This is a genomic window from Bradyrhizobium quebecense (assembly GCF_013373795.3).
GTDB classification, from domain to species: domain Bacteria; phylum Pseudomonadota; class Alphaproteobacteria; order Rhizobiales; family Xanthobacteraceae; genus Bradyrhizobium; species Bradyrhizobium quebecense.
The window spans coordinates 1,652,388-1,765,311 of the sequence record NZ_CP088022.1 but is presented as its reverse complement, the minus strand read 5'-3'; the positions used below and the strand labels follow the sequence as shown (position 1 = coordinate 1,765,311).

Sequence of the window (112,924 nt, the reverse complement as noted above, 5' to 3'; positions counted from 1 at the left end):
CCGATCGGCGACGTAGCATACGGGCATGCAGCGAAGAAGCCGCTGCCGGATCGCCCAAAAGGCTTCCGAACGGCGATGGCGCCGCCGGCGCCGTCAAAACCTCTTCCTGCGGCCCCGGTTCGCGCAGACCAAGCTTGCTGCGCATCTCCACCATGCTGACTTTGAGACCCATCGGCACGAGCCTGGTGACGCCCTCGATCGTCTGCGTCAGGTCTTCGTCTTCGTCCCGTCCGATGCGAAGGGTCGGATATTTGAGCTGCGGCCCACGTTCGAGCTGTACCCACGCCTGCACCAAGTCGCGATTGAGAATCGCACTGAGTGCCTTTGCGTCGGCGCGTTCGATATCCTTTTGGACTTGCCGATGTTCCTGCCCAACGGCATGCCCGCCGGCGATTGCATCGGTTGTGGCGGTCTGTCCCAGGACAGCCTTGGACATCTGCCGATCCAGCCAGTCCGCGCGCCGCTCATAGAGATCACTACCGGCGCCGACGTTTTTCGACTCGATGAATTCGATCATCATCGATTCCGGAATAATGGCCGCAAGGTCGCCGGCGATGTTGGCGACCGCGTTGAACAGCGTGTCCTTGTCCTCGTTGGTCGAGCCGACCGGATACTTGCCGACGCGAACCGGCTGGCCGAACGTTTGCGAGAAAATGGCCCAGTCGCGCTGGGTGAAGCCCTTGAACATCCACCACCAGGCGGCTAGGCGCGCGATACCAGAGCGGATCGGCAGACCCGATTTTGCGCGGACGACGGTGGTGATGAACTTGAACGCCGGGAATGGGCTCTCTCCGGTCGGCGTCGTGACCGTGCTGATTCCAATCGAGTCATAAGAACCAATCAACAGCGGTGTCTTCCCGTCATTTCGATCGAACCGGAACCACCGAGGATCGCGCCACTCCAGTCGTTTCGGGAACCACTGGCCCATTGATGTGTCCCAGACGATCTCGGTAAAGCTGATGCCCTTGCCGATCGCGTCGAGCATGTTGAAGATTTCGCTCTCCAGTTCCTCCCGCTTCAACCAGGCGCGCACCATATCCGCCATCGAATTGGCTTCCGGCGTATCCTCCGCGGCCTCAACCTGAATATTGAGCTGCGACACCGAGCGCTTGCGGGTACCGAGCACACCAACGTAATGGAGGTCACGTTCTTCCACCGTCTCGGCAAGCTCGAAATAGCGCAGCGGATCGCCAGAATCGGCGGCGCGCAGAATATGAGCGAGGCGAATCGGATTTAGACCGTCACCCGGATAGCCGGTCACGGGCGATCGAACACCCGTCAAGGACGGCCCGGCGATCTCGCGCGTCAAGGCTTCGCGGACAATGGGCCGGCCATACTGATCAACAAGTCCAATGTCGGCCATCAAACGCCTCCAGGCTGGCGCGTGCCGCGTCGATCGACGGCGGCGGGAATCGTGGTGAAACAGTCGCAGGTTTGGGTCGCAAGCGAATGCACGCCATCGGCAGCGACGCCGGCGAGAATGGCGTTGGCGCTATAAAACGGCGAGCCCGGATGGATGCAAAATCCGACGTGGGTGCGGAACTGACTCATAGTGTGCCTCTCAATCGTGCACCCATCGGCGGCCGCCACCAATCGCGGGCCCCGCCAACCGGGTCACCGCCAGTATCCTCAAGCGGCGAGCGTCCATCATCGGTCGATTGCGACCGGTAACCGACCTCTCTCACGCCAGATCGCGTCTGCGCATAGCCCAGCGCGAGCGCGACCGCGAAGTCACCGTGCCGCTTCTTGCCGTCCTTCCCGTCGGTCTTGACGGCCGGAATTTGCGGGATGCCGCGGACGGTCGTGACCAGCGCGAGATCGCCGAGCAAGTCGTCATCCTTCGGCACGAGTAGCGAGCCGTCCTCGAAGGCCGCCTTCATCGGCGGGAAGTTTTCGAGATACCACTGCGTCGACAGCTTCACTTGCTCGATGCGCAACGCCCCGTAACGCTGGGCGGCTACCTCGGCGAGATAGGCGCCGTTACCGGTCGCATCCATCTTACCGCCGATAAAGCGCGGCAGCCGATCGCAGATGTAGAAGAGGACCTGACGCTGCTGTTCGAACGGGATGTTGCGCAGCTCTGCCACGAACGGCACGGTCCGCTTCAACGTCTTGCCGATCTCGATCGGAACGATGTCGGTCAAGTCGGAGACACGGCCAAAGTCCTCTCCGAAGGCATGCTGGCGGTCCTGGTCGAGCGCCTTCAAGGGCTCTTCAAGGTTTGCCTCGCACCAAGCCTTGATGTCGCTCTCGCGCCGATCTTTCGGCAGATAGGTAAACTCCGCCGAACGCTCCAGCCGGAACACCTTGAGATCGCCAAGCATCCGTCCTTCGATCAGCGGACGGGGCAGATAGGCGCCGCCGCCCTGCGACGGGACGCAGAATAGCTCTTCCTCGGCATGTTCGCCGTAGAACGCGACAATGCTGGCTCGCCATTGTGCCTCGTCTTCGATCGACCAGGTCTTTCGGGTAACAAGGGCAATTCGCCGATACAAGCCAGCCTGTAGCGCGTCGTCGAAAGTGCAACGGATGATCTTGAACGGATTGCGGCCGGCGCGCGCGTCCTCGATCAGCTTGTTGAAGGCGTTGTCGACGCCGAGATGGGTCGAGATCACCAGCACCTTGCCGCCCCACATCAGGAGCGCGAGCGCAGCCTTCATCACGCCGTCAAGATCGTCGTGGAATGCAGCCTCGTCGATGATGACATAACCCTGCCGGCCGCGCAGCGAGCGCGGGCGCGAGGCCAGTGCGACGATCTCGAAGCCGGAAGCGAAGCGAATGCGGAAGGCCTGGATGTTCTTGTCGGCCTCGCCGTCGTCGAACAGGAATTCCTCGATCGCAGCAGCGGCTTCATTGAAGCTGCGCGCCCACATGCCGCACGTGTCAATGAACTCGCGGGCCATGTCGAGGTTGAAGCCGACGTAGAAGGTGTCCATGCCGCCGGCGTCGCGCGCTGCAGCGGATGTCAGGACAGCGTCGGCTGCGACGCCCCACGTGGCGCCGATACGGCGCGACTTCTCGCAGAGGGTGACGGGGTTCTGCGCTGTCGATTCCAGAAGCTGCTTCTGGTAGCCAAGCAAGATATCCTCGACGCTGCCGGCTTGACGCGCCAGCTCGGCGCCAGCGAGAATGCCGGCGCGCCTAGTATAGGCCCACTCCTGTTCGGAGACGATGCGCGGGGCTTCGGTCATGCCCGGGTGATCTCCCCTTTTCAACAGGCCAACTCTGAAACGGCAGATGTCCCCATTGTCCCTCCAACTGCGATCTCGACAGCGGGAGTTGGAACCGGCATCCTACTGGCATGAGGATAGATCATGGCTTCGGAGCAATCGGGCTGCTTGTGCTGGCGACTTCGTTGGCCGTCGTGCTCACGACCGCCATTCCCATAACGGTTTCCAAGGAAGGTCTTGAGCTTAAGGATTGGCTTGGCTTCGCGGGTAACGTCCTGGCCGCCTTTGTTGCGCTCATCGCCGCAATCATCGCATGGTACGCCGTCCAGGATCAGATCGCAGCACAGCGCGATGCGACATTGCTTGGCGTCATGATGCGTGAAGAAGATAGACTTGAAGGCGACTTTCAAGCCTGCGGCGTTGGAGTCGAGTTCCTTAGATCGATCTATTCCGCAGAACTCGTCCCCGGCGGCGAGAACGTTCAAGGCTACTGCCGGCAACTTCGGAACCAGTTCGGGCTCAATGGCGACGTCACCGCGATGACGAGCATTCTCCGTGAAAAGCTCGGAACGCCGGCGTCGCCGAATATCCTCTACCTCATGGCAACGCACTGCGCTGCTTTGATGCGAGGTGCCGAGCGCGCCGAAGAAGCGACGCGGAAGATTGATCTCCTGGCATCCGACCCTGACGGGCGCGCATTGTTTGTTCGCGAATGGAACAAGATACCGCCGATTCGTGAAGCAACCTCCGTTGTGATCGACATAGTTCGAAAGCGTCAGGACGAAGCAGCTGAGCGCTTGGATGCGCTTCGCAGGAGGATCGATGCCGTCCTTGCCATTCCAGACTGAAGTCACGGCTTTGCCCCCGACGCGTTGATGCCCAGAATCTTCGACTTGATCGCCCTGACGGTCTCATCCGTGAGGCCCTTGGCTTTTGCGACCTGGTCGATCGCCTTGCTGGCCTTACTGGCCAGCTCGGCTTCAATCTTGCGGCGGCTCTCGGCCGAGATCTTCCGAGCGCCTTCCGCCTGGTTGAGCGCACGCGCCGTCATCATCAGCATCTCGGCGGTGTCACCATCGGCGCGCAGGTCGCCGGCGTTGGACAACATCTCGAAGATCAGCGTCTTGATGGTCTCGGCCACCATCAGCGTCACCGAGTTGTCGCCGGCCTGGTCGAGTTTCGGCGCCAGCACCGCGGCGATCGCGCGGGTCTCCTGCAGGCGCCGGCCATGGATGGCGATCGCCATGGCTGTGCGGTTGAACGCCGAGCGAGAGATCTGCGGCGGCTCGGCGGTCGCATCCTGCGACAGCGAGGCCGCCCTTAAACGGTCGTTGAAGCTGTCCAGAATTTCGATCTGGGTGAGCTTGCGCTCCTTCAGCTGTTCGAACGCCCAGGCACGGGCCTCGTCGGCCCATTCCGGCAGCTTGTCGATCGCGGAGATGCGGCCCCGGCCGCGCTCGTGCTCGGCGCGCGCCATTGGCCTACGCCTCCGGCGGTGACGGCCGCTTCACGCCGGTGATGACCATGCGCCGCTCGACGTGCTCGCCTCCCTTTGGCCGCAAGGTCGCGACCACGACGCTGCCAACTGCCGTCTTCTCGATCGCGCCGACCTCGGCGAGGTAGTTCAGTTCCTCGCGCACCCAATCACGCGACTTGGCGATACCGAAATTCTCCAGCACCTGCTGCAGAAGCGAGTCGTTGAGCGAATAGTTCGACTGCGCATGCAACTCGCGCAGGATGATCAGTCGGGCGTCTTCCCGGATGATGTCACGCATCAGCCCATCACCTTGTCAATCATGGCTTCTTGGATTCGGCCGGCCATTGCGCTGATCGGCTTCATCTTCTCGTTGAGGCCGGTCATCTCGGCCTGCATGGTTTTGAGCGCCAGCTCCAGCCGGTGCGTTACATCCTTGTCCGGCAAATGCTCGACGTCCTTCTCGACGGCTGCGATGCGGCCAGTCAGCAGCGAGTTGTCGGCGACCAGCACAGCGATCTTGGTGTCACGCGACTTGAGCTCCAGATCGAACGCAGCGAAGCGCTCGTCGGTCTTCTTCGCGGCTTCCTTCGATCGGCCATTAAAGATCGCATACAGCGACAGGGCAGAGTTAATCCCCATCGCGACCCACGGCGCGATCTCACTCCATTCCGACATCACTTGCCCTTCGCCAGCCGTTCACGCTGGTGCTGCTGACACGTCCTTGTCGCGTCGATGTTGCTGTTGGCCTCGCCGAGCGCGACGGCATATTCGCCGATGACGCGCCACGGGTCCGGATGATCCGGGACCGCCGGGTCATTGACGTTTTGCGCCAAGCGCTCGCAGTCGCGCGACAACGCCACGCTGTTGCGGATTGGCGCTCGCGTCAGCTCGACGCTGCGGGTGCTGCTGAAGGGAGCGCATCCATTCAAGCACGCCAGCAGGAGGATCAGCAGGGTTCTTGCCGAACTTCGATTCGTAGTCACTGAGCTTGCCCTCCGCATCCGACGCGCGCTTGTCGGCCTCCTGTTTGAGCTTGTCCGCTTCCTCGGCCGTTTTGCGCGAGACGTCCTCGAAATACTCCGCCCGCGCGAGGTCGCTCTTGAGCTGCTCGATCTGGTCGCGGCCATCGGCGACGCGGTAGCCGAACGCGAACATCGTCGCCGCGGAGGCGATCAGGCAGGCCGTGCCGGCGGCCCGGGCGTAGGGAACGACAGCCGGAACGAGCCTGTCGATGAACGGAAAATGCGCGATGGCGAAGGTCACGGCTGCGAGCGCACCGAGTAGCACGATCGACGGATACGAAGTCGCGAGGCCGAAGGCCACGTCGCCGGTCAGATCGCCGATGCTGCCAACGACGTTGTGCAGGACACTGTAGCTGTCGGACAACAGTTTCACGATCATGCCGGCTTGCCTTCCGGTACGTTGGCGAGGACGTCACCATCAATCGCATGCCGGGCTTTGCTGGTCTTGTGGTTGGCCCAGAGCGAGTAAAGGATCGTGCCAATCGAGATCGCCACGCCGATCACCGTCAGGATGGTGAAGATCTGCGTGACCCAATCCGAGCTGCCGGCGACAGGGGCGAGCGCATCCTTCGCGCTGTCGATCGCGCCGGTGACCACGCCGCCGCCGATGCCAGCCTTAACCGCGGTACCCGCGTCCATCGCCGGTTGCGCAACGTCGCTGGCATAGGCCTTGGCTTGGCCGCCATCTTCGTGCACTTTGGCGGGCTGCGGGCCAACCGAACCGGTCGCCCAAGCTTGTGCGATCGACTTCGCATTGGCGACACGGGCAGTCCAACCCTTGCCGAACGCATCCCAGGTCGAGAGGTGCTGAAGCATGCCGAGCCGGCGCGCTGCCATATCTGCGATCAGCGCGTCATGATCGGGATGGTTCAGCACCGCTGCGAGCGTCGCTTCGCCGATGTGTCCGTCCACATCATTCATACGTAGCGCGCGCTGCAGCCACTTTGCCGCCTGGAACGGCCCCGAGTTTACCGCACTATCGAACAAGAACAGATCGACGCCGGGCGGCAGTTCGTCGGCGCGGATCGCGTTCCAATACTGGGTCCGATAGATATCGTCCCGCTCGGTCTTCCATTCGGCGGTGCCGCGCATCGCGGCGGTCAAGGGGCGGCGCTTCAGGCCCTTGCGGTCTCGATAACCGTCGTAGACGCGCTGAATGATGCCTTCGAGCGTTACGCCGCCTGGATCGCGCGGGTGGTTGCTGTAACCGCCCTCGTAGCGCAGGATGAGCGGCATGGACTTCTGGAAGTCGCGCTTCAAGACGACAATTCCCCCGATGCGGTGAGCAGCGGAGGAATCCCGTATTTTCCCGAAATCAGTAACCCTGACACATGTCAGGGTGTTTCCAGATGTGTCTGATCAGAAGAGCCGGCCTTGCTTGCCGTCGTTCTTGACACGTAGCTTAGCCCGGCGTCGATGCACGGTGCGCTGTGACAGTCCGATGCGGCGGGCGATCTCGGTCGACGAAGCGCCTTGATGCTCTAGTCTTTCGACCCGCTCGTGAATAGAACGCACGAACTGGCGGTATGTACCCCCGATATGGAGAGGTATGTCAATCCGCTGGCCACGGCCGTCGACCTGAAAGTGCTCGCAGAGCTTCTTCGCCAGATCGTGGCCGACGCACTCGACCAGCCAGTATTCTTTCCAATCCAGCCTGGCTGCGCTGGGGATGTAAACACGTGTTCCCCCATGGCGTGCAGCGATCGACAGCGCGCCGGCTTCGCCGATCACGTCCGCGATCTCCTGCAAGATGCCTGGGAGAGGCTTCGTCACCGCTTCGACCTCTTCGGTCGCTTCGCGGTCATGTTGGGGCTGAGGACGGTGACGACGATGCTGTTGACGATCACGTACCTCAGACCGTCCGCAACGACCGTCAGCTCCTTGCTGCCGATCGATCCTGCGGCAACGACGGCGCGATTTAAAGACCCTTCAATATGCCCGCGCAGACCTTCGGTATCGAGGCCACCGACACGCTCGATGAAACGGAGCAACGCATGATCGCAAACACGCACGGGTCGAATCGGCTTGGGCATTTTTTGAGTCATTGTTTTGCCTACGCCTACCGAAAGTTGCCGCGTTCGACGATGCCGACTTTGGCATCATTCGCTGCTGGTCTGTGCGCTACTCGCGTATGTGCCGCGCAATACGGGAGCCCCCGCAGCGACGAATGGCCGCAGAAGCCGAAGTCGTCATCGCCGACCGCGCCGATCGGCCAATGGCATTTCTCGTCAGTCAGTTCGACGAGCGGTATCGGCTTGCACTCTGGCGGCGCTGTAAACGCGACATCGACGCGCTCCGACACCATGGCAAGGGCCGATGCGACGCGAGTGATACGGCGCGGATCATCCCCCCTGGTGACCCTCGGTCGCGACGCGCGCTCTCTGGGAGGGCGACCGAAGGTAGGCGGGCGGCGGCGATCGGTCAGGCCGAGCCGATTAGCCTTGCCGATCACCGCACTGCGCGAGATACCCATCTCTGCGCCAATCTCGGCCGCGCTCATTTGGTTGGCCTTCCAAAGGGTGGTCAGGCGCTCGATCCGATCCGGCGTCCAGGTCACGGCGTTCATGCCTCTGCTCCGCGGCGATCGAGCGCAGCGCGCAGCTTCCGCCCCAGGCCCTGCTGCACGTCGTCATAGTGATGGGACTCGAAGGTGCTCCACTGGTTCTGCCTGGTCACTCGGCCGGCATAGTGAAGAAGGTCTTCCATCGGGTTGACCGCGCCGCCGATCGGCTTGACGTCGCCGATCTCGATCAGCCGCCGCCACTGCGCGTCGAGCACCGCGCGCTTGCGGGCAATCACATCGTCACGGCCGACCGATCCGTCCGGCCACTCGACGCCGCCGTCGCGGGCGAGCCATGATTTCAAGCCCTCGATTGCCGAACTGCCGGCGCGCGGGTCATTTAGGAAGCGCACGTGCGAGACGCCGGTCTGCCGCTGCAGATACGACAGCATCGCCTTGTCCGATCGGTCTCGGACGATGCCGAGATTGTAGCCGGATATCCAAAGCGCTCGGAGCTTGGCGCCGATCGGGCCGTCCAGGCCGGCAACCTGGCCCAGCGCGGTGCCGGTGCCCGCGAGGTCGCGCAGTTTCTCGATCACGCGCTGGGCATCCCGAACCGACAAGTCCTTTGCGCTGACGACGCCAGCCTCGCGCCGCAAGAAATCGCGGTAGGTATCATCGTCGCCAAGGCCAGCATTCCGCTTCAAGGCGTGAATCGCGGCGATCATGCTGGTGGTGGCTGGTTGGCTCGAAGGTCTCACGATTGAACTCCTTCAGTGGTCCGGGTTTTCTTCTGAGGAAAGCCGTATTGATCGCGCGTGCCGATCGGCACGATCGCAAGTTCGAAGCCGAGCACACCGAGAGCTGCGTCGATCGTGTCGAGCATCGGCATGTGGGCGGAGCGCCAGCCCGACAGCGCGAAGGCACTGACGCCGGCAGATCTCGCGACGCGCTTCCGCGAAGCCTGCTGATCCGCCATTTCGCGGAACAGGCCGCGGACGAGCGGATGCGTATGGTCGGCGGCCGTGATCCGGCGGGGCCGCCGGGTCGGGATGCTGGCGAGCTGCTTGGCTCGGAACGCCGGATCGGCATTTCGAGCGATCATCTCAGCGCGCTTGGCCTCACGTTGCGCCGGCGTCCATTGCTGCGCGCTCCTTCGCGCGACAAAGTCCGGCTCGGCATTGAGCTTCTTCATCAGAGCGGAATGCCGAGCCTTTCGCGCTGGCGACCATCCTGCCGAGGTGCCGGTCACGCCGCGACCCTTCCTTCGGCGTCGTCGAAGAATAGCGCCACGGCATCGGCCACGACATCGTCCGGCCTCTCACCGGTCACGGCGCAGTGCGCGCGTAGCTTTGCTTCTACGATCGGGGGCAACACGTGGCCAGCGCATGCCGCTTCATCCGGCACTATGGTGATCGAGCGAGCGCGGTTCGGCAGCATCGTGATCCAGCCCCGCTCTTGAAGCGCGGTTAAAAGAAGGATCACGTGACCGGGCGAACGGAGGCCAAGCAGCTTCGCCAGTTCGCGCCGGCTCGGCGCCTGGCCGAGGCTTTCGATGTGGTGCTGAATAACTTCGAAGCAGTCGCGTTGACGCGCGGTGAGGCTCATGCGGATCACTGCGCGGCCTCCGCAAGCTGGGCGCCGAAGGGTTCGACCTCGAACGTCTCGCCTCCGCTGCCGACGCGTACGCCCTCGATCGTGCGCGCGAGGGCGGGATTCTTGAGCATCGCCTCCTTGTCGATCTCGGTGGAGACACGGAGGAAGTTCTTGTAGGTCTGCGCGCTGGCAACGTCGTTGCGTCCTAGCGACTCGTTCGCCTTCGCGACGATGCGATCGACGATCTTCACGTGCTCGCCAGTCAATGTGACCTTGGCGGGCTTGGACCGCCATGCGACCTTGCCGGTGGCGAACTCAGCAGTCTTCAGGCCGCTGTTGCCAAGCAGCGTTTGTCGGTTGGTGTCGCAGTAGAGCTGAAGGCCCTTGAACAGCCGTTCCGCCTCTGCAAGGTGCGGCGCGGCGTCTTTCTCCGCGTTGGCCTTCACCTGGGCGAGGCTCTCCTTCATCGCCGTTTCGATCAGCTCGACTTCGCGCACGGCCTTGCCGAACGCGCCAATCATCGCCGCGACTTCCTCGCGGTTCTGCGGGATGCGGAGATCTGCAGCAGCGGCTTTACCCTTAACCATTGATAGGTTCCTCTTGCGTTGACGTGGGCTGGCCGTAGCCGATCGCTTCGAGCGAAGCGCCGATCACGGCGACTTTGTTGGACAGTTCGCGCCGCATGACGGCGCGGACATCCCGGTCGCGCTGCGCCTGCACCAGGTCGGCAAAGGCGAGCATGTCGTAAGTGCGATCGACGATCGGCCGGAGCTGTTCGATGCGCCGTGCCATCGCGATGATCTCGATCGTGGACGCCTGTATCGCAAAGCGCGTGCTGGATGACGCGATGCGCGCGGCGACGTCGTCGGGGTTGATCAGGGCGACCTGGTCGGAGAGCGTCGCCTGGCGTGCCGGTGCGTCCGCAATGTCGTTCACGCCGCGCCTCCGTCGATGACGCGAAACTTGCGCGGCTGCAGGACGACGACGCGGCTGTCGGGTGCGGGTGCTTCAGCGGCGATGTCGATCACCGAAGGGTCGACGCCCAGCTCCAGCATGGCGACCCTCGCATGGAGCGCGCGCAGGCGGCGGTCGAACTCCAACCAGGCTTCAAGGGTCGGATACGGCTTTCCGTCCGACCATGACTTGAACGTCTTGCAAAGGTCCGCGATTTCAGTTGCCAACATTGTCATCCTCCTTGATGCGGGAATGGACGCACCGCTGGACGCCGAGGCCCCGGCAGTTGCGATAGATCAGCGCGCGCACCGACGATGCGCCGGTGTTCGGCATCTTTTGCTGATCGAGGCAGTAATCGAGCGCGATCTCGCCGACTGCCGGGCACATGACCGTTGCGTTCATGAGCGCGCCCCGGATTTTTGCCTTCACCCGTTCGACATCGCCGGGATACTTGTTCGAGATCACCTGCGAGACGACAGCGCCCGAATAGCCGATGCGCTTGGCGACCTTGTCGGCAGTCGTGCGCTCCGCTTCCTCGGCCAGCATCGAGACCTCGGCCGACATGTTGTCGCCCCAGGCGGCGCGAGCTTTTGCCAAATAGTTCGGCTTCATTGGCGTGCCTCCGTCGCGATCGGCTCGGCGCCGACAAAGACCTTCGTGTTCGGGTCCCACATGACGTCGGCATTCACCGCTCGGCGCTCGGGTGCCTTTGGACCGGTGTTCATCGACGGCTTCAGCCGCCACGTGGCACCTTTCGGGCCGCCGCTTGGCGAGGTGATCACCAGATAGCCGGCGTCCGTCAGGCGCATTACGTAGCGTTTGGTGCCCTCGTAAGTCGGCCTCACGTCCTCGGTGGTTGCGGCGAATGCCAGCTCGCGCAGACCGAACGATTTCAACGTGCGGATCGCTGTCCAAAGGTTCTCCTGCGCCGTTGCGGGAATGATCGACCCGTCGCGACGGACACGCGGCGCGATCCGCTGGCGCTTGACCAGGCGGAAGACGGTGCTGGCGCGGTTGGCCTTTCCCGCCCTGACGATGTCGAGGAAGCCAGCCTTGCTCAGCGACCAGACATAGACCTGGATGTCGCCACGCCCGACGTTGCTTTGGTCGTCGACATCGTTGATCGTAAAGTCGCCCTTTGTGTCAGCGAGCTGGCAGATGATTTGCCAATAGCCCTCCTGTCCGCGGGGAACGCGGACAGGAAGGTTGGCCGGGACATAGTGCTGCGAGTTGTGGCGCATCGATCAGGCCGCCTTCCGCTCGCGGCGCGGATACTGTTCGATGTGGCGCGGCGCAGGCGGCTCGCCGGTGTAAAAATCGGCCGCGCCCCACAACTTCATGTCCAGAGCTTTCATGCTCTTGTTGCGCGCCAGCTCCGCTGCCTGATCGAGGTTCACAACGATGCGGCGGGCACGACCGCCAGAGCGTGCCCGGATTTCTTCAAGCAAGTCATCCTTGATGTCGACCTTCGGCGCGAAGGCGTTAGCGAGCGCGCGCGCGTCCTCAAGGTCGCAGGGTTGCGCTGGAAACCAGTGCAGCACGCGATTATGCATCCGCTCGACGGTCAGCAGCTTCGCCGGCAGCTTCTCTTCGCCGACCAGGATGACCGGCGCGCCCGACGCCTCCTGCAGCTCGCGCACGATCTCAATCATACCCTTGTCGACCAGCTTGTCGGCTTCGTCGACGATCAGCGGCCGGCGCGGGTCTTCCGCCAAAACGCTCTTGGCCATGTCCGACAGATCGGAGATCGGCCAGCGCTCCTTCACCGTCTCGCTACACTCCTTGAGGATTTGGCGCAGCAGCGTGCGGCGCGTCCAGCTATCGCCGACTTCCACTCGCAGCGCCTTGGTGCGATTCTGCGCGAAGATCGAGGCGTAGGTTTTGCCGTAGCCGGACGGACCATGGCAAACGCCGAAGCCCGGCAGATGCGGCGAGCGTTCGATCAATCGCGTGGTCATGGTCATGAACGATGCGACGTTCTTGAGCGCGACCGGACCCTGGACGGTGAGTGTAGTTGATGCGTTCATTGGACTTCCTGACTTTCCAATTTTGTGGTGGGTTATCCGGCGTGGATTTCCTCGCCGGTGGTGGATGCGAGCTCGCCGCCGTAGGTGGCGAGGAAGCCGCGGTACTCGTAGCCTTGTCGGTACTCGCCGAGCCAAAGCAGCTCGTCGGGCTCGACGAATTCCTTGCGCGCGACGCTGGCCTCGATCGCGCGAGCCCGGTTCCAGCGCTGATGCGGTGTCTCGGTCGGCCGCAGCGGGTTGACGCTCGCAGCACCCGAAGACTCGGTTTCGGCGCGAAGCTGGGCGGCCAGTTCGGCAACGCCTGCGGCGTGCCGTGCGATGTCATGAGGCGCGAATGCCTCCCGCGCAGCGGCAAGCGCTGGCGTATCGTGCGGTACTTCCGGTTTTGGGAATTCGATCAGCTTGCCTTCGTCGCGCAGCGACTGGCGACGGATGGAATCGGCGAAATCCTTGGCCCTGATCTTGCGGGCCTGCTTCTTCACATCGTCCATGCGCTCGGCGATCAGGCGCTTCTGTTCGGCGCGCGCTGCCGCGATAGCCTTTGCCGGGTCGATGCCGGCGAGTTCGGGTGCGACCACCTCGCCGAGATAGGTCTCGCCATCGACCTCGTACACATAGGCTCTGCCCATGTCCTCTTCGTCCATGCGGACCATCACCTGGTCGCCGACATTGAGGAAGCCGCCGATATAGTGCGCGCCGTCGATGCGGATGCCGGTCTTGGTAACGGTGCGCACGCCGTCTTTGCCGGCGACCGGTGCGAGCAACATGTCGAGCGCGCGCACATCCTCGATCCGGCGCAGGTTGCCGGCCGCCATGGCGGCGACGGCGAACGGCGTCTGGCCCTTCAGGCCGGAATGCGGTGCCCGGCCGTACACGTCGTTGCACCAGTCATCGACGCGGGCCTGCAACTCGGCGGCCGAGAGGTTGACCTGGAACATGTCCTCCGGCGCCTCGCCGAGGCGAGCCGAGAATGCTTTGCGGTTCTCGATCACCTTGCGGTCCGCAACGCTATGCCCGATGAAACCCTCGAGGGTGCGCATCAGCCCGCGCTGCATGGTGCCGATTGCGCGCTCGACGTGACCCTTCTGCTCCGGTGAGAACGGCGCCGACTTTTCGTGTTCGATCGAGAGCGCCGCGAACAGACGCTGCGTCGTCCGGGCAATGAAGTCGGAGCCGTTATCAGTCTTGATGCGCTCCGGAACGCCCCAGGCGAGAATGGCCTTGCGGATCAGCAGGCCGACTGCGGCAGCGCGCGGCGTCTTGGTCACGGTCGCGACCAGGCGCCGTGAATAAATATCCTCGCAAACATAGATCGTGTAGCGGCCATCGGTGGTGAGCACGTCGGCGGGCGACGCGTCGATCTGCCAGACCTCGTTGAGACGCTTCGCTGGGTTGGCGACGCGCGCCGCGAAGCGCATGCGGTTCTTGAAGCCGTCAGGATTGCGGATCGACTCGATCTCGACGCGGTAACTGGTGCGCCAGTTCTTTAGGACCTGTTGAAAGGTCCTGATCGGCGGCAGCGCGACGGGGGCACCGGCGACACAGATCTCCGGGAAGGCGTCCGCGACAAGGGCGCGGATATGGTGCGCGGTGAGCTGCGGTTGCTTGGCGACCAAAGCGAGGATGTGCAGCTTCACCTTGCCGTCATTGGCGCGATCGAGCACGCCGGTGCCGCGTCGGGATGCTGCGCGATCGACGGCGAGGCGCGAGCGCTTGCCGGCCTTGGCGAAGGAGCGCCAGCGGGCCAGCGTGCGCGGCGTGACGCTCTTGATCTCGTCGGTGATCCAACCGGCCAGCTCGATCGCGCGGGTGTTGTAGAGATCGGCGAAGTGTTGGTCCGCGCGTTTGTGGCCGATTCCGGCGTCCTGGGCGATGCGGTCGGCGAGCGCGAGCACCGCAAGGCGGGCGTCGCGCGCGCTGGCGGCATTGCCCTTGATGTCGACGGCGTCCGGTTCGGCCGCGGCGTCGCGGGCGACCGATGCGGGGATCTCGACGGCGTCGATGTGGCGTGCGACGTAGGCTGCGCGTGCCGTCGCCGGCAGCGAGTCAATCGCGTATTCGAGACCGCCGCCGCGACCCGATCGAGGACGTGACGTCCAGCCCAGCCGATCGGCGTTGCGCTTGATCGCACGCTCGACGTTGGGAAGGCCGGGCAGCTTCTCTGCTGCGATCTCTGCGGCCGATAAAAACGCCTTCACGTTCTGTTGTCCCGTTTCAGATGATCAGCGCTTGCGGCGCGGCTTCTTGGTCGCGTCGACAATTGCGACGAGCGCGCCGTTAGCATTGCCGTTGAATTTCAGAGAGACAGCCTTGCGGCCGGCTGTGGTCGGCTCGACTGCGCCCATGCATCCGGCCTTCGGCATCAGCTTGCAAAGGCCGCGCTTGGCGAGGGCCTGCATCGACGCGTGATGGTGCGGTTGATGCAGCGAACCTTCATAGCCAGCGGGCATCCGATAGAGGCCACCGCGAGCGACGATGTCGACCAGAGCGAGCTGTTGCCGCTGGGTGAGTTCATCGAAGGTCATCGGTGATGGCCCTCCGACGCGCAGTGGATGACGTGGGTGCGGCAGCTCTCGCCATGCTCGCCGAGGCCGCATGGCGTCAGTGCGAAGCAGTCCGGGCAGAACTCGCCATCGGCGGCGTCGCAGATGAAATGACGCGTCGTGCAATCGGTCGCGCATTTGAAGCAGGTCGCGCGTCCGAAATCGCGAATCTCGGGCAATCCTGAAAGCACCATCACTTGCCGGCCCTCCATTGTGCTTCGGCTTCGTCGATCTCGCGCTGAACTTCTGCGAGCCGCTCGCGCGCTAGTTCGCGCCGGATCAGCGGCTCGAAGCTCTTGTCGATGGCGATAAAGCTGGTGTCCTGAAGCGCGGCGTTGATGACGCGGACGTCGCCGGTCACTGCGACTAGTGCAATCAGGCGATGCGCCGGAATATTGTTCCGCTCATTGGCGGTCGAGGTGTACTGGTCGAGCATGCCCGGCGTGACGTTCTCGCCGAGACTGGCCGACATGGCCTTGGCGATGTCGGCGCGCGACATGGTTGATTCCTTGATCGCCTCGGCGACCGCGCGCGCGATCCGCGAGGGATAGTTGGCCGCTCGTATCCGTTCGGCCGGGAAATGCTTGACAGGCGTCATGGCGACACCCGCTCGGGCAACGGGATTGCGGTCCAGACGGCGCGGCGCTTGGGCGCGCGGGCCTTGACCATCGCGTTGAAGATGACGGCGATGACCTCAGCGACGTCGAGATCGTCGTAGGCCTTTGCGCTACCGGGTTTGCCCGTGGTGATCGGAGCGCAAACCGGTGACCGGTCGTTATAGCGCCCGGTGAACATCCGCGCCTGAGAGCCTTGCATGCGCGCGACCGCGTACTTCATGGTTGCACCAGGACTGTCCGGGCTGCGACGATGGTCCGGTCTTTGTGGGTGACGCTGCCGATCAGGGCGAGCGCCCCGAACAGCGCGATGGCCGAAGACAGGATGACGATGATGGCGAACCGCTCAGCGGGCATCGATGATGCCCTCCAGCTCGGCGAGCCAGCGCGGCAGCACCAGGTCGTAGAAGCTGCCTTCGTCGCTGGAGCCGATCAGGATGTCGTCATAGGTGAACGAATGCTCGCGACCGGTTTCGCGATTGCGCACCAGGATGTTGAAGCGCGTCACGTCGAGCACGTCGACGCGGAGGCAGACATTGCCGTTGGAGGGCGCCTGCATCATGCGCACCTCCGGGGGCGACTCAGTTTGTCGGGAACTTTCTGAGTCGACGCCGCACGACTCGGCTCGATAGCTTTTCGGCAGATCAGCTTGCCGGACCGATCGAACCAGTCCGGCCAAAGCTCGTGGAGGGGCTTACCGACATGCTCGGCAATGATGAGGTTACAACCACGGGACGGCTTAAGAAGCGCCGCAGACAGAGACGCGCGCGCCTTGCCTTTGGAACGGCCAAGCCCTTCAAGGGTGAGGCCCTTCTTGTGGAGGGCGGCTATAATGTCTGCGCGGTGCCAACCCGGCATCGTGGGCGCCTCTTCGGTCGATTTTCGGGGGTCGACGGTAGATTTTTCGGGCGACAACCAAGGAAGTTTGACAATATGACTCGAAAATCGGTTCGGTCAACCGAAAAACAGGCCGTCGATAGTTCCACGGTAGATATTTCGGTCGATCGAGAGGGTCAGAGGGCGATTCGTCAGGCGGCCGTGGTCGATTCAGGCGGCGACGCGCCCGCTTTTCATCTCCCCGACGGCCGAAAAATGAGCATCGGCGAACGCTTTCAGTTCGCGCTCCGGGTCTTGCCGGTCGATGCACGCGCCGACCTTGGCCGGAACGAAAAGACGCTTCGCACCTGGAAGACCGCCGACGACATGTCGCTGAATGTCCTGATCGCGCTCGCCGCCAAGACCGGCATCCCGATCAGCTGGATCGTCGAGGGCACGCTTTCGATCGGCACCACGCGCGAGCTGGTCGAGGAGTTTTCGTTCGTACCCAAGCTCCTGGTCGAGGCGAGCGCCGGTGCCGGCGCGCTATCGCAGGACGTGGCGTTCGACGCCGACATCGTCGCGTTCCGGTCAGACTGGCTGCGCAAGCTCGGCATCAACCCGCGTTATGCGCGGGCGATGTTCGCGCGTGGCGACGGCATGTGGCCGACGATCAATGACGGAGATCTGCTGCTGGTCGACGAGTCCATCACGTCGGTCGTCGATGACGGGATTTACATCATCGTCTCGCATGGAGCTGTCAGGGTAAAGCGGCTGCAAATGCGCCGGGACGGCTCGCTGCTGCTGAAGAGCGACAACACGGCCTACGAGGCGGAAGTCGTTCCGCCGCCTGAGATCAACGACGTCAGGGTCGCGGCGCGCGTGCGTTGGTATGGGCGATCGATTTAGCAGGGATAAGCGCAACTCATGCTGACGATGAGCAAATATGCCGCCACCTCGTTATAGCCCGTTCGAAACCTCGCTCCCAGACCTCAAACCTGACGACCTGGACGTTTTGCGTTCGGTTCAGGAGGGATGGTACGTCGAATACAAGCGAGAGCTTCCAAGCGTTCGCTCTATCGCCAAATCAATCAGTGCTTTTGCGAACACGTACGGAGGCTGGCTGTTTTATGGAATAGCCGAGAACCGCCAAGATCGAACGGCGGGTGCATTTCCCGGACTGCCGTGCGCAGATGAAGCCACGATCGAGATGCAGGTTCGGCAAGCAGCATCGTCGTCGATTAGTCCTCCACCTTATTTTCGAGCTAAGACAATTCGAGGTCCAAGCGCCGAGTTGGGTCTCGCTGATGATCGATTCATAATTGCGATCGAAGTTCCCATGAGTGACGAGGCGCCCCACATCCACGTCGACGGCAGGATTTACAGACGGGTTGGGGACGAGTCTGATCCACGAGCAGAGACGGATCGACACATGCTCGACCTTCTGTGGCAGCGGAGCGAGCGCAAACGTAAGGCTCTCAGAGAATTGCTGAGACGCATCTCAACTACCGTATCGGAGAATTTTGACTCGGGCAGCTACCTTGAAGTCTTCTTTGTTCCCGCTGCGTGGAAGGAGCAGATCCCTGAGCCACCTCCGTCGTTCGACGATTTCGCCACGTTGATGACCGACTCTTCGTTAGAAACCGGAGGTCTCCCACTTGAGAACTGCTTTACTTTCTCTGATGGCTTCATTGCTAGGCAGGTTCGTGGCAACAATCCCAGAGCGCAGTTGCTGACGTGGCGATACTACCTTGATGGCGTGTCGCATATTACAGTCCCTTTTTCGACGTTTCCGCTAGACGCGAAGGACAGCCCCCTAAGTCAGTACGATCACTTTGCAACCTTCGAGGCCAAGTGCAGTGAAGTTGGTTACACGAACGTAACAGTAATCGACCTCAACTACCTCTTCGCTGTCCTGGGGGCCGTCGTCCGTCGACACGACGCATTGGGAAATCTTGCTGGAGCGTTGTTTCCGTATCGGGTCAAGTTGCGCTTTAGAGGAGCTAAGAGCCGGGTCCCATTCTTAGACCTACCGAACTTCATTAGCTTCATCACAGCATTCGGCATTCCGATTGGGCATTTCGACGATATTTTTTGGCCGTCGGAGGAGGACACTATGTACAATTTTGGCGAACCTGCAGAGGACCGTGAACGATGGACGCACGATCGGACGGCGAAGCTTTTCTTTCGAGCTTTCGACGCCTTCGGTGTACCCGCAGAGCACATTGCCAAAGGCGACAATTGGAGCCAGGCGCTTGATGGTCTGAAAGATCGCGCAACGAAAGTATACGGCTTACGCCGCGCGACACCGAGGCAATCATGAAGCCAAATCATTTTTCAGCGTCCATGAGGAAACTCGGCGCTGTGGCTGCTGCTGCCGCTGGGCTGGTCCTCTTGTCAGGAGCCGTCGCGCTAGCCGATCGCGACGAGGAACCGTTAACGACCCTGTGCGACTACGTCAAACAACGGGTCGACGATGTGATCCGAGATGGCGATCAGTCGACCGCCAAACGGCTGAAGCCGTTGCTGGAACGCTGCGCCGACCTGCGGAAGGCCCGGTTCGATCAGGGGGCGGCGGAACACCGCAAGAGCCAATCAAAGCTCGGCCCGAACCGAAGGCGGACCCGGCCTCCCCACAGAACGGCCACTGAGCGGCCTGGGCCGTTGTCCGCTGTCCGACTGCCCGGAATCTTTTAAAGGCCGAATTAAAGCTCCTGTGGCCCGGCGTGGGGCCTTCCGGCCGCCATGGCGGGTCACCAATCGGGCGGGCGCCCGGTTTTTGGGACGTTTCACGGGAAACGCCCGTTTCACGAGGCGCTGTCCCCGGTAGCCGGGCGGTCGGGCGATCCCCCACATCTTGCGGATTTGCGGCAGGGTCGGAGTCCGGCTTTGATGCCGGCATGGGATCGAAGTCACGGGAAAGCATGTTCGGCGCCGCGGTCAGGCATCTGGCCGAGCGTGCTAGGGACACCCGGCTGAAGGCCGACGCGGTCGCCTGTCAGGCCTGGAACGCACGTATGCTGGCATTTCAGGGGCCGGCCCAGCCGTCGCCGGCCCTGGGCGATGCGCTTAACGCCGGATATCGATACCTCGAAGTGGAGTGCCTGGGCTGCGAGACCCACCAGACCGTCGCACTCGACATCATCAGGCGACCGAAATGGACGCCGGTCCACGAGCTGGAGCGGTACATGCGCTGCAAGGATTGCTCGCGGATTCCCGGCTACCCCTTCAAGCGTAGCCACCTGGTTGCGTTACGGTCCACCAAGATATCAGCGCTAAGCCCGCCATCAGAGTGGTGGCCGGGAGAAAGATAAAGGGAATGCCTTCCCCCGCGCCATTTATTCTGGGCGTTTTGCTCACCACCGCGGCAGCTTCGGTCGTTGCGCTCTTTGTCAAATTCGATGAGTCCCATGTTTGGGACCTTGCAAAGATGGCGCTGCAAGGCGCCGGGGTTCTTGTGTTGGCACGCCTTACCGTCAGCTGGGCTATCGACAGCTTCAAGACCCAGAAGCGATTTGAGAGAGACTCCGCGACCTTCTCCAGCGTCTTGTCCGCTCTGCGCGAAATGAGCCGAGCGAACGACATACTATGGAACGATGTCGTTGGCGCTCGACAATACGTGTCGACGTACTTGGATGCCGCAAAAGAGAGATGGCGCGTCGCCAAGCTCAAGTTCGAGGATGCCGCTGCCGCATGCATCTTTCTTCCCGAGGCAATTTCGTCGATCGTATTCAGGCTCGAAGATGATCTCGCGAATAAGCCGCACTTCGATTCATATGACGAAGACATCGAACATGACGGGGCTCTCGTTTCACAGGCAATCAGGAAGCTCGAAGCCCTGAAGCATCTAATCTGATGCTCCTGTCCTGACGGCAAGGGAGGAGGCTGGCGACACCGATGGCAGTCAACGGCTGGGGCCGGCACTTCCACGAGATCATCGTGCTGCCGGATGGGCGCAAGATCACGACGCTGCGCCAGGCCATGGCGTGGCTGGCCAAGGAAGTGCCCCAGGCCGAGCATGAGATGAAACCAGTCCAGACCGCCGCGCATTGCGTCGTCGCGGCGGCCGAGAACGAAAGTGCGGGCTGGATGATGTTTGCCCGGATGGGCATGATGCAGGCCATCAACCGGCATGCCGCGCTGTCCGAATTCAAATCGAAGCGGAAGCAGCGCCCACCGGCCAAGCTAATCAAGCTCCAGCGATAGCGCCGCTACTTGCTATGGCGCCGGCGACGGCCGGTGATGACCAGTTCGCGCGCCTGCTGCGCCTTGTCGCTGCCCGGTAGCGAATAGGTCAGCCGTACCTGCTGAACGCTGAAATCGGCAAAGGTTCGCCGGATCTCCGGGACGTCGTTGATGGACAGGATGAACCGGCCTTTCAGCGCGCTTAAGACCTCCGCCATGCGGGCATACTCGGTGCGATCGAACATGCCGGCACCGTAGTCAGTCTCGCCGCCGTAGTATGGCGGGTCGAGATAGAACAGCGTGCCCGGCCGGTCGTAGCGCGCGATGAAGTCTGCCCACGGCAAGCACTCGATCGTGACGCCGGCAAGACGATCATGAAGCGCGTCGAGCATCGGCTCCAGCTTCGCGACGTTGAAGCGACCGCCCATCGGATCGACGCCGAAGTTTCGGCCGGCAACCTTGCCACCGAACGCGGTGCGCTGCAGGTAGAGAAATCGCGCTGCGCGCTCGAGGTCCGTGAGCGTCGCCGGATCTGTTGCCTTCAGCCGCTCGAATTCGCGTCGACTCGTGAATTGCCAGCGCAGCAAATCCATGAACGGCACATAGTGGCGTTGCAGGATGCGGAAGAAGGTCGCGACATCGCCCGACCGGTCGTTGATGATCTCGCCCTTCGGTGCGCGCCTCCGTCGCAGGAATACGCCGCCCATGCCGACAAACGGTTCTGCATAGGTGTCGTGCGTGACACGGTCGATGCGCGCGACGATCGTCTTCGCGAGCTGCTTTTTTCCACCGATATATCCGGCCGCCGGCCGCACGGGCGCAACGGACCTGTAGAGAACTCCTCCAGCCATCTACTCAAAACACTCCGGCCTGCCTACCGTCGAGCCGCTGTGCAGGTCCTCTGCGTAGCAGCGGCGGGTCGGCGAGAACCGTTCTCTTCGTCGTGCGGGTCTCTCTGCCAGGATTGGCCCGCGGTGGCAGCGTTTCGCGGCGCTGCTGCCCCCGCCACTTAATTAAGTCGGGGGCGCTAACCTCGTCAAAACGATTGGAGTAGATTCGGTTCGAGGTCGTGTGCATCATCAGATGCGACACGTGTTCCGTAACCCTGACATCCGTCAGGGCGTGCTTCATTCGCGCAGATCGATCTCGCGCATAGCGAGCATCTCAAGCAGGCCCTCTTCGGAAGCAAACAGCGTGTACTCGTTCATGTTGAACTTGTCGAAATGCCGGAGAACCTTCCGACGCTCGCTCGCCGGGATGGTAAACTTCCAGAGCAAATCCTGCTCTAGGCGGCTGGTGATCTTGAACACGCTGTCGTGAGGCGCAAAGTACCAGTGTCCGTCGATAAATTGGGCGCAAAAGGTATATCGCGACTGCTGCCTGAAATGACGGTTGTGCGTCCTGATATAGGGGCCCATGCTGAAGATGTTGGGCTCGTCCGATCCACCAAATTTGGCGATGCCGGGATGCTCTCTGTAGGCATAGATTGCGACTTCATGTGACGGATCGCGCGCCTTCGAAAATGCAAAGAACGCCGCAACGTAGGGCGAATGGCTCCAGTCAAGCAGTGGCGATGGGAAGCCACCGTGTCGCAAGTGCGCCATGTAAGTGGCCGATTCGAACATGAACCCTTGGAACAAGTCGAACTGTCGACAGGACTGCTCAATCACCTGATATGGAGGCATGTCGAATGTCAAACCGGTGAATGTCTCGACAGACGGCTTAATGCGCTGGATCACGCGAAGATAATCGCTCACTTGGGTGCCTCTCGATCGCCGTTCCAGAGTTGTCTCAAGTGCCCAGCGCGCGTCAGCCTGCCCGCGAAACCACACTTCATCCCACACCCGTCGCTCGTTGCCGGGGTCGAGAGCGGTTACTCGTTCCTCGAACTCCTCCCAACTGCTAAGTTTAACTTCAGTTGTTCGTGGCTTTGCAGTCTCTTCATCGTTGCTCTGCATTGTTCAGCGCTCCCGCCGATCTCGATGACCTCTAACCCTGACACCCGTCAGGGTTACGAATCCCGGATCGGTCGCCCAGTGTGGCGGCATGTCGGGAAGAAAAGCAAACACAGTTCTGAACGTGGTGCGCGGCGTTGGCGCCGAAATCGCGTTCAGTTCATCGGGCAGTAATCTGCCCGAATGGATCATGGTCGTACCGTCTGGCAGTGGCGGTGTGATCGAGACTGTTGACGGCCGCGGCCCGTACCGCATCGCCGATCTCGCGAGGCTGATCACCCGAAGTCTGCAGGCCGCGAACGGACGCCTGCCCATCGACGAGAATCATTCAACAGATCTCGCTGCACCGAACGGCGGCCCGTCGCCGGCACGCGGATGGATCGTCGACATGCAGCCGCGCAGTGACGGCATCTATGGCCGCGTCGAGTGGTCGACGCCCGGTGCTGCGCTGATGAACGAGAAAGCCTACCGCTTCATCTCGCCGGTATTTACGCACGACAAGACCGGCAACATCCTCGGCCTGCTGCGGGCTTCGCTCACCAACACTCCAAATCTCATCGGCATGGCTGCGCTCCACGCCGATACCAGCACAACTGACCCGGAGAACGACATGGATTTGCTTGCACAGCTCATCAAGCTGCTTGGCCTTCCTGAAAATACCGACGCATCTGCGGTGTTCGCAGCAGTGAAAAAAGAAGTCGACGACGAGCCCGCGCTGAACTCGATCGCGGTGGCTGTCGGCCTCCCGAATGGGACGGCCTCCGACCGTGTGCTGGCTGCGGTGAAACAGAATGGCGTGACGCTCGCGTCGATCGCCAAGGCCGCCGGCCTCAAGGAAGACGCCGGCCACACTGCCATCGTCGATGCGATCGTCAAGCTCACCCGCGGTCCCGACCAGATTACGGCGCTGCAAGCCGAATTGTCTGGGGTCACCACCCGGCTCAACGAGGTGCTCACGACGACAGCGAAGGACAAGGCCACCGCCTTCATTGACGGCGAGATCACCAAGGGCCGCGTCGGCCTCAAGCCGATGCGCGATCATTACATCTCGCGCCATTCAGCGAACGCGCAAGCCGCAGCCGACGTCGAGAAGGAAGTCAACGCCATGCCGATCCTTCAACCCGGAGCCATCCTGTCGGCGATGCCGCCCGGCACCACTGCGGACGACAACACCAATCCCGTCGCGCTCGCGGCTGCGGCTTCAACTTACCAGAAGAAGCTCGCCGAGCAGGGCCAGACCATCGACTTCGCGACCGCCGTGAACGCGGTCTCTCAGGGAGCCAAGTAACCCGCCATGATTCCGCTTTTCATCCGTTCGTATCAGTGCTCGGCTGACATTCCGCCGAACACCATCGTCAAGTTCAGCGACGCGGCCAATTCGAGCAAGGTGGCATCGGGCGCCGCGGCGGCCGATGCGCTGTGGGGCATCTCCGACAGAATGGGCGGCCTCAGCGGCGGCATGGCCGACATCGTCATCGGCGGCCTGGCAGAGCTAAAGCTCGGCGGCCCCGTCGCGGCCGGCGATCCCATCACGTCGGATGCGAACGGCAACGGCATCAAATGCGTCGCCGCGGCCGGTGTGGTCAAGCGGGTCATCTGCTTTGCCGAAGAGCCCGGCGTACTCGGCGACGTCATCAAGGTCAAGGTCGCGATCAGCCTTCTGCAGTTGCCGGCCTAGCGCGCCGGCCTTCCCATCCTCACACCTTCATCAGCAAGAGGCCACCATGGCTCCCAATCGTCCTTTCGTTGTCGATCCAGTGCTTACTGCGATCGCGATCGGCTATCGCAATCCAGCGTCGGTCCTGATCGCCGATCAGGTGCTGCCGCGCGTTCCGGTCTCGGCCGAGAAGTTCAAGTACACCGTCTATCCGCTTGAAGAGGCCTTCAACATTCCTGATGCGCGAGTCGGCCGTCGTGGTCGCGTGCAGCAGCTCGAATTTGGCGGGTCGGAGCGGACCTCTTCCGTCGAGGACTTCGGCCTTGAATCTCCGATCCCGAACTCGGATATCGAGGCTGCGGCTGAAGCGCGTGCACGCGGCGTCTCGTCCTACGATCCCGAAGGGCACTCGACGCAGATGCTCACCGATACGGTGGCCAACATCCGCGAAGTGCGCGTCGCCGGCATAGTGCATGATCCCAACAGCTACGCGGCAAGCCGCCGCATTGCGCTGTCGGGCACCGATCAGTTCGACGACTATGCGAACTCCGATCCGCTCGGCGTGATCAAGGCGGGAACCGAGGCGACCCTGGTCTATCCGCCAAACAAGATGGTGATGGGCCGCGCCGTGTGGTCGAAGCTGTCGAGCCACCCGAAGATCGTCAACGCCGTGAAGGGAAACCTCACCAATCAGGGCATCGTGACACGCCAGCAGTTTGCCGAGCTGTTTGCCGACCAGGGCATCAACGAGGTGCTGGTCGGCGACGCCTGGCAGAACACCGCGCGGCCCGGCCAGAGCGTCAATCTTGCTCGCGCCTGGGGCAAACACATCGCGATGATCTACGTGAACCCGCTGGCGCAGCCCGAGGCCGGCGGCGTCACCTTCGGCCTGACCGCGCAGTACGGATCGAAGATCGCGGGCCGGATCATCGATCAGGATGTCGGCCTGCAGGGCGGTGTCCGCATTCGCATGGGCGAGCGGGTCAAGGAGTTGGTCGTCGCACAGGACACCGGCTACCTGATCCAGAACGCCGTCAAGTGACCGGGGGATCGATGGCGTCCAGGAAGAACAGCGTTTCCAAGCCGCAGAGCAACGCGGCAAGTGAGGCGGCCGGCGCCAAGCCGGCCGCAATGGCGGGCTCCAACCAGCCCGTCATCGATCAGGGCGGCGCCGCCACCGGCGCGACCGACACCGGACCGCAACAGCCGGGTGCCGACCAGGTCAAGCCGAAGCGCGGCCGCGCCGCCTCCGAGCTGCGCAGCTTCGAGGTGAAGTCGCTGCTCAAGCATGACGGCGGGACCTACGAGGTCGGAGACGAAGTCGAGTTGTCGCACGCGGCGTTCCTGCCGCTCAAGGCAAGCGGCGTCGTCGGGGGCGATTGGCCCGAGGGCTGATCGCTTCGCCCTTTCCCGAATTCGCGCGTCGGTCCCGACTGGTTCGGATTCCTGACACCCGGCACGCGGATCACGCCGCGGCGGCGCTTCGGACACGCCGCCGCGGCCCTTGTCCGAGTCCGATGATTGAGGAGCCAAGCGGTGTCCGGAACGCTCCAGCCAAACACACACAAACAGCGGCTGGCGCTGGTCTCGCCGATCAACGGCTGGCCGCGCGAGATCGTCGTCGACCACGGCGACGGTACGGTGTCGCTTTTGGCCAACGTTCCGGAGATCCGCGGCGCCGTGGTCCGTGGCCGGCGCGCCGGTGACGTCCTCCGGGAACTGATCGCGTCATGACCTATACTTCTCAGGACGATCTGGTCGCTCGGTACGGCACCGACATGCTGGTCGATCTCACCGACCGTGCGTCGCCACCGGCCGGTGCGATCGATGCCAGCGTCGTGGCGCGGGCGCTCGCCGATACCGACGCCATGATCGACGGCTATTTAAAGGGCCGTTACAAGCTGCCGCTCGACGCTGCCCCGCCGACCTTGCGCGACCTCGCCGAAGTGATCGCGATCTACAAGCTGCATCGCGACACGGCTGCGGACAAGATCAGGCAAGATTATCAGGACGCGCTGAAGACGTTGACCCTGATCTCGAACGGCACCATTCGCCTCGACGTCGCAGGCGTGGAGCCGGCATCGTCTGGTGCATCGGGCGTGCGTACGACCGATCGTCAACGGCCGCTGACCGAGAAGACCATGAAGGGCTACATCTGATGGTCGGTGTCACGATCAAGCTCGACGGGACTGAGAGCGCACTCGAGGAGTTGGACGGCTACATCAATCGTGCGCGCGATCCGCGCGGCCTGTTCGCCAACATCGGCGAGCTGCTGATGGTTTCAACTCACCACCGCTTCGATGCCGGCGTCGGCGTCGACGGATCGCCCTGGCCACCGAGCTTGCGCGTTCGAAGGCGTGGCGGGAAGACGTTGATCCTCACGAGCCGCCTCTACCGGTCATTCACATACCAGGCCTTCGCGACCGGTCTCCAATTCGGTACCAACGTCGTTTACGCCGCCATCCATCAATTCGGCGGATTGATCCATCAGGCCGCGCGCATCGCCGTGCTGCACTTCAAGACCAATAAGCGCACTGGCCAGAGCCGCTTCTCGAAGCCGGGTAAGGCAGATCGCGCCCGCAAGGCCTCGATCGGGGCGCGTGACATCCACATGCCGGCGCGACCGTTTCTCGGCATCGACGACGGCGACGAACGTCAAATCCTCTCGTTGGCGGAAACGTGGCTCGCGGGCGAAGGGGCGACGCCATGACGACGCTGGTCGATCTCGTCGCAAAACGCATTGCCGCCCGGGTTCCGACGCTTGCAGGCGCGATCGAGTACATTGCCGAATTGGCCGCGCTGGTCGAAGCCGGGGCACTTCCGCAGCGTGACCTTGCGGCCTTCGTCGTGCCACTCGGCTTCGACGATCGCGGCGGATCGTCCGCCGCCAATGCGTACACGCAAACATTGGCCGACATGGTCGGCGTCGTTATCTGCATTAAGGCCCGCGGCGATGTGAAGGCCAAGTCGGCCGTGCCGAAGGTCGACGAGATCGTCAACGAGATCGTCGATGCTGTGGCCGGCTGGACACCCAACCAATCCGTTGGTGTCTTCCGCGTGCTGCGCGGCCGGCTCATTCCCGGCGCGTCCGGCCTCATCGTCTACCAGCTCGATTTCGAGCTGCTGGATCAACTCAGGATCGTGACATGACCGACCATGAAATCCCGCGCGAGGGCGGCAGCTATCTGCGCCAGCCCGACGGTTCGTTGAAGCGCGTCCACGACAGTGCGCCCACCGCGACGCCGGCGCCCGCCGATCACAAAGCCCCGGCGTCGCCGCGGTCGAAAAGGTCAAAGGAGTAACCTGACATGGCGATCTTCTACCGCCTCATGGTTTTGCTTGCGAAGCGCGAGGTCACGTATGGCGTCGATCCGACGCTGACTGGCGCGACCGATGCAATCCTCGCGCAAAACGTCTCGATCCGGCCGATGGAAGGTCAGGACGTCAATCGTAACCTGATCGTGCCGTACCTGGGCAATCAGGGTTCGATCCCGGCCGGCCTCAACGTGGTGATGGAGTTCGATACCGAGCTGGCCGGCTCGGGCACCGCGGGCACCGCACCTGCCTGGGGAACGTTGGCGCGAGGCGTAGGCTTGGCGGAAGTGGTCACCGCTGACGTCTCGGTCGCTTACTCACCGATCTCGTCGGGCTTCGAGAGCCTGTACATGAAGTTCTGGATGGGCGGGACGCTTCACGCACTCAAAGGCGCGCGCGGCACTGGCAAGGCCACGATCAACGCCCAGGGCATCCCGAACATTCATTGGACATTTACCGGCCTTTGGGTCGCGCCGTCCGAAGTCGCGGCCGCCGTGCCGACGTTGACAGCATTCAAGAAGCCGTTGATCGCGAGCAAGGCCAACACGCCAACCTTCACGGTGAACGCCGTGCCGCTAGTCATGCGGAGCTTCAGCCTCGATCTCGGCTGCAAGATCGAGCCGCGTCTCCTGGTCGGCAGCGAGTCCGTCCTGATCAGCGATCGAAACGAAAAGATCGACGTGGTCTGCGAGGCGGTGCCGGTCACGACGCTCGATGTCTACGGGATCGCCAATGCGCAGACGCAGGTTCCAGTCAGCATCGTTCACGGCGTCACCGCCGGCAACATCATCACGCTGTCCGCGCCAACATGCCAGATCGAGCGACCGACAGGTTACCAGCAGAACCAGGGCATTGCGGAGTGGCCGCTTTCGCTCACTCCGCAGCCTTCCGCCGGCAATGATCAGTTCACGATCACGCTGACGTAGTTGCGCCAATCGATCTTAGTCAGGAGGGATCATCCATGTTCAACGTCTCGCCAAAGCGCACCTTCACCCATGACGTGGCCGTGCTAGTGCCGATCGACGCCGGCCACGAGGAGCAGACGCTCAAGACCACCTTCAACTTCCTCGATACCGAAGAACTGAAGGACTTCGATCTTCGCACGCTCGAAGGATCGACTGCTTTCCTCAACGCTATCGTGGCGAGTTTCCACGATCTGGTCGATGGTGACGGCGGGCCGGTGCCCTACAGCGAGGAGCTGCGCAACCGGCTCATCCGGCGTCAATACGTTCGTTCGGCGCTTCTCTCGCATTATGGCGAGGCCGTCACCAAGGCCAAAGAGGGAAACTAGAATGGGCCGCGCGAAAGTGGGCGCGCGGCTCCAGGTCGGCGCCCCCGCAGCAGATCTCCGAAGACACAGCGCGAGTGATCGAGGATGCACGGCGGTTCAACATGGACCCGGCCTCGCTCAGTCACCTAACCGCCGCTCTGCAAGCCGAGCCGACACCGGACGGAGAGGAAGGCGTGTGGCCGGAGAATGTCGCGACGGTGCAGGCCTTCCTTGCCGTATCGACCCAGTGGCGCGTGGTGTCGATCGGCGGCGCTGGCTTCGCGCCGGCGTTGCCGATGTTCATCGGCCTCGACTACGCGAGCGTGCGGGTCTCCCTGGACGCGATCGGTATGACCGTTACGCCTGCATTGTGGCGCGGCCTGCAGATCATGGAAACCGCGGCTGGTCAGGCGCTCAACGAGGATAGCTGATGCGCGTGTCACTTCAGATCGACGGCGACGCCAGCGGCGCGAAGCAAGCTGCCGAAGAGGCATCGTCGGCAATCTCTGACCTCGGTCAAAGGACAGGCTCGACTTCGACAGGCATTGAAGACGCCTTGAAGAAGGCCACCGGCGCGCTCGACGGTCTGAAGGATTCCGGGAAGGCCGCCGGCGCCGCAAACGACAACGTCGCCAGTGCAGCCATCGGTCTGTCGGGAAAACTAACCGATCTGGCCTCGAAGGCAGCCGGCGCCGAGGGCTCGCTTTCAAAGGTCGCGGCCGGCGCCGTCAGCGTTGCGAGGGGCATCGCTGATACGGTCAAATCGGTCGGCGTCTTCGGCGTCATCGGTTCTGCCATCTCACTCGCCACCACCGTCGCATCGACCTTCTACTCTGTCATCAACAGCGGGAACGAGCGGGCCAAGAAGGACCTCGATGAAACGGCGCGCCTGGTGGGCGTGGTGCGCGACGCCTACCGGGACGCGGGCAAGGTGGCGTACGACTTTTACACGCAAAGCCAGAAGATCACGCAGCTCCAGGCGCAGCAGGCATTGGTATCTCTGCAGAATGTGCAGCAACAGAACGCGAGCACATTCCTCAACAAGTATCAGCCGGGCGCTGCGGGAGCCTTCACCGGCTCGATCCCCGGTGAGGACTTCACCGGAGGGCTCGCTGGGACGCTCTTCTCCGATCAGACAAATCAGCGGTTCGCGGCGTTCAGTGCGCAGTTCGAGCAATTGCGGCAGAGCATCAATGCCGGCACACCCGACTTTGCGAAGTTCCGGGATGACATCGCGGCGCTCGGCATAGCTGCCGCGACCTCAAATCCGCAGTTGGCCGCGGCCGCTGCGGAAATCATCAAGGTCACCCAGCCGCTGGCCGAGGCGCAGAAGGCCATCGCGCAGGCGGGCAAAATCGCCAAGGATGGCGCGACCAACCTGAATGACCAGGAGAAGAAGCTCTTCGGCATAACGACCTCAACGAATGATGCATCAGCGTCATTCGAGCGATTCCTCCGATCGGCCGACCGGCAATCCGCGTCGCTTGAGGCGGAGACCCGTGCGGTCGGCGGCTCTGCCGGCGCCATCGCGAAGCTGCGCGCGGAATCCGTGCTCACGGAGGCCGCGCAGCAGGCCGGTGCTGACACGGCTGCGAAGTACGCGGATCAGGTTGCGAAAGTCGCCGCGCGTGCCGGCGATGCTGCTCAGAAGCTCGCCGAGGCCCGGCTGCGGTCCGACGTCGCGTTCGATCGCGCCCAGCTCGGCCGGACCGCTGACGACCAGGCCGTCGCGTCGCAGCTTCGCGGCACGTTCGGTGACAACGCCGACATGGACAGCGCAATCGCCAACACCATCCGCCTCAACAACGACCTGAAGGAGCTTAAGTCCACCACGCAGGAACTCGGGAGCGGCGCCTTCCGCGATTTCCGGAATGAGCTGATGAGCGGCGCGAGCGCATTCCAGGCTTTGGAAAAGGCCGGCATCAATGCGCTCAGTAGGATTGCAGATAAGCTTCTCGACAAGACGCTCGATGCCGGCTTGTCGAGCCTGTTCGGCGGCTTCAATCTTGGCTTCGGTTCGTCCAGCATGATCAACGTCGGCAATTATGCCATGCCGAAAATCGGCTTCGATGGCGGCGGATGGACTGGCGCCGGCGGCAAGTATGATGTGGCCGGCGTCGTCCACCGGGCGGAGTTCGTCTTCGACAAGGAGCCGACCAGGCGTATCGGCATTGCCAACCTAGAGCGGTTGCGCCGGGGCGATGGCTTCGCAGACGGCGGCTTCACTGGCGGCAGCACGCCGTGGTCCGGCATGTCTGCGACGGGCAGCGGCGTTTCGGCCAGCGTCGGCGCGCAGGCGGTTCACGTCAGCGTCGGCGTGTCGGTCGACGATGACGGCAATCTCAAAGCCGTGGTGAAGAACATCTCGACCTCAGTCGCGAGTGACAGCATCGGCCAATACGTCAGCTCGCCGGCATTCGTCTCGCACGTCGGCGCCGCCTCGAAGAAGGCCAAGACCTGGAAACAGCTCTGATGGGAGTCCTTTATCCACGGACTGACATCCTCACGCTGGTCGGCTTCTCGCCGCCCTTCAGCTTCGACTTGCAGCAAAGACAGGAGCTGAGCACGCTCGCCGGCGGCAAGACGATCGGGAAGGATATGGGGCCGCCGCTTTGGGTCGCGACATACACCACTGAAGAGTTACGCAATGATGATGCGGTCGACTACCAGGCCGTCATCAACTCGCTCGATGGTGTGACCAGGCTGTTCGAGGCGTTCGATCTTCGCCGCGCCAGCCCAAGGGCCTATCCGGGCGGCGTCGGCGCCAACGACGGCGTGCTGCGTTCCGTCAACGCCAACAGCAAGCGGTTGTCGCTGTCGGGCTTGACCGCTGGGCAGATCATCTCGCGCGGCGACTACATGTCGTTCAACTACGGGACGAACCGTGCGCTCCATCAGGCAATGGAGTCGGTTGCGGCCAACGGGTCGGGAACGACGCCGGAGTTCGAGGTGCGGCCGTTCGTCCGCTCAGGATTCAGCCTGTCAGCATTGGTCAGTGTGAAGGCGCCGCGGGGCTTGTTCACCCTGCTACCGGGCTCGGTGCAGCCCAAGCAAACGCGCGACAAGTTCGGCCAGATTTCCTTTTCCGCAGGGCAATACATCGAATGAAGATCGGGATTCCCTCAGACTATCGCACCGCGCTCGCCGCCGGCCGCTTGGTCGCGCGGGACTTCATTTGGTTCGTGGTGCGCGACCGCACGACTGGCGCGCCGGTGTCGGACGGCTATTGGTCAGACCTCGGCTCCACGACAGTCGACGTGATCGACCCCGAGTCCGGGCTGGTGGCGAACCGCACGTTCGCCGGCGCCAGCAGTATGATCTCGATCTCGGACATTCCGCTAGTGTCCACACTCACGGTGCAGAATGTCACCGTCAAGCTATCGCAGGTATCGGATCGCGTTAACGAGTTGGTGCGCGGCTACGACTGCAAGCAAGGGAAAGTGCAGATCTTCCGCGGCCTGTTCGATCCGGACACAAACGTCATGGTCGGTCCCGCTGCTCCGCGGTTTGCGGGGACGATCGACGAGGCGCCCATCACCACGCCACCGCAGGGCGAGATTGGCGACGTCAGCCTGTCTTGCACGTCGAACACCCAGGAACTGACCCGCTCCAATCCGGACACGGCCTGTGATGCGTCGCAGCGGTTGCGCAGCTCGACGGACAACTTCTTCGCCGACGTCGCCGTCGTCGGACAGTGGCAGCAGTTCTGGGGCAAAGCCGGCGGGCCGATCAGGACCAACCCATTGTCCGGCTCTGCGCTCGGCGCCATGGGCGCACACATGTTGTGGGGATGACATGATCCGGCCGGCCTGCCTTTCCGATAAGAGCCGTGTGATCGAGATGCTGCGCGATTTCCACGCGGAGTGGCTGGCGCGTGCGGGCGCTTCACTGCTGACTGCTGGCGATCCAGCACTGGAATTTTATCCTGACTATGCCGAGCGGCTGTTCGCGGCCCACTTGCGCAGCACGCGCGCCTGCGCGCTGGTGCTCGACATCGAGGGCGCAGCACACGGGCTGCTACTCGCGGTGGCCATCGATCACCTGCTTGGGCCGGTTCGCATCGCGAAAGAGAACGCTTGGTGGATCGACCCGGCGCAGCGCGGTCCGTCCGCCATGCGGCTGATCGCTGCTTATTTGGCTTGGGCGCGCGCGCAGGGTTGCCGCGTTGCGGAGATGTCCGGCCTCGGCGCCGACCCGGCCGTCGCGGTGATCTACCAGCGCTGCGGCTTCGTCCGCATGGAAACCAGCTACGTCAAGGCGCTCTAAATGCCTGTTTTCACCGCTGCTGCGGTTGCGACTTTTCTCGGCATTGAGGCGGGCTTCATCGCGACCGCCGTTGCCTTCACGCTGAACACCGCAATTGCGCTTGCTGGCTCGATCGGCCTGTCGTACGCGGCGAAGGCGGTCTCCGGCAATCAGGCGCAGCAGCAAAAGACGGACAACTTCGGCGTCCAGGGCACGCTCACCTCGGGCGGCGCGGTGCCCCGGTCATTCCCGCTGGGCTTCAGCGCGACAGCGGGCCAACTGGTCTACGCGAACACCTGGGGCGGCGACCAGGATACCCCGAACGCAAACCTTGTACAGGTGATCAAGGTCTCCGATATGCCGCGCGCTCGGCTAGTCGGTATGCGAATTAATGGGCAAGCGATCACCATCCCGAGCGGAGGTCTGGTCGGTGCACCCGGTGGAACCGATGCGGGCTATGAGCCGCCAGAGTTCGTGAAGCCCCGCGATCCCAACCATCCTGATGCCAACATCGTCCCGCATGTTTGGATCAAATATTACGATGGCACCCAGACTATCGCCGATCCCTACCTGGTAAACTCGGTCTCGTCCGAAGATCGGCCTTATGAAGCCACGCGGGTCGGCGTGGGATGTGCCTATGTCATCGTTACGACCCTCGTGAACGCCAGCGTCTTCTCCGGGTTTCCGTCGTTCCTGTTCGAGCTTTCGAGCATTCCGCTCTACGACGTGTCTAGGGATTCGACGGCCGGCGGCGTTGGCGGCCAACGCTATGCCGATCCATCGACCTGGGGCGGCGACGGAGATGATATGCCGGCAGTGCAGGCCTACAACATCCTGCGCGGCATCACCTATCAGGGTGCGTGGCTTTACGGCTTGCAGAACGCCCCGGCCGGCCGCCTGCCTGTTGCGAACTGGATCACCCAGATCGAGAAGTGCCGCGCGTCGATCGCTGGTGAGACCGGGCCGGAGCCAAGCTATCGCTCGGGCGCGCAAATCAATGTCAACACCCAGCCAGCGAACGCGCTTGAGAGCATATTGACCGCTTGTCAGGGTCGCCTTTCCGAGATCGGCGGGTTCTACAAGATTCACCTCGGTGCGCCCGATGCGCCGGTTATGTCGTTCACCGACGACGACATCGTGTCGGATCAGCAGCAAGTGTTCCGGCCGTTCTTTGCGCTCGCCGACAGCGTCAACGGCATTCAAGCCACATATCCTGATCCGTCGCAGGCTTGGCAAACGGCCACCGCGCCGGCGTATTACCGCACCGATCTGGAAGTGATCGACGGCCATCGTCGCCTCATGGCATCGCCTCAGTTCGACATGGTGCCGTATCCAGCCCAAGTGCAACGGCTGCAGAAGTCGGCGATCGAGGAAGCGCAACGCGCGCGCACTCACGCCTTGGTGCTGCCCCCGGCGTTCTGGCTTCTCGAACCGGGCGATGTTGCCGCATGGACGTCGGTGCGCAACGGCTACCAGAATAAGCTGTTTCGGGTCGATACGGTCACCGATAAGGCCAATCTCGACGTCGGTGTCGCACTGACAGAAGTCGATCCATCGGACTACGATTGGGACCAGGGCACCGATTTCAAGCCCGTCATCGGCGGCTCGACCGTCATCATCTATCCCCCGGCGCAGCCGGTGAATGATTGGAGCGTCGAGGGCATCGCGCAGCTCGACGCCGACCATGTTCAACGCCGGCCAGCGATGCAGCTCGAATGGGACGGCACGCTCTCGGGTATCGATGCGCTGCAGTACGAGGTTCGCCTCGCCAGCGATCAGTCGTTCGTCACATCGGGCGCGACGCCACCAGGGTCATACGGGCGCGGCGCAATGATCGTGACGCAGTCGCTGCTGCCTCTAACGGCTTATCAGGCGCGCGTGCAATATGTGCCGAGTTCGCCGCGTCTGATGCTGTGGACGGAGTGGCGCAACTTCTCGACGCCCGACGCTAGGTTCACGATGGCCGATCTGGCGGCCGGAATAGTGTATCAAATTTCGACCCTACAGCAGCAGTATCGGCGCGAGATCGACGAGCTGGACGCCCGAATTGCGGACCAGATGCAGAGTATCGCGGCGCGGCTGTCGCTGGCGAAGGGCACGCTCAACCAGCAATCTTGGGATCAGCTCCAACAAGTCGAAAACCTGATCCAGGTCGCGACTGACGGAATTAGCGCGTCGATCGACGACGTCCGCACCGTCGCCCTTGACACTCAGAATGCGTTTGCCAGCTACCAGCTCACGACGAACGCGCATTTCGGCGCGCTCGACGCCTCGGTCACCGAGCATTCCGAAGCGATTGCTACGCTTGACGGCTACGTCGGTGCGCGTTGGGGTGTCGATATCACTGTGAACGGCGTCATCACCGGCGCCATCCGGCTTGACAGCGGAGCGAATTGGTCGGCTTTCACCATCCAGGCAAACAAGCTCCAATTTCAATTACCGGGGGTCAACGGCGGCAACCCCGTCGCCGCACTCACTGTCGGTACCGTCAACGGTGTTCCGGCATTCGGGTTCGTCGGCAACATGTATCTTGATGGCGGCATCTTCGCGCGCATGATCGCTGGGCAGCAGATCATTGCGGGACACATGGCCGCCGACTCGATCACGGCAACGAATGGTGCCATCCAGAACCTGTCGGTCCAGTCGCTGAAGATCGCGGACAACGCCATCATCGTGCCTATCGTCCAGAGCATCGCCGCCATCAATCCCGGCGGCTCCTCAACCACGATCTACAGCGGCAATCTCTCGATAGATACGACGGGCCTGTCCGGCAAGATCATGACGCTCTACCTGAGCTGCCCCATGGTGGTTTACGAAAGCGGCAACATCGCCACAAGCTGCGCATTCACCGCGTTCGTGAACGGCTCGACCGTCAACTCCTATACGTTTAGCGGACAGAACGTCTCGTTCACGCCGACGCTTTCAGGGTCAGTCCAGGTCATAGCCAACGGTGGGGTCATGACGATTCCGGTTGCCATCACGATGAGCAATCCGGGATTCTGGGGGGTCGTGTCCGGTTCGCTCTTTGTGATGGGTGCGAAGCGATGACCGTTATCCACTACTGCACCGCGACGGGGTTCATCCGATCGTGGGGAACGCTCGAACCAGTCGATGGCAAGAGCCACTTGCCGAACCATGCCATCCTTCGAATCCAAGATGCCCTCTACGGGCCAGATGTGCCTGGGTTAGCTCGTAGCGGCGTTGCATCCGTCGTTGAGATCGATCCGTTCGTCGACATGGTGGACCTGGCCACGCTGACGATCGTCAAACGGCCTGCGGCAGACCAGGCGGTGCTTCTGATCGAGCGGCTAGCGCTTCTTGTGAAGCTGGCGGTGGCTGCCGAGTTATCGGCGACCGACCAGTACATGGTCACTGACCGCAATGTCGCGAACCGTGAGACGTGGGCGGTATATCGGCAGCAGCTTCGCGATCTATCCAAGCAACCCGACGCGCCATCTATGGTGCGAAACTGGCCGTGCCATCCGACGGGCGCGGAGACGCCGGCGAACCTTCGCCAGCACTTGGCCCGCATCGACGCGATCTCTCAATCCAGCCTGACTTCGGAGCCCGGTATCCCATGCCCGATTTGATATATTCGACCGGAACCGTATCGGTCGCCAGCAGCGGCCAAGTCGTGACGGGCGGCGGCGGTCCGCTATGGGCCTCGAACGTCATGAGATTCGACACGCTGGTGGTCGACGGTTTCGGTCCTGTCACTCTGCTCGACGTGACGGACGACACCCATCTCAGCATTGCGAAATGGCCCTATGCAAATGTGCCGGCCGGCACTGCGTATCAAATTCTGCAGAGCAGTCCGCTGCGCTTCTCCGGATCGCAGACATCGGCCGAGGTCATCCGCCTGACCGGCGCGCTCGAGACTGACGGCTTCTTTGTGTTCGTGCGCTCCGATCGGGCGACGCCTGATCCGTCCAAAGGCGACGAAGGGCAGTATGCGCGGCAGGCGTCGAGCGGAAAGGAATGGGTAAAGGAGTCAGGCGTCTGGAATTACCAGGGCATCTCCAAGCCGCTCGGCGAGCCCGCACCATACGACAACGCACATACCTACGGCCTGATGGACGTGGCGACGCTGAATGGCTCGTCCTACATCTGGATTAACGACACACCAGGCGCGGGGCATGTGCCGCCCAACGCGACGTACTGGCAAGTCCTCGCCAGCAAGGGCGATACAGGTCCGACGGGGCCGCTGCCGTGGCTGCAAACTGCGGCATGGGCGACCGGCCAAAATTACGTCGTGGGTCCGCCGGCGTCGATCGTCGTGCACCCGATCAACAAAAATACCTATCAGTGCGTCGTGCCGCATCTGTCCGGTAACTTCGCAACCGACCTGGCGGCCGGCAAATGGCTGCTTATCGGTCAGAGTGCAACGGAGGCAACGAGCGCGACGGCACTGGCGATCGGCACGGGAACGAAAGTGTTCTCGGCGGTCACGGGGTTCTCGTATCAGAACGGCGTCCGGCTGCGCGCATCGTCGAATGCCTCGCCGACCAATTGGATGGAGGGCGTTTGTCTCTACGATCCTGTTGTGCAAGTCATTACGATGACGGTCGACAAGGCGAATGGTGTCGGCACGTACGGAGACTGGAATTTTAACCACGTTGGTCAGCCCGGCGCGGGCGATCTGACGTCGAGCCTTAATCTTGCCGATCTTACGAACAAGCCGGCTGCGGTGGTCAATCTCGGCATTCCCGCATTGCTGCGCGGGCTGCCCTTGGCAGGATTGAAGATCACGTCGACGGGCATCGCGAGTTTCAGCGTATCAGCTGGTGTGGCGTGTGATCGCAATCAAGCCGACATGATTAGCCTTGGCGCCGCGCTCAGCAAGACGAGCGCTGCATGGAATCCCGGAAACGGCAACGGTGCTTTGGATACCGGAGCAATCGCGGCCGGCTTCTATCATGTATTCATCATCAGAAATCCGGTAGGCAGCGGCAACACCGATATTCTTATTTCGTTGAGTGCGACAGCGCCGACGCTTCCATCTGGTTACACGCTTTGCAGGCGCATCGGTGCGGTTTGGTGGTCAACGGCATCGAGCACGTTCTCGCCACTGCTGCAGCGAGGGCGCGAATTCTGGTGGCCCGGAGTTTCTCTTGACGTCAACACCACAATCGGAACGACGCTGCAAACGTTCGCACTGGCCAGCATTCCGCCCGGCGTGCAAGTGCAAGCGATTCTGACGGTTATCGCCTGGAACACAGCGCAAAATACGGTTTGGTGGGTTCACGAGACCGCTATGGTTGACAACGCCCCCAGCTATTCCCTCGGCGGCACTGGTGTTGAGGCATCAGCTGCAACCAGCGGCAACATGACCGAAGTCCGCGTTTGGACGGATACCGCGCGGCAAGTCGCGGCGCGCTCGACCGTTGCAAACACGACCCTGCGACTCGTCACGCGCGGTTGGTACGATCCGTTCGAATAGGAGAGGACAGCATGGGATTTGTAGTACGAGACGATGCAGGCAAAATAGTTGGATGGTTCGCCTGCGAGCAGCCCGGCTTCGAGACTGAGCAAGTCGACGACGACGACCCGGCGGTGATTGCGTTCCTTGAACCACCGGCCCGTGTGCCGAGTTCCTGCACCAAGCTCGGCCTGAAGCGGGCCTTTGATGAGCTTGGCACCTGGGCTTCCGTGAAGGCCGCGATTGCGGCGGATGCGAACGTGCAGGAGGAATGGGACCTGGCGACGGAGATCAGGCGGTCCGACAGCCTAGTACAGCACATGATCACCGTCGTGGGCCTGTCCGACGACCAGGTCGACAGCCTGCTGGTCCGTGCCAATGCCCTAGTCTAGGAACCGCTTGTGGCCACAAAAGCGGATACTCCGGCGACGTTTCACGGGCACGCTTCGCCTTGCTCAGCAAGGTTATCTCGCCGCTCCTGAGTCCCAAGCATCGGTCTCGATCATCTTTGCAAGGTTTTGACGGAGATCTGCGATAAAGATTTTGGCGTTACCGACTTCAGGAGCAACGCCGCTCATGAACCTCGAAGGATAGGCTGTGCGATCGACAAACCTAGCTGAAGCCCCTTGCCCAGTTCTGTGCCTATCCAGGTATTGGCCTTGGTTGCCCATGTCTCGGCTTCCGCTGTGTATTGCGCGATCAGCTCTGGCGACGCATTGGGCGGCACCGGCTTATCCATGAGCGAGCCGCCCTCGATGTAAAAACTTTGAAGGTGGGATCTGATTACGGCAAGACGGGCCTTTTCACGATCGGCCGCCTCGGTAGACTGGGACGATTTATGCTCGTTCCGTGCTGCCGAAAACCAAGCCCAGCTCAACGTCGTGACGCTGACGACGAGCGCCAAGAATGCGCCTATAGCGGCGCCGGAAAACCAATACTGTAACGGCGGCAATCAGAAGCACCTTGGCTGAATACTCTGATCCTAGCCGTTTTCTACAGCCATGTAGAGTCCGATAACAGCCTGAAGATCCGTGTGCCAACCGCGGTCAAGCCCGCGTTTGTGGCCTTCTGGCACCCCATGTCGACGCCATGAACGGGGTATACGAGCCTTAACCAATGGGGTGACAAACGAACTTGCGCGCGGTGCCATTCGATTTTGCGCGCTACACATAGATCGCCTCCTGGCTGAGAGGATGTGGGTGTTGGAGCCCACCCCCTCAGACAGGAGTATCGAGATGGCCGATTTGAGCCCTCTTCGCCGCCGCATGATCGAAGACATGACCGTCCGCAATCTGTCGCCGGCGACGCAAAGATCCTACATCAGCGCGGTTTCGAAGTTCAGCCGCTATTTTGGCCGATCGCCTGACCGGTTAGAGCTGGAAGACGTCCGCGCCTTCCAGGTGCATTTGGTCTCGACCGGCATCTCATGGCCGGCGCTGAACCAGATCGTCTGTGCGCTACGGTTTTTCTACGGCGTCACGCTCGGCGAGGCGCTCATCCCAGAGCGCATTCCCTATGCGCGAGAACCGCGCAAGCTGCCGGTCGTTCTCAGCGCCGACGAAGTGGTTCAGTTTCTTGAAGCGGTATCGAGCCTGAAGAGCCGCGCCGCGCTCACCACCGCCTATGCGGCCGGGCTCAGGGCCTCGGAGGTTGCGGGACTGCGGATCGAAGACATCGACAGCGCCCGCGGCGTCATCCAGGTGCGCCACGGCAAGGGCGCGAAGGATCGCAACGTGATGCTGTCGCCCCAGCTGCTGGGCATCCTGCGCACCTACTGGCGGCTCGCCCGGCCGCGGCTTTATCTGTTCCCTGGTCGTGACGAAGATCATCCGATCGATCAGACCGTGCTGCATGCCGCCTGCCGGTCGGCGGTGAAGGCTGCGGGCCTGACCAAGCGCGTCACGCTGCACACGCTGCGCCACAGCTTCGCGACACATCTTCTCGAGAACGGAACCGATATCCGGATCATCCAGGTCTTGCTCGGGCACAATAATTTGTCGTCGACAGCGCGCTACACGCAGGTCGCCACCGATACGATCCGAGCGACGCAGAGCCCGCTCGATCGCCTGTCGCTGGAGGTGACGCCACCTGGATGACCCGCAGCGGGATGCGGGTCATGACCCGCTCCGACATCCGCTCCAACAGGCCCGCCATCGAGATTGCCGATATTCTGTGCCGGCATGGCGACGCCTATCGCCGTGTACATGCCGGTCATCTGGGGCGGGTCGAGCGGCGCGTGATGAGCGCGATCGTTGCGTGCCGGACCGAGGCGCTCGGCGGCCACATGCAGGCTTGCGACGACTGCGGCACGACACGCGTTGCCTATAATTCCTGCCGCAATCGGCACTGTCCGAAGTGTCAGGGGAGAGCCCGAGCCGCGTGGCTCGCCGCGCGTCAAGCCGACCTGCTTCCGGTTCCCTATTTCCACGTCGTCTTTACACTTCCCGCACCGATCGCCGCGATCGCTTTCCAGAACAAGGCCGTCGTCTATGCCATCCTGTTCAAGGCTGCCGCCGAGGCGATGACGACGCTCGCCGCCAATCCACGCCGGCTCGGCGGTGCGATCGGCGGCGTCGCCGTCCTCCACACCTGGGGACAGACGCTGATGCATCATCCCCACGTCCATTGCGTCGTTCCGGGTGGCGGCCTCTCGCCCGATGGCGCGCGCTGGACCGCTTGCCGACCGAACTTCTTCCTGGCCGTCAAACCGTTGTCCAGACTATTTCGCACACTTTTTCTCAAACGTCTGTCGGCAGCCTTCAACTCCGGTGCCTTGCGTTTCTTCGGCGATCTCGGAGCTCTGGCCGAGCCGGCTGCCTTTGCGGCCCACCTCGACGCCATGCGACGCATCAACTGGGTTGTTTACGCCAAGCGGCCCTTCGGCGGACCCGCACAGGTCCTGGCCTATCTCGGCCGCTACACCCATCGCGTCGCGATCGCCAACAGCCGGCTCGTCGCACTCGACGACGATCATGTCGCCTTCTCATGGAAGGACTATCGCCAAAACAGCGCGACAAAGATCATGAATCTCAAGCCCGATGAGTTCATTCGCCGTTTCCTGCTTCATACGCTGCCTGACGGCTTCCACCGCATCCGCCACTTCGGCTTCATGGCCAACCGCCATCGCGCTGCCAAGCTCGCCCTTTGCCGCGAACTTCTCGATCATGAGCGAACAGCCCCAAACGATGGCCAGCCGTCGCCTGTGGATTCGGAGGCTCAAACCCGGGCCGAGGTTCCTGCCTGTCCCGATTGTGGTGGCGTCATGCGCATCATTGAGCGCTTTCGACATAGCTTCAGACGCCCCAGCCCTCGAACATCACCGTTCCGATGCGACACATCGTGAGCCAAGTCATGTCGTGCACGACGATCATCATTCGTCATTTCGCTCCCAGCGTCTCGATCATCGCGGACGATGTCGAATCCGTGCTGTCACACTGCGCGACAACAACCGTCCGATGCAGCAAAAGGCCTATCGCGATCTCAGGCGAAGCGCGTCTGATCTCAACTCTTCCAGGATGCGCACTCCTGTGTCTCTGCCTCACGCGCCGAGCCAGCAGATCGGGCATGGCGATCTCGAACAATCCCCATAGCTGCAAAACCGCGAATAGCCTCCCGCGCCTTCGTTCAATCCGGCTTCAATGAGGTCGCGTCATAAGCGCCTGCCGCGCCCTCGCGTGAGCGCGACCTCACAGAACCCTCCAGATTCCCTTGTGAGGCAAATCGTGATTCACCCTGAGGGCTGGTGATGGAGGCCAGCCCCCATGGCTAAGCCGCTCTCGCCGGACCTTCGCCTTCGCATTATTCGGGCTGTGGAAGAGGAAGGCATGAGCTGTCGGGGCGCCGCCGGCCGGTTCGGCGTAGCGCCATCGACAGCGATCGAACTGGTCAACGAATGGCGCAGCACCGGCGCTTGTGAGGCGGGAGCGCAGGGCGGAGACAGACGTTCAGCTCGGATCGAGGGTCATGCTGCGGAGATCCTCTCCCTGGTCAAGGCTACGCCTGACATGACGCTGGCCGAGATCGCTGACCATCTCCTCAAAGTCCACGGCGAGCGTTTCGTGCCGAGCGTGGTCTGGCGATTCTTCGATCGCCGCAACATCACGTTCAAAAAAAACATCGCACGCCAGCGAGCAGGATCGGCCGGACGTGGCCGCTGAACGCGCGGCGTGGAAGGCATCTCAGCCTGAGATCGGCATCCATCGGTTGGTGTTTATCGACGAGACGGGAGCCTCGACCAAGATGGCGCGGCGCTATGGCCGCTCGCCGTACGGCCAGCGCTGTGTCGCAGCGCTCCCGCATGGTCATTGGAAGACGACGACCTTCGTCGGCGCGCTCAGAGCGACCGGCATGACTGCGCCGATGGTCCTTGACGGTCCCATGGATGGTCTGGCGTTCGAGGCTTACGTGACGCAAGTCCTCGTGCCGACACTCAGGCCCGGCGACATCGTGGTGATGGACAATCTCGCAGCACACAAGCGCGCCGAGGTCAGCATCGCAATCGATGCCGTGGGCGCCCAGCTCCTCTATTTGCCGCCTTATTCGCCCGACCTCAATCCGATCGAAATGGCCTTCGCCAAGCTCAAAGCCGCACTTCGAAAGGCCGCCGCCAGATCAATCGAGGCTTTGGACAACGCTATTGCCACCGCCCTGACCGCCTTCACCGCCCAAGAGTGCCTGAACTTCTTCGCCGCAGCCGGTTATGACCGTGTCTGATCAGAATCTGCTCTAGTCATTGTTGTGCGATCGTGGAACGACGAGTCCCGTTCACAATTCGGGCCGCGGAGTATGAGTCCCTGCTTTCGCAGGGACGACACCTGGAAAGAGAATGCCGGCCGGCGCACGTCGCAACAGCCGTGTGCGATTGGATGGCCTGCTCGACCTCGCATGGGCGCACATTCTCCCCGCGGCCGCGGATCGAGTCCTTCATGCGATCGGTGAAGCGATAATGACCGCCGGGATCGCAGACCACCCGATCGCCGGAGTGAAACCTACGACGCCATCCCGCCGCTCAATCAGGGCAGCAGCTTGTACTTCCCGTCCTCGATCTGAACCAGGATCCGCGCGCGCGCATCGACTCCGTGGCGATCCGCGGGCGTGTAGGAGTAGACGCCCTGGGTCCCGGCCAGCTCCTTGGTGGTGAACAGCGCCTCGCGAAGCGAGGTGCGGAATTCCGGCGAGCCCGGCTTGGCGCCGGTTGCCAGCGCGCGCTTGGCTGCATCGACGAACACCAGCCAACCGTCGAATGAATAGGATGAGAACGAGTCGGTCGGCGCCTCGCCATTCGCCTTCTCGAAGGCCGCGCGGAACGCCAAGGCAACCTTCTGGATCGGATTGCTGGCTGGAAGCTGCTCGGCCGCGGTCACCGGCCCGGTCGGGCAGATAATTCCGTTGGCCGCCTTGCCGGCGAGCCGCAGGAAATCGGCGCTGATGAGTCCGTGGTTGCCGTAGAGCGGTCCCTTGTAGCCACGCTCGGACAAGGCGATCACGGGCAACGCTCCCGGCGTTCCCGTGCCGCCGAGCATGATGGCGTCGGGGTGGGCCGCCAACGCGCGCAGCACCTGGGCGGTCACCGACGAATCCGATCGGGCGTATCGCTCGTTGGCGATGACCTTGATGTCGGCCGCCTTGGCGCTTTGCGTCAGCGAATCGTACATGAGGTCGCCGAAGGCATCGGAGAAGCCGATGAACGCGACGGTCTTCAACCCTCGCGCCTTCATATGATCGACGATGCCCTGAACGAGAAGCGGCGTCGGTTGTGGCGTCTGCACGACCCAAGGCCCGCCATCGCCTGATGGCACCGCCGCGATCGGCGACACCGCGATCATTGGAATCTTCATCTCGATCGCGGCTGTCGCCATCGCCAGCGTCTGCGGCGCACCCGACGTGCCGATGAGGATGTCGACCTTCTCCTGCTCGACGAGCTTGCGCGCGTTACGCGCCGACGCCGTGGGATCGGAGCCGTCGTCGAGTTGAATGACGCGGAGCTTCTCACCGCCGACTTCGCCGATATAGGCTTCGCCCGCCGCTAATCCTTTTGCATTCGGAATCCCGATCGACGACACCGGCCCGCTGAGGCCGGTGACGAATCCGACGAGGATCTCCGCCTGCCCGACCTGCGGAACGGCGACAAGCAGCGCGGCAGAAGCCAGCAGGGTCTTCATCGAGATCATGGCACCTGTCTTTCTTGATTTGCGTTTATTCTATCGGGCAAGCGCCATCCGCTCGCTTCAGTCTGCTGAAACTAACGCGATCACGCGCAGCGGGCTGCCGGAACCGTTCTGGATCTTCAGGGGTGAAGCCACTATGACGGCGCCGGTGGCGGGAAGCTGATCGAGATTGCAAAGACATTGAAGGCCATATCGGCCGGCGCCGTGCAGGAAGTGATGCGCCGGATAAGGCGGCTCGAAATGGCCGGCCTGCCCCGCGTCGGTGCCGATCGTCTCGGTGCCGAAGCCGATGATGCCGCGCTCCTCCACCAGCCATTTCATCACGGCCGGATTCGGACCCGGCGTGTGCGCGCCGTCATCCCCGAGGTTGGCGTAGTCGCGCCAGCCCTTCTTCGACCAGTCGGTACGCAGCAGAACCCAGTGCCGCGCGGCAATTCGCCCGTGCTTCGCCTCCCAGGCTTCGACGAGCGGAACGGTCAGCAGGAAATCCGGATCCTGCGCTGCGCCAGCCGAGCAGTCGATGACGCACGCCGGAGCGATCATGTCCTTGGCAGGCATCGTGTCGACGGCGTTGTTCGGCAGATCCTTGCCTGTGAACCAGTGGATCGGCGCGTCGAAATGCGTGCCGGTGTGCTCGCCGAATGTCACGTTGTTCCAGTACCAGGCCGGACCGCGACCGTCATATCGCGAGATCTCCTGGATCCGGACGGGAGCTGCCTGGCCGAACTCCGGCGGCAGCACGATGACCGGAAAATCCGGACTGAGCGTGAAGGTCAGATCGACAACGCGCACCGCGCCAGACGAGATCGCACCTGCGAGCTCCAGGAGATTTTTGCTTTGCATCGTCACGTCCTCCTGCTTGGTTGAAACCCTGATCTTACCTGTCGAGCTCGCGCTCGAGCGCTTTCGGATTGGCGGCGAGGCGCTGCCTGATTTCCTCGGCGACGTCTCCGACATACATCTCCTCGAGCCCGCCCCGGAGGCCGGACACGATCGCCTGCGCGACAGCGCGCGGCGCGACCTTGGGTGGCGGCACGGTCTGGAACCACTCGGTGTCGACCGGCCCCGTGAACAGGTTCAGCACCTTGACGCCACCGGGCCTGAGTTCAGCGCGCAGACAATGCGACAGCGACAAGCAGGCGGCTTGCAATGCCGAGTAGGCGCCGAAAGCGGGCCAGTTCGCCAGCGCATAGACCGACAGGATATTGACCCAGGCAACACTGTTGTTGACGCCATCCGCCCCCCGCATCCGCATCGCGGGACCGAAGGCCTGCGCGAGGTTGATGAAGCCGAGATAGGCCTGGTCGATCTCGTCCCGCGCGATGCTCGTGCCCCTGCGGTCGAGGAGGCCGCCAGGCCGCACATATTCCGTCGTGTTGACGAGGATATCGACCTTGCCGCCGATGTCGGCCGCAAGATCCGTCGCAGACTTTTCGTCGGCCGCGTCGAGCGTGACGACCTCGATCCCTTGCTGTCCGCGCAACAGCTGCTCGCCGGCAAACGGCCGCCACGGTTCGGCAACGCCGACGAACACCGTCTTTGCGCCCGCGGCCTTCAGCGCCGCAACGGCCTCCTGGCCGATCAGGCTGCGGCCGTTGGTCACGAGCACCCGCCGGAATTTCGGATCAGCCGTCATTTCCCGCCACTGCCTGTCGTCTGCCATGTTGGGAGTCTCCCCCTCGGGTCGGGCAAAGGCCACCGCCTGACCGCTCTTGTCGAGCTGAAACGACATGAGAACGGGCGCGCCCTCGACGCAGTCCGCGTGCAGATGCGCCACCATCGTCGGACCGCAGTCCATCTTGACGAGACCGATGCGCCACGGCGCCCGCTCGCGGAAATAAACGTCGCTCGGCACCCGTGCCGTCGTTTCGGCCAGCAGCGCGCCGCGGCGCGGCGCATCGACGAACGCGAGACCCGCCGACAGGCAGGCGGGGCACGCCTCGCGTGCCGGATAAGCAAAGGCGCCGCAGGCCTCGCAGCGCTGCAGCATGAAGTGGCCTTCGGCGGCGGCGCGCGTGAACCCGTGCGATGTCCTGCTGCGCGCTCGCGGCGGCGACGTCGGAAGCCGCGTCCGCAGCAGCGGGTTCTTGCGCCGGGGTGGCTCAATCGGATCGATCATCGCGCGGGCCCTGCAAAGATCACCGCGCCCGATGCCAGGCCGCGGTCGTAGTTGATCATACCGAAGCCCGAGGCCAAACCGAGCTTTGCATCCTTCACCTGTGTGGGACCGGCTTCTCCCAGGACCTGCCGCAATCCTTCGACGAGCCCGAGATAGGCGCCGGCGGCGCCGGCCTGCCCTGCCGAGAGCTGGCCGCCCGAGGTGTTATGCGGAAAGTCGCCGTCAACCGTCAGATCGTGCTGACGAACGAAAGCCGCGCCTTCGCCCTTGTTGCAGAAGCCGAGATCCTCGAACTGCATCATCGTGATGACCGGATAGTCATCATAGGTCTGGACGAAATCGAGATCGTCAGGCTTCACGCCGGCCATCGCGTAGAGTTCACCGAGATCCATGGCCCAGCCGCCACGCACCTGCATCGGATCGTCGGCGAAGGCGTTGTGCCGCTCGATCGTCGACAGCAATCGTGCCGCCGGCAAGCCAAGCGATGCCGCGGTCTCGTCCCGCATCACAAGAAAGGCCTCGGCACCGGCGCACGGCATGACGCAATCGAACAGATGAATGGGGTCGGAAATGGGACGGGCCGCCAGATACTGCTCGATCGTCAGCGGCGCCTTCATCAGCGCATGCGGGTTGCGCAGCGCGTTGGCGCGCTGGGCGACCGCGATCCTGCCGACGTCTTCGCGCGTGACGCCATAGGTCCGCATATAGTTGCGCGCGATCAGCGCGAAACTCGCATTGGCGCCACCTGCGCCATAAGGATAGACCGCGTCCTGATTGAAGCGCGAGAAATTCTCGAGCGTCAGGCGGAAGGAATCGACGTGGTTGGTATCGCCGGCCACGCAAGCCACGATGTCGGCATCGTGTGCCTGCACCGCGCGCGCCGCCTTCCGCAATGCCGCGATGGCGCTGGCGCCGCCGAGCGGGATAGTGTCCAGCCATCTGACGCACAGTCCGAAATGCTGTGTCAGTCCAATCCCGCTGTCGGTCCCCATGGTGAAGCTGGAGACGCACAGGCCGTCGATATCGGAGGCCTTGATGCCGGCCCGCGCGACCAGCGCGCTCAGCGCGCGGCCAATCCACCATTGTGCGCTCTCGATGGAATAGCGCGCATAGGGGATCGTGACGGGAGCCGCCATCACGATGCCCTCATACGGTGTGCGCAGCGAATTTTTCACCAGCCGCCTGCCTTGCCTGCCCGCCTCAGATCATCTCCAGCCACACATCGATACTGCCAAGAGTCGTATTCGAACAGGGTCACCTTCTCGGGTCTCGTCACGTCTGGCTCTCCAGAGCTGGGCGGCTGTTCGGGTGCTAACGCTTGTTGCGCGCAAGCATCGCCCGGAAATCGTCACGCGCCAGCGCACTGGCACGCTTGAAGCTCGGCCCGCGGCTCGGCTCGGTGCCATTGAGTTGTCTGAGCTGCACCCACATCTCGGCGCTCTTCAACGCTACCGCAGCGCAGTTCACGACCGGCGCGTGCCCGACCTTCAGGCCGTGCTCCCGCCCGATCAAGAGGCCCGGCAGCACTCCGGCAGGGATCACCACGTCGGCTCCGCGCTGCACCAGCGGAAGGGCGCAGGCCAGGAAATCCTCGATCATTCGGGCGTGGGCCGCCTGATCGCCGGCGAACGCGCTTGCAAAATCCTCCGGCTTGCAACCGAGCCCGCTCACGTGGACGACGCGATCACCCAGGCCGTAGCGTTCAGCCTGCTCGTAGTGCCAGATCTCGAAGACGGGATTGAGCGTCACGAGGCCGAGGCGCCGGCCGAGTTGCGAGGCCGCGAGCAACGTCGCCTCGCCGGTCCCGATCACGGGAATGTCGAGCGTCGAGCGGAGTTCATAGAGTCCGGGATCCTGGAAGTGGCCCATCACAAAGGCGTCGAACCCGGCCTCTTCGGCAGCGATGCCATTGTCGATCGCCTGAACCGCGCAGCGTAATTCGGCAAGCCGACCGAACTCCCTATCCGGCGGTGAAATGCCCTCGACGTGAACCGTCGTACCGGGCGCAGCGATCTTGTTGAGGTACTCCGACAGCCGCGCCATATATGGCGCGTTCACGCTCGCATCGACGAAACTCTGCCAGAAGATGCGCATCGCCCTTCTCCTCAAACGGTGACAGGAGCATCGGCCGTCGGCCTGCCGACCAATATATTTCAACCATAAACTAATTGACCCGTCAAATGCGCACGATGGAGCCCCCAAGGGGCCCTCTCCATCGCGACGAGAAGGTCCATTTTTCGGGAGAAGAAGATGAAGGAAATGGCGCACTCTGACGGAATTGTATGCAGCAACATTTTTTTCGGGCAGCCCCGTGACACGTGTTGACGGCGCCACGGAGAATACTTTAGGCTTTAAGTAATCGACCACCGGCCACTGCGGTGGCCATGACGATGATGTTGCAGGGCACCGATTTTGAGAAACTCAATCGCGTGGACTATCGTCGGGCCTGATTGGCCGGCAGCATCGTCGCCGGTCGCGCATCGCGGCTGCGGCATTCGTCTTCCTTCGCTTCGACAGATGCACGCCGGTTGCCGCAGACCCGCCTGCCATTCGAGCAGCACGCCTCGCCATGGCCGCTGACGCCCCGGCCAAGCGAACTTCCCTCTCGCCGCGCCCGGCGTCAGGCGCTGCAGCAATGCCTTCAACCGGTTCGTGCACAGCTCGGGCTCCTGCCCGGCTTCCAGACATTCGTATCCAGCATCAACGGAGGACAACGCAAATGCGGCAGAAGACCCTGGGCTTATTCGCACTTGTCGCCGGCGTCTTCGCAGCACCAGCTGCGCAAGCCGACATCACGATCGGCTTTGTCACCTCGCTGAGCGGCAACGGCGCGTCGATCGGCATCCCCTATGGGCGCGGCATCAATGCCGCTATGAATACAAGAAGACGATCAACGGCGAGACCATCCGCCTGATCCAGCTCGACGACGGTTCCGATCCGTCGGCCGCGACGCGCAACGCGCGCAAGCTCGTCGAGGAAGAGAAGGTCGACCTCCTGATCGGCACCGCGACGACCCCCTCGACCATCGCCATGGCGGCCGTCGCCAGCGAATTGAAGGTGCCGATGATCTCGATCTCGCCCATCGGCAAGCTTCCGGAATCGCCGGAACAATGGGTCGTCGCGGTGCCACAGCCGGCTTCGCTCCTGGTCAAGATCGTCGCGGACCGCATGAAGCGCGACGGCATGAAGAACATCGGCTATATCGGCTTCTCCGATGCGTGGGGCGACCTCGTCTACAACGGGGCCAAGGCCGCCGAGCCCGTTGACGACATCAAGGTCCAGACCAACGAGCGCTATGCCCGCACCGATACCTCGGTGACCGCGCAGATCCTCAAGGTCATGGCTGCACGTCCCGACGCCGTGCTGATCGGCGGCTCCGGCACGCAAGGCGCGCTGCCTCTCATCACGCTCTCCGAGCGCGGCTTCAAGGGCAATACCTACGGCACCGTGGCGCTGGTCAATCCGGACTTCGTCACGGTCGGTGGCAAGGCCGCCGAGGGCATTCAGGTCTCCGCCGGGCCTGTGATCGTGGCCGAACAGCTTCCGGATGAGCACTTTGCCAAGAAAATCGCGCTCGATTTCCGCGCGGTCTACCAGAAGACCCACAACATACCGACCACCGACGGCTTCTCCGCCTACTCCTTCGATGCCTGGCTGATCTTTGCCAACGCCGCCGAGCGGGCGCTGAAGACCGCGAAACCCGGCACGAGGGAATTCCGTGCGGCGCTGCGAGACGCCATCCTCAGCACCAAGGAACTGCCTGGCGTTCATGCCGTCTATAACTTCAAGCCCGGTGCGGTCACCGGCGTCGACGAGCGCTCGCTGGTGGTGGTCCGCCTGACCGGCGGCGCCTGGAAGTACGCGCCATAAGCGGGACGATGGCCAGCGGTCAGAACGGGGGAACGGCGTCTCAATGACCAGCGATATCGCGGCCATCCTTGCGATCGACGGGATCGCCACCGGCGCGGTCTACGCGCTGGTGGCGATCGGGACCGTGCTCATCTTCACGGTGACACGGGTCATCTTCATTCCCTTTGGTGACATCGCCGCCTTCACCGCACTGACGCTTGCGGCTCTCGATGCCAAGCGCTTTCCCGGAACCGGCGCACTGGTCGTGGTGCTGGCGTGCCTTGCGACCCTGATCGAGATCACTTCGCTCATCCGCAACGGCGACACTCGACTCTTGCCGCGCGCGCTTCTGTTCTATCTCGCCCTTCCGTTGGCAGTGGTCGGCGTCGCCTGGCTCACCATGCGCCTGGACCCGCCGCTCGCCGTCCGGCTCGTGCTCGCGCTGATGCTGATCACGCCGATCGCCCCTCTGCTTGACCGGATCGTTTTCCGCCCGATCGCCGACGGCACGGTGCTGCTGCTGCTGACGGTCTCGGTGGCGCTGCATTTCGCGCTGGTCGGTCTTGGCCTGCTGTTCTTCGGCCCCGAAGGGGTCCGTACCGAGCCGCTGACGTCGTTCTCAACGGAGCTCGCCGGCGTCCTGATCTCGGGCCAGACCATGCTGATCGTGATCGCGGCGCTCGTCTTCAGCGGCCTCCTCTATCTCTTCTTTGACTTCACGCTGGTCGGCAAATCGCTCCGCGCCACGGCAGTGAACCGGACCGGCTCGCGGCTGATGGGGATCCGGCCGGCGCGGGCCGGCACCATCGCCTACCTGCTGGGCTCGCTGATGGCCGGCGTATCCGGCATCCTGATCGCGCCGGTGAATACCGTGTTCTACGATTCCGGCTTTCTGATCGGACTCAAGGCGTTCGTCGGCGCCATCGTCGGCGGCATGACCAGCTATCCCGGTGCCGCGATCGGCGCGGTCGGGGTCGGCATCCTCGAAAGCTTCGCATCTTTCCAGAGCAGTGCGCTCAAAGACGTGATCGTGTTCTCGTTGCTGATTCCGGTTCTGATCTGGCGATCCCTCGCCTCGCTGCATTCCGAGGAGGAGATCGAGGAATGACGCGCCTTCATGTGCAGCTCGCAGCAGTAGCGGCACTGGCGTGCCTCGCACTCGCGCCCCTCGTCCTGAGCCCGTTCAGCGTCACGCTGATGAACTATATCGGCATCTATTCGCTGGTCGCCATCGGCCTTGCGCTCCTCACCGGCGTCGGCGGCATCGTATCGTTTGGACAGGCGGCGTTCGTCGGCATCGCGGCCTATGCGACGGCCTGGGTCTCCGCCCTGAACGGGCAATCGCCCTGGCTCGGCCTGCTGTTCGGGGTGGCGCTGACCTGCGGCGTCGCAGCCGTCCTCGGCGTCGTCACCTTGCGCCTCCAGGGCCATTTCCTCTCGCTCTCGACCGTGGCATGGGGCCTTGCGATCGGCTTCCTGTTCGGCAACGTCGAGGGGCTCGGCCGCTTCAACGGTATCTCGTCGATCCCGCCGATCAGTCTCGGCTCGCTCGCGCTCGTCTCCAGCGCACAGATCTATTATCTGATCTGGGGCATCGTCGCTCTGGTACTCTTCCTCGGCTACAATCTCCTGGACTCGCGGCTCGGCCGCGCCATGCGGGCACTGCGCGGCGGCAATACGCTTGTCGAGAGCCTCGGCATCAACGCCTTCCGGATCAAGCTCGTGACCTTCGTGATCGCGGCGTTCCTGGCCTCGCTCTCCGGATGGCTCTACGCGCATATGAGCCGCTTCATCAGCCCGGGTCCGTTCGATGCCAGCATGGGCATCGAATATCTGATGATGACGATGGTCGGCGGCGCCGGCAGCCCGCTCGGCGGTGTCGTCGGCGCCGCCATCGTGACGCTGCTCAAGAACAGCGTGCAGGACTATCTGCCGCTGATCGCCAAGGGCGCATCCGGGCAGCTCGAGATCGTCGCCTTCTCCGCGCTGTTCATCCTGTTCCTGCAATGGGCGCGGCAGGGCATCGTCCCCTCCATCGCACGCTATCTGCCGAAGACCAGGCGCGAGCGGCCGCAGCCGGCGCCGCCGCTGCCGCGCCGGCCGCAGCCGGCACCGGGCGAGCTTCTTCTGAAGGTTGACGGCGCCGAGCGCCGGTTCGGCGGCCTCGTCGCGGTCAACAATGTCAGCTTCGAGGTGAGATCCGGCGAGATTCTTGCCGTGATCGGCCCGAACGGCGCTGGCAAGAGCACGATGTTCAATTGCCTGACCGGCGCGCTGCGAGTCAACAAGGGCGAGATCGTCTTTGCGGGGCGCCGGATCACGCGTGATCCGCAATCCCGCATCGCCAAGGCCGGCGTCGCCAGGACCTTCCAGCATGTGAAGCTGCGGCCGCGCATGAACCTGCTCGAGAACGTCATGCTCGGCACTTACAGCCGAACCCGCACCGGCCTGTTCGCCGGCGCCTTTCGCCTCAATCAGCGCGAGGAAGCCAGCGCCCGGCACGAGGCGCTGATGCAGCTCGAGCGCGTCGGGCTCGGCGACAAGCCGTTTGAGCTCGCCGGCAATCTTCCCCTCGGCAACCAGCGCATCCTGGAGATCGCACGCGCGCTCGCCGCGGATCCCGCCCTGCTGGTGCTGGACGAGCCGGCGGCTGGCCTGCGCCGCCAGGAAAAGCTGAGATTGGCCGAGCTGCTCCGCGCGCTGCGGGCGGATCACCTGACCATCCTCATCGTCGAGCACGATATGGAGTTCGTGATGTCGCTGGTCGACCGCATCGTGGTGCTCGATTTCGGCTCCAAGCTTTGCGAGGGCGTCCCAAGCGCGATCCGCAGCGATGAGCGGGTTCAAGAGGCCTATCTCGGGGGCGTCGCGTGAGCGAGATGTTTTCCATGACCGACGTGACCGTCTGCTACGACAACGTCGAGGCCGTGCGCAACGTCTCGCTGTCGGTCGACGAGGGCCAGATCGTCACCGTGATCGGTCCGAACGGCGCCGGCAAGACCACGCTGCTGATGGCAGCCATCGGGCTGCTCGGATCGCGTGGTCGCATGGCATTCCGTGGCAACGACATCCGGAAGATGTCGGTCGAGGATCGCGTCGAGCGCAGGCTCTGCCTTGTTCCGGAGAAGCGCGAGCTGTTTTCCGACATGTCGGTCGCCGACAACCTGCTGCTCGGCTCCTACAGCCTGCGCGATCGTTCCGGTGTCCGAAAGACGCTGGACGAGGTCTATGATCGCTTTCCCCGGCTCAGGGAGCGGCAGCGCCAGGCCGCAGGCACGCTCTCCGGCGGCGAGCGCCAGATGCTCGCGCTGGGACGCGCGCTGATGGCAAGGCCCGCGCTGCTGATGCTCGACGAACCCAGTCTCGGTCTTGCGCCGCTGATCGTGCGCGAGATCTTTCGCACCATCGCGTCCTTGCGCGACCTCGGCGTGTCCATCCTGCTGGTCGAGCAGAACGCCCGCGCCGCGCTCGAGACCGCCGACTATGGCTACGTGCTGGAGACCGGCGAGATCGTGCAGTCCGGCCCTGCCAAGGATCTGATCCACGATCCCCGGCTGATCACGGCCTATCTCGGCGGACACTGAGACCCGTTTGGGTCGGCCCCGCCGAGCCGCACATCAAAAACATCGAAAACAACCCCATGCACAGTAGCCGGCCACCGCAATATCAATGGCTTGCTGGCCCGAAGCAACGTATGCTGATTTTCAGAATCCGCTTGCTCCGTCGGGCAAATCAGGGGCACAATGCCATCATCGCGGCGTTCCGCCCTCGTCGCTCTCCCTGGCCGGGACGATCCTCGTCAGCATCGGAAAATGCTTGTTGCCGCCCGCGAACGGCGGAAACCGGACGAAGTCCGCGCGCATCCGCTTGATCACGTCGGAGCTCAGCGCTCGCGCAAGGGCTTGCGGGCTGTCGAACATCAGTCTGTTGCGCTGCATGTACTCGACCCGCTGCGACGGCAGCCGGTCGACCCAATCGATGCGCGTGTAAATCTCGATCTGGCGGACGTCGGGGAAGGTCCGCATGATCGGCGGATGATGCTCCAGATAATGCAAATTCCAGGCATTCATGTCGTCGGCCGGCCCGGGATAATGCACGAGATAGCTGCACGGCGTGACCGTACCGTTCACATGCGTGGCGTCGTCGACAGGAAAGGCGCGCGTCACCATCGCCTGATGCGTCACGTCCAGTCCGGCAAGGCTCGACAGTCCGCGACCCGCCGCAAGACCTGCGAGCACGCCACCGCGATCCATCGCGGCCTCGCACACAAACAGGTTCGGAAACCGCAGTTGGAGCACAAATACCGGTCCGGCCCCGTCGGCCTTGTAGGGATGATCGACCGATTGCTCCAGCGGCGTGAACAGCAGGCCCTCGGCCATCCCCGGAGTAGACCCCACGAGGACAGCCGCAGCAGCAAGATCGTCCGCGTGAATTCGCCGCTCGCCTTTCGGATCGGAGAACGTCATGAACAGCGAGATCATAGCGACGCCACCTGCGTGTCTTCGTCCGCATGTCGATGCAATTCGAGCGCAGCACGAACGTCGTCGGGCCACGGAATTGCGTGATGATCGACCAGCGACGTCGCGGCAAGGATCTGGCGCGCGCGCCAGCGCACGCCATCTGCGGCCGTCACGACGTGCGCCAGATGGAGCGAGGCGCGGCCGACCTTGACGACGCAGAGGCCAAACGTCAGGCGATCGCCGAATTTCGACGGCCGCGAAAAGTCGCAGGTCAGATGCACGGTCGGGGTCCCGATCCTGCGGACCGTGATCAACTCCGGCCAGGGAAATCCGATCACAGCCCAGAACTCCTCGACCACGCCGTTGAGGATGTTCAGGTAGGACGGGAAATAGGCGATCCCCGAGGGATCGCAGTCGCCGAACCTCAGCTCGCGATCGAACGAGAACAACGTCATCAGATCGCGACAACGGGGTGCCGGATGACGCCGACGCCGTCGACGCCGGCCTCGACCACATCGCCGGGCCACAGCCATTCCTGCGGATTCATGCCGGCGCCCACGCCTTCCGGCGTTCCGGTCGCGATGATGTCGCCCGGCTCGAGCGTCATGCCGGACGAGATGTCGGCGATCAGGGCCGGAACGTCGAAGATCATGTATTTGGTGCTGGAGTCCTGCTTCACGACGCCGTTCTTGGTCAGCCAAAGCCTGAGATCGTGTGGATTGGGAATCTCGTCCGCAGTGACGATGCAGGGGCCGAACGGCGCGTAAGTGTCCATGCCCTTGGAGAAGATCCACTGCCCGGCGCGGCGATTGTCGCGCGCGGAAATGTCGATCATCACGGAATAGCCGAAGACGTGATCCATCGCCTTCTCGACCGGGATGCGGGTCGCGGTCTTGCCGATGATGACGGCGAGTTCGACCTCCCAGTCGAGCTGCCGGGTGATGCTGGCATTGTGCTGGATCGCCGCTCCCGGTCCGATTACGGCGGTCGGCGGTTTGGAGAACACCACCGGCTGCTTCGGCAGATCCTTGTCGGTGTCGAGGTTCTTGGCGGACTCCGCCACATGCGCGCGATAGTTCAGCCCGATGCCGAAGATGTTCTTCCGCGGGCGCGGGATCGGTGCCTGCAGCTTCACGTCCTCGAGCGGAACGGCGGCGCCGACCGGCAGCGCCCCGTTGGCGCTATCCAGGCATTCCCTCAGCGCCGGCAGCAGCGTGACGCCGTTATCGATCAACGAGAGCATATCGCCCGGCCAGACGAGACCGCGTGACGCACCGAGGCGCTCGACATCGACAACCAAACCATTGACGATAACCCCAAGCCGAGCTCCGCTGGAGCCCAAGGTGTACGTGACAAGACGCATGAAAGCTTGATCCGATTATTCGGGTTAAATTCTGCGGGGAAATGTCAGGCCGCGACCGACTGATGGCCGGCATTGTCGCCATAGGCCTCTTCACGGTAGAGACCGAGCCCTTCGATGACGGGCAGATCGTTGAAACAGAACAGGCAGGCGTCCTCGCTCCCGGAGGCGTTGCCGTGTTCATGCCAGGCCCAGGACGGAACGCAGAAAATGTCGCGCTCCTGCCACTCGAACCGCTTGCCGCCGATCACGGAGTAGCCGTGTCCTTTGGCGACCTGATAGACGAAGCTTCCGGTGTGCCGGTGCGACCTGGTCTTCTCGCCCGCCCGCAGCAACTGCATGCTGGCGCCGATGGTCTGCATCACATGTCCGCCGGTGATCGGATTGACGTAGTTCATCAGGATGCCGTCATAGGGCGATCCGTCGGTCGCGGCGGCATATTTCCGCAACGACTCGTAAGTCGGCTCCCACTCATATTTGAACATCGGTGAATAACCGTTCGACCATCGCGAGCCCACCGGCCGAAGGCCCGGATTGCCCCAGGTCTTGGTCATGTCGTCGACGGGATAGCCCGACTCCTCCTGCTGGATCTTCGGGTGCACGACAAAGAAATTCGCCTCCAGCGCGTTGACGAGCGGAATGTCGAGCCCATCCTGCCAGATGCAGACCGAGCCGCTTGCCTCGACGCCATGCTCGTGCCAGGTGCCGTTCGGTGTCAGCACGAAATCCCGCGCGCCGAGCGTCATCTTGTGGCCATCGACAATGGTGTAGGCGCCTGTCCCTTCCATGATGAAGCGCAGGGCGGAGGCCGAATGCGCATGGGCCGATGCCACTTCGCCCGGGTGCATCACCTGCAAGCCTGAATAGAGCCAACCGACAGCGGCCGACACGTCGCGGCGACCGGGATTGTTGAGATAGATCACCCGCCGTCCCGCCTTCTCCGGCGAAACCAGTTCTACCGAGCGCAGCACGTGCTCGCGCAGATCGCTGTAGCGCCAGAGCACGGGAATGGACGCCGACTGCGGCTGCCACGGCTCGATCTTGTTGGCGACCGTCCACAGCGCGGCCGCGTCGAACTTGTCGAGGTCCTTGTAGTAGGCCTTGAGCTCCGGGGTATCCTCGACATTGGCCCGGCCGATGACGTTCTCGCCCATCCTGTCCTCCAAGTCTTGGCTCATGACGTCTTATCTCATGACGTCCTGTCTCATGCAGTCCGTCCTGTCGCCGCATCCACAACTGTCGTCCTGGCGAAAGCCAGGACCCATAACCACCGCATATGATTGTGAAAAGGATCGTGGCCCAAGATCGCTCGACAATGACCATCCGGGGTAATGGGTCCTGGCTTTCGCCAGGACGACGGTAGAAGGGTTCGCGACTCGCCGCGTCGTTGGATCGACACGTCCCATCATTCCGTCCTGCCGGGAATTGATGTGAAGCTCGCCTGCTCCGCGGCATCGGTCGCCGGACGTTCGCCTTTCGCGAGGCCGAGCGGTGCCTTCAACTCCAGAGCAGTCGTGTCGCCACATCGACAACTGTCGTCCTGGCGAAAGCCAGGACCCATAACCACCGCGTTTGATTGTGAAAGGGATCGCGGCCCTGGACCGCTCGACAATGACCATTCGGGGTAATGGGTCCTGGCTTTCGCCAGGACGACGGTGAGGAGAGTTCGCGATTCGTGACGTAGCGCTCGCGTCGAGATAGACAGGAGAAGCCTGGACGGCGGCGGCTCTAAAGCGCGGCAGCTTCAGCATTGGCCCTACCCTGTCGCTGGCTCATACTCGCCGACCGGAGCAGAGCTCCGCAAAGCCTGACAGCGAAGGCGCAGCGTTGACTTACTTTACATGTAAACGTATGCTATCGCATATTTCTGGAGGGTGCAATGGCTGAACGGTCTTTTGCTCGCGAGGTCGAGGATCTCCGGCTCGGCGACGGCGACACCTTCCGCGGCGAAGGCATCCTCGCCATCACCAAGGCACTTCTGCAATCCGGCGTTGCTTATGTCGGCGGCTATCAGGGCTCGCCGATCTCGCACCTGATGGACGTGCTGGCCGACGCCAAGGACGTGCTCGACGATCTCGGCGTCGTCTTCCAGAGCTCCGCCAATGAAGCGGCAGCGGCGGCGATGCTGTCGGCCTCCGTCATGTATCCGCTGCGCGGCGCGGTCGCGTGGAAGTCGACGGTCGGCACCAATGTCGCCTCCGACGCGCTGGCCAATCTCGCCTCCGGCGGCGTTACCGGCGGCACGATGATCATCGTCGGAGAGGATTACGGCGAAGGCTCCTCGATCATGCAGGAGCGCACCCATGCCTTTGCGATGAAATCGCAGATCTGGCTGCTGGATCCCCGTCCTGACCATGAATGCATCGTCAACCTGATCGAGAAGGGCTTCGAGCTCTCGGAAGCCTCGAACACCCCTGTCATGCTGGAGGTGCGCGTCCGCGCCTGCCACATGCACGGCAGCTTTGCCTGCAAGGACAATGTCAGGCCGGCCCACACCATCAAGGACGCCCTGAACAATCCGAAGCGCGACGTCGGCCGCATCGTGCTGCCGCCGGCGGCCTACGAGCATGAGCAGGAGAAGATCAAGACGCGGATGCCCGCGGCCATCAACTTCGTCCGCGACCAAAGGCTGAATGAATGGATGGGGCCGAAGCAGGGCAAGGTCGGCATCATCATGCAGGGCGGGATGTACAACAACGTCATCCGCGCGCTGCAATATCTCGGGCTGTCGGATGCCTACGGCAACACGCAGGTCCCGCTCTACGTCATGAACGTCACCTACCCTGTGATCGACACGGAGGTCGCCGAGTTCTGCCTCGACAAGGACGCCATCCTGATCGTCGAGGAAGGCCAGCCGGAATATCTGGAGCAGGCGATCAACACGGTGCTGCGCCGCAAGGATATCCAGGCGCGCATCCACGGCAAGGACGTGCTGCCGATGGGCGGCGACTATACCGCGCAGGTGCTGCTCGGCGGCGTGCGCGAGTTCATCGAGAAAACCGAGCCGAGGCTGCTCGGCAATCGGCCACCGGCGCCGGACGCGAGCCCCGTGCTCAGCCACCCCGAGGTCGAGAAGCTGAAGCACGTCGTGCCGGCGCGTCCGCCCGGCCTTTGCACCGGCTGTCCGGAACGGCCGATCTTCGCCGCCATGAAGCTCGTCGAGAGCGAGCTCGGCCAGCACCACGTCTCCGCCGACATCGGCTGCCACCTGTTCTCGATCCTGCCGCCCTTCAACATCGGCGCGACGACCATGGGTTTTGGCCTTGGCCCGGCCTCGACCTCGGCCTTCAACGTCAAGGCCGACAAGCGCTCGATCGCCGTGATGGGCGACGGCGGCTTCTGGCACAACGGGCTGACCAGCGGCATCGGCAACGCCGTCTTCAACAAGCATGACGGCGTCTTCATCATCGTCGACAATTACTACACCTCGGCGACCGGTGGTCAGGACATCCTGTCGTCGCGCGCGACGAGCAAGCGGCGAAACACCAACAACTCGATCGTGCAGGCCGTGAAGGGCATCGGCGGGCAATGGGTGCGGCAGATCGACCGTACCTACGATGTCGGCCGGATGCGCGACACGCTGAAAGAGGCGCTGACGACCAAGGAGGAAGGCCCAAAGGTCATCGTCGCGTCCTCCGAATGCATGCTGAACAAGCAGCGCCGCGTGAGGCCGCAGATCAGCAAGGCGATCAAGGACGGCGTTCGCACCGTCAAGGAACGTTTCGGCGTCGACGAGGACGTCTGCACCGGCGACCACGCCTGCATCCGCCTCTCCGGCTGCCCGTCGCTCTCGGTCAAGCAGCTCGACGATCCCTTGCGCGACGATCCCGTTGCGGCCATCGACAATTCCTGCGTCGGTTGCGGCAATTGCGGCGAGGTCGCGGACGCGGCGGTGCTGTGTCCGTCGTTCTATCGCGCAGACGTCATTCACAATCCGACCGGCTGGGACAAGTTCAAGTCGAGGGTCGCCATGGCCGTGATCGGCTGGCTGCAACGGCGGCGTGATCGCCGGCGTCCGGCGCTCGAGGCCTTAGCATGAGAACTTTGGCATGAAAGCTCTGGCATGAGAGACGAAACGGTCCAGCTGGCGCTTCCCGCCGCAGGTGACGCGACCGAGCGGCCGATCTCGATCGCGATCGTCGCGATGGGCGGCCAGGGCGGCGGCGTCCTGACCGACTGGATCGTCCAGCTCGCCGAGAACCATGGCTGGGTCGCGCAGTCGACATCGGTGCCCGGCGTCGCCCAGCGCACCGGCGCCACGATCTACTATATCGAGGCGATGCCGCCGCTCGATGGCCGCAAGCCGATCCTGTCGCTGATGCCGACGCCCGGCGACGTCGACGTGGTGATGGCGGCGGAATTCATGGAAGCCGGCCGCTCGATCTTGCGCGGCCTGGTAACGCCTGACCGCACCACGTTGATCGCATCCAATCACCGGACGTTCGCGATCGGCGAGAAGATCGCGCCAGGCAACGGCATCGCCGACGGGGGCGCGGTGACCGGCGCCATCGGGGTCGCCGCCAAGACCGAGATCATCTTCGACATGAACGCGCTGGCGATCGCCAATGGCAGCGTGATCTCGGCGGCGATGTTCGGCGCGCTCGCGGGCGCCGGCGTGCTGAGCTTTAGTCGCGAGAGCTATCTCGACGTCATCCGCGCCGGCGACAAAGGCGCGCAGGCCAGCGTCCGCGCGTTCGAGGCTGCGTTTGACCGGGTGCAGTCGAAATCTCCCGACCCGGCGCCGCCGGCGCAATCGGAGGTGACTGACGCGCCTCCCTCCCCGGCAGCCCTCGATCCCCGTCTTGCCGGCCTCGCCGCCCGGCTGACGCAGCAGTTGCCGGAGGCCGTGCAGGCGATGGGCCGCGCCGGGCTGAAGAAGGTCGTCGATTTCCAGGACGTCGCCTATGGCGGCGAATATCTCGACATCCTCGGCAAGCTCCACGCCGCCGATCGCAGCTGCGGTGGCGCCGGGCGAGGTTTTGCCTTCACCCAGGCCGCCGCAAAATATCTTGCCAACGCCATGGCCTATGATGACGTCATCCGCGTTGCCGACCTCAAGACCAGATCCGGCCGCCGTGCGCGGATCGAGGGCGAACTCGAATTGTCCGAGGGCCAGGTGCTCCAGACCACCGAGTTCATGCATCCCCGCATGGAAGAGGTCATGGGCATGCTCCCAGTGGGCTTTGGCCGCTGGCTCGGCGCCAAGCCGCGCCTCCTCGGCTGGCTCGACCGTCGCGTCAACAAGGGACGCCGGGTGCGGACCTACTCGCTGCCCTGGTTCCTCGCGCTCTATGTCGTCGGCGGACTCCGCGGCATACGCCGCCGCTCGCTGCGTCACGCCATCGAGACCGCTCATCGGGACGAATGGCTCAAGGCCGCGACCGAGGCAGTGCGAGCCAACTATCAGTTGGGCGTCGAGATCCTGCAATGCCGGCGCCTGGTCAAGGGCTATTCCGACACCCACAGCCGCGGCCTGTCGAAATTCGACAAGACGCTGGCCGCGATCAAGCTGGTCGCACCGCGCGACGATGCCGCCGACTGGGCGCGCCGGCTGCGGGAAGCCGCGCTGAAGGACAGCGAAGGCAAGGAGCTCGACGGCGTGATCCAGACCATCAAGAGCTTTGCATGATGCCGGCAGCACTCAAAGAGAGCACGGCTCCCGTGTTCGGGCAGATTGAAACCCGGCTGTGGCTGCAACTGCTGTCCCTGCATGGCGAGCTGTTTGCGTCGCTGAATTCCATGCTGAGCTCGGAATTCGCCTTGTCGCTGGCAAAGTTCGACGTGCTGGCCCAGCTCGATCGCTACCGGGACGGAATGGCGCTCGGCCAGTTGTCGCAGAACCTGAAAGTGTCGGGCGGCAACGTCTCGGGCCTGGTGCAGCGCCTGCTGGCTGACGACCTCATCAGCAAGGAGATGTCGAGCGAGGACCGCCGGTCGTTCATCGTGCGCCTGACGCCGAAGGGCGAAGCACTGTTCAGGAAGGCAGCCGACGTGCACAAGAGGCATCTCAGCGAACGGCTCGAAAGTATCCCCGCCCAGGAGCTGGAGGCTGCACTATCGGTGCTGCGGTCCCTCTCCTCGAAACTTGGCAGCGAAAGCAAGAAGCAGGGTCGCAAGAAATAATGGCCAAAGACTCCAGGAGCAGATGGAAATCCGGTCCACCGCGGACGCGGGACCAGCTGCAAAGCTACATTCCCTATCTCTTCAACCGGCTCGCCAATCGCTGGAACCTCGATCAGAACCGTGATCTCAGCGAGCACAACATCAACAACGTCGTGTTCCGGACGTTGTCGGTCCTGTTCATCTACAAGACCCTGACCGTCAACGAGATCGCCGTTCTGGCCGTCACCGAGCAGTCGACCGCGAGCCGCATGGTCGAGTCGATGGTGTCATCGGGTCTCGTCAAGCGCGAGATCGCGGAAGAAGACCAGCGTCGCCGCGTCGTCGGATTGACGGCGGACGGTGAGGCCCTGCTGCGAAAGATCTGGCCCATCATGGAGAACAACTACGACCGGCTGACCGTCGGTATCGATCCCGACGAGATCGAGGTGTGCGCCCGCGTGCTCGCCAAGATGGTCGAGAACATCCGCCAGAATCAGATCTGATCCGCTCACGATCAAGGGCTGAGGCCGGCAAGGCTGGTGCCGCCGCAGACGTAGAGCACCTGTCCGGTCACGAAGTCCGAGCGCTCGTCGAGGAAGAAGCTGATCGCGTGCGCCACGTCCTCGCGCGTCCCGAGCCGCCCGACCGGAACGTTGCGCGCCATCCGCTCCTGCTGCTCGGAGTCCTTCGGGATGATGCCCCAGAAATTGTCGGTCAGGATCGGGCCTGGTGCGACCACGTTCACCGTGATCCCGCTCGACGCCAGCTCCAGCGCCCATGTCCGCGCCATGCCGTGCACGCCGGCCTTGGTCGCGGAATAGGCCGAGCGCGTCGCTGCGCCCATGGCGGCGCGCGAACTCACGAACACAATTCGGCCGAACCGCCGCGATCGCATCCCCTCCATCGCCGCCTGGGTCAGCAGCATCGGTGCGCCCAGGTGCAACTGCGCCAGCGTCAGGATGTCTTCCGGCCTCGCATCGGCCAGCAGGTTCGGCAGGATGATTCCGGCATTGTGCACGAGGCAATCGACCGCATGATCCCGGCAGATCTCCTCGGCAATGGCCCGCGTCTCCTCGAGGCTGGTCAGGTCTGCGCGATAGGCGGTGAGCAGATCGTGGGTCCAGTCCGGCTTCTCAAGGCCGACCGACACGACCCGCTGTCCTTCGTCGATGAGCTTTTTTGCCAAGGCCTCGCCGATGCCGGAATTGCCTCCGGTGATGAGTGTGGTGCGGGTCTGGCTCATGATCGGCTCCCTGCGAACGCCACGTGTCACTCCTGCCGCCGCTTGAGGTCGCGAAGATCGAAGAACGCGCCATCGCGCATCAGCTTCGCGACGAAATCCTTCAATCCGCCGCGCTGGATCTTCTCGGTCGCGGTCAATGGCAGTTGATCGACGAACGAGATCCAGCCCGGCGCCTTGTAATAGGCCATCTGCTCCAGGCTCCAGCGCAGGATGTCCTCGGCAAGCGCGCGGTCCGCTCCCGGCTGCTCCGCGATGATGACCGCCGCGACCTCGTCGCCGCGCACCTGATCGGGTGTCGCCGCCACCGCGGCCTGCCGGATCGCCGTATGGCGGTTGAGGACGGATTCGACCTCGACCGCGGCGATGTTCTCGCCAGAGCGGCGGATCACGTTCTTCTTGCGGTCGACGAAATGAAGATCGCCATCATGATCGCGCGACACGATATCTCCGGTATGGAGCCATCCGTCCTTCCAGGCCTCGGCGGTGGCTTCCGGGTTCTTCAGGTACTCGCTGAAGAAGCCGTAGCGGGGATCATCCCCCGCCCGCCGCACCAAGAGCTCGCCCGGTATTCCGACCGTCGCATCGTTGCCGCCGTCGTCGATGATCCGCACCTCGACTTCGGGCGCCGGACGTCCGAAACAGCTTGTGCCGACTTTCCGTGGCTCGACATTGGCGGCGATCACGCCGCCGCTTCCCGTCTCGGTCATCGCCCAGGCCTCGAGCAGCGGAAAACCGAAGCGCTCCTCGAACGGCGCGTGCAGCAGCTTGTCGACGCCGGCGCCGAAGCCGAACCGCACGCTGTGCGCGCGGTCTTCATGCGCCGGCGGCGCGCTCATCAGCATCGAGGGCATGACGCCGAGATAATGCAGGCAGGTCGCCCGGCTGTCGCGCACCGATTTCCACCAGCTACGCGGATGGAAGCGATCGAGCATCGTCAGGCTGCCGCCGACCGACAGCATCGCCATCAGCGACACCGCCATCGCGTTCATGTGGAACAGCGGCAGCGGCGTGATCATGCGCTCGCCATCACCTCTGAGATCGATCAATCCGCCGACATCGCGATACCAGTCTCCGGAATACAGGAAGTAGGTGTTGGTCAGCACGCAGCCCTTGGGCTGGCCCGTCGTCCCCGACGTATAGAGCAGCGCGCATTCGCTCGAACCGTCGCCGGCGTTCGCCGGCCGCGCGCCACCGAACGGGGCTGGAACATCGTCGCTGTCGGTCGCGACCGGAATCGGCCGGCCGGCTTGGCGCGCCGCCGTCTCGACCTCGTCGCGTCGTTTGGCAAGCACGAATGCAGCATTCATCTCGGAATGCGCGATGATGTATTCGAGCTCGCTGACCCGCAGATCCGTGTTGATCGGCACCACGGAAACGCCGAGCGCGTTCAGCGCGAACCACAGCTCGACGAACACCGGCCTGTTCTGGAGCAGCAACCCGACCCGATGGCCTTCACCGTAACCGCGGTCTGCAAATGCCGCGCGCCAGCGCTCCACGCGTTGGAGCATGGCGCGGTACGAGATCTCCCCGGCCGCGATGCCGTAGATCTCGGCCGTCTCGGGCAGCACGTTGAGAAACCCGGATTCCCCGCGGCGCAGGGCGGTCTCGCGGAAGCGGGCGTAGACGGTGGTCGCTGAGGTCAAGGCGCACTCACATAAAAAGCTGGATATTGCCGAACGGCGCGTCGAAATTCACCAGATCGATGCGCTTGAGCCTGATCTTGAGTTCATCGCCGACCGGAACCAGATCGTGCGACGCCCATCCCGAAAAGCGTTCCAGCGTGTCGCCGCGCGTCTCGGTGTAGAGAAAGGACGTCCGTGCTTTGAATGTGCCGGCCGCCGGGTCGCACACCAGGATCTGCGGCGCCTGCAGCAGGTGATGGCAGCGGCTCTTCGGCTTCTGGCTGAAGGTGCGTTCGCCGGCCAATCGCTCGATGCGCACCTTCATCAGCAACAGGTCTTCGTACATCAGCGACGGCTGCAGCACCGGATCCTGCTGCTGCCATTCCAGCGGCATCCAGTAGCGTCCTTCCGGATGGAACAGATCGAGCCACGCCTGCCATTGCATCGTGTCGAGGAGGTCGGCTTCCCGATAGATGAAATCGGTGATGGTCTTTTCGCTGATCATTCCGCGGCCTCGACCGGCTGGTCCATGTCCATGGTGATGAATTTGGCCCAGGCATGAAACTGGTTCCGCATCTGGCGCTCCGACGTGCCGTTGATGACGGCGGTGACGTCAGGCGCTTCGTTGCTCTCGTAGAGCCGGCGCAGATTGACCCATTGGTTGCCGTTCGACTTCAGCCCTTCCTGGGCCCGTTCATACATTTCGAGATCGTCGTGCCCGACGATCGAGGTCGGTGCGTTGATGAAGCGATTGTACATCAGCGCCCGCTCGTAGAGCTTGTCGGGTGCGCCGACCAGACGATAGACCCAGCTCTCCACCAGCGTCCGGTCCACCGCGATCGGGATGAAATTGCGGAGGATCTGCACTGCGCCCTTGACCATGATGTTCGGGAAATAGACGGTGTTGTGCCGGACCTCTCCGAGGATCTCGTGGGCCCGCTTCTCGCCATAGGCTGCGACCATCTGGCCGAGATAGCCTTCGACATCCGAATAGTTCGAATGGATGGAATTGGCGACGCCGGTATGGCCATGACCGTTGGGCCAGATCCGGATGCCGCTCTGCTCGTAGAACTCGTACGGGCTCATGAACGGCCCATAGAGTTGCACCGCCATCGGCGTCTCCGTGGAATTGCCCTGTTCGCGTTGCCAGACCTTGATGGCGGTGCCGGCCGAGCTCTCATGCGCCACCATGGGATGGCAGGTGTCGGTCTGGTTCTCGACCAGCATCTTCCAATTGCAGGTGTGCATGTAGCGGATCGGCGTGGCCTCGACGGCCAGCTTCCCCTCCGGCGAACGGTCGACCATGTTGTCGATGGTCGAGAGGCTTTCACCAAAATAGTCTTCGAAGCCGACGCCGCTTTCGCTCAGGCGCGCGAAAATGAAATCCCGGTAAACGACGACATTCTTGATCCGCGACAGCCCGTCGTTGGCCTGGGTGTCGGTAAAGCCGGTGCCCTCGTAGCCCTTCTTCAGCGGGATCGCGAGCAGCGAGCCGTCGGTCTTGAACGACCAGGCATGATAGGGACAGCGGAAGAATTTTCCGGTATTGCCGCACGGCTCGGAGGCGATCTTGACGCCCTTGTGCGGACAGCGATTGTAGAACAGGTGGATCGAACCGTCGGTATGGCGGCTGGCCACCACTGGCTGCCGGCCGATATTGGCGGTGATGAAGTCGCCGGCCTTCGACAACTGGCTGGCATGCCCGACATAGATCCAGCTGTTGGGAAACAGATGCTCCATCTCGAGATCGAAGACCTCGGGATCGACATAGACGTCGCGATGCACCTCGGCGTCGCGCACAAGCCCGCCGATCGCGCGGGGATTCTTTCCGTATTTCGCCATGGCGCCTCTTGCCTCCTCTCAGAGATCCAACACCAGCCGGTCCGACTTCGCACGCGACACGCAGATCTGCATGACCTTGTTGGACGCCTTCTCGTCGTCGCTGAGAATGACGTCGCGATGATCGGGCACGCCGGCGATCACACCGCACTGGCAGATGCCGCAATCGCCCCGCCGGCAATCATAGAGCACGTCGAGCCCCGCCGCTTCGAGCGCCTCGATGATGCTCTGATCGGTCGCGACCGTGATGACCTGCCCGGTCGACTTGACCTCGACCTCGAACGGTTGGTTCGGGGAGCTGGCCGGCCCCGCATTGAACAGCTCGAAATGGATGCGGCCTGCCGGGATGCCCCTGGCGAGCGCCGCTGCCTTCACTGCGTCAATCATGCCGGCAGGCCCGCAGACATAGACGTGGGCATCTGCGGGCGCCTCGCCAAGCGCTGCCGCGATATCGAGGCGGGACGCATCGCTGTCGTAGTGGACCGCCAGGCCGTCCGAACAGATCGCCTGCAACTGCGGCAGGAACGCCAGCAGCCCCGGCATTCGTCCGGCATAGTGCAGGCGAAACCAGGTTCCCTGCGCCTTCAGCACCGCCGCCATGGACAGGATCGGCGTAACCCCGATGCCGCCGGCAAACAGCAACGCCGGCGCGGCGCCCTCATGAAGACCGAAATTGTTGACCGGCGCGGTCGCGCTGACGACGTCGCCGACCTGAAGGGCATGCATGAACTGCGAGCCGCCGGTCGACGTCTCCTCGCGCAGCACCCCCAGCGCAACAGCGCCCTCAGGCAGGTCCGGCAATGCCATCAGGGAGTACGGCCGATCTCCCCCGCCCGGCAGCAACACGCGAATGTGCGCGCCCGCTTGCCACTCCGTAACAGCACCGCCCTCCACACCGAACACGACGCTGCGAATGACAGGCGTCTCCGCAACGATCGACTGCACTTTGAGCTTGAGCGGATGCGCGTCCATTCGGGCAGCTCATATTATATGAATTTGCATATTTTTATACATGTAATAATTACCTGTCAATCGCCGACCCGGCGGAGGGCCGGAACTGGGGAGCCAAGGCAAGCAGTTCGCCGCGTTCGTCGCGCGCACAGTCAGTTCGGCCGGCAAGCCGCCATCGATCGCCGCCCCTGCGAAAAATCGCGGGATGCGCACGACAACTGAGCGCGGTCGCCCTCGGCTCGGGCTGCAATATTTTTGGATTACGGGGACGGCCGACCCAGCTGACGATCCAGGGCGGTCACCATCGATGCGCCACCGATCGGGCGATCGCGATGACGTGCCCGCGGCAGTTTCAGTTGCAAGGACGCGCGACCGTTACACGCCGCCTGGCCCGGCATAGTGGACGGCGAGCGTCGCCAGAATTGTCCTGTTGCTGATCTCGAGCTTGCGGAAGATGTGGTGCAAATGAACCTTGATGGTGCCGTCGGCCACCTTCAGACGGCGGCCGATCTCCTTGTTCGACAGCCCCTCCGAAACCAGGTTCATGATCTGACGCTCGCGCTCCGTCAGCATTGCAAGATACTTCTCCGGCATCGCGGTCTGAGCACGGGAGATCGCTTCCTCGCACGAGGGCGGCGGCAGCATCTTCTGACCGTCCGCGACCTGCCGCAATGTTTGGATAAGCGTCTCTGGCTCCTCGTCGTGGAGCATAACGCCGTACGCTCCGGCCGCCGCCAGCATCGCCAGATCCCGATCCTCAACCGAGGTAGCGAGAAAGACGAGGCGCGCGGCACACGTCGCGGAATTTCCAATGTCGATCGTTGCCTGTTCAAAAATGTCAGGCATCGACATGTCCAAAATGGCTATGTCGGGCGCTAGACCCCGTACTGCTTCGAAACAACTCGCAGCATCATTGCAACGAGCAACAACCTTGAAATCACGTTCTGCTTCGAGCAGGCAATTCAGACCCAATAAAACAACTGGATATCTGCTAGCAATCACCACACGACTGAAATGCATTTACGACCAATCCCTCAGTCCCTCCAGTTCAGCTCCGTAGCCCCTCCAGATCAGCTCCGCGCCCAATTGATTAATAAGCTACTCCAATATGACACTTTTCCGTAAGGTTTTGTTGTCGCGGACGCCCCGTGAATTTACTGCCCTAAGCGTGCCAACAGGCATAGTTTCAGCAACGCATGATCGCAGCGCCTGACCTACTCACCCAGAGCGGGTGTTTCTCAAAGGTGCCCCGCGCGCGCGCCCTAAGGGTGGTGGCGGCTCTTTCTCATGATGATCGACATCTGAAACGACGGACGACATCTGAGGCAATGACTATAACCAAAGGTATATAGGGATATTGGGGATTAGCATCTAACATTCTTAAATATTTAGAGTGCGCTCAAGACTTTTTCGTCCTCAGATTCGTTGGTCCGATCGGACAAATCCGAGGAAGCGTTTTGCATACGTCGTTCTTTTTAGCTGGGTGATGATCAACAAATGAGCCGGATTCAACCGACCCGCCCATTGTTTCATTGTAGCGTCCGGGAGAATTTCCATGAGACGACGATATCCTTTTGCTATTGTACTTGTTGGTGAAAATAGTCTTCGTAAGGAAGGTCTTGCCAGAATTCTGAATTCGGAGAGTTTTCAAGTCCTGACTTCGATATCCGATGCCGACGATTTGCTTGGCGACGACACGCCCAAGAAGGCCGCAACCAATCAGGCATTGTTGCTCCTCATTGTTCACACCGGCGACGATTTCCGCCCGACAATCGAGCAAATCGAGTCCTTCAGGCGCCGTCACGCCGATGGGCGCGTCGCCGTAGTCGCGGATCAATATCGTGTGAGCGACCTGGCTGTCGCACTTCGGGCCGGTGCCACCGGATACTTCATCGACGTGATGAATTGCGACGCGTTCATCAAGTCCATCGAACTCGTGATGATGGGTGGCACCGTCTTCCCGCCGGCGTTCCTGACGTCCGCACTCGACGCCGAAGAACGCGATGCGGAGGATACGCCCGCCCCCAATAATGACGATCCTGCCGCCGCAGAACCGGACGACAGGCTTGCTCGGCAACTTTCGCCCCGGGAAATCTCGATTCTGCAGTGCCTGATCGAGGGCGATTCCAACAAGTGCATCGCCCGCAAGATCAATATTGCCGAAGCCACGGTGAAGGTTCACATCAAGGCGATCCTTCGCAAGATCAGGGTCCAGAACAGAACGCAGGCCGCGATCTGGGGCTTGCACCATCGCCCTGCGGCATGGCCGAATAGCCACGGGTCGGCGCCCCACGCGAACGATGCCGAACGACCTCTCCGGCCGAAGCGGGAAATTCCCAAGATCGCAAGAGCGGGCCGGCCGGCGCCACTTGGCGCGCTCGACCACACGGCGAACTATTTTGAAGTGCCGATTACGAACGGTCACGCCCACAACGGCAGTTCGAAGATCGACGAGGCGATCCGGCTTCGCAAATAGCTGAACCTTCCCGTTGACATCTCCCCGGGTAACCCCGGCGGGATGTCCCTCGGCCTGCGAGCCGCATCAACGGAATGCGATGCGCGATGACCGATGCCGAGGTCAGCGCCAGCGCAGACGGCTCGTCTATCCTTCCCACAATGTTTCATGCTGTTGCCTCGCCGGCGGCAAGAAGCAGGTAACCGATGATCCGGCGCCTGCCTGTCTTGATCTCAACCGTCAGCATGCCAGGACCGAGCTTGACCAGCTTATCCTCCACCTGCATCTGCGTGCGGCCGAACGACGCAAGCGAGATTCACGAATGACCGCGCACCAACGCATCGCCCGCGCTCGAGCCCCGTTCGCCTCGATTTGATCTATCCCCCGCCGACGGACGCGGACTCAATGCGACGATCAACGGCGATCAGGATCGCTCAATGATAGTCGTCGGAACTGACCTTGGGCGTTCATCGCTCGTTGACGTCACCGGGCCATGCGAGGTGGTGATTGCTTGATAGAAGCAACCTCCTCAATGGCCCTGCGGCCCGGCAAGCCGTCGTCGTTGGCGTCTTTCGGCGAGCAGCGACAGCAGGCCACCGAGCGCCAGTGCAGCGAGGAGCGTCAGCGCGAACAGCAGCGGACCGTTGGGACCGGAGGGTACCATCACCGCTTCCGCAGGCAGTAGCGTTTGACCAGCAGCAGACCTGACCATGTCACGCGCCGGCGCGCTGTCCTGGTTGTCGAACGCAGGATTCTTCTCCGCGCCCTCCATTGCCTCCTTCAGACGTTCGAGTTTGGCTTGAGCGCCGACATAGGTGGGATGACGCGGACCCAATACGGCCGAAAGCCCGGCCAATTCCCGCTCGGCCGCAGCGTACGCCTCCGTCGCCTGTGCGCGCAGCCGCCCGCGCAGATATTCGGACGCAACCCAATTCGCCAGGTTGGCCGCGCGCTGCGGGTTCGACGTGGTCACCGCGATCGCGATCAAATAAGACCGCGGATCGTTGGTAACGGTGATCTGCTTCATGAGGCGTGTGATCGCGAGTTCGCGCGGCGTTGGCACGGGATGAGCCCCGAGATACGGCCAGACATGGGAGAGCGCTCGCTCCAGGCGGCCCGGGCGCGCGTAGTCGGGGTCCTGGTCGAGCCGCAGCGCCGACACGACCGCGCTTGCGGTGCCGCGCGACCGGATGATGCGCGCCGAGCTGTCAACGACGGCAGCCGCATCGACGGCCGCTGTCGATTGCAGCCTCTCGCCGGCAATATTTTCGTTGCGCACAAAATCGAGCTGAATGGTGGCTTCGCCGGTGTATCGCGATGCCATAAACATGAACGCAACCAGAAAGGCTGCCTGCGCAAGCACGACAGTTATCATGACGAGCTGCCGGTGCCTCCATACGACACCCAGCGCATCATGTACGACCTGCTCATAATGTATGCGGGGGGCGTTGATCGCGCCTGTCTCGACAAACATTTCCTGATCTCCCGAACGGGTGCGAGTTCCCGATCTTTGCGCGTGGCCAAGGCGGTTGGCCAATAGTCGATGGCTCAGTGACGTCATCGTATGAAAATCCTGAAAGCGGCCCTGTTGAAAAGCGCACCGACCAGCGCGCGGGCCTGAAGGCGGTCGGCTACCCTGAGCAGATCCAGAAACAGGTGCTCGCCGTCGGATTGGCCGGCTGGTTCTATCCGGCCAGCGCTCCCGTCAGCCTTTCGGTCGACAAGAGCGCCGACTATATCGAGCAGACCCCGCTGATAGGAATAGCGCGAGATCGTGCAGCCGAGCAGCCGCGCCTCTTGCTTGCAGCGGATTTGCGCCGGAGCAAAGCTGCGCGTAGCCGACCGAAACATCGGCAGGTCGGCTTCGGTGTCGCCGATCGCAATGGTCTCGACGTCCGGTCCCAAGACCCGATCGCGCAGGGCCGTCAGGCCCGTCCCCTTGTTGACGTTCTTTGCCACCACGGCGGTATCGCTCGTGGTTTGGCGGAAGCAGAGCCGGTCGAGCTGCAGCGTCGCGATCAGATCACGCACGATCAGCGTTGGCAGCGGGACCGGAACGCCCTGACCGATGCTGAAGCGGCGCATCCGCGATAGCAGGCTCTGGGATTTCTTCTCGATCATGTAGGCCCGGATGGAATATCTGTGGCGCTCGTCGAGAAAAACGCCGGGAAGTTCCCGCAGCGCTCTCCTGAGTTCATCGAGCTGAACCAGCGTGTCCTGATCGATCAGCGGCAATCCGTGCCCGGCAACGGCGTCCCACAAGTAAGCGCCGTTCTCCGCCACGCCACCGGCCAGCCCGTACGCTTCACAATAGTCCTTGACCTCGTAGACCGACCTCGCCGTGTTGAGCGCGACCGAACAGCCGTGCTTCGACAGCAGGGAAAGAGCCTCGATGCCGGCCGCCGTCGTGCAAGGATAACCGAAGATGCGCCGGTCCATGACGCCGTCGATGTCGAGGAAGACAAGCGGCGAGTGCCAAGACACCGCTCGCGACGGCCGACATCGCGCACCGCAGAACTTGGCGGTCTGTGCAGTCAGGAAATCCCACGCGCCGAGGAAGCGCCGGTGCTGCTCCTGCTGCTGTTTGCCGCACTGCACGACACTGAAGAGGTTCTCCTGCGCCGTCTCCATTGCCCACACGCCGGCCAGCAGCTTATTGATGAAGAGCCGGTCTGCAACCGACGCGTCGCCGGAATGCTCGACGTAACGGCGGACCAATCGCTCCTCCTCGTCGGGCGACAGCTCGAAGCTCAAGATGGCGTCCGCGAGGTCGTAAGCCGGATCGACGCTGTTCAGCAGGGTCTTGCCGAGGCCATGCCCAAAATAGCCCGTCTTCAACAACCCCGTCCTGCCCACGATCCACTCGGCAGCTCCCATGTTGCCATCGATCAGCGTGGGACACGGGCAATGCAATCGATAAAGTCGCTGCTGGATCAATGACCGCATCGGTATGTCGAGCACGAAATCACCATATGCGCGGCCGAACGCCTCGGCCAGCAGCGTCCAACCGTTCTCGTGCACGGCCTTGCCAGCGACACGCGACTTCGGCAGGGCCAGGAGACGGGTGCGCGCGGCAACGTAGCAGGCCACCTTGTCGATCCAGGAATCGCGATTCAATCCGAAATCCATGGCGGCCTGCTGCTGCGGCAGCCACTCGCTGTAGAGGATGCCGTCACGCAGCCCAAGGATCGGCGCAACGAACTCGGACAGCCGCTGCGCGACAAGGAACGCCGGGTAACCGAGGTATCCCAGTCCAACGCTCTTCGCCACGAAATGACGGACCTCGCGGTCGCCTTGCGCAGTCTGCAGCTGCACCTTGAATATCCGCCTCAGCGTCGCGCCTCGCTTGCCGCTCGCGCTGTGCTGCAGACCACCATCGAGTTCCTCCGCCCGCCAGCTATCGAGCACCTGAACATCGGTGAACCCGCGCGGCGCAAGATATTCGGCCAATCTTTCCGCGACCATCCGGGGATCAAGTAGCTGCTGCTTTCGCCAGCGCTCCGGCTCGAGCGTGATCACCAAGTCGTCAGGCAACGCCGCAGCCCAACCGGACGTTGCCGGATGCGTCGGCACCAGCACCTTTATCTTGGAAAGGTCGAAGCCCGCCTGACGCGCGATATCGACGGCAAGAACGATCGTGCCTCCCGAATTGGGCGGATCGTCCACAATTACGAGCGTGAAGCCCTTGCGGGCGTACTCCGACAACTGCCTGCGCTCCCATTCGCTCGGGCCCTTCTTCGGATGCACCGTAAGCGCGGCGATCCGGCCGTAACCTTCGGCCTTGAAGAAGGAGCACAACAGCGCGGAAAAGTAGGTACCAGCCGTTCGTAGCCCGAGCACGAGAACCGGGTGCGACCTGTCGGCAACGCCCCGCATGAACTGTCGCCCCAGCTCGAACACGTCAACGGGCGTGAGATCAAGCCGGTTGAATGCGGACGGTATGCCGAGGCGAACGTCGAGCAGACCGGACGGGAGCTGCCAGCGCAACAACGCTGACAGCTTCCCGATGACCTCCGCGAACGGTGCCGCCTCGCCCTCCGATCGCATCAGACCGGCAAGGAGTATCTCGAGCCCGTTCTGCCACTCCTCCTTCCAGCGACGAAGCTGGGTCCTGTGCCGTTGCGGCCACTTCTGCGCGACTTTGTCGGTGGCCGATAACGCGAGACGCCCGAGCCGGCCTTTTGCCAACTGCGAGGGTATGCGCAGCGTGTGTCCGCGCAGATATTCGTCAACGCCATTCAACAGCGAGCATGAAAGCAGATATACGTTTGTGGCAACTTCTCTCGCCTGCCATCCCGGTTCGACATCACCGAGCCGATCGAGCTCGGCGGCAAGACGCTCGCTCACTTCACCGACCGTCAGATGAGGATCGAGGCACCAATCATAGGCGGAATAGAACTCGGTCTCGGCCGGCAACGGGTCCAGCGCCACCGCCGATCGCTCGATTATCGCCTGCCTCTCCAGCACCAACATCGCTATTTCGGCTCCGGTTCCTGAATGGTTACGCTGCCGAACCCGCCTCGATTTCGGACAAATCATGTCGGGCATATTGATCGATCGCGCGTGCATAGACCGCCATCAGCGCCTGGTAGTTGGCTTCAGCGGTGAAATGCCGGTCAAACGTCTCCCGCGCAGCACGGCGCATCTCAGTCAGTGCGGATGCCTCTGACCAGAGGGTGCGCACACATGCCGCGAGATCGTCTGCATCGCCTGCTGCAAAGCACGCGCCGTTGCGCCCATCGACGATGTCGGCCATCGCGCCATGCCGAGGAACGATAACGGGTGTGCCCTTGGCGAACGCTTCGATCACGACACGAGGAAGAGCTCCCTCGTAACATTGCGATGGCAGGATCAACACCGCCGCGGCACCGATCAGTTCGTAGACGTCGTCGTGGGGCACGCCGTGCAACCGTTCGATCACCGCGTTACGGGCGGCCGCCTCGCGAACCAGCCCGTCGAGCGGGCCGTCGCCCACGATCTTCAGCGGCACTTCGAGTCGCCGCCAGGCCTCGAGAAGCGCCTGAATGCCTTTTTCCTCGGAAAGCCGGCCGATATAGACAGCGTAGCCGCCATCGCCGACGCCGACACGCGGCTCGGGATAAAGGAAGTTGGGCTTTACCACGATCTTGTCCGCGGGAAGCCCTCCTTCGATGAACTTCCGGCGACTGAATGCGCTCAGGGCGACATACGCATCGACGGCGTGCTGCCAGGTCCCCAGCAGACGATGAGTCGCAAGCATCGCCGCGACGGTCGCGCTCGCCGCCGTGCTATGCCGGTAGCAATTGTGCGCAACGCCACGCCAGGGCGTCGCCTTGCCGAGGCAATCCTCACAAGGCTTGCCATCGCGGAACAGCAGCGCATTGACGCAAACAAGACGGAAGTTGTGCAGCGTCTGCACCACGGGAACGCTCTCGGCATGCGCGGCGTAATAGGCGGCCGGAGACATAAGTGGAAACGTGTTGTGGAAGTGAACGACCTGCGGTCGATGCAGACGGATCAATCGCCGCAGTTCGACAATGGTCTGCCGGCTCCAGATCGTGCGGCCCGCGAGCTGCAGACGCCCCATGTCGTCGATAGTGTCGTTGGAGAGGCAATACTGCGTCACCTCGTGGCCGTGCGCCCTGAGCAGCGCAACCTCGGCCGCGACGCATTGGTCCTCGCCGCCGGCGAGCTTGTAGAAATTGTGCGCCACGAGAATGTTCATCGACGTCCTCCTGCAGCTTCCGCCGCGGCCACCGCCTGACCGGACGCAGCGACGGGCGGTATCGGCAAGCGGCAGAGCTGTCCGTTGCTGACAGCCGGCGCCTGCCGCGTGAATTGCCCCATGAGGCGCAGGACACTGTCCAGCCGCTGCCATTGGTCGAACTCCTCCAACTCCCAGGAATGTCCCCAGAGATGGAAGACGCCGCCGCGCGCAACGACCTGAGACAGCAGCGATTCCGCGAGCGCGGGCCATTCTGTCGCGCGGCCGTGACGGAGGTAGCGCCAGATGTTACCGAAGGCCATCCGCTTGATCGCGTTCCTCGCCAGAGTGGAACGGCGGTGCGGAAACGCCTGGACGGTCGTCGGTATTTGCAACAGGCCGGCTAACGGTCGCGGAAAGCCGAGCGCAAGAAGCTCGACGGTGCGCAGGCCGATATATCCCGCTCGCTGGACCATGCGCACATGCTCCTTGCGGTAGCGGCCGATCGGCGGGCAGAAGCACTCGCAGCGAACACCCGTGCTGTCTTCGATCCAGGCCTTGGAATCGGCGATCTCCTGCGAGGCCGTTTCTGTCGTCACGGACGTCAAATCGACATGGTGGAGCGTGTGCGCGCCGATCTCGAAGCCCTTGCCCAGCGCGCGCAGCTGCATGGCGGACATGGTCTGTCGTTCGCTCGTCGTCGCGGGTACGTAGAAGGTGCCCTCCAGTCCGTACTTTGAGAGCAATGCGGCCACGCGATGATCCAGGGGATGGCCATCATCCCAACTGGTTGTGATGTAGGCCGGCAACGTCATGACCCGCCTCCCACCACGCTCAAGCGATGACGCATCCGGACGTTCGCCTGAGCGGCGGCGAGCATCCGATCGATGCGGGGCATCGCGATGCTTCGCTGAATCAAGCGGAAAAGCCCTCGCGGCGACCATCGCAGGTCGAGCAACTTGAGCTCCGCTCGCGCAAAGGCGCGGATTTCCGCGATCAGCTCCGGCTCCTGTTCCGGTGCTTCCATCATTGTCAGGAAGGCCGACAACACGCTTTCTACAAACGTCCGCTTGCTCAGGGCCACGCGCCGATCCACGGTACGAATATCGGTCGCCACATCGCAAAGCAGGCCGGCCAGGTCATAGGCCGCCGGGTAACGTTGGTTGAATACGACACCGACGCAAGCCGGCTTGTCGGCATCGACGAGCGTGAGAATGCGTTGCGCGGGATCGTAAAGGATGTTCTGAAGGCAGAGATCACCGTGGGGACTCCCCGTGGCCCAGTGCGGCCGCAACACGGTGACAAGAACACGGGCCATGGCCGCCAGCACTTCGGGAGGCTGATCGCTAAGGGCGGCAAGGAACTTGTTGAGGTCGGTGCCGGCAGCCATCGTCATCACCAGGGCCGGCGGCGTTTCGGAGACATGAAGCGGCAATGGCGCGCGTAACGTCCAGTCATGAACCGTCCTGCCGTCGACCGAGCCGTGCAGCCGCATCTGGGCATCGAACTGCCGTTTTGCCGTTTCGACCGCGGCCGGCTCGTCGGGATAGAGCTTGACCGCCAGATCGCGATATCCTTGCCAGATCGCATGGTCCCTGCCTGTACGGATGCCGTAGATCCGGCCCTGGAATCCTTCTCCGATCTGCCTGATGTCCCAATCGACAGCCGGGTTCGGTTGCGCGAGTTGCTGCAGGACCTGCGCGATCGGAGCGCGAACGTGATCCGCAGGACCGGGCCGGGCTGCGACCGTCAGGAATGCGACCCAGCGGGCCGCCGATCCCGCAACGCTCCCGGCCAATATCCCGTAAGCAGCTCCGAGCAATCCCCATTCGGCGGTAAACGCCCAGACCGCCGTCGCCGTGACGAAGGCTCCGACCGACGTCGCCACCACGACCGCCCGCGGCCGTTCCATGCTTGCCATTGCGTTGGAGGCCGACGCCCCCGCGGCAGTCGCAAGCACGGCCAGCGCCAGGATCGTCACGACGTCGCCCCGCCCGTCGTATCCGTGATCGTGGTAGATCAGCCTCATCAGGAAGTCGCCGCTGAAAAGAATCATGACCCAGAACAGCGACATGACACCGACAAGCAGAAGCGCGTCACGCGACGCTTGACGGCGCAGTCTCTCGACTCCCCCCTCCTTGAAAGCAAGGACCGAGCGCGGCGTCAGCGTGTTGCGGAATGCGCTCAACAATGGGTTGGCCACAGACGCGATACTGTTGCAGGCTGCGAAAACGCCGGTTTCCGCCAAGCTGACCAACAGCGGCAGCACCCAGTAGCTGACGTAGCTCTGGATCGTGACCGTGATCTGTCCGGCACAAAGCCATTTGCCAAGTCGCCAGCTCTCCGCGGTCGCCTGCCGCACGCGGCCTGTCGGAATCGAAAAATTCTGTCGTGCCAGGTAGAGCCAGACGAGGCTCGTCAACGCGCAGCCGCCCGCCAGTGCGAGGGAGGCATTGACAGCGGACATCCTGTCGGTCCATCCGAGCCAGGCCAGCACAGGCAGTTGCACCGCGGCCACGCCGGCATCAAGGATCAGGGCATTCGCCACATTCAAATGCGCAAATGCATACGTTCGATTGAACTCCCTCTGCAATGCGAACGGAACGGTCAGCACCAACGTGCAGACCAGCCAGGTCAAATCGTTCGCGGCCCATAGCGCGATCATCGCAACAGCCACGATGGCCAGCACGACAATGGCGGCCGCGGACAACCACACGCTGTGCAGCAGCGAGAGCCCGGCATGCTGCGCCGGGGTTCGCGACGAGCGGTGCCGCTGAATCGTATAAGGCATCAGGATGAGGGCGTCCTGCACCGCGAGCACAAATCCCAATACGGACAGACCAATGGCGTAGATGCCGAGTTGGCTGGGCTGGGTGAAACGACCGACCAGCACCGTCGACAGAAGGCTGGTGCCGCTCACGACCGCCTGATCCGCCAACGCCAGGGCGTGCGTTCCGAAGATGATGCGCGTGATCGCCGCCCACGCTGTGGCGCTCCGGCTTGCGGGTTCTTGCAGAACGTGGCGCTCCGGATGCGGGAGCGCATTGCGGTCCACACCAAGCGCCGAGGGGCGGTCTTTCACTCCGATTTTCTGCATTCCAACCTTCGACTCACCCGGCCTCACGCGACGGCATCGCGCCGGTCGACTTTCGACCTTGCATGGCGCGTCGTAATAGCTCACCCGCCGCAAGGCAGGAGAATCCCGGGACGATGTAGGCGTAGCGCCGCCACAGACGCTTCGGCTCCGAGCACAGCCGGAACAGCCATTCGAGGCCATGACGCTGCATCCACAGCGGCGCCTGACGCTTGGTTCCCGCGAGGAAGTCGAATGCCGCGCCGACACCGATCATCACCGGCGCCTCGATCTGCCCGCGATGCGCCGCCATCCACCGCTCCTGCTTCGGCGTGCTCAGGCCGACCCAGACAATGTCCGGCCGCGCGGCATTGATCATGTCGACAATCGCGCGGTCTTCCTCCGGCGTCAGTGCGCGAAACGGCGGCGAGAAGGTGCCCACCACCTGCAGGCCCGAAGCGGAGCGAACCAGGGTTTCCTTGAGCTTCTCGGCAAGGCCGACATCCCCGCCATAGTAGAATTGCCGATAACCCCGCGTTGCGGAAAGCGCCGTCATCGCTCGCATCAGGTCCGGTCCATAGACCCGTTGCGTGCGCTTTTTGCCAACAAGACGCAGGAAGTACACGAGCGGCATCCCATCCGGGGTCACCATGCCGGCCTCATCGTGGATCTTGCGCAGCGACGGATCGCATCGGCATTCCATCACGCCGTGCACCCCCGTGACACAGACATATTCGCGGCGTCGCCCTTCGATCCAGCGATCGAGCGTTGCAACTGCGTCGTCCATGGTAATGGCGCTCACGCTGACACCGAGCACGTCGCCACGATCAAGCGCTGGGTCTGCCCTGGGACTCACTGGGGCATCTTCCACACGAGCTTGTCAGCTTCGCGCGGGTCGGACAGCAGGTTGTCGAAATAGGCGATGGTCCTGCTCAGTCCTTCGTTCACGCTCACGACCGGCGCCCAATGCAGAAGCTCACGCGCGCGGGAAATGTCAGGCCGACGCTGACGCGGATCGTCCTGCGGCAACGGCCGGAACTCGAGCCTGGAGCGCGACCCCGTCAGCGAGATGATGAGCTCGGCGAGTTCGCACATGGTCATCTCGGTAGGATTGCCGAGATTGACCGATCCTTCAACGTCCGCCGGCGCGTTCATCAACCGCGTCAAGCCATCGATCAAGTCGTCGACGTAGCAGAACGATCGCGTTTGCATTCCCGTCCCGAAGACCGTGATCGGTTCGCCTCTGAGCGCCTGCACGATGAAGCTGGACACGACGCGGCCGTCCTGCGGATGCATGTTCGGACCGTAGGTGTTGAAGATGCGGGCGACGCGAATATCCAGCCGATGCTGCCGCCGGTAATCGTAGAACAGCGTCTCCGTGCAGCGCTTTGCCTCGTCGTAACAGGCTCGCGGTCCCGCGATGTTGACGATGCCACAGTAGTCCTCGGTCTGGGGATGGACATCTGGATCGCCATAGACCTCGCTGGTCGACGCCTGAAGGATACGGGCATGCAGCCGCTTGGCGAGGCCCAGCATATTGATCGCGCCAAGCACGCTCGTCTTCGTGGTCTGGATCGGGTCGCGCTGGTAGTGAATTGGCGATGCCGGGCACGCGAGGTTGTAGATCTCGTCGACCTCGACATAGAGTGGGAACGTGACGTCGTGCCGCATGACCTCGAATGCCGGCTCGCCGAGAAGCGGTTCGATGTTCCGACGCATCCCGGTGAAGAAATTGTCGACGCAAAGCACCTCGCATTCCTGCTTCAGCAGTCGCGCGCACAAATGTGAGCCGAGGAATCCAGCCCCGCCCGTGACCAGAACACGTCTTTTCAAGCTGCGTCTCCGCCGGTTTGCATGTCCGCCGGACGGTCTCCGGCATTCCCGATCTTGAGGGAGCCGACAGGCCGCCAACAGTCGCGCTCATGGATAAGCCGCAACGAATAGGAGCTATCCGGCTCGAATCCGGAGGTACCACCAGTGAAGTACCGCCGACGCGCGCGTCATTAGCCCGTGTTTTTCTGCACTTGGCCCACGCAACCACTAGTCTTGACGCTGCCGGCCATGGAGCGTCTGCGCGAATCCAGCTGGCCGCGCGTGGAGTTATTCGTGGACAGTGATCAGCGACCGATTGCTTCCGGTACCAGCCCGTCGACGCCGATCCGACGCTTGCTGACATCGTTGTCGGCGGCGTGCCTTTCCGTCCTGTTGTGCGCAGGTGTGGCGCCGGCAGGACAGACAACCTACCGTCTTGCGCCAGGTGACCGCATCACGGTAACCGTCTTCGGGCAGCCTGAACTCTCGGGTGACGTCCTGATCGATGATGCCGGCACCATCAGCCTTCCCCTTGCTGCGGCCATCGAGGTCAAGGACCTGACAGTGTTTGAATGCCAAGAGCGGATCAACGACAAACTTCTTGCCGAAGGACTTCTTCGGACACGATCGGTCGGCGTGCGCATCGCCGAACTGCGGCCGCTCTATGTGCTGGGCGACGTGCGGCTGCCGGGCGCTTATCCCTTCCGCTACGGCAGTACGACGCAGAGCGCCGTGGCGCTCGCTGGAGGATATGGCCCCGTCGACGCACTGCGCCAGACCGCACTCTCCGACTATCTGTTAGCGGAAGAACGTGTCCGCCAGCTCACGAACCAGAAGCGCACCATGCTCATCCGCCAGGCTCGTCTCGAGGCGCAGCGCGACGGAAAGGACAGCTTCGCTCCGCCGGATCTTGGCAACGCGGCCAACGACAAGGACACGCTCCGGATCATCGGAAGCGAGCAGGACGTCTTCAGGATCCAGGCTACGATCCTGCAGGGGCAGATCGACCTGCTCCGGTCGCAAAAGCCGCTGCTAAAGGAGCAGATCGAGGCCAACAGCGAACAGGGCAATGCCGGCAAGAAGCAGCTCGACCTGATCCGTCAGCAAATCGATCGATATGGCAACCTTCTCCGACAAGGGTTGGGGACACAGAACAACGACTTCAATTACCGCGTCCTCGAGGCAAACCAGGAAGCAACGGTCTGGCGATTGCTCTCGGACGTCTCCCGGCTGCAGGTCGATGCGGGAAACGTGGATTTCAGGATCAAGGAGGTTGACGCGGCATTCAAGCGCCAGGTCGCGACCGAACTGCAGCAGACGCGCGATCAGCTCAACGACCTCGACATCACGCTGCCCGCGGCCATCGCGATCCGCGACGCCAGATGGCGCAACGTCGGCGGCGGCGCCGGCGCCAAGCATTTGATCAGCATCACGCGCATGCGGAACGGTCACGCCGTCGTATCGGATGCCGACGAGACGACGCCCGTTGAGCCTGGAGACGTCATCGACATCAAGACTGAGATGCCGGCCGGCATCACGTCGAACGACCAGGCCGCCGCGGAACTGCTTAGATCACGCCCCTCCGGGACTGAACAAGCGAGCGGCCAGGACTTCACCAGCCCGATTTCCCGATAGCAAGCAGCGTTGCCAACTGCCGCCCATGAATTGAGATTGCGCCTTCGGGAGCCATGACAATACCCCCCTCAACCGCGCGCACCTTGCCTCGGCCGGACCGCTACGTCCTCCTGCTCTGTTGCGTTCTCATGGGTTATGCGCTGCTCAGAAACGGCGGCTTTGCTTATTTTGGCGACCGACCGATCTTCATCGGCGAATTCACCTTTATCGCAGGGCTGCTTGCTCTGCTTAGGTCGGGCTGCTTGAACGCCCTGTCCGCGTCTGCTCCGTGCCTCCGACGCACCAGCCTATCGCGAGCCCTCGCCATCCGGCGCACGCTGAAGCTCGCGGCCTGGCTCACGGCGTCGATCTGGCTCTCGGCGCAGCCGGCGCTGTCTGGCCCCGTCGAGGAGCCCTGCCCGACCGATACCATTTCGATTCTGCCGGACGAACCGATCCAGCCGGCCGTCGATCGTGCCGAAGTGGGCGCCGCGTTCTGTCTGAAGAATGGCATTCATCGCAGCCAGGCCGTCCGGCCACGCAAGAACCAGCGGTTTTATGGGGAAGGCCGGACAATTCTGAACGGCAGCCGCATTCTCACCGACTTCAGCCGGGAAGGCACCTACTGGGTTGCCGGTGGCCAGAACCAGCAAGGCCGGCGGGTCGGATCATGTGTCAGGTCGGCGCCGGCTTGCAATCTGCCGGAGGCCGTCTTCGTCGACGACGTTCCCCTCGCCCAGGTGCTGACGAAGAACGACGTCACTTCCGATCGCTTTTACTTCGATCATTCGACTGGAAAGATATTCCTCGCCAATGATCCATCGGCCCATAAGGTCGAAGTCACCGTCGCAGCGTTCGCATTCGACAGCACCGCACCCGGCATCTTGATCAAGAATCTCATCATCGAGAAATATGCCAGCGTCGGCCAGAAAGGCGCTGTCCAGGCCCAGGATGCCAACGGCTGGGTGGTCGAGAATTGCGAGCTTCGGCTGAACAGCGCGGCAGGGATCGCGGTGGGATCCGGCACCCGGATCCGCGACTGCGACATTCACCACAACGGCCAGATCGGGATCACGGGAGTCGGCCGCGACGTTGTGATCGAACGCAACCGCGTGTTCGCGAACAACACTCGCGAATTCAATCCCAACTGGGAGGCCGGAGGCGTTAAACTTGCGGTCAGCTCAAACGTCGTCATGCGCGACAATCGCGTCTACGACAATCGCGGCCCAGGCCTGTGGTGCGACATCGAATGCCGCGACGTTCTCTACGAGGGTAATATCGCCGAAGGAAACAGCGAAGCCGGAATATTTCACGAGATCTCGTTCGCGGCGGTGATCCGCAACAACAAGCTTCGACACAACGGCCTCGGCAAGGGTGGGTTCTGGGGCAACAACCTCCTGATTGCCGCATCGCAAGACGTCGATGTCTATGGCAACGAGTTGATCGTTAGCGCGGGAAAGTGCGGCGTCATCCTTGTCGACCAGGGCCGCCGCACCAAATCGGGTGAGCTTTACAAGACCCGCAACAACCACATCCACGACAACGACATGAAATTCGAGGGTGCAGTTTGTGCCGGCGCCGCCTCCGACGTCGGACCTGACAACGCTAACGCCGATGTCATCGAGACCGGCAACAACCGGTTCGATCACAATATCTATCGCATCTCTCGCGGAAGCACGCCGGTCAGATTCGCGTGGGGACGCGCCGTCCTCGATTGGGACCGCTTGCAGCACGCCGGGCTCGAACAGAACGGTAGTCTCCTCGTCCATTGACAGGGCTCGGGCCACGACGCTCGCAAACCGCGCGCATCGACCGATATCCTCGACGGTTGTTGCGATTTCGGACTACCACCTCGTTTCAATCGGGACTTTGAAACGGTCCGGTTAAGGTCGGCATTCGACGTTGCTCAATCCCTTCCGCGACTGATGCAGCTCAGGCAACTACCGAGAGAACATGGAGGCGCGAAAATGCGAGGCAGGAAAACGGCGCTCGTCACGGGTGCCGGTGGGTTCATCGGCCACCATTTGGTCAAGTATCTGGTTGGGCTTGGATACTTCGTCCGTGGCGCCGACATCAAGTCTCCCGAATACGAAGAGACCGCCGCCGACGAGTTCATGATTGCTGACCTGCGTGACCGTGCAGAGTGCCAGCGTGTCACGAAGAATATCGACGAGGTCTATCATCTTGCCGCCGACATGGGCGGCATCGGCTATATCAGCACGCAGCACGCTGAGATCACGCTCAACAACACCCTGATCGATGCGCACATGCTGCAGGCCGCAAAGTGCAACGAGGTCAAGCGATTCCTGTTCTCCTCGTCCGCCTGCGTCTACCCGCAGCATCTGCAGCGAAATCCCGACGTCGTTCCTCTGCGCGAGGACGATGCGTTTCCGGCCGATCCGGAAGAAGGGTACGGGCTCGAAAAGCTCTATACCGAAAAGCTCTGCCAGTACTTCACCGAGGACTGGCACCTGCCCACGCGCGTCGTCCGCTTCCACAACGTCTACGGCCCGCTCGGTACCTATGACGGCGGTCGTGAAAAGGCACCCGCAGCCCTTTCGCGCAAGATCGCCGGTCTCCGCAGCGGAGACGAACTGCAGATCTGGGGAGACGGCAAGCAGACACGCTCGTTCATGTACATTGATGATTGCGTCGAAGGCATTCATCGCATCATGCAGTCCGACTATTCCCTGCCGCTGAACCTTGGCACAGACGAATTGGTGACGGTCGACGAACTGGTCGACATCATTGCCGCCATCGCCGGCAAGTCCGTGATCAAGCGTCACGACACATCGAAGCCGCAAGGCGTGCGCGGCCGCAATAGCGACAATTCGCGACTAAGGACGATCCTCGGCTGGGAGCCCGCGACGACGCTGCGGCAAGGCCTCGTTCCCACCTACCGCTGGATCGAAGGGCGAGTTCTCGGCAAGCCCGATCTTTCCAACATCGCAGCCGCCTAGCCGCAGACGTCCTCCGACATCGCAGCCGGAGGACGTTTTCCACTAGACCGAACGGAAGCAAGTACCAGCATGACAGACCAGGGGCTGAACCTGCGCCAAGCGAGCCGCGCGAACCTGCCCTCTGGCAGCCAACGTGGCTCTGCATTCGTCCGTCGGCATCGCAAGTCGATCGTGACGGCCTTGCTGGTCAGCGGCGATCTCGCCGCCGCATTGGACGCAGGCGCCTGTACCAGCTCACTCGCGCGAGCGGTCGGGCTACCGACGCCGGAGCATCTTGGGGCCGTAGTGCTCCTTGCCGCTTTCGCGTTCTTCGTAACCGGACTCTACAACAGTCCGGGCCCGGAACCCTACCAGCGTTTCCGGCAGCGCGCCCTTGGCGTTGGCATTGTCATGGTGCCGTGGAGCATTGTCACGATGGCGAACGCCAGCGGCTGGAACATCGTCCATGTCATCTTCGTTCAGACCGCCTATGCGGCTTGCCTCCTACTGATCGGCCATTATGTAGAGGTCGCGCTGCGAACTCTGCTGATACATTTCGACCTGTGGGATGCCTCAGCCATCCTGGCTGGTCCGGCCAGTCAAGACCGCGACCTTGCACGATACTCCCGGCAGAACTGGCTCCTCAAACGGATGCTGGATATCGTATTCGCTGTTCCGCTGGGGCTGCTCGCGCTGCCCGTCGTGGCGCTGGGCGTGATAGCGATCAAGCTGATCGACCCAGGCGCGGCTTTCTTCGTCCAGGAGCGCGTAGGATACCGCGGTAAGCTGGTGAAGATGCACAAGTTGCGGACCATGTATGCCGACAGCAGTCGTATGCTGGAGGAGCATCTCAATCGTAACCCGCATGCGCGCGCCGAGTGGCAACAGTTCTTCAAGCTGCGGAACGACCCGCGTATTCTGCCGATTATCGGCAACTTCCTGCGCCGCTCCAGCATCGATGAATTGCCGCAGCTCTGGAACGTCATCCGCGGCGACATGAGTCTGGTCGGCCCGCGCCCCCTCCCCGCTTACCATATCGAACAGCTCGATGAAGAATTCCGGTCAGTGCGCGCCAGCGTTCAGCCGGGACTCACCGGACTGTGGCAGGTTTCGTCCCGCAGCGATGGCGACCTGCAGGTTCTGAAAGAGCAGGATCTCTCTTACATCCACAATTCGTCATTCTGGCTGGACGTGTACATCATACTGCAAACGCTGCCAGCCGTGCTGGGAGCAAAGGGAGCCCGTTAGTCGGCCAGCCCGCGCACTTGAACCGGCTTTGTGGCGCGCGTTCAGCGCGGCGGACAGCACTCACGATGGTGGCCGCGAGACCGCCATGAACCGCCGTCCAAAGGGGCACATGTTTCAGGCCTGTTTTTTAGGTAGGTGACAACAAGGGGGAAAGATCCGTGATCGTGGGCTATTGTCGCGTTGGTCCCCTCGAACCCATCGAGCGACTTGACGCCCAGAAGCGCGACCTGGCCGCGCTTGGAGCGCAAGACCATTTTTGCGAGAAGGCCAGCGTGTTCGGAAAGATGCCGGAGTTGGAGCGCGCGATCGAAGTCACTCGGAAAGGGGACGTGATAGCGATCACGAAACCCTATCGCGTGGCACATTCGACCCGGGGCGTGCTGGCGCTCATCGAGCGGCTGGGCCGCAAGGGCGTCGGCCTTCGCATCCTCGGTACGCCGATTGACACGAGTACCACGACCGGACGAATGATCCTCGGATCGGCACCCCTTTGGTCGCTTGGCGCTTCCCCGCTGCGTTCTGTGCTATGGGATCTGAGCATCGGTTGGTGGCGCGGACGGTGACGGCCGCGTCCGGCATGCGGCGGGAACCCAGGTAGGACACCGAAGCTTTGGGTATCCACTCTGACAAGGTGCTCGGCGTGTCGGGTTCTAAGCGTTGCTCGATAACCGCCGCAGCGAATGCGGGTTCTCCCGGCGAAAGCCGATTAGACCGGAGCCGCTTTCGCGGTCGCCATGACGATAGCTGCGACGGGCTCCTCCAGACGCAAGCTCGATGTACTGCCGTGCGACGCGAAAACCATCGAACCGTTGAGCCATTCGGCGGGCGCCGGCGGACAGCCGTAACCACAACGCGTCATCATTCAGGATGGATCGAAGCGCAATCGCCATCGCACCTGGGCTCGTATCGGTCACAAGCCCGTTCACGTCATTTTCGAGCACATCCCGGCTGAGCCGAGAGGAACCGACAATAGGCGTTCCGCTGGCGATCGCCTCCATGACAGTTGCAGACGCGACAGGGACCGCATAGCGCGTGGGGAAAGCGGCGACCCTAACCCGACCATGTAGCATCCGCACAGTCTGCCCATCCACGGACCCGAGGAGGATCACGCGCCCGCGAATCCGATCCGGGAGAGCATCCACCGCTGCTTGCGTCTGTCGAGTGATATCGCCTGCAACGTAGAGGCCTACCGAGGGATCGTCGAGCACGCCGAATGCCCGGATCGTGGCGGCGGGATCCTTGTAGGGCGAGGTTCCGGAATGAAGGATCGCCCGCTCACGCGCTGCAAGGTCGCCCCCACGGTAGGCTTGAAGCTCAATGCATTTGGGGATCACGGCAAGCTGGTGCCGTGACATGCCAAGATCGCGGACGAGTTCATCGCGAAGCTCCGTCGTCGTGGCGACCACGTAGTCGCACCGTTTGGTGCTGAATCGCCGAATGCTGCGCCACAATGGAGCAAGCCGGCCACTGCGAGGTTCGAGATCGTGGACAACCTGGACGATCGTGCCGCGGAGCGGGAGCGGCACTGCTTCGCTATGGACAACAAGATCGGGCCTCAAGCGATCAATAATCCGCTTCGCGCGTAGCCAGGCCGCGGCGGAGGCAAGCCCCGTCAAGGGCGTGGGGCTCAGGGCAACGATCGGTAGATCGAGACGAGGACCTAGCAGGCGCCGGTACTCCTCATGGCTCTGGAGGCTTCCGACAACGATCGTCACCTCGTGATCAAGATCGGCCAGAGCTTGAGCAAGCGATACGATGAAAATATTGACGCCGTCGGGCCAGTCGAGAGCCTCACGCCGAGTGAGGACAATACGCATGCGATCAACCTCTCCGTCTGTGATTATGGATCACAGAAGGCATGGGTTCAATCATCAATACAGGTGTACTCCATACGTGCGTGGCGCCCGCCTTCGCGGGAAGCACGTGGCGTTGGCGCTCGGGGACAGCTTTGGTGACGATGCGAGTATGGAACTCGGAACGGCGAACCTGGTACCCCCAGCGAAGTACTTCCGAAAGGCATTCCGATAGCCCGTGTTTCTTGGCAACAGGGCGTACGCAACCACTAGTCTCGGTCTGTCGGGCCGACAACATGACCAACGCGAGCCTGTGCCACGATGTATCGATCCTTCACGAGCCCGGTCGGATATCGACAATTCGCGCAAACCGATACCGCGCCGCGGCGTTTGCGCGGACAATCCTGCAAGGCGGGCGAGAGGCGGTTCTGGCTCGAGCAAAATCCAATTTCCCGCTGATCCAGCGCTGACGCCATCTGCGGCGGTGTCATGAGAATTGTTGCGTAGGAGAAAGCGAATGTTGGACTCGGGAACGGCGGCGCCACGGGCATACGAAGGGTGAACCACCAAGATGAATACTCCGATCTGTCCTCAATGCAGGCACCAGGGAGACGCTTGTGTGCACTGGCAGGCGCCCCGCTTCCTGCGCTGCCGTGAATGCGGCACGATATTTCGTGATCCCTATCCAGACGAGTCGGAGCTTGCGAACTATTACCGCGAAGGATGGAAAGAACCTGAGCAAAACACCGTCGAAACCGGCGCTACGGATGAAGCTGTCGCCCGATGTCTCGTGGATTCACTGACAAATGCGCTGGGCGTACGTGGCCTTTCCGGCTTGCGCATCCTGGATTTCGGTGCTGGCCGCGGCGCAATGACTTTCGAATTGATGAAGCGCGGCGCCAGGCTCGCCGCTGTTGAACCGTTCGGCTATCAGTTCCTTGCCGAACGTGGCATTGCAGTCTACCGAGATCTTGCAGACCTCCCCGACGGATCGAGCTTCGACGGGATCGTGTCCCTCGAAGTCATTGAGCATCTTCGTGATCCCGGCCGCGTGCTGGCAGGCTTGTACGAGCGCTTGTCGCCGGGCGGCTGGCTCCTGATCACCACTCCAAACGCAGCTGGTTTCCCGGCACGGCTGATGGGTCAACGTTGGCGCGAAGCAGCAAGGCCGGGCCATATCGTCTTTTTCACTCCCGCAGCGCTCGCCGGGATCCTGAAGAAGAATGGATTCAGCCGCGTCCAGCGCCAGCGCTGGCATGTTCGGTATCCTGAGGCTTCTCCGTTACGTGCGCTTCTTCACGTCGGGATGCAAAAGCTGGCTATCGACGGAGGTCTGCGTATGGTCGCCTACAGGCCGTAAGCAAGGGATGAATCCTGACCTATCATGGCCACCCCTCTCTCACCTTCCCGTTCTGCAAGCCTGGGCGACCGCTACACCCTCGCGCTCTGCTGCGCCCTGGCAGGATATGCGTTGATGGGAAAGGGCTTCGCCTATTGGGGCTATCGGCCGCTTTTCGTCGGCGAGATCGCCTTCGTCGCTGGGCTCTTCGTGCTGTTGCGTTCAGGGTGTCTGGTGGCCGTATTCGCATCCGGACCGAGCCTTCTTCTCGCGGCGGCCATGGGCTGGGCCTTGTTGCGCACCTTTCCTTATCTTGACACCTACGGTTCCGACGCCTTGCGCGACAGCGTGATCCTCGTGTACGGGGTCTTCGCCTTCGTCGTCGCCGCCCTTCTGATCGAAGACTATCGCCGCATCGATACGATCATTAGTTACTACCAGAAATTCCTGGATATCTACGTTCCTGTCGTCCCCATCCTGTTTCCGCTCAGCTTCTATTTTGCAGACTATATACCGAATGTACCCGGCACCAGCGTCGGCCTGGTCTGGCTCGGCGCCGGCGAGGTCGCGACACACCTCGCAGGCGCTACCGTGTTCATCCTCACGGGCATGCGCAAGCCAACTCCGATCTGGACGGCCTGTCTTATCACGGCAGTGGTTATGGTCGGCGCCGTTAGCCGTGCAGCCGTTCTAGCATTTGCCGTGCCAGTCGTTCTGGCGGCGTTGGCGCTCGGCAAACTGCGCCCAGTCCTCGTCGTCGTCGCGACCGGTACAGTGCTGCTTGCCGCTTCCTACGCGATTGAGACGACCGTCTCCGGCTACCAGGAAGCCCGCGTCTCGACCGAACGGCGGATCAGCGTTGCGCAAATCGTCGAGAATATCGCCAGCATCGTCGGCCAGGGAGGCGCCCAGACCGAGGACACCACGCAGTGGCGCGCGAATTGGTGGCGGACCATCGTCGAGAAAACGGTGCATGGACCGTATTTCTGGACCGGCCGCGGATTTGGGGTAAACTTGGCTGTCGAGGATGGGCTTGCGAGGGCTAACAGCGAGCGGCCCCTGCGCAGCCCGCACAGCGCCCATATGACGATCCTGGCGCGCGCGGGGGTGCCGGGGCTTGTGCTGTGGGCTGCTTTTCTGGCCGCTTGGTTTGGCACGCTGCTTCGCGCCATGGTGCTGGCCTACAGACGCGGGCACACCGAATGGGCCGCGTTGATGCTGTTTATCGCCTGCTACGTCTCCTCCTGCATCATCAACGCTTCGTTCGACGTCGCACTCGAGGCGCCGATGCAGGGGACCTGGTTCTGGTGCCTGATCGGCTTCGGCATCGGCGCGACGATGATCTACCGCTACCTGCTGGGTACGGACGAATCCGAAGCATCGGGAGCCAGCCCGCCGCTGCCGGCCGGTGCACGCGAAGCGTCGCCGCCTGCCTGACTGGGCTCTTATGGCGGTTCACGGCTGTGCCGGCAGGCCCGGCATTGTCGACGAGCCCTGCCCCCCCCCCGACGCCCGGCGATCGAACCTGGCGCATTGATGGCGACCAGCGCGGAATGATGCTGCTGGACCAGGGCATCCGACGAAATCGGGCGGGTTGTACAGGACCCGCAACAAGCAAGTCGAGTTAGCGTTCGGAGCGAAGTTGAGCGCGCGACGCGAGCACGGCACCCGCTGCAACGTCGCTTGCGTGCGCTTTGCCGTCACCTTGAGTTGCGGGAATCTGCGCTCTGGCAGTGCCAAACACCAGGAAGAAACCTGCCGAGACCACCAGCACGAAGAACTCCCTCGCAATTAGCGCGACCGCGACGGCGATTGCCGCGTTCGAGAGTTGCTGGGAGAGCAGGTATGCGACAGCGAGGAATATCAATAAGCTTGATACGTTGAGAATGGCCCAAGCGCGCTCGTGGCCGTAGTTGAACATATAGAGGTTTGACGTGCACGTATTCGCGTTGATCAGGACCGGGATGACAGACATCACCCGAACGATCGGGATCGCACCCGAAAAACTCTCGCCGAATAACAAGAGGATGACATATGGGGCTATAAAGAACAGGAATAGGCTGAATGCCGCACCAACGACGAGGGTCAGCAAGGAACGCCGAATCAGAGCGAGCCCTGCTTCCGGGTCGTGGCGTGCGCAATATGCGACTCTGGGTAGGAGCGTTTCCCACATGGCTCTGAAAAACGGCCGTGTGGCATTCACGAATTTCTCAGCGATCGAATAGTTGCCGGCGGCAACGTAACCCGAAAAATGCTCGACAAGCGGAACGGGCAGAGCCACGAACATCCTCTCGACAAGAGTAAAGAGGAATCCTCGCCAGCCGTTCCGGAGCTGCAATCCCACCATGGAGGGTGTCACGGCCCGGAAACCGCTGAAACCGACGGGAACGATGAACGGCAGGCTGACAACGGCAGCGACAAGCCCTATCGAGCTCTGAATCGCCACCGCTAGTTCGATTTGGGCGGACGAGGTCACCATTATCAGGAAGCACACCAAAGCCAGACTGCGACCGACAACCACCGCGATGGCCGCTTGCCATGCACGTTCCAGACCGATGAACAGCCAGGTCGGAAACAGGATGCCTCCCACCGAGGTCAGCATGGCGCACAAAAACATGGGCTTGCTGACAGCGATGAGGCCGTCCGAGGCGGCGACGCCGACGAGCAACACCACGCAGCACAGTACAGCTTTCGTGGCAGTGACTTCCGCGAGAAGAGAAGCGATAGCAGCTGGCTCATCCCGGGCGGACGCAGCGGCGCGTTGCGCAGTCCAATGAAAACCATACTCCACGATCGTGGCTGCGAGCCATCCGACGCTCAGGGCGTACGCGTAAAGTCCAAAATGAAGCGGCCCCAGAACCCTGCCGGCATATGGCAAAATGAGAAGGGGCTGCAGCACGTCGGCCGCATGCATAATGGCTAAACTGACCGCTTGCTTACGCAGGCTCATCAGAAGTCCTCACTGAGGGACGCCCCATAAGTCCTGGCGCCCTCCAGACAGGCGAAGCCGCAGACGTGCAACGCCAAATCCCCTGGAGCCCCCTGTCTGTCATGGTGAGCCGCGGCAGCTCTGAAGCATGCCTGCGAATGACAATCTCAAAAAGCTCTCCGAAGGGGTAACACCGATGAACCGAGTGACGCGAAGACCTGTCCGCTAACATCCACCGTGCAGTGGCACCCGTGGGGTAGAAGCAATGTCGGCGGAGACAGAGGTTTTCGACTATGTAATCGTCGGTGCCGGGGCCGCGGGGTGCGTTGTGGCCAATCGGCTCGCGACCACCGAAGCCTGCACTGTTTGCCTGCTCGAGGCGGGCCCGCCGGACTACAGTGTCTTCCTGCGTGTCCCCGCCGGGGTCTATAAGGCCGCATCAATTCCGAAATATGCGTGGCAGTACGAAACGGAGCCGAACCCGGCGACGGCAAACCGTGCCATACCGATCCCGCAGGGCAAGACGCTCGGTGGTTCGACCGCCATCAACGGAATGAACTACAACCGGGGCCATTACGACGATTTCGATGGTTGGGCCCGGCGCGGCAACCGGGGCTGGGGCTACGCTGACGTGCTGCCGTACTTCAAAAAAACCGAACGAAGAATCGGGACATGCGACACCACGTACCGGGGTGTCGAGGGAGCGCTGCCCATCACAGACTGCGATTGGAAACACCCGCTTTGCGATTCTTTCATTGAGGCTGCGCATAACCTCGGACTCCCGCACAATTCCGATTACAACGGCGCAAGGCAGGCGGGTTTCGGATACTATCAGCGCTACATTGAGAACGGCTGGCGCGTCAGTGCAGCGCGGGCATTTCTGCGACCGCTTGCCCGGAAGAGGAACCTGGAGATTCGGACCGGCGCCCAAGCCACCGCGGTGCTGTTCGAGGGAAAGCGAGCGGTTGGCGTTCGGTACGCCCAAGGACCTGGCCATCCAGCTCGTGAAGTGAAAGCACGCCGCGAGGTGATCATCACCGCCGGAGCTGCCAACACGCCGAAGCTGCTGCAGGTTTCAGGCGTCGGCTCACCGGCATTGCTCGCAGACCTTGGGGTTCCGGTGCTGCATGAGCTGCCTGGCGTCGGCCAGAACCTGCAAGACCACTACATGATCCATTTCATCGTCCGGGTGAAGGGCAAGACGGTCAGCGGGCGCGGCCTGAATCTGCTTCGGGAAGGCACCAAATGGGTCTTCGGCCGTCCGAGCATTCTCGCCCTTAGTCCGTCTCTCGTCTACGGTTTCGCTAATTCGCGGGATCTCTCCTCCACGCCGGACGTTCAAATAGACGTTGCCATCGGGAATTATTCCAATCTCCGGGAGCGCTTTCCCGTCCTCAAGCCCGGTTTCTATCAGCTACGGCCGCACAGCACCGGGTTCGTCCGCGCGAGCTCGCCGGATCCCTTCCGTGCCCCAATCATCCAGCCCAACTTTCTCGTGGACGAAAGGGACCAGCGTGTCGCTGTCGACGGCATCAGGATGATGCGACGGCTGCTCGCCGCCCCCGAGCTTCAGCCCTACTGCTGCGGAGAGGAATTGCCCGGTCCCTCGGTCACGGACGACGCCGAATGCCTGGGGTTTGCGCGGGAGGCTGGACTGACGTCATATCATCCGTGCGGGACGTGCCAAATGGGCCCGCAGGACAACCCGGCGTCTGTCGTCGATGATCAGTTGCGTGTCCACGGTTTGGAGAATCTGCGGATAGCGGATGCTTCGATAATGCCCACTGTGCCGTCCGCCAACACGTCCGCGGCCGTCTTCATGATCGCAGAAAAGGCCGCAGACATGATACTGGGACGGCATCCTTTGCCCGCAACGCATTCCGATCCCTCCGACCGTGTCGAGCGTCCTCAGCGCGCCTTGATGGCCTAGATCGCGATCCAGAGGCCAGGCTGGCTAAAAGGTAAATGGAGGACCGGTTTTTGAAGAGACGAATCCTCGTTGCTTCCGACTTTAACGCGAAAGATCGAGCCCATTTCGCATCGTCCTACGAGTTCTGCCGTATCGTCACCGAGTGCGATCATGCAGACCTCGTCGCACCTGGCATCGACAACTACCTGACGAAACATCTCGGTGGCATCCTGCCACCTCACGACAACCAGAGTGTGCAGCGCGACTTCAACAGGCTGGTCAACGGTGTCCGCAAGGGGCTCGGACTAAAGAACGCGCCGACGATCGAGCGGGTCGAACTCGACCAGAACTACGACGTCTTCTTCTTTGTGGCCTGGAGCCCGCAAAGCTTCGTTGAGCTCTCGCGCATCCGAAATTGGCGCGGTCGCTGCAAGATCGCCGTCGCATATCTGATCGAGCTCTGGTCCAGCACACTCGAAGAGGATCGCCAATACCTGAGACTATTGGACCAGTTCGACCACGTGTTTCTGCTTCACAGCGCAAGCGTTGCACGCCTTTCCCAATACACGGCCGCTCCCTGTTCCTTTCTGGCGACCGGCGTCGATTGCCTGATTGCCACACCGTATCCGTCGCCCCCCGAGCGGGTCGTCGATGTATATTCGATGGGCAATCGCGCGGTGGGACCACATCGGCAGTTGGTGGCGCTCGCTGAACGCCGCAACCTCTTCTATCTGTATGACTCGCTCTCGAGCGGCAACTCTCAGGTCAAGGATTGGCGGGAACATCGACTGCTTCTTGCCAATACTATCAAGCGCACCCGTTACTTCATGGGCTTCAATCCCGCGGCAGTCGTGAGTGCAAACTCGCACAAGATCGCAGGCGAGCAGGTCCTTCCGTCACGTCTGTTCGAGGGCGCCGCCGGGGGCGCCGTCATCCTTGGAAACGCGCCGCAATGCGCCGAGTTCAAAGAGTACTTCGACTGGCCGGATGCCGTGATTGAGGTCTCTCCGGAGACCGGCGACATCGCTGCCGTGATCGACGAACTGGACGCGCAGCCGGAGCGAATAGCGCGCATTCGGCGAACGAACGCCGTGGGTAGCTTGCTGCGGCACGATTGGGTCTACCGCTGGGAGCACATCTTGTCTGCTATCGGAATGGAGCCGCTCCCGCAGCTCCACGATCGCAAGTCCCGGCTCAGAGAAGTCGCAGCCGCAGCGATGTCGCCCTTGCCGGCGTGACGCACAGCTCAAGATGCCCGTGCCTTCCGTCACCAAGAAAGCGCGGAAGCATCCTCCTCGCGACCAATGATATTTGGTCGCCATCCGGCCTACCCCCAAAGAGTGAATGTCGCGCGGCAAGAACTGTCGTCTAATACGTCCAGAGGTTTGAGCCTTTGTTCACCTTGGAGAGCCGGGCGTATGCGCACGATTTGGTCTGAATCACCACATGTGCAACCGGTGATTTCGACACCATCGGAGACATCAGACGTCATCTCAGCGCATTTTGAGAATGTGCGGCGTGTGCTGGCGGAAGTTCAAGTGCACGCGGTCCAGAGGCTTGTCGATGTTTTCCGTGAGGCTCGCGACCGAGGGGCGTTCATTTACATCGCCGGAAATGGCGGCAGTTCTTCAACCGCTTCTCACTGGGTCAATGACCTTGGCAAGGCGACCAAGCGCTCCGGCTGTCGACCATTAAAAGTCATGTGCCTATCTGACAACATGTCCTGGTTCTCCGCTCTGTCGAACGACGAAGGTTACGAGAGGGCATTCTCTGGCCAGCTCGAGAATTTCGCGACCCCGGGAGATGTGTTGACCTGCATTTCCGCGAGCGGCAACTCCCCGAACCTGGTTCGCGCGGTCGAACTGGCGCGGAGGCAGAAGCTCACCACCGCAGCGCTACTCGGGTTTGACGGCGGCGTGCTGAGGGGTCTCGTCGATGAGCCGGTGTGCGTCGAGACCGAGAAAGGCAAGTACGAGCTCGTCGAGGACGTCCATTCGGCGATCTGCCACGCGGTCACAAGGTGTCTCGTTGCCGACAGAGCAGGTCTTAACTGATGGCCGCCCTCGACGGCACGTCCCGCCAAGCGCGTATCGAAGGCCGGATCTATGATCGGCCGACACAGGCGGTCATCCTCGCCGGCGGCCGCGGAACGCGTATGCAGCCGATCACGAACGATCGGCCCAAGCCGATGGTGCCGGTTCTCGGGCGCCCTTTCCTTGAGTACCAGATCGAGCAATTGCGCGACCAGGGTTTTGAACGAGTCCTGATCCTCCTCGGGTATTTGCCCGAGGTCGTGCAGAACCATTTCGGCGATGGTCGCGACTGGGGCGTGCACATCGAGTACTCGGTAACGGAACCCGACCAACTGACCAGCAGCCGGGTGGCGACTGCTCGGCACATGATCGATCCCTGCTTCCTGCTGCTGTACTGCGACAACTACTGGCCGATGCAGATGGACCGGCTGTGGGCGCGGTTCCGGGAAGCCGGGAAGCCCGGCTTGATCACCGTCTATAACAACAAGGATCGTTACTCCCGGGGCAGCGCCCTGCTCGACCACGACGGTCATGTGAGCGTATTCGATCGTTTGCGCGTGACGCCCGGGCTTCAGCAGGTCGAAATCAGTTACGCGATCCTTACAGACCTCGCCCTCGCGCTGCTGCCTGAGCAGGACACACTGCTCGAGGAGGCGATCTATACACCACTCGCTCGACAAGGGCGGCTCACGGCCTATGCCAGCGATCACCGCTATTACAGCGTCGGCTCGCTGGATCGCCTGCCGGCGACGGAAGCCTTCATGCGCCGCAAGCCGACCGTAATCCTCGATCGCGACGGCGTGCTCAACCGCAAGCCGCCGCAAGCGCAATACGTACGGAACTGGAATGAGTGGGCGTGGTGCCCGGGCTCTCTCGAAGCACTCCGGCTGCTGCACGACCGGGGCTACCGCACAATCATCGCCTCGAACCAACCCGGCATTGGCCGTGGCGTCATGAGCGAGGCCGACCTCGACGCCGTACACGACCGCATGAAGCGGGAAGTCTCGCAGGCGGGAGGCTCGATCGGCGCGATATATTACTGTCCGCACGGTTGGGAAGACGGCTGCGAGTGCCGCAAGCCGAAACCCGGTCTCCTTTACCAGGCGCAACGTGACTTCCACCTCGACCTCACGCGCACGCTATTCGTTGGCGACGATGAGCGCGACGCTGCGGCAGCGGCGGCGGCCGACTGTCCCTTCCAGCGCGTGACCGATGACTATTCGCTCCTCGACCTCACCCGGCAAATGCTGAACGGAACCCCGGAATATGCCTAACAACAAGCGGATCCTGATCACCGGCAACAATGGCTATATCGGATCGGTCATGGCGCCCTGGCTCCAGCGCCAGGGCTTCGACGTGGTCGGTCTCGACACCGGATATTTCTCTGCCTGCACACTCGTCCCCGACCTCGCCGAGGTCCCGACGATCCATCAGGACCTACGCGAAGTTACCGCCAACGAGCTCGCCGGTTTCGACGCAGTGATTCATCTGGCGGCACTCAGCAACGATCCGATCGGCAATTTGAACGAAGCCTGGACGCGGGAGATCAACTCGCAGGGAACGATCCGGCTCGCGAAGCTGGCGAAACAGGCGGGCGTCACGCGCTTCATTTTTTCATCCTCTTGCATCATGTACGGGACGTCCGAAGCGACAGTCGTAGACGAGAATGCGCCGCTCGCGCCGCGCACCGAATACGCTCGCTCCAAGGTCGAAGCGGAGACGGCGCTGCGCGCCCTCGCCGACGATCGTTTCTCTCCGACGTTTTGCCGCAACGGGACCGTCTACGGCCTATCGCCGCGGATGCGGTTCGACACGGTCCTCAACGATTTCATGGGCAACGCCTTCACGACTGGCCGCATTGTGATCCAGAGCGACGGCACTCCGTGGCGGCCGGTCGTCCATGTCCAGGACGTTGCGCGCGCGTTTCAGGCGGTGCTCGAGGCGCCGCTGGAGACTGTCCACAACCAGGCCTTCAACGTCGGTGCCGACAAACTCAACCACCAGATCCGCGAGCTCGGGCAGATTGCGGCGCAAAGCGTTCCCGGTTGCGAACTCGCGAGCGTACCGCAGCCCGGAGCCGATCAGCGCACCTACAAGGCGGATTTTGCCAAGTTCAAGCGAACCTTTCCGGAATTCAGCTTCCGATGGACGGCCACAGACGGAGCGAGGGAGCTCTATACCGCGTTCCAACGTATCGGCCTGAAGCATGACGCATTCAGAGACAAGCGTTTTACGCGTCTGAGCTGGTTGCGGCATCTGCTCGACAGCGGATCGATCGACGATTCGCTGAGGTGGACCGAGATCACAGCCAACGTGAGTCGAAATCGGGCCTGAGGCTCGACAGGCTGGGAGGCCGAGCGCAGTGGAAACTCTATCGACGCGGGAACTCGAGCATGCATCCGTCGTCCCTGACACGGAGCGGCTCCGACCCTCTCACGCCAGCTGGCGTCCGACCGATATCGTCATGACACGGACCCCGCTCCGCGTCAGCTTTGCAGGAGGCGGCACGGATTTACCGGAATTCTACGAGGTCGAGGAAGGCGCCGTGCTGAGCGCGGCCGTTGATAAATACGTCTACGTCACCGTGAAGCGTCACAGCCACCTCTTCAACGAGCCGATCCGGCTCAACTACTCACGCACCGAGCAGGTCAATACGATCGAGGAGATCGACAACAACATTGCTCGTGAGTGCCTCAAGTTTCTCGACATCGAGCCTCCGATTTTCATCAGCACCGTCGCCGACATGCCGGCCTCCACCGGCATGGGCGGATCGAGCGCCTTTGCAGTGGGATTGCTCCACGCGCTCCATGCCTTCCGTGGCGAGCGCGTCACCGCCGGCCAACTGGCTGAGGAGGCCTGCTATATTGAGATGGAAGTTCTCAAAGAGCCGATCGGCAAGCAGGACCAATACGCCGCAGCGTTCGGCGGCCTGAATCTGCTCCGCTTCGGGCGCGGCGGCCGCGTGACGGTCGAACCGCAGCCCGCCCGAAGCGGCTCTGTTGCCTACCTGTTCAGCAACATCATGATGTTCTGGACCGGTCATCAGCGCCCTGCCGCCTCGGTACTCACCGAGCAGAGGAGCAACACGTCGAGAAACCTGGACGTTCTGCGACACATGCGCAACGACGCCTTTGAGTTTCGCTCGCTCTGCTCCGGTCAACAGATCGGGCTCGAGCAGGTGGGCGAGGCTCTTCACCGCGGCTGGACACTGAAAAGAGGTCTTGCTTCCAAGATCACTACCTCCGAGATCGATCGCTATTACACGCGGGCCCTCGAGGCAGGCGCCGAAGGTGGCAAACTCTGCGGTGCTGGCGGTGGCGGCTTCCTCATGTTCATCGTGAAGCCGGAGAAGCGCGAGCGGGTGCGTCAGGCGCTCTCGGATCTTCCCCTGGTGTCGCTAGGGTACGAGGTCCATGGCTCGCGGGTGCTTTACCCGGCCGGGTGACGCTGGTCTTGGAGGATTCGATGATTTTCAAGACCACCGAAATTGCGGGCGCCTGTACGGTAGAGCTTGAAAAGCGAGCCGACGACCGCGGCTTTTTTGCCCGCGGCTGGTGCAGTCAGGAGTTCGACGATCACGGCCTGCCCAGCCAGATCGCCCAGATGAATATCTCCTTCAACCGCCAAAAGCACACGTTACGCGGCTTCCACTACCAGGTCGCTCCCTATCAGGAGGCCAAGCTTCTGCGCTGCGTTCGCGGCGCCGTGCACGACGTGATGCTCGATCTGAGGCCTGACTCGCCAACGTTCATGCGTCACATCGCGGTCGAGCTTAGTGCCGATAACTACCGCATGCTCCTCGTCCCGAAAGGATGCGCGAACGCCTTTTTGACTCTCGCGGACGAGACGGAGGTCACGTATCTCGTATCCGAGTTCTACACGCCGACCGCCGAGCGGGGTGTGCGCTGGAATGATCCGGCGTTTCGCATCGAATGGCCTGCCGAGCCCGTCGTCATCTCGGAAAAGGACTGCAGCTGGCCTGATTTTGCAGACGAGCGCCGGCTCGTCGCAGCCGCCGATGAGGGGTAGATCGCATGTTCATCGTCGACCGCGAGCTCGAGCGGCTGCAACGGGCCGGCACCCCGATCAGGGTCGGAATGGTGGGCGCCGGGTTCATGGCCAAAGGCATCGCGCGTCAGATGCTGCAGTACACCAAGGGCATCGAACTCGCTGCGATTTGCAACCGTCACCTCGAGGAAGCCCGCAAGGCGTACGCCGAATCCGGCGAGAGCAACGTCACACAAGTGCGCCGCGTGGACGAACTGGACGACTGCATCGCCCGGGGCCGGCGCGCGATCACCGACGATCCGATGCTTCTTTGCAACGCTGATAGGATCGACGTGATTCTCGAGGTTACCGGCACGATCGAATTCGCGGCTGGTGTGGTGATGCAGGCGATCGCCCGAACCAAGCACGTCGTCATGATGAACGCCGAACTCGACGGCACTCTCGGCCCGATTCTGAAGACCTATGCCGACCGCGCCGGGGTCGTCATCACGAACACGGAAGGTGACCAGCCAGGCGTCATCATGAATCTGTACCGGTGGGTGAAGGGATTAGGTATTAGACCCGTGCTGTGCGGGAACATCAAAGGTCTACACGACCCATACCGCAATCCGACGACCCAGGAGGGGTTTGCCAAACGTTGGGGGATGAAGGCCCCGATGGTCACGTCCTTCGCAGACGGCACCAAGATATCTTTCGAGAACGCGATCGTTGCCAATGCAACAGGCATGCGGGTCGCGAGGCGCGGAATGCACGGTCCGGTCGTCGAGGCCGGCACCCCGATCCAGGAAGCGGTCAATTGGTACCCGCTCGATGAGCTTATCGAGGGTCCCGGCATCGTGGATTACTGTGTGGGAGCCATGCCAAACCCAGGCATATTCGTACTTGGGACGACGAACGATACGGTCGAGAAGCACTACCTGTCGCTCTACAAGATGGGAGCAGGCCCGCTCTACTGCTTCTACTGGCCCTATCATCTTTGTCACTTTGAAGTCCCGTTCACGGTTGCTCGCGCGGCGATCTTCCGGGATGCAGCCATCACTCCACTCGGCGCGCCGCATGTCGACGTGGTTGCAGCCGCCAAGAGGGATCTCAGGGCTGGCGAGATCATCGACGGGCTTGGCCACTACATGACCTACGGCTTGTGCGAGAACGCGCAGGTCGCTCACGCCGAGCGCCTTCTTCCGATTGGTCTCGCCGAAGGTTGTCGTCTCCGGCGGAACGTTGCGCGGGACCAGGTGCTCGGATACGACGACGTCGAGATTCCGGCGGGCCGAATGTGCGATGCGCTGCGCCAGGAGCAAGACACCCTCTTCTTCGGCAGGCCGTCATTCATACGCCCTGAGGCTGCCTAGACCGGATCGGTTTCGCGCGGCTCCGCCGCGCGTGATCCGAGTTCCAGAAATCCGCTTGCCTGGCTGGACCGCCGGATCGCAGATAGACAAGTAAATTCAAAGCATTACGACGCCGCTGCAGAAGACGGGAATCGGTATCGCAGTCTGCAGGGACGCGCCATGCTGGACAAATCCGGTCCCGATCATACAGGGCTGCCCAGCGTGCGCGATTTTGGAGAGTGCACACGCCCGTGGCCAGTTTCAATCAGCCGGGCGCCCCATTGGATCACACGAATCCATTAATCGGGCATCCATCTGATGGAGGCCGGATCGACAGGTCGCGTGGTGGTGTAGGTCACCAAGTCGTATCCTCGCTCGACGACGAGATCGGCAACTTCGATGAAGCCCTCGTCATTCCCCTCCTTCGAGCTGTGCAGCGTCACATCGCTCATGGAGACATCCTGGTTCGTCAGCGATAGCCTGACCATTCCCTGATGGTCTCGAATTGGCCTGCAGATCGGAATGAGCCGGGCCTCGAAATTTGTCGGGTGATAGGGCTTGAGACGCAGGTTCTTGTGGAAGGTTCTGTCTCCCTCGATCGACAGCACGCTCTTGCAGGCTGCCGAGTTCACCATGAGGCCGCGGATGGATGAATCCGACCCGATGTGGATCGGGTACGTCTCGCCGCGTTCCAGCCGGACACCCGAAAACGTGATCAGCCTCGACGAATACTCCACCGGTGTGCCCGCAATTTGATCTTTGAGCGGCACGCGATCGTAAGCCGTGAATGCAAACGTGCGTTTGCACTTTGCAGTCTTGGCTGTCCTTATCTTAGTCAAGAAATTGCCAAGGTGCGTCGCTATCACGCCCGACAAGAACTCGGCCGGATGACTGCCGTCTGCGTAGAGTTCCTTCGCGTCTACGTTCTTGGACTTGACGACCGCGGCAATGACGTCCCTTACATCAAGATAGTACCAGTCCTGCTTCTGGCAGACGGAAATACAGGCGGAGATGATCGTTCTTGATGCGTTGATGTCGCTCACCGGTATGCAAACAAAAACCGGCTCGCAATTGGCGCGTTTGGCGGAATGCCCAATCCACTCGACCCACCTCACAACATCGTAGTAATCGATCGCATTGGCGGAAAGCAGCGAAAAATCGATCACGCACGTGTCGACAATGCAAAACTCCGAGCCTTTGAAGAAATCACCCTGGGCGAAGTACGGACCGAGCAAGGACGGAGATGCACCGATCCTTCCTGCCGATGTCACTTCAATTGTGTCATCGGCGTCCAGAAATTTCTGGAAAAAGCCTGCCTTCAGGATGCTGTTTGACTGTCCCAGGATCGAAATGCTCAGCGACATCAGATTGACTGCCCTCAGATGGAACCGCGCAATGACATCGAAAACGCACGATGGAGAACTCCGCAACACCGCGTCAATCGTCTATGTCGCGGCGACGTTATCAATTGTCGCGGCGCTCTGTCTACCATCGGCGGGACGCGCGCAAAGTTCGAGAGCTGCATGCGATAAAACCGATGCGCAATTCGCCGTAACAGCCGCCATGCCGGACAATGCCGATGCCCTGCGCAAATATGAGAGAAATGTGTCGGGCCTGTCCGGCGATGTCTCGACGGTCTTGCTTGGCGACTCGCTGGTTGAGGCGTGGCCGAGGGAACTATCAGCCTCGCTGGGCGCCGGGCCGGTGGCCAACCTCGGCGTCGGACGCGACAGGATTCAGAACACGCTCTGGTTCATCGAACACGAACGCGAGCAGCTGCGAAAAATCAGGCCGAAGTCCATCATCGTGCTGGTCGGGACCAACAACATCTATCTCGATAAGCCGTGCGGAGTGATGGAATCCTACCAAAAGCTGTTTGAGGAGATCAGGTCGCTTTGGCCGAACGGCAAGATTTTCTCCATCCAGATTCTTCCGCGAGGCGACCAGATGAAGGGCGCAGCCGAGAATATCGGATCTGTCAATGCCGAGCTCAGCAGAAGAAGCCGGGAACTCGGCATCAGGACGATCGATGCCTCCAACATCGCGTGCGGACGAACGACGCCGTGCGCAAACTACAAGAGCGACCTCCTGCACCTGACGCCATCCGGATACGAAGCCCTGACCAGGATCGCCAAAGAAGGCATGGGCTCATCGTAGGCGTCCCACGAAGCTGCGCCGGAGCCGTCAATGGCGCTTGGGCGCAATCTGGCCTGCTAAGGCGCGATGAGATTGGGTTGAAATCGTCATCGCGTTTTAGTTCATTGTTTAAGCATGATCTCCGCGCAAACGCCTTGCGTTTGTCGCGAGGGAAAATCGTTTCGCACCTTTCCGGATCATGCTTTACGTCAGCATCGAGATGATCGATTGCAGCTGATCGGATGCCGACGCTACGAACCCGTCGAACGATGTCTGCCCGTGTGCCGCCGCGCGCAAGATGCATTCGGCAACGGCTGCCTTGAGACCGAACACGGATTGATCGGCCGGCACGCTTGCCATCACCGTCTCCAGCGCGTCGCGCATCGTCTGGATCAGTTCGGAGCTGAATTTCATGGCTATCCTCCGCGTGTTCAGGATAGACCGGGCGCGCCACGCCACCACTCACAAGCCCGCGATTCCGGATTGCGTTTTCTTAATGCAACGACAAGCCGGTGAATCGGCGAAGCGCTAGAGCATGATCCGGAAAAGTGCGAAGCGGTTTTCCGAAAAGATCATGCGCAAATAAGAAGCTAAAGCGCGATGACGATTCAACCCAATCTCATCGCGCTTTAGGTGGTGTGGACACTTACCGCATCCAAAGGACGATGGCTGCGAGAGTGACGACGGCTAGGTAATTTCGGGCGGTCTTTTCGAAGCGGGTTGCGACGCGTCGGAACTGCTTGAGCTTTGAGAAGCAGCATTCGACGAGGTGACGCTGGGCATAGAGGTGCTTGTCCAGCGGGTATTTGAGTGTGCGTGACGGGTTGTTGGGGATGACGGCGAGCGCGCCCTTGGCGGCGATGGCTTGGCGCAAATGATCGGCGTCATAGGCCGTATCGGCCATGACGACCTCGGCAGGTAGTCCCTCGATCAATGCGGCAGCTTGCGGTGCATCGCCCTGCTGGCCTGCGGTCAGCGCGAACCGTACGGGACATCCCAAGCCACGAACGGCCATGTGTATCTTGGTGCTCAGCCCCCCGCGCGAGCGGCCGATCGCCTGATCTTCAGACCCCCTTTTTTGGCCCCGGCGGCGTGCTGATGCGCCCGGACGATGGTGGAATCGACGATCAAATATTCGAAGTCCGGATCATCGGACATCGCCTCGAAGATCCGCCACCAGACGCCCTTGATGCTCCATCGACTGAAGCGCCGGAACACGCTGTTCCAATCCCCGAACGCCTCCGGGAGATCACGCCAGGGAGAGCCCGTGCGAACAATCCAAAGTACACCTTCCACGAACATCCGATTGTCGCGCCCAGTGGAGCCCTTCTGGTCGGGGCGACCTATGATCAGCGGCGCCATCCGCTCCCAAGCCGCGTCGCTCAATACCAAACGGTCCATCACACCCAAGACTGCCTCCCCAAAAGCAGTCTTGAATCTGATTTGCGCCTAAAAGGGAATCCTTAGAGTCCACACCACCTAGAGGTCCTTTTCGGCCAGCTTGCGGAAGTCGTCGGGCACCGAACGAACAACCTCCAGCGCTGCCGAACCATATCCGATCGCATCCCAGCCAAAGCGATCGCGGACCTTGTCGATGGCACAATCAGCGGCCCAGCGCGCCATCCCGATCGGACTTCCAGGACGAAGCGCCTGATCGGCCAGCCCGAGTGGGAGCTCGAGCGCGAGATCCCAATGCTCCTCCAGATGCGACACCGAGATCGCCAGCAGCGAGATGGTTTTCTCGCTCGGGTGATCAGCAAGCGTAGCGCGCACCAGCTTCTCGGCGAGGCTGGCGAGGATCACCGTCGTGCACACGGGCGCATCGAGCGTCATCGAGCGCGTCACCGATTTCAGGTCGGCGAAGCGAACGCGCACCGTCACGGTTCGTCCGGGTCGGGATTTTGCCCGAAGCCGCGTGGCGACGCGGTCGGCGAGATGAAGCAGCGTCGGCCGAATGACCTGCTCGATCGCGGGCTTTCGGCCGAGCGCCGATTGTGCTCCTGCCGATCGCGCGCGCCGATGCGGCGTGAGTTGTCGCGGATCGCGATTCCAGGCCAGCGCGGCGAGTTTCTCGCCCGCCGCCGGACCGAGCAGCCGCGTCAGCGACCGCTCCGACAATCTGGCGAGTTGACCGATCGTCGAGACGCCGATCGCGTCCAGCCGTGTCTTGGTGACCGGCCCTACTCCCCACATCAATTCAACCGGCAGTTCGTGCAGGAATCCGAGCTCGGCGCCGGGATCGACGACGACAAGTCCATCGGGCTTTGCGACCTGCGAGGCGATCTTCGCCAGATGCTTGGTGCGCGCGACGCCCACCGAGATCGCAAGGCCGAGCTCTGTGCGCACGCGCCGCCGGATCGCCGCGGCTATTTCGGCGGGCGTTCCGAACAGATGCGTGCAGCCGGCAACATCGGCAAACGCCTCGTCGATCGAAATACGCTCGACGAGCGGCGTGAAGTCGCCGATCACCCTGATGGCTGCGTCACCCAGCCGTTGATAATCGCTGAAGTGGCCGCCGACGAAAATCAGTTGCGGGCAGAGCCGGCGAGCTTCCTGTCCCGACATGCCGCCGTACACCCCGAAGGCCTTGGCCTCATAGGACGCGGCAAGCACAACCCCGCCTCCGACGGCGATCGGCTTGCCTTGCAGCGACGGCTCGAGCAGCTGCTCGACCGACGCGTAAAACGCATCCAGGTCCGCGTGAAGGATGGTGGCTGCGGCTGCCATCTCAACCCGTTCATCCCTGACCTGACCAAGACTGCTCGGCCCTGGACGCTATAACAGGCATTAGAACAAAACAAGAACAAACTCAATTCCGGTCGACCAGTAATAGTCGCGGGCGCTGGCGGTCTCCCGGCGAACGCTGGGCGCCGCGCTGTCGTGCCAAGCGTCGAAGCGGGCCCGGCTGCCGGTCGCTGTCGAAGGAATCACCGCGAGACGGTTGGCAGATTGCTCGAGGTCCGCGGGCACTCTCTGCCGGGGACGAGCGCGATTATGCGCGGCTCTCGGGTCCCGCTGCGCCAGCTCGCTCATGAGCCGGCGTTGTTTGACGAACAGGCTTTTTCGGGTAGAGATCAAGGAATGACCGACCACTCTCATCAGGTGGACTTCCAGGCCGCGGCCTCGCTTTACAAATGGCCTTCTCTCGGCAATTCCAGGCGAGAGGATCGCGCGCCCTATATGATCGTCAACGGAACGCTCGACCAATGCATCCGGGACTTCATGGGCAAGCCCGAGAAGACCCGGCATCTCTACGAGATCCGGACCACGTCGCAGCCTCCCCTCGTGCCGGAGGTGCTGTCGCCCGAGCACGTGATCGAGCTCTCCAGGCTTCGCGAGTTTCTCTGAGGCGCTTCAGCGGATGTCATGCGCCGGAAGGCGCATTGTTTGCCTCTGAGGGAGCCGCTACACTTGCCTGGCTCACTAACTGACGGACCTCCGCGCCGGCATGATTGATCCGCTTCGACCTCCTCTGCGGTTCGCACATCGCCGGCATGGGAGCGCAGCTGCTGCACGACCGGTTGCCGGGGCATCGAGAGGCGCCACATGAGGTTCAATCTGGCGATCTTGAGCGTGCTGGCCGCAAGACCCGAGCAACGGATCCCGCTTGAAGAGGTCAGCCGCGAAGTCAAGCGCATGATCGCGGCCGGCGATGCAGCCACGAAGCTGAAGCGATCGTCAGAGCTAGGCGACGCCGACGTCTTCCAATCCGGATGGGCTTCGATCAATGAGGCCGGGCTGCAGATCACGGACTCCGGCCTCGCGCTATGGCGCGAGCTTGAAGCGTCCCGGGTCGAGCAGGAACTCAACGCGCAGGAGCTCAGCGAGCAGGAGTTGGTCGAGCAGGAGTCGGGCGAACCGCAGGCGGAGCGCCTAGAGACCGTTGCTGCCGACCCGCGCGATGCGATCGGCGATGCTGTGATCGAACGGTCCGGCGCGATCGATCGGCAAATCCCTTTCGTGATGCAAGAGGGCCTTGCCGATCGCGCGGCCTCGGGCGCAAGCCGCTCGACAGCAGCCTCCGACCTGCCCGCGCGCGCCGCAATCGTCCCCGAACCGGCCTTTGGCTCCATTCACGACACGGACCGAAGCGGCTCTCGGCTCTCGCACCTTGTGAAACGCCTCGGCACCAGCCTGCCTGGATTTGCCCAGGCGCGGCGGCGGCGCACCAAGCGCGAAGGACCGGATCGGAACACGGTCAACGGCGTCGGAGTGACGGGGCTGGCGGTTGCGTGCCTCAGCCTGATTTCGATCGTTGCGTGCGTTGCCGCAGCGATTGCACTCGGCCAGATCACTTCGCTGAAGTCGGACAACGCTGCGCTGCGGCGGGAGCTGGTCCCGCTGAGAGATCGTCTCACACGGATCGAGCAGGAAGCCGCCAAACGCGAGGCCGCGCAACAAGAGGCGCAGGACAAGCTTGAGGCGGACAAGAAGGCCTCTGATGCCGGCAGCGAGCAAACTGCGCTCAACCTCTCGCGAGACGAGATTCAGCTGATCAGGGAATACATCAAGGCGGCGCCTTCGGCCGCCGGCGGCGGGCCGCCGATCAACGTCGGCGATCCCGTCACCGGCGGAATGATTCCGTTGCCGTCGCCGCTGACGGAGAAGGCGCCACGACTGGTCGGCGCGAGATTCGCGATCCGCAACGGCGCGATCATCATCAGCGCACGAAGCAGCCGCCGCGTCGATGCACTGCTGATGCCGAACTAGTGGACTCCTCCCGGTGTTTGCTCCCGCCTAAGCAGAACCTGATCATCGATCAGCTCCTTCTGTGCTATTGGCGCAGCGCATCGACCCGCTGTTTCGCTTCCTTGACTCCGCCGGCCTCAGCCTTTGCGTAGAGAGCGCGCGCCTTCGTTACGTCGCCGCGCGTCCCATAAGTTCCCCATTGGGGCAGGATCAGTGGGTCGTAGGTTTCCGCGAGCATGAAGCTCGCCTGTGCATTGCCAGTCTCAGCGGCGCGCTCGAGCACGATCCGCGCCGAGCCGATATCACCCTGCCCAAGCAACACGCTCGCGCGAGCCACCAATCTTGCCAAGTCCTGGGCATCTGGATTCGCCGGAGATTCTCCCCGCCCGTTGGCGACTGTCACCGTTTCCGCCGCGACCGGCTTTGCCGCATCCGCCTCGACCTGTTTGGCCTGTGCAATCTGACCGGCGACAGGCATGTCCTTCGTGCTCCGCGCGAGGGCGAGTTCCTGCTCCAGCCACGCGGTCCTCTCGCTCGCTTTCTGCAGGGATTTTTGCAGTTGCGCCGTTTCGCGCTCTCCCGCCTGCTTCAGTTCGGCCGCTTCGGCCCGCACCTTCGCTACAAGCGCGGTCTGCGTCTCGACCTCGCGCCGCGTCGCCGCCAGGTCCTGCTCCAGTCGGCCGGCCTTTCCGCGCTCCTCTTGCACCGAGTTTTGCAGTTCCGCCGCGTCGTTCTCTCGTTCTTGCTTGACTGCGGTGACTTGGGCGTACGCCTTCGCCGCCAACGCGGCCTTCGTCTCGACTTCCCGCCGTGCCGCCGCAAGATCCTGTTCGAGCCGCGCCGCCCTCGCGCGCTCCTCTTGCACGGATTTTTGCAGCTCCGCCGTGCCGTTCTCCCCCGCCTGCTTCAGTTCGGCTGCTTCGGAGCGCACCTTCACGACCAGCGCGGCCTGCGTCTCGATCTCGCGCCGCGCTGCCGCGAGATCCTGCTCCAGCCGCGCCGCCCTTTCGCTCTCTTCTTGCACGCTCTTTTGTAGCTTCGCCGTGCCCTTCTCTCCAGCCTCCTTCAGTTCGGCCGCTTCGGAGCGCACCTTCACGACCAGCGCGGTCTGCGTCTCGACCTCGCGCTGCGTCGCCGCCAGGTCCTGCTCCAGCCGGCCGACCTTCGCGCGCTCTTCCTGCACCAATTTTTGCAGATTCGCCGTGCCGCTCTCTCCTTCCTGCTTTACTACGGTGGCTTGAGCGTCCACCTTCGCCGTCAACGCGGACTTCGTCTCGACCTCGCGCCGCGCCGCCGCAAGATCCTGTTCCAGTCGCGCGGCTCGCTCCCGCTCCTCTTGCACGGCCTTTTGCAGTTCGGCCGTGCCGCGCTCTTTCTGCCTGGCCTCGGTTGCCTCCGCGCGCGCCGTCGTCACCAGTGCGGCCTGCGTCTCGGCCTCCCGCCGCGCCACCGCAAGATCCTGTTCCAGTCGCGCAGCTCTCGCGCTCTCCTCTTGTACCGATTTTTGCAGATCCGCCGTGCCCCTCTCTCCTTCCTGCCTTACTGCGGTGGCTTGAGCGTACGCCTTCGCCGCCAACGCGGACTTCGTCTCAACCTCGCGCCGCGCTGCCGCAAGATCCTGCTCCAGTCGGGCAGCTCGCTCGCGTTCCTCTTGCACGGACTTCTGCAGGTCCGCCGTGCCGCCCTCTTTCTGCTTTGCTTCGGCTGCCTCGGTGCGCGCCGTCGCTACCAGTGCGGCCTGCGTTTCGGCCTCGCGCCGCGCCGCCGCCAGATCCCGCTCCAGCCGCGCGCGCTCCTCTTGCAGGAGTTTCTGCAGCTCCGCCGTGCCGCGTTCTCCCGCCTGCCTTGCTTCAGTCGCTTCGGTGCGGGCCCTCGCCGCCAGTGCGGTCTGCGTCCCGACCTCACGCCGCGCCGCCGCAAGGTCCTGCTCGAGCTGACCGGCCCGCTCGCGTTCCCGACGAAGCGATCTTTCTAGCTCCACGCCATTGTCGGTCGCCGGCCTTGCGCCATCTTTTGCCGTAGCCGCCGCCGAAGCCCGCGGATCGGCATCGCCGCGCATTCTCGCAACGTCCCGCTCCATCCGTTCGGATTGTTCGCGCATCATCGATTTGCGCAACTCGGCAGCGCGGCGCTCCGCCACCGATCGGTCGGCGCTCTCACCCTCCCGTTGCAGCGATTTGCGCAATTCTGCGATCTCGCTGTCGGCTGCCTGTCTGGCTCGAGCCGACTCTTGGGCCGCCTCCTTCAGCCGCACCTGCAAAGCCTCAAGATCGCGCCTGGCGACGGCGAGTTCGCGCGTCAGCATCTCCGCCCTCTGGTGCTCCTGTTCGACGGCCGACAGCGATCCGTTTGGCTCGCTGCTCGTTGCTTGCGCCAGTCGTACCGATCTGTCGCTGCCTGGGCGCATCTGCACCTGGAGGGTTTCGCCCGATGCTTGTGATAACCATGCCGACGCGAGCAGAGTCGCGATGACGCACACGGGCGCGGCTCGCTGCCATCCGGATGAGTGCGGCGGCGGACAAACAAACTGCCCATTGTTCGAGCCGCCGGCGATGCCACCAGCGTGCACTTCATCGAGGAGGATGACGGTTGTTGGATTCTCCGACCCGTCCACAATCACCCGCCGCATGGTGATTTGGCCCATCCTTGGCCTCCTCTGATGGGGCACGATAGCGCACGCGAGCTCGAATGCCATTCCCTCGCAAGGGGCCCCCTCGCCTACCTCTTTCGGGTTAGGTGCGCGCGGTGGAACGCGGCTTGATCCCGGCCAATGACGGCGGCTTGACGAAGGACGCGGACCTCCCTGCCGGCTCTGGTGGGTGTCATTCGGCCCTTCAATTGCGGCTTGTTGTCAAGCCTCCCTTTTGGACTCGCCAACGACATGACGGTAGCGCTCGTGCCGTCGGAGCCGGTCAGGGTTGCGGAGACGGGGCGAGCGCGGCTGAATGGCCGTTGACGACCCGATCCGGATCAGGAGACACGAACCGGAATTGTCCCGCTAGCGTCGAGCTGCCGCAATCTCATCCAGATGACCGCGATCAGTGTGGCGCACATGAATGGACCTACCGGCACAAGCGCGACAGGGAAGGCATATCCCAGCGCAAATATAATACCGACGCCGAATCGGAAGGATCGCCTTGATGGCGGAGCGATCCGGTCATCGCTCATGAGGAACACCAACGCGATCAGCAGGATCTGCATATCGTAGATGGCGAAGTAAGGAGAAATCAGAGGCGTTGCCGCAAGCAGGCAGGCGGCCTTGACGGCGAAGCTTACATCGCGCCGCCACGTGATCAGCACCCAGGCCGCGCTGGCCGACGCGACAAGGATCTGCAGTGACATGGCCACCCCGTAGCCAAAGCCGGCAAGGCGAAACAGGCCATAGATGCTCTGCAACTTGTACCACGGCAGCGCGCCGGTGAGATGGAACTGCGTCGTCGCGAAGGTCGCTGCTTC

At 62.6% G+C, this 112,924-nt stretch carries 116 protein-coding genes and 4 pseudogenes (2 of these 120 only partly in view); 57 read left to right on the top strand and 63 right to left on the bottom strand.

The window, feature by feature from the left end; genetic code table 11:
• Positions 1-1,363 carry the 5' portion of a DUF935 domain-containing protein gene (locus tag HU230_RS08155; RefSeq protein WP_176532119.1) on the bottom strand. The gene continues 230 nt to the left of window position 1, outside the view, so only the first 1,363 of its 1,593 coding nucleotides appear in the window; it begins with the start codon at positions 1,361-1,363; the stop codon falls past the left edge of the window.
• Between the two features lie 184 nt (positions 1,364-1,547).
• On the bottom strand, positions 1,548-3,191 hold the full coding sequence (locus tag HU230_RS08150; protein WP_176532120.1) for a terminase large subunit domain-containing protein: 1,644 nt from the start codon (positions 3,189-3,191) through the stop codon (positions 1,548-1,550).
• Between the two features lie 164 nt (positions 3,192-3,355).
• On the opposite strand from HU230_RS08150, the gene HU230_RS08145 reads away from it, so the two are divergent.
• Positions 3,356-4,018 carry a hypothetical protein gene (locus tag HU230_RS08145; RefSeq protein WP_176532121.1) on the top strand — a complete coding sequence of 221 codons (663 nt, stop codon included), beginning with the start codon at positions 3,356-3,358 and terminating at the stop codon, positions 4,016-4,018.
• Positions 4,019-4,020: 2 nt separating this feature from the next.
• On the opposite strand, the gene HU230_RS08140 is transcribed toward HU230_RS08145, so the two are convergent.
• The 26 genes from HU230_RS08140 to HU230_RS44035 form a co-directional block, all read right to left on the bottom strand.
• Positions 4,021-4,647, bottom strand: coding sequence for a DUF3486 family protein (locus HU230_RS08140; protein WP_176532122.1), 627 nt, complete (start codon positions 4,645-4,647; stop codon positions 4,021-4,023).
• A 4-nt stretch (positions 4,648-4,651) separates the two neighbouring features.
• Positions 4,652-4,945, bottom strand: coding sequence for a VpaChn25_0724 family phage protein (locus tag HU230_RS08135; RefSeq protein ID WP_224943100.1), 294 nt, complete (start codon positions 4,943-4,945; stop codon positions 4,652-4,654).
• Positions 4,945-5,322 carry a hypothetical protein gene (locus tag HU230_RS08130; RefSeq protein WP_176532123.1) on the bottom strand — a complete coding sequence of 126 codons (378 nt, stop codon included), beginning with the start codon at positions 5,320-5,322 and terminating at the stop codon, positions 4,945-4,947. Before HU230_RS08130 ends, HU230_RS08135 begins: the two co-directional genes overlap by 1 nt.
• Positions 5,322-5,480, bottom strand: coding sequence for a hypothetical protein (locus HU230_RS08125; protein ID WP_176532124.1), 159 nt, complete (start codon positions 5,478-5,480; stop codon positions 5,322-5,324). Before HU230_RS08125 ends, HU230_RS08130 begins: the two co-directional genes overlap by 1 nt.
• Positions 5,461-6,033 (bottom strand): hypothetical protein, encoded by a 573-nt coding sequence (locus tag HU230_RS08120; RefSeq protein WP_210284263.1) that lies wholly within the window; start codon positions 6,031-6,033, stop codon positions 5,461-5,463. Before HU230_RS08120 ends, HU230_RS08125 begins: the two co-directional genes overlap by 20 nt.
• A gap of 11 nt (positions 6,034-6,044) precedes the next feature.
• Positions 6,045-6,929: a glycoside hydrolase family 108 protein gene (locus HU230_RS08115; protein WP_176532126.1), complete on the bottom strand. Its 885-nt coding sequence runs from the start codon at positions 6,927-6,929 to the stop codon at positions 6,045-6,047.
• Positions 6,930-7,028: 99 nt separating this feature from the next.
• The gene (locus HU230_RS08110; RefSeq protein WP_176532127.1) at positions 7,029-7,442 is read right to left on the bottom strand and encodes an AsnC family protein; all 414 of its coding nucleotides are present in this window, start codon (positions 7,440-7,442) and stop codon (positions 7,029-7,031) included.
• Positions 7,439-7,702, bottom strand: coding sequence for a hypothetical protein (locus tag HU230_RS08105; RefSeq protein WP_176532128.1), 264 nt, complete (start codon positions 7,700-7,702; stop codon positions 7,439-7,441). Before HU230_RS08105 ends, HU230_RS08110 begins: the two co-directional genes overlap by 4 nt.
• A gap of 26 nt (positions 7,703-7,728) precedes the next feature.
• The gene (locus HU230_RS08100) at positions 7,729-8,235 is read right to left on the bottom strand and encodes a GcrA family cell cycle regulator (protein ID WP_176532129.1); all 507 of its coding nucleotides are present in this window, start codon (positions 8,233-8,235) and stop codon (positions 7,729-7,731) included.
• On the bottom strand, positions 8,232-8,930 hold the full coding sequence (locus HU230_RS08095; RefSeq protein ID WP_176532130.1) for a regulatory protein GemA: 699 nt from the start codon (positions 8,928-8,930) through the stop codon (positions 8,232-8,234). Before HU230_RS08095 ends, HU230_RS08100 begins: the two co-directional genes overlap by 4 nt.
• Positions 8,927-9,364 (bottom strand): hypothetical protein, encoded by a 438-nt coding sequence (locus HU230_RS08090; RefSeq protein ID WP_176532131.1) that lies wholly within the window; start codon positions 9,362-9,364, stop codon positions 8,927-8,929. Before HU230_RS08090 ends, HU230_RS08095 begins: the two co-directional genes overlap by 4 nt.
• A 53-nt stretch (positions 9,365-9,417) precedes the next feature.
• Entirely contained in the window at positions 9,418-9,777 is a 360-nt protein-coding gene (locus tag HU230_RS08085; protein WP_224944125.1) for a LexA family protein, read from the bottom strand.
• 5 nt (positions 9,778-9,782) lie between these two features.
• On the bottom strand, positions 9,783-10,352 hold the full coding sequence (locus tag HU230_RS08080) for a host-nuclease inhibitor Gam family protein (protein WP_176532133.1): 570 nt from the start codon (positions 10,350-10,352) through the stop codon (positions 9,783-9,785).
• Positions 10,345-10,701 (bottom strand): hypothetical protein, encoded by a 357-nt coding sequence (locus tag HU230_RS08075; protein WP_176532134.1) that lies wholly within the window; start codon positions 10,699-10,701, stop codon positions 10,345-10,347. Before HU230_RS08075 ends, HU230_RS08080 begins: the two co-directional genes overlap by 8 nt.
• Complete coding sequence (locus HU230_RS08070; RefSeq protein ID WP_176532135.1) at positions 10,698-10,949, bottom strand: hypothetical protein; 252 nt, start codon at positions 10,947-10,949, stop codon at positions 10,698-10,700. The genes HU230_RS08075 and HU230_RS08070 overlap by 4 nt, the downstream gene beginning before the upstream one ends.
• Positions 10,936-11,331 (bottom strand): transcriptional regulator, encoded by a 396-nt coding sequence (locus HU230_RS08065; protein ID WP_176532136.1) that lies wholly within the window; start codon positions 11,329-11,331, stop codon positions 10,936-10,938. Before HU230_RS08065 ends, HU230_RS08070 begins: the two co-directional genes overlap by 14 nt.
• Positions 11,328-11,960, bottom strand: a complete 633-nt coding sequence (locus tag HU230_RS08060) for a hypothetical protein (protein WP_176532137.1) — start codon at positions 11,958-11,960, stop codon at positions 11,328-11,330. The genes HU230_RS08065 and HU230_RS08060 overlap by 4 nt, the downstream gene beginning before the upstream one ends.
• 3 nt (positions 11,961-11,963) lie before the next feature.
• Positions 11,964-12,665, bottom strand: a complete 702-nt coding sequence (locus HU230_RS08055) for an AAA family ATPase (RefSeq protein ID WP_224943091.1) — start codon at positions 12,663-12,665, stop codon at positions 11,964-11,966.
• Between the two features lie 113 nt (positions 12,666-12,778).
• Entirely contained in the window at positions 12,779-14,944 is a 2,166-nt protein-coding gene (locus HU230_RS08050; protein ID WP_176532139.1) for a Mu transposase C-terminal domain-containing protein, read from the bottom strand.
• A 24-nt stretch (positions 14,945-14,968) separates the two neighbouring features.
• Entirely contained in the window at positions 14,969-15,271 is a 303-nt protein-coding gene (locus HU230_RS08045; RefSeq protein ID WP_176532140.1) for a hypothetical protein, read from the bottom strand.
• Positions 15,268-15,486 (bottom strand): hypothetical protein, encoded by a 219-nt coding sequence (locus HU230_RS08040; RefSeq protein WP_176532141.1) that lies wholly within the window; start codon positions 15,484-15,486, stop codon positions 15,268-15,270. The genes HU230_RS08045 and HU230_RS08040 overlap by 4 nt, the downstream gene beginning before the upstream one ends.
• The gene (locus HU230_RS08035) at positions 15,483-15,887 is read right to left on the bottom strand and encodes a hypothetical protein (RefSeq protein WP_176532142.1); all 405 of its coding nucleotides are present in this window, start codon (positions 15,885-15,887) and stop codon (positions 15,483-15,485) included. The genes HU230_RS08040 and HU230_RS08035 overlap by 4 nt, the downstream gene beginning before the upstream one ends.
• Positions 15,884-16,126, bottom strand: a complete 243-nt coding sequence (locus HU230_RS08030; RefSeq protein ID WP_176532143.1) for a hypothetical protein — start codon at positions 16,124-16,126, stop codon at positions 15,884-15,886. The genes HU230_RS08035 and HU230_RS08030 overlap by 4 nt, the downstream gene beginning before the upstream one ends.
• Complete coding sequence (locus tag HU230_RS08025) at positions 16,123-16,260, bottom strand: hypothetical protein (protein ID WP_176532144.1); 138 nt, start codon at positions 16,258-16,260, stop codon at positions 16,123-16,125. The genes HU230_RS08030 and HU230_RS08025 overlap by 4 nt, the downstream gene beginning before the upstream one ends.
• The gene (locus HU230_RS08020; protein ID WP_176532145.1) at positions 16,250-16,465 is read right to left on the bottom strand and encodes a hypothetical protein; all 216 of its coding nucleotides are present in this window, start codon (positions 16,463-16,465) and stop codon (positions 16,250-16,252) included. The genes HU230_RS08025 and HU230_RS08020 overlap by 11 nt, the downstream gene beginning before the upstream one ends.
• Positions 16,462-16,761 carry a helix-turn-helix domain-containing protein gene (locus tag HU230_RS44035; protein ID WP_176532146.1) on the bottom strand — a complete coding sequence of 100 codons (300 nt, stop codon included), beginning with the start codon at positions 16,759-16,761 and terminating at the stop codon, positions 16,462-16,464. Before HU230_RS44035 ends, HU230_RS08020 begins: the two co-directional genes overlap by 4 nt.
• Before the next feature lie 75 nt (positions 16,762-16,836).
• Between HU230_RS44035 and HU230_RS08015 the strand changes: the two genes are divergently transcribed.
• From HU230_RS08015 to HU230_RS07995, 6 genes and pseudogenes are all read left to right on the top strand, one after another.
• Positions 16,837-17,628: a S24 family peptidase gene (locus HU230_RS08015; protein ID WP_420840849.1), complete on the top strand. Its 792-nt coding sequence runs from the start codon at positions 16,837-16,839 to the stop codon at positions 17,626-17,628.
• Positions 17,629-17,665: 37 nt separating this feature from the next.
• Positions 17,666-18,070 (top strand): annotated as a pseudogene (locus HU230_RS44030) (AlbA family DNA-binding domain-containing protein); the annotation flags it as partial.
• 81 nt (positions 18,071-18,151) lie between these two features.
• On the top strand, positions 18,152-19,042 hold the full coding sequence (locus HU230_RS08010) for a hypothetical protein (protein ID WP_224944335.1): 891 nt from the start codon (positions 18,152-18,154) through the stop codon (positions 19,040-19,042).
• Positions 19,043-19,619: 577 nt separating this feature from the next.
• A complete protein-coding gene (locus tag HU230_RS08005; protein ID WP_176532148.1) occupies positions 19,620-20,033 on the top strand; it encodes a hypothetical protein in 414 nt (137 codons plus the stop codon).
• A 5-nt stretch (positions 20,034-20,038) separates the two neighbouring features.
• Complete coding sequence (locus tag HU230_RS08000) at positions 20,039-20,575, top strand: hypothetical protein (RefSeq protein WP_176532149.1); 537 nt, start codon at positions 20,039-20,041, stop codon at positions 20,573-20,575.
• Between the two features lie 41 nt (positions 20,576-20,616).
• Complete coding sequence (locus HU230_RS07995; RefSeq protein ID WP_176532150.1) at positions 20,617-20,925, top strand: hypothetical protein; 309 nt, start codon at positions 20,617-20,619, stop codon at positions 20,923-20,925.
• A gap of 5 nt (positions 20,926-20,930) precedes the next feature.
• Here the strand turns inward: HU230_RS07995 and HU230_RS07990 are convergent, their stop codons facing one another.
• Both HU230_RS07990 and HU230_RS07985 read right to left on the bottom strand, forming a co-directional pair.
• A complete protein-coding gene (locus HU230_RS07990; RefSeq protein WP_176532151.1) occupies positions 20,931-21,755 on the bottom strand; it encodes a DNA adenine methylase in 825 nt (274 codons plus the stop codon).
• Between the two features lie 276 nt (positions 21,756-22,031).
• Positions 22,032-22,862, bottom strand: a complete 831-nt coding sequence (locus tag HU230_RS07985; RefSeq protein WP_176532152.1) for an FRG domain-containing protein — start codon at positions 22,860-22,862, stop codon at positions 22,032-22,034.
• A gap of 121 nt (positions 22,863-22,983) precedes the next feature.
• On the opposite strand from HU230_RS07985, the gene HU230_RS07980 reads away from it, so the two are divergent.
• From HU230_RS07980 to HU230_RS07885, 20 genes are all read left to right on the top strand, one after another.
• Positions 22,984-24,147 (top strand): phage protease, encoded by a 1,164-nt coding sequence (locus HU230_RS07980; RefSeq protein ID WP_176532153.1) that lies wholly within the window; start codon positions 22,984-22,986, stop codon positions 24,145-24,147.
• A 6-nt stretch (positions 24,148-24,153) separates the two neighbouring features.
• Positions 24,154-24,537 carry a hypothetical protein gene (locus HU230_RS07975; protein ID WP_176532154.1) on the top strand — a complete coding sequence of 128 codons (384 nt, stop codon included), beginning with the start codon at positions 24,154-24,156 and terminating at the stop codon, positions 24,535-24,537.
• Positions 24,538-24,583: 46 nt separating this feature from the next.
• Entirely contained in the window at positions 24,584-25,558 is a 975-nt protein-coding gene (locus tag HU230_RS07970) for a major capsid protein (RefSeq protein ID WP_176532155.1), read from the top strand.
• Positions 25,559-25,569: 11 nt separating this feature from the next.
• Entirely contained in the window at positions 25,570-25,911 is a 342-nt protein-coding gene (locus tag HU230_RS07965; RefSeq protein WP_176532156.1) for a hypothetical protein, read from the top strand.
• 141 nt (positions 25,912-26,052) lie between these two features.
• On the top strand, positions 26,053-26,250 hold the full coding sequence (locus HU230_RS07960) for a hypothetical protein (protein WP_176532157.1): 198 nt from the start codon (positions 26,053-26,055) through the stop codon (positions 26,248-26,250).
• The gene (locus HU230_RS07955) at positions 26,247-26,675 is read left to right on the top strand and encodes a gp436 family protein (RefSeq protein ID WP_176532158.1); all 429 of its coding nucleotides are present in this window, start codon (positions 26,247-26,249) and stop codon (positions 26,673-26,675) included. The genes HU230_RS07960 and HU230_RS07955 overlap by 4 nt, the downstream gene beginning before the upstream one ends.
• A 50-nt stretch (positions 26,676-26,725) precedes the next feature.
• Positions 26,726-27,226: a phage virion morphogenesis protein gene (locus HU230_RS07950; RefSeq protein WP_176532159.1), complete on the top strand. Its 501-nt coding sequence runs from the start codon at positions 26,726-26,728 to the stop codon at positions 27,224-27,226.
• On the top strand, positions 27,223-27,666 hold the full coding sequence (locus HU230_RS07945; RefSeq protein ID WP_176532160.1) for a phage tail terminator protein: 444 nt from the start codon (positions 27,223-27,225) through the stop codon (positions 27,664-27,666). The genes HU230_RS07950 and HU230_RS07945 overlap by 4 nt, the downstream gene beginning before the upstream one ends.
• Positions 27,663-27,818: a hypothetical protein gene (locus HU230_RS07940; RefSeq protein ID WP_176532161.1), complete on the top strand. Its 156-nt coding sequence runs from the start codon at positions 27,663-27,665 to the stop codon at positions 27,816-27,818. The genes HU230_RS07945 and HU230_RS07940 overlap by 4 nt, the downstream gene beginning before the upstream one ends.
• Before the next feature lie 6 nt (positions 27,819-27,824).
• Entirely contained in the window at positions 27,825-28,757 is a 933-nt protein-coding gene (locus HU230_RS07935) for a phage tail tube protein (protein WP_176532162.1), read from the top strand.
• Between the two features lie 35 nt (positions 28,758-28,792).
• On the top strand, positions 28,793-29,122 hold the full coding sequence (locus HU230_RS07930; RefSeq protein WP_176532163.1) for a hypothetical protein: 330 nt from the start codon (positions 28,793-28,795) through the stop codon (positions 29,120-29,122).
• A 74-nt stretch (positions 29,123-29,196) separates the two neighbouring features.
• Positions 29,197-29,532, top strand: coding sequence for a DUF1799 domain-containing protein (locus tag HU230_RS07925; RefSeq protein WP_210284264.1), 336 nt, complete (start codon positions 29,197-29,199; stop codon positions 29,530-29,532).
• On the top strand, positions 29,532-31,574 hold the full coding sequence (locus tag HU230_RS07920; protein WP_176532164.1) for a phage tail tape measure protein: 2,043 nt from the start codon (positions 29,532-29,534) through the stop codon (positions 31,572-31,574). Before HU230_RS07925 ends, HU230_RS07920 begins: the two co-directional genes overlap by 1 nt.
• Positions 31,574-32,209, top strand: a complete 636-nt coding sequence (locus tag HU230_RS07915; protein WP_176532165.1) for a hypothetical protein — start codon at positions 31,574-31,576, stop codon at positions 32,207-32,209. The genes HU230_RS07920 and HU230_RS07915 overlap by 1 nt, the downstream gene beginning before the upstream one ends.
• Positions 32,206-32,895 (top strand): hypothetical protein, encoded by a 690-nt coding sequence (locus HU230_RS07910; RefSeq protein ID WP_176532166.1) that lies wholly within the window; start codon positions 32,206-32,208, stop codon positions 32,893-32,895. The genes HU230_RS07915 and HU230_RS07910 overlap by 4 nt, the downstream gene beginning before the upstream one ends.
• Before the next feature lies 1 nt (position 32,896).
• Positions 32,897-33,367, top strand: coding sequence for a GNAT family N-acetyltransferase (locus tag HU230_RS07905; RefSeq protein WP_176532167.1), 471 nt, complete (start codon positions 32,897-32,899; stop codon positions 33,365-33,367).
• On the top strand, positions 33,368-36,394 hold the full coding sequence (locus HU230_RS07900) for a phage tail protein (RefSeq protein ID WP_176532168.1): 3,027 nt from the start codon (positions 33,368-33,370) through the stop codon (positions 36,392-36,394).
• Entirely contained in the window at positions 36,391-36,936 is a 546-nt protein-coding gene (locus tag HU230_RS07895) for a phage tail assembly chaperone (protein ID WP_176532169.1), read from the top strand. Before HU230_RS07900 ends, HU230_RS07895 begins: the two co-directional genes overlap by 4 nt.
• Positions 36,924-38,786, top strand: coding sequence for a hypothetical protein (locus HU230_RS07890; protein WP_176532170.1), 1,863 nt, complete (start codon positions 36,924-36,926; stop codon positions 38,784-38,786). The genes HU230_RS07895 and HU230_RS07890 overlap by 13 nt, the downstream gene beginning before the upstream one ends.
• Before the next feature lie 11 nt (positions 38,787-38,797).
• Positions 38,798-39,157: a hypothetical protein gene (locus tag HU230_RS07885; protein WP_176532171.1), complete on the top strand. Its 360-nt coding sequence runs from the start codon at positions 38,798-38,800 to the stop codon at positions 39,155-39,157.
• Between the two features lie 182 nt (positions 39,158-39,339).
• On the opposite strand, the gene HU230_RS07880 is transcribed toward HU230_RS07885, so the two are convergent.
• On the bottom strand, positions 39,340-39,669 hold the full coding sequence (locus HU230_RS07880; RefSeq protein WP_224943086.1) for a hypothetical protein: 330 nt from the start codon (positions 39,667-39,669) through the stop codon (positions 39,340-39,342).
• 331 nt (positions 39,670-40,000) lie between these two features.
• On the opposite strand from HU230_RS07880, the gene HU230_RS07875 reads away from it, so the two are divergent.
• From HU230_RS07875 to HU230_RS07865, 3 genes are all read left to right on the top strand, one after another.
• Entirely contained in the window at positions 40,001-40,861 is an 861-nt protein-coding gene (locus HU230_RS07875) for a tyrosine-type recombinase/integrase (protein WP_029085027.1), read from the top strand.
• Between the two features lie 20 nt (positions 40,862-40,881).
• Positions 40,882-42,108, top strand: coding sequence for an IS91 family transposase (locus HU230_RS07870; protein WP_176528572.1), 1,227 nt, complete (start codon positions 40,882-40,884; stop codon positions 42,106-42,108).
• Between the two features lie 418 nt (positions 42,109-42,526).
• A protein-coding gene (locus HU230_RS07865) for an IS630 family transposase (protein WP_176532173.1) occupies positions 42,527-43,478 on the top strand; the annotation gives its coding sequence in 2 pieces (ribosomal slippage) (positions 42,527-42,867 and positions 42,866-43,478; 954 coding nt in all).
• A 299-nt stretch (positions 43,479-43,777) separates the two neighbouring features.
• Here HU230_RS07865 and HU230_RS07860 read toward each other — a convergent pair.
• The 5 genes from HU230_RS07860 to HU230_RS07840 form a co-directional block, all read right to left on the bottom strand.
• On the bottom strand, positions 43,778-44,935 hold the full coding sequence (locus HU230_RS07860; RefSeq protein ID WP_176532174.1) for an ABC transporter substrate-binding protein: 1,158 nt from the start codon (positions 44,933-44,935) through the stop codon (positions 43,778-43,780).
• Positions 44,936-44,992: 57 nt separating this feature from the next.
• A complete protein-coding gene (locus tag HU230_RS07855; protein ID WP_176532175.1) occupies positions 44,993-45,775 on the bottom strand; it encodes a cyclase family protein in 783 nt (260 codons plus the stop codon).
• 34 nt (positions 45,776-45,809) lie between these two features.
• Positions 45,810-47,051, bottom strand: a complete 1,242-nt coding sequence (locus HU230_RS07850) for an SDR family NAD(P)-dependent oxidoreductase (RefSeq protein ID WP_176532176.1) — start codon at positions 47,049-47,051, stop codon at positions 45,810-45,812.
• Positions 47,048-48,226: a thiolase family protein gene (locus tag HU230_RS07845; RefSeq protein ID WP_224943083.1), complete on the bottom strand. Its 1,179-nt coding sequence runs from the start codon at positions 48,224-48,226 to the stop codon at positions 47,048-47,050. Before HU230_RS07845 ends, HU230_RS07850 begins: the two co-directional genes overlap by 4 nt.
• A 136-nt stretch (positions 48,227-48,362) precedes the next feature.
• The gene (locus HU230_RS07840) at positions 48,363-49,145 is read right to left on the bottom strand and encodes an aspartate/glutamate racemase family protein (RefSeq protein WP_176532177.1); all 783 of its coding nucleotides are present in this window, start codon (positions 49,143-49,145) and stop codon (positions 48,363-48,365) included.
• Between the two features lie 625 nt (positions 49,146-49,770).
• Here HU230_RS07840 and HU230_RS07830 point away from each other — a divergent pair.
• The 4 genes and pseudogenes from HU230_RS07830 (at position 49,771) to HU230_RS07815 (ending at position 54,484) form a co-directional block, all read left to right on the top strand.
• A pseudogene (locus HU230_RS07830) lies at positions 49,771-50,921 on the top strand (ABC transporter substrate-binding protein).
• A gap of 43 nt (positions 50,922-50,964) precedes the next feature.
• Positions 50,965-52,008 (top strand): branched-chain amino acid ABC transporter permease, encoded by a 1,044-nt coding sequence (locus HU230_RS07825; protein WP_176532178.1) that lies wholly within the window; start codon positions 50,965-50,967, stop codon positions 52,006-52,008.
• Positions 52,005-53,774: a branched-chain amino acid ABC transporter ATP-binding protein/permease gene (locus HU230_RS07820; RefSeq protein ID WP_176532179.1), complete on the top strand. Its 1,770-nt coding sequence runs from the start codon at positions 52,005-52,007 to the stop codon at positions 53,772-53,774. The genes HU230_RS07825 and HU230_RS07820 overlap by 4 nt, the downstream gene beginning before the upstream one ends.
• The gene (locus tag HU230_RS07815) at positions 53,771-54,484 is read left to right on the top strand and encodes an ABC transporter ATP-binding protein (RefSeq protein WP_176532180.1); all 714 of its coding nucleotides are present in this window, start codon (positions 53,771-53,773) and stop codon (positions 54,482-54,484) included. The genes HU230_RS07820 and HU230_RS07815 overlap by 4 nt, the downstream gene beginning before the upstream one ends.
• A 165-nt stretch (positions 54,485-54,649) precedes the next feature.
• Here HU230_RS07815 and HU230_RS07810 read toward each other — a convergent pair whose 3' ends face one another.
• The 4 genes from HU230_RS07810 to HU230_RS07795 are packed head-to-tail and all read right to left on the bottom strand — an operon-like array spanning position 54,650 to position 57,874.
• Positions 54,650-55,381, bottom strand: coding sequence for an EthD family reductase (locus tag HU230_RS07810; RefSeq protein WP_176532181.1), 732 nt, complete (start codon positions 55,379-55,381; stop codon positions 54,650-54,652).
• Positions 55,378-55,815 carry an acyl-CoA thioesterase gene (locus HU230_RS07805; protein WP_176532182.1) on the bottom strand — a complete coding sequence of 146 codons (438 nt, stop codon included), beginning with the start codon at positions 55,813-55,815 and terminating at the stop codon, positions 55,378-55,380. The genes HU230_RS07810 and HU230_RS07805 overlap by 4 nt, the downstream gene beginning before the upstream one ends.
• The gene (locus HU230_RS07800) at positions 55,815-56,723 is read right to left on the bottom strand and encodes a fumarylacetoacetate hydrolase family protein (RefSeq protein WP_176532183.1); all 909 of its coding nucleotides are present in this window, start codon (positions 56,721-56,723) and stop codon (positions 55,815-55,817) included. Before HU230_RS07800 ends, HU230_RS07805 begins: the two co-directional genes overlap by 1 nt.
• A 44-nt stretch (positions 56,724-56,767) precedes the next feature.
• On the bottom strand, positions 56,768-57,874 hold the full coding sequence (locus HU230_RS07795) for a cupin domain-containing protein (protein ID WP_176535104.1): 1,107 nt from the start codon (positions 57,872-57,874) through the stop codon (positions 56,768-56,770).
• A 725-nt stretch (positions 57,875-58,599) separates the two neighbouring features.
• On the opposite strand from HU230_RS07795, the gene HU230_RS07790 reads away from it, so the two are divergent.
• From HU230_RS07790 to HU230_RS07775, 4 genes are read left to right on the top strand one after another with little or no spacing between them, the layout of a single operon-like run.
• Positions 58,600-60,759 carry a thiamine pyrophosphate-dependent enzyme gene (locus HU230_RS07790; RefSeq protein WP_176532184.1) on the top strand — a complete coding sequence of 720 codons (2,160 nt, stop codon included), beginning with the start codon at positions 58,600-58,602 and terminating at the stop codon, positions 60,757-60,759.
• Between the two features lie 24 nt (positions 60,760-60,783).
• Positions 60,784-62,349 carry an indolepyruvate oxidoreductase subunit beta family protein gene (locus HU230_RS07785; RefSeq protein ID WP_176532185.1) on the top strand — a complete coding sequence of 522 codons (1,566 nt, stop codon included), beginning with the start codon at positions 60,784-60,786 and terminating at the stop codon, positions 62,347-62,349.
• Complete coding sequence (locus tag HU230_RS07780) at positions 62,346-62,843, top strand: MarR family winged helix-turn-helix transcriptional regulator (protein WP_234633858.1); 498 nt, start codon at positions 62,346-62,348, stop codon at positions 62,841-62,843. Before HU230_RS07785 ends, HU230_RS07780 begins: the two co-directional genes overlap by 4 nt.
• Entirely contained in the window at positions 62,843-63,325 is a 483-nt protein-coding gene (locus HU230_RS07775) for a MarR family winged helix-turn-helix transcriptional regulator (protein ID WP_092125511.1), read from the top strand. Before HU230_RS07780 ends, HU230_RS07775 begins: the two co-directional genes overlap by 1 nt.
• A gap of 11 nt (positions 63,326-63,336) precedes the next feature.
• Here HU230_RS07775 and HU230_RS07770 read toward each other — a convergent pair whose 3' ends face one another.
• The 6 genes from HU230_RS07770 to HU230_RS07745 all read right to left on the bottom strand — a co-directional run bounded on the left by HU230_RS07770 (position 63,337) and on the right by HU230_RS07745 (position 69,323).
• The gene (locus HU230_RS07770) at positions 63,337-64,065 is read right to left on the bottom strand and encodes an SDR family NAD(P)-dependent oxidoreductase (protein WP_176532187.1); all 729 of its coding nucleotides are present in this window, start codon (positions 64,063-64,065) and stop codon (positions 63,337-63,339) included.
• Positions 64,066-64,091: 26 nt separating this feature from the next.
• Positions 64,092-65,708, bottom strand: coding sequence for an ATP-dependent acyl-CoA ligase (locus HU230_RS07765; protein WP_176532188.1), 1,617 nt, complete (start codon positions 65,706-65,708; stop codon positions 64,092-64,094).
• A 7-nt stretch (positions 65,709-65,715) separates the two neighbouring features.
• Positions 65,716-66,192, bottom strand: a complete 477-nt coding sequence (locus HU230_RS07760) for an aromatic-ring-hydroxylating dioxygenase subunit beta (protein WP_176532189.1) — start codon at positions 66,190-66,192, stop codon at positions 65,716-65,718.
• Positions 66,189-67,529 carry an aromatic ring-hydroxylating dioxygenase subunit alpha gene (locus tag HU230_RS07755; protein WP_176532190.1) on the bottom strand — a complete coding sequence of 447 codons (1,341 nt, stop codon included), beginning with the start codon at positions 67,527-67,529 and terminating at the stop codon, positions 66,189-66,191. Before HU230_RS07755 ends, HU230_RS07760 begins: the two co-directional genes overlap by 4 nt.
• 18 nt (positions 67,530-67,547) lie before the next feature.
• Entirely contained in the window at positions 67,548-68,498 is a 951-nt protein-coding gene (locus HU230_RS07750; protein WP_176532191.1) for a PDR/VanB family oxidoreductase, read from the bottom strand.
• A 354-nt stretch (positions 68,499-68,852) separates the two neighbouring features.
• Positions 68,853-69,323, bottom strand: coding sequence for a LuxR C-terminal-related transcriptional regulator (locus tag HU230_RS07745; protein ID WP_224943080.1), 471 nt, complete (start codon positions 69,321-69,323; stop codon positions 68,853-68,855).
• A gap of 709 nt (positions 69,324-70,032) precedes the next feature.
• Here HU230_RS07745 and HU230_RS07740 point away from each other — a divergent pair.
• Entirely contained in the window at positions 70,033-70,953 is a 921-nt protein-coding gene (locus tag HU230_RS07740) for a response regulator transcription factor (RefSeq protein WP_176532192.1), read from the top strand.
• Positions 70,954-71,079: 126 nt separating this feature from the next.
• Here HU230_RS07740 and HU230_RS44025 read toward each other — a convergent pair.
• The 8 genes and pseudogenes from HU230_RS44025 to HU230_RS07705 all read right to left on the bottom strand — a co-directional run.
• A pseudogene (locus HU230_RS44025) lies at positions 71,080-71,236 on the bottom strand (HlyD family type I secretion periplasmic adaptor subunit); the annotation flags it as partial.
• Positions 71,237-71,461: 225 nt separating this feature from the next.
• Positions 71,462-72,406 carry a GumC domain-containing protein gene (locus HU230_RS07735; RefSeq protein ID WP_176532193.1) on the bottom strand — a complete coding sequence of 315 codons (945 nt, stop codon included), beginning with the start codon at positions 72,404-72,406 and terminating at the stop codon, positions 71,462-71,464.
• An 83-nt stretch (positions 72,407-72,489) separates the two neighbouring features.
• On the bottom strand, positions 72,490-75,405 hold the full coding sequence (locus tag HU230_RS07730) for an HAD hydrolase family protein (RefSeq protein ID WP_176532194.1): 2,916 nt from the start codon (positions 75,403-75,405) through the stop codon (positions 72,490-72,492).
• Positions 75,406-75,433: 28 nt separating this feature from the next.
• Positions 75,434-76,537 carry a glycosyltransferase gene (locus HU230_RS07725; RefSeq protein WP_234633857.1) on the bottom strand — a complete coding sequence of 368 codons (1,104 nt, stop codon included), beginning with the start codon at positions 76,535-76,537 and terminating at the stop codon, positions 75,434-75,436.
• 95 nt (positions 76,538-76,632) lie between these two features.
• Positions 76,633-77,430: a polysaccharide deacetylase family protein gene (locus tag HU230_RS07720; protein WP_176532196.1), complete on the bottom strand. Its 798-nt coding sequence runs from the start codon at positions 77,428-77,430 to the stop codon at positions 76,633-76,635.
• Complete coding sequence (locus HU230_RS07715) at positions 77,427-79,712, bottom strand: hypothetical protein (RefSeq protein ID WP_176532197.1); 2,286 nt, start codon at positions 79,710-79,712, stop codon at positions 77,427-77,429. Before HU230_RS07715 ends, HU230_RS07720 begins: the two co-directional genes overlap by 4 nt.
• Positions 79,713-79,725: 13 nt before the next feature.
• Positions 79,726-80,475 (bottom strand): WecB/TagA/CpsF family glycosyltransferase, encoded by a 750-nt coding sequence (locus HU230_RS07710; protein ID WP_176532198.1) that lies wholly within the window; start codon positions 80,473-80,475, stop codon positions 79,726-79,728.
• Between the two features lie 65 nt (positions 80,476-80,540).
• Positions 80,541-81,521 carry a UDP-glucuronic acid decarboxylase family protein gene (locus tag HU230_RS07705; protein ID WP_176535106.1) on the bottom strand — a complete coding sequence of 327 codons (981 nt, stop codon included), beginning with the start codon at positions 81,519-81,521 and terminating at the stop codon, positions 80,541-80,543.
• A gap of 213 nt (positions 81,522-81,734) precedes the next feature.
• Here HU230_RS07705 and HU230_RS07700 point away from each other — a divergent pair, with 213 nt between their 5' ends.
• From HU230_RS07700 to HU230_RS07680, 5 genes are all read left to right on the top strand, one after another.
• Positions 81,735-83,135, top strand: coding sequence for a polysaccharide biosynthesis/export family protein (locus HU230_RS07700; protein ID WP_176532199.1), 1,401 nt, complete (start codon positions 81,735-81,737; stop codon positions 83,133-83,135).
• A gap of 242 nt (positions 83,136-83,377) precedes the next feature.
• On the top strand, positions 83,378-84,886 hold the full coding sequence (locus HU230_RS07695; RefSeq protein ID WP_176532200.1) for a right-handed parallel beta-helix repeat-containing protein: 1,509 nt from the start codon (positions 83,378-83,380) through the stop codon (positions 84,884-84,886).
• Positions 84,887-85,081: 195 nt separating this feature from the next.
• The gene (locus HU230_RS07690; RefSeq protein ID WP_176532201.1) at positions 85,082-86,074 is read left to right on the top strand and encodes an NAD-dependent epimerase/dehydratase family protein; all 993 of its coding nucleotides are present in this window, start codon (positions 85,082-85,084) and stop codon (positions 86,072-86,074) included.
• Between the two features lie 69 nt (positions 86,075-86,143).
• Positions 86,144-87,301: a sugar transferase gene (locus HU230_RS07685; RefSeq protein ID WP_176532202.1), complete on the top strand. Its 1,158-nt coding sequence runs from the start codon at positions 86,144-86,146 to the stop codon at positions 87,299-87,301.
• 158 nt (positions 87,302-87,459) lie between these two features.
• Positions 87,460-87,864, top strand: a complete 405-nt coding sequence (locus HU230_RS07680) for a recombinase family protein (RefSeq protein WP_176532203.1) — start codon at positions 87,460-87,462, stop codon at positions 87,862-87,864.
• An 87-nt stretch (positions 87,865-87,951) separates the two neighbouring features.
• Here HU230_RS07680 and HU230_RS07675 read toward each other — a convergent pair whose 3' ends face one another.
• Positions 87,952-89,118 carry a glycosyltransferase family 4 protein gene (locus tag HU230_RS07675; RefSeq protein ID WP_176532204.1) on the bottom strand — a complete coding sequence of 389 codons (1,167 nt, stop codon included), beginning with the start codon at positions 89,116-89,118 and terminating at the stop codon, positions 87,952-87,954.
• A gap of 595 nt (positions 89,119-89,713) precedes the next feature.
• Here HU230_RS07675 and HU230_RS07670 point away from each other — a divergent pair.
• Positions 89,714-90,454 carry a class I SAM-dependent methyltransferase gene (locus HU230_RS07670; RefSeq protein ID WP_176532205.1) on the top strand — a complete coding sequence of 247 codons (741 nt, stop codon included), beginning with the start codon at positions 89,714-89,716 and terminating at the stop codon, positions 90,452-90,454.
• A 24-nt stretch (positions 90,455-90,478) separates the two neighbouring features.
• Positions 90,479-91,870, top strand: a complete 1,392-nt coding sequence (locus HU230_RS07665) for an O-antigen ligase family protein (protein ID WP_176532206.1) — start codon at positions 90,479-90,481, stop codon at positions 91,868-91,870.
• A gap of 187 nt (positions 91,871-92,057) precedes the next feature.
• Here the strand turns inward: HU230_RS07665 and HU230_RS07660 are convergent, their stop codons facing one another.
• The gene (locus tag HU230_RS07660) at positions 92,058-93,383 is read right to left on the bottom strand and encodes a lipopolysaccharide biosynthesis protein (RefSeq protein WP_176532207.1); all 1,326 of its coding nucleotides are present in this window, start codon (positions 93,381-93,383) and stop codon (positions 92,058-92,060) included.
• Between the two features lie 244 nt (positions 93,384-93,627).
• Between HU230_RS07660 and HU230_RS07655 the strand changes: the two genes are divergently transcribed.
• The 8 genes from HU230_RS07655 (at position 93,628) to HU230_RS07620 (ending at position 102,664) form a co-directional block, all read left to right on the top strand.
• Positions 93,628-95,292, top strand: coding sequence for a GMC family oxidoreductase (locus HU230_RS07655; protein ID WP_176532208.1), 1,665 nt, complete (start codon positions 93,628-93,630; stop codon positions 95,290-95,292).
• A 35-nt stretch (positions 95,293-95,327) separates the two neighbouring features.
• On the top strand, positions 95,328-96,509 hold the full coding sequence (locus HU230_RS07650; RefSeq protein ID WP_176532209.1) for a glycosyltransferase: 1,182 nt from the start codon (positions 95,328-95,330) through the stop codon (positions 96,507-96,509).
• Positions 96,510-96,689: 180 nt separating this feature from the next.
• Positions 96,690-97,325: a D-sedoheptulose-7-phosphate isomerase gene (locus tag HU230_RS07645; RefSeq protein ID WP_176532210.1), complete on the top strand. Its 636-nt coding sequence runs from the start codon at positions 96,690-96,692 to the stop codon at positions 97,323-97,325.
• On the top strand, positions 97,325-98,578 hold the full coding sequence (locus tag HU230_RS07640) for an HAD-IIIA family hydrolase (protein WP_176532211.1): 1,254 nt from the start codon (positions 97,325-97,327) through the stop codon (positions 98,576-98,578). Before HU230_RS07645 ends, HU230_RS07640 begins: the two co-directional genes overlap by 1 nt.
• Positions 98,571-99,638 carry an NAD-dependent epimerase/dehydratase family protein gene (locus tag HU230_RS07635; protein WP_176532212.1) on the top strand — a complete coding sequence of 356 codons (1,068 nt, stop codon included), beginning with the start codon at positions 98,571-98,573 and terminating at the stop codon, positions 99,636-99,638. Before HU230_RS07640 ends, HU230_RS07635 begins: the two co-directional genes overlap by 8 nt.
• 130 nt (positions 99,639-99,768) lie before the next feature.
• Complete coding sequence (locus HU230_RS07630) at positions 99,769-100,749, top strand: GHMP family kinase ATP-binding protein (protein WP_176532213.1); 981 nt, start codon at positions 99,769-99,771, stop codon at positions 100,747-100,749.
• A gap of 20 nt (positions 100,750-100,769) precedes the next feature.
• Positions 100,770-101,333, top strand: coding sequence for a dTDP-4-dehydrorhamnose 3,5-epimerase (gene rfbC / locus HU230_RS07625; protein WP_176532214.1), 564 nt, complete (start codon positions 100,770-100,772; stop codon positions 101,331-101,333).
• 5 nt (positions 101,334-101,338) lie between these two features.
• Entirely contained in the window at positions 101,339-102,664 is a 1,326-nt protein-coding gene (locus HU230_RS07620) for an NAD(P)H-dependent oxidoreductase (protein WP_176532215.1), read from the top strand.
• A 278-nt stretch (positions 102,665-102,942) separates the two neighbouring features.
• On the opposite strand, the gene HU230_RS07615 is transcribed toward HU230_RS07620, so the two are convergent.
• Complete coding sequence (locus tag HU230_RS07615; protein WP_176532216.1) at positions 102,943-104,007, bottom strand: hypothetical protein; 1,065 nt, start codon at positions 104,005-104,007, stop codon at positions 102,943-102,945.
• A gap of 31 nt (positions 104,008-104,038) precedes the next feature.
• On the opposite strand from HU230_RS07615, the gene HU230_RS07610 reads away from it, so the two are divergent.
• Positions 104,039-104,800 carry an SGNH/GDSL hydrolase family protein gene (locus tag HU230_RS07610; protein ID WP_176532217.1) on the top strand — a complete coding sequence of 254 codons (762 nt, stop codon included), beginning with the start codon at positions 104,039-104,041 and terminating at the stop codon, positions 104,798-104,800.
• A 183-nt stretch (positions 104,801-104,983) separates the two neighbouring features.
• Here the strand turns inward: HU230_RS07610 and HU230_RS07605 are convergent, their stop codons facing one another.
• The 4 genes and pseudogenes from HU230_RS07605 to HU230_RS07590 form a co-directional block, all read right to left on the bottom strand.
• A complete protein-coding gene (locus HU230_RS07605) occupies positions 104,984-105,193 on the bottom strand; it encodes a hypothetical protein (protein ID WP_176532218.1) in 210 nt (69 codons plus the stop codon).
• A gap of 232 nt (positions 105,194-105,425) precedes the next feature.
• Positions 105,426-106,141 (bottom strand): annotated as a pseudogene (locus HU230_RS07600) (IS5 family transposase).
• Positions 106,142-106,258: 117 nt separating this feature from the next.
• Positions 106,259-107,506 (bottom strand): DNA polymerase IV, encoded by a 1,248-nt coding sequence (dinB, locus tag HU230_RS07595; RefSeq protein ID WP_176532220.1) that lies wholly within the window; start codon positions 107,504-107,506, stop codon positions 106,259-106,261.
• A gap of 60 nt (positions 107,507-107,566) precedes the next feature.
• The gene (locus HU230_RS07590) at positions 107,567-107,878 is read right to left on the bottom strand and encodes a hypothetical protein (protein ID WP_176532221.1); all 312 of its coding nucleotides are present in this window, start codon (positions 107,876-107,878) and stop codon (positions 107,567-107,569) included.
• Here HU230_RS07590 and HU230_RS07585 point away from each other — a divergent pair.
• Both HU230_RS07585 and HU230_RS07580 read left to right on the top strand, forming a co-directional pair.
• Positions 107,861-108,127: a hypothetical protein gene (locus HU230_RS07585; protein WP_173642050.1), complete on the top strand. Its 267-nt coding sequence runs from the start codon at positions 107,861-107,863 to the stop codon at positions 108,125-108,127. The two genes, HU230_RS07590 and HU230_RS07585, sit on opposite strands and share 18 nt — an antisense overlap.
• 198 nt (positions 108,128-108,325) lie before the next feature.
• Positions 108,326-109,489 carry a hypothetical protein gene (locus HU230_RS07580; RefSeq protein ID WP_176532222.1) on the top strand — a complete coding sequence of 388 codons (1,164 nt, stop codon included), beginning with the start codon at positions 108,326-108,328 and terminating at the stop codon, positions 109,487-109,489.
• 64 nt (positions 109,490-109,553) lie between these two features.
• On the opposite strand, the gene HU230_RS07575 is transcribed toward HU230_RS07580, so the two are convergent.
• Positions 109,554-112,112 carry a hypothetical protein gene (locus HU230_RS07575; protein WP_176532223.1) on the bottom strand — a complete coding sequence of 853 codons (2,559 nt, stop codon included), beginning with the start codon at positions 112,110-112,112 and terminating at the stop codon, positions 109,554-109,556.
• A 326-nt stretch (positions 112,113-112,438) separates the two neighbouring features.
• Positions 112,439-112,924, bottom strand: partial view of a glycosyltransferase family 87 protein gene (locus HU230_RS07570; RefSeq protein ID WP_234633856.1) — the 3' end only. The gene runs 750 nt beyond the window's last position; 486 of the gene's 1,236 nt are visible here — the last part of the coding sequence; its start codon lies off the right edge, out of view; the stop codon is at positions 112,439-112,441.

Excerpts from the sequence above, each read along its gene's own strand:
- HU230_RS07820 (WP_176532179.1), top strand. The coding sequence starts at position 52,005 with ATGACGCGCCTTCATGTGCAGCTCGCAGCAGTAGCGGCACTGGCGTGC.
- HU230_RS08140 (WP_176532122.1), bottom strand. The coding sequence starts at position 4,647 with ATGGCGCGCGCCGAGCACGAGCGCGGCCGGGGCCGCATCTCCGCGATC.
- HU230_RS07735 (WP_176532193.1), bottom strand. The coding sequence starts at position 72,406 with ATGTTTGTCGAGACAGGCGCGATCAACGCCCCCCGCATACATTATGAG.
- HU230_RS07775 (WP_092125511.1), top strand. The coding sequence starts at position 62,843 with ATGGCCAAAGACTCCAGGAGCAGATGGAAATCCGGTCCACCGCGGACG.
- HU230_RS07915 (WP_176532165.1), top strand. The coding sequence starts at position 31,574 with ATGGGAGTCCTTTATCCACGGACTGACATCCTCACGCTGGTCGGCTTC.
- HU230_RS08025 (WP_176532144.1), bottom strand. The coding sequence starts at position 16,260 with ATGCCCGCTGAGCGGTTCGCCATCATCGTCATCCTGTCTTCGGCCATC.
- HU230_RS08015 (WP_420840849.1), top strand. The coding sequence starts at position 16,837 with ATGACTCGAAAATCGGTTCGGTCAACCGAAAAACAGGCCGTCGATAGT.
- HU230_RS08150 (WP_176532120.1), bottom strand. The coding sequence starts at position 3,191 with ATGACCGAAGCCCCGCGCATCGTCTCCGAACAGGAGTGGGCCTATACT.
- HU230_RS07660 (WP_176532207.1), bottom strand. The coding sequence starts at position 93,383 with ATGAGCCTGCGTAAGCAAGCGGTCAGTTTAGCCATTATGCATGCGGCC.
- HU230_RS07825 (WP_176532178.1), top strand. The coding sequence starts at position 50,965 with ATGACCAGCGATATCGCGGCCATCCTTGCGATCGACGGGATCGCCACC.
- HU230_RS07575 (WP_176532223.1), bottom strand. The coding sequence starts at position 112,112 with ATGGGCCAAATCACCATGCGGCGGGTGATTGTGGACGGGTCGGAGAAT.
- HU230_RS07840 (WP_176532177.1), bottom strand. The coding sequence starts at position 49,145 with ATGCGCATCTTCTGGCAGAGTTTCGTCGATGCGAGCGTGAACGCGCCA.
- HU230_RS08010 (WP_224944335.1), top strand. The coding sequence starts at position 18,152 with ATGCTCGACCTTCTGTGGCAGCGGAGCGAGCGCAAACGTAAGGCTCTC.
- HU230_RS07630 (WP_176532213.1), top strand. The coding sequence starts at position 99,769 with ATGACACGGACCCCGCTCCGCGTCAGCTTTGCAGGAGGCGGCACGGAT.
- HU230_RS07650 (WP_176532209.1), top strand. The coding sequence starts at position 95,328 with ATGGAGGACCGGTTTTTGAAGAGACGAATCCTCGTTGCTTCCGACTTT.
- HU230_RS07605 (WP_176532218.1), bottom strand. The coding sequence starts at position 105,193 with ATGAAATTCAGCTCCGAACTGATCCAGACGATGCGCGACGCGCTGGAG.
- HU230_RS07810 (WP_176532181.1), bottom strand. The coding sequence starts at position 55,381 with ATGATCTCGCTGTTCATGACGTTCTCCGATCCGAAAGGCGAGCGGCGA.
- HU230_RS07910 (WP_176532166.1), top strand. The coding sequence starts at position 32,206 with ATGAAGATCGGGATTCCCTCAGACTATCGCACCGCGCTCGCCGCCGGC.
- HU230_RS08005 (WP_176532148.1), top strand. The coding sequence starts at position 19,620 with ATGGGATCGAAGTCACGGGAAAGCATGTTCGGCGCCGCGGTCAGGCAT.
- HU230_RS07805 (WP_176532182.1), bottom strand. The coding sequence starts at position 55,815 with ATGACGTTGTTCTCGTTCGATCGCGAGCTGAGGTTCGGCGACTGCGAT.
- HU230_RS07965 (WP_176532156.1), top strand. The coding sequence starts at position 25,570 with ATGGCGTCCAGGAAGAACAGCGTTTCCAAGCCGCAGAGCAACGCGGCA.
- HU230_RS07955 (WP_176532158.1), top strand. The coding sequence starts at position 26,247 with ATGACCTATACTTCTCAGGACGATCTGGTCGCTCGGTACGGCACCGAC.
- HU230_RS07610 (WP_176532217.1), top strand. The coding sequence starts at position 104,039 with ATGACATCGAAAACGCACGATGGAGAACTCCGCAACACCGCGTCAATC.
- HU230_RS08070 (WP_176532135.1), bottom strand. The coding sequence starts at position 10,949 with ATGTTGGCAACTGAAATCGCGGACCTTTGCAAGACGTTCAAGTCATGG.
- HU230_RS07885 (WP_176532171.1), top strand. The coding sequence starts at position 38,798 with ATGGGATTTGTAGTACGAGACGATGCAGGCAAAATAGTTGGATGGTTC.
- HU230_RS07675 (WP_176532204.1), bottom strand. The coding sequence starts at position 89,118 with ATGCGTATTGTCCTCACTCGGCGTGAGGCTCTCGACTGGCCCGACGGC.
- HU230_RS07690 (WP_176532201.1), top strand. The coding sequence starts at position 85,082 with ATGCGAGGCAGGAAAACGGCGCTCGTCACGGGTGCCGGTGGGTTCATC.
- HU230_RS07940 (WP_176532161.1), top strand. The coding sequence starts at position 27,663 with ATGACCGACCATGAAATCCCGCGCGAGGGCGGCAGCTATCTGCGCCAG.
- HU230_RS07745 (WP_224943080.1), bottom strand. The coding sequence starts at position 69,323 with ATGCCTGACATTTTTGAACAGGCAACGATCGACATTGGAAATTCCGCG.
- HU230_RS07730 (WP_176532194.1), bottom strand. The coding sequence starts at position 75,405 with ATGTTGGTGCTGGAGAGGCAGGCGATAATCGAGCGATCGGCGGTGGCG.
- HU230_RS07665 (WP_176532206.1), top strand. The coding sequence starts at position 90,479 with ATGGCCACCCCTCTCTCACCTTCCCGTTCTGCAAGCCTGGGCGACCGC.
- HU230_RS07585 (WP_173642050.1), top strand. The coding sequence starts at position 107,861 with ATGACCGACCACTCTCATCAGGTGGACTTCCAGGCCGCGGCCTCGCTT.
- HU230_RS44035 (WP_176532146.1), bottom strand. The coding sequence starts at position 16,761 with ATGCCGGGTTGGCACCGCGCAGACATTATAGCCGCCCTCCACAAGAAG.
- HU230_RS07740 (WP_176532192.1), top strand. The coding sequence starts at position 70,033 with ATGAGACGACGATATCCTTTTGCTATTGTACTTGTTGGTGAAAATAGT.
- HU230_RS07985 (WP_176532152.1), bottom strand. The coding sequence starts at position 22,862 with ATGCAGAGCAACGATGAAGAGACTGCAAAGCCACGAACAACTGAAGTT.
- HU230_RS07720 (WP_176532196.1), bottom strand. The coding sequence starts at position 77,430 with ATGACGTTGCCGGCCTACATCACAACCAGTTGGGATGATGGCCATCCC.
- HU230_RS08100 (WP_176532129.1), bottom strand. The coding sequence starts at position 8,235 with ATGAACGCCGTGACCTGGACGCCGGATCGGATCGAGCGCCTGACCACC.
- HU230_RS07655 (WP_176532208.1), top strand. The coding sequence starts at position 93,628 with ATGTCGGCGGAGACAGAGGTTTTCGACTATGTAATCGTCGGTGCCGGG.
- HU230_RS08045 (WP_176532140.1), bottom strand. The coding sequence starts at position 15,271 with ATGACCTTCGATGAACTCACCCAGCGGCAACAGCTCGCTCTGGTCGAC.
- HU230_RS07685 (WP_176532202.1), top strand. The coding sequence starts at position 86,144 with ATGACAGACCAGGGGCTGAACCTGCGCCAAGCGAGCCGCGCGAACCTG.
- HU230_RS07620 (WP_176532215.1), top strand. The coding sequence starts at position 101,339 with ATGTTCATCGTCGACCGCGAGCTCGAGCGGCTGCAACGGGCCGGCACC.
- dinB (WP_176532220.1), bottom strand. The coding sequence starts at position 107,506 with ATGGCAGCCGCAGCCACCATCCTTCACGCGGACCTGGATGCGTTTTAC.
- HU230_RS08030 (WP_176532143.1), bottom strand. The coding sequence starts at position 16,126 with ATGAAGTACGCGGTCGCGCGCATGCAAGGCTCTCAGGCGCGGATGTTC.
- HU230_RS08020 (WP_176532145.1), bottom strand. The coding sequence starts at position 16,465 with ATGATGCAGGCGCCCTCCAACGGCAATGTCTGCCTCCGCGTCGACGTG.
- HU230_RS07975 (WP_176532154.1), top strand. The coding sequence starts at position 24,154 with ATGATTCCGCTTTTCATCCGTTCGTATCAGTGCTCGGCTGACATTCCG.
- HU230_RS07930 (WP_176532163.1), top strand. The coding sequence starts at position 28,793 with ATGTTCAACGTCTCGCCAAAGCGCACCTTCACCCATGACGTGGCCGTG.
- HU230_RS07970 (WP_176532155.1), top strand. The coding sequence starts at position 24,584 with ATGGCTCCCAATCGTCCTTTCGTTGTCGATCCAGTGCTTACTGCGATC.
- HU230_RS07750 (WP_176532191.1), bottom strand. The coding sequence starts at position 68,498 with ATGGACGCGCATCCGCTCAAGCTCAAAGTGCAGTCGATCGTTGCGGAG.
- HU230_RS07895 (WP_176532169.1), top strand. The coding sequence starts at position 36,391 with ATGACCGTTATCCACTACTGCACCGCGACGGGGTTCATCCGATCGTGG.
- HU230_RS07870 (WP_176528572.1), top strand. The coding sequence starts at position 40,882 with ATGACCCGCTCCGACATCCGCTCCAACAGGCCCGCCATCGAGATTGCC.
- rfbC (WP_176532214.1), top strand. The coding sequence starts at position 100,770 with ATGATTTTCAAGACCACCGAAATTGCGGGCGCCTGTACGGTAGAGCTT.
- HU230_RS07580 (WP_176532222.1), top strand. The coding sequence starts at position 108,326 with ATGAGGTTCAATCTGGCGATCTTGAGCGTGCTGGCCGCAAGACCCGAG.
- HU230_RS07795 (WP_176535104.1), bottom strand. The coding sequence starts at position 57,874 with ATGGGCGAGAACGTCATCGGCCGGGCCAATGTCGAGGATACCCCGGAG.
- HU230_RS08065 (WP_176532136.1), bottom strand. The coding sequence starts at position 11,331 with ATGAAGCCGAACTATTTGGCAAAAGCTCGCGCCGCCTGGGGCGACAAC.
- HU230_RS07860 (WP_176532174.1), bottom strand. The coding sequence starts at position 44,935 with ATGATCTCGATGAAGACCCTGCTGGCTTCTGCCGCGCTGCTTGTCGCC.
- HU230_RS07790 (WP_176532184.1), top strand. The coding sequence starts at position 58,600 with ATGGCTGAACGGTCTTTTGCTCGCGAGGTCGAGGATCTCCGGCTCGGC.
- HU230_RS07715 (WP_176532197.1), bottom strand. The coding sequence starts at position 79,712 with ATGCAGAAAATCGGAGTGAAAGACCGCCCCTCGGCGCTTGGTGTGGAC.
- HU230_RS07640 (WP_176532211.1), top strand. The coding sequence starts at position 97,325 with ATGGCCGCCCTCGACGGCACGTCCCGCCAAGCGCGTATCGAAGGCCGG.
- HU230_RS07920 (WP_176532164.1), top strand. The coding sequence starts at position 29,532 with ATGCGCGTGTCACTTCAGATCGACGGCGACGCCAGCGGCGCGAAGCAA.
- HU230_RS07905 (WP_176532167.1), top strand. The coding sequence starts at position 32,897 with ATGATCCGGCCGGCCTGCCTTTCCGATAAGAGCCGTGTGATCGAGATG.
- HU230_RS07785 (WP_176532185.1), top strand. The coding sequence starts at position 60,784 with ATGAGAGACGAAACGGTCCAGCTGGCGCTTCCCGCCGCAGGTGACGCG.
- HU230_RS08135 (WP_224943100.1), bottom strand. The coding sequence starts at position 4,945 with ATGCGTGACATCATCCGGGAAGACGCCCGACTGATCATCCTGCGCGAG.
- HU230_RS08035 (WP_176532142.1), bottom strand. The coding sequence starts at position 15,887 with ATGACGCCTGTCAAGCATTTCCCGGCCGAACGGATACGAGCGGCCAAC.
- HU230_RS07770 (WP_176532187.1), bottom strand. The coding sequence starts at position 64,065 with ATGAGCCAGACCCGCACCACACTCATCACCGGAGGCAATTCCGGCATC.
- HU230_RS07645 (WP_176532210.1), top strand. The coding sequence starts at position 96,690 with ATGCGCACGATTTGGTCTGAATCACCACATGTGCAACCGGTGATTTCG.
- HU230_RS08130 (WP_176532123.1), bottom strand. The coding sequence starts at position 5,322 with ATGTCGGAATGGAGTGAGATCGCGCCGTGGGTCGCGATGGGGATTAAC.
- HU230_RS08090 (WP_176532131.1), bottom strand. The coding sequence starts at position 9,364 with ATGAAGAAGCTCAATGCCGAGCCGGACTTTGTCGCGCGAAGGAGCGCG.
- HU230_RS07855 (WP_176532175.1), bottom strand. The coding sequence starts at position 45,775 with ATGCAAAGCAAAAATCTCCTGGAGCTCGCAGGTGCGATCTCGTCTGGC.
- HU230_RS08085 (WP_224944125.1), bottom strand. The coding sequence starts at position 9,777 with ATGAGCCTCACCGCGCGTCAACGCGACTGCTTCGAAGTTATTCAGCAC.
- HU230_RS08080 (WP_176532133.1), bottom strand. The coding sequence starts at position 10,352 with ATGGTTAAGGGTAAAGCCGCTGCTGCAGATCTCCGCATCCCGCAGAAC.
- HU230_RS07875 (WP_029085027.1), top strand. The coding sequence starts at position 40,001 with ATGGCCGATTTGAGCCCTCTTCGCCGCCGCATGATCGAAGACATGACC.
- HU230_RS08000 (WP_176532149.1), top strand. The coding sequence starts at position 20,039 with ATGCCTTCCCCCGCGCCATTTATTCTGGGCGTTTTGCTCACCACCGCG.
- HU230_RS07890 (WP_176532170.1), top strand. The coding sequence starts at position 36,924 with ATGCCCGATTTGATATATTCGACCGGAACCGTATCGGTCGCCAGCAGC.
- HU230_RS07710 (WP_176532198.1), bottom strand. The coding sequence starts at position 80,475 with ATGGACGACGCAGTTGCAACGCTCGATCGCTGGATCGAAGGGCGACGC.
- HU230_RS07990 (WP_176532151.1), bottom strand. The coding sequence starts at position 21,755 with ATGGCTGGAGGAGTTCTCTACAGGTCCGTTGCGCCCGTGCGGCCGGCG.
- HU230_RS07590 (WP_176532221.1), bottom strand. The coding sequence starts at position 107,878 with ATGAGAGTGGTCGGTCATTCCTTGATCTCTACCCGAAAAAGCCTGTTC.
- HU230_RS07615 (WP_176532216.1), bottom strand. The coding sequence starts at position 104,007 with ATGTCGCTGAGCATTTCGATCCTGGGACAGTCAAACAGCATCCTGAAG.
- HU230_RS07760 (WP_176532189.1), bottom strand. The coding sequence starts at position 66,192 with ATGATCAGCGAAAAGACCATCACCGATTTCATCTATCGGGAAGCCGAC.
- HU230_RS07850 (WP_176532176.1), bottom strand. The coding sequence starts at position 47,051 with ATGATCGATCCGATTGAGCCACCCCGGCGCAAGAACCCGCTGCTGCGG.
- HU230_RS07780 (WP_234633858.1), top strand. The coding sequence starts at position 62,346 with ATGATGCCGGCAGCACTCAAAGAGAGCACGGCTCCCGTGTTCGGGCAG.
- HU230_RS07635 (WP_176532212.1), top strand. The coding sequence starts at position 98,571 with ATGCCTAACAACAAGCGGATCCTGATCACCGGCAACAATGGCTATATC.
- HU230_RS07900 (WP_176532168.1), top strand. The coding sequence starts at position 33,368 with ATGCCTGTTTTCACCGCTGCTGCGGTTGCGACTTTTCTCGGCATTGAG.
- HU230_RS07995 (WP_176532150.1), top strand. The coding sequence starts at position 20,617 with ATGGCAGTCAACGGCTGGGGCCGGCACTTCCACGAGATCATCGTGCTG.
- HU230_RS07935 (WP_176532162.1), top strand. The coding sequence starts at position 27,825 with ATGGCGATCTTCTACCGCCTCATGGTTTTGCTTGCGAAGCGCGAGGTC.
- HU230_RS07945 (WP_176532160.1), top strand. The coding sequence starts at position 27,223 with ATGACGACGCTGGTCGATCTCGTCGCAAAACGCATTGCCGCCCGGGTT.
- HU230_RS08105 (WP_176532128.1), bottom strand. The coding sequence starts at position 7,702 with ATGCCCAAGCCGATTCGACCCGTGCGTGTTTGCGATCATGCGTTGCTC.
- HU230_RS07800 (WP_176532183.1), bottom strand. The coding sequence starts at position 56,723 with ATGCGTCTTGTCACGTACACCTTGGGCTCCAGCGGAGCTCGGCTTGGG.
- HU230_RS08060 (WP_176532137.1), bottom strand. The coding sequence starts at position 11,960 with ATGCGCCACAACTCGCAGCACTATGTCCCGGCCAACCTTCCTGTCCGC.
- HU230_RS07755 (WP_176532190.1), bottom strand. The coding sequence starts at position 67,529 with ATGGCGAAATACGGAAAGAATCCCCGCGCGATCGGCGGGCTTGTGCGC.